Below are 115,343 nucleotides of genomic sequence, written 5' to 3'. Positions count from 1 at the left end.
CGGACATGCCCGGCCTGGACGATCTCGAGCGCTGTAACCAGTTCCTTCTCCCAGAAGCTCTTGCGGCGCGGCGCGGCATAAGCGAGCGTCGCCAGCGCCTGCACCACATTGTGGCGGCCCATGAAGCCGCCGTAGTTGGTTTCCATGCCCCAGATCGCCAGTACCGCCTCGCGGTCGACCCCGTAGCGGGCCTCGATCTTCTGCAGGACGGGGCCGTATTCGTTCAGAAATTTACGGCCCTTCTCGACCCGGTCCTTCGAAACCGCGCTGTCGAGATAGTCCCAGATCGGCTTGACGAACTCGGATTGCTTGCTCATCAGGCGCAGCGTGTCTTCGTCCGGCTGCATGCCCGAGAAGACGGCGTTGTAGGTCTGAGAGGAAATCCCGGCCGCCTTGGCCGTCGGCCAGAACCCGGAAATGAACCGCTGGAAGCCCACGTCGGCCTGCGCGGGCAGAGCCCACACGATCAGACCGGCTGCGAGGGCCGCCATGCAAAGAAAACGCGACAAGACGGTTTTCAGAATTTTGTCAAAGGGCGCAGAGAAATTGACGTTTGCTGAGTGACGCATAGCTGTCCGCATTTGGGCCTCCTTCAGCCCGTTCCGTATTTGCTTCTGCCCCCGCACCACAATTGATCTTGTTTTGGTTACCGTACCGTTAATGCCGGAATCTCAGGCCTGCTTCAACAGCATTTTCCGAATAATCGCTACCTGCCTGGGAACTGTCGAAGCGGCGGTGGGTATAATCGGCGGTCAGCGCCACGTTGCGTGTCAGGGCGAATGTCAGTCCGCTGAAGCCGGTCAAGGTGCTCTCCTCGATCGAAACGCCCTGGTAGGTCCGGTAGCTGTAACCGAAGCCGGACTCGGCCACGAAACGGTCGCTGAAGGCGTGGGCGAGGCGGATATCGCCGGAATAGATGATCGAGCCGCTCGCCCCGTTGATATCGGTTGCCTCGAAACTGGTTCCCAGACCCGCGGTGACGGTCGTCAGGCGGCTAGGCGACCAGACCAGGGAGCCATCCACCACAAGTCCGGACAGGTTATCCAGCCTGCTGTCCTCGATATCCTCGATCCGCCAGCCGGCGCCCAGTTCCCCCGTGATCTTCGGACCGGAAGCCACGGTCAGGCCGCCCCGGAGCTGATACCCGTTGGCGTCCCGCTTTTCGCAAAGACTGTCGCTGCAGCTCTGGTCGTAGCGCCGCAGCAGCAGGGAGCCTTCGACGAAGGGCGACAGTACGCCCCCGGCATTGCCGTCCAGCCGCAGACTTGTCGAATAGAGGGTGTTGTCCCGCCCGCTTTCCGTACTTCCGCCACTTCCGCCGTCGGATGTGTAGATGTTCCGGTCGGCGCCGACGGACGCGGTTGCCGCCACCAGACCGATGGCTCTGGTGGCGCCCAGGCTGCCCGAAAGCGTCTGGACATGATCCGTGCCGGAGGAGGATTCCGCACTGCCGTCGTCTTCTCGCGAATAGGCGTAGGCCAGACCGCCGTTCATCTGCGTCGCCTCGCTGATATCGAGGCGCAGGTTTGCCGCCGCCGCGACCGAGGTGTCATCGTCGTCGGGGGAGTCCGGATAGCCGGTGTAGGAACCGCGAAGCGACATGTCGAGCTGATGCCGGGACCAGCCCGAAGTCAGCGCTACATCCGGAGACAGTCTGTAGAACCCGCCCGAGGTGCCGTTCGCCGACTGTGAGGTATTGTCGGTCCAGCCTGAGGACAGCGTGAGCTGCGGTGTCAGGGTGAACGAGCCCAGACGGATACCTTCAGCCGCGTCGAAAGACGTATCACCGTCGAAGACAGTCGTGTCGACCAGCGTTTCCGGCAGGGGAACGGCCCGGTTGACCGCGGCCAGCCGGTCGGAAAAGGGTCTGACGGATTGCGCCCGGCCGTTGGTACCAAGTCCGGTCGAACCCGTTTCCGCCTCGGCGCTGTTGAGCGTGCCCCTGAGCGGATAGATGTCGGCCTGCGTGGGATTGCGCGTTGGGTTCTGTTCCGCCGCACCCTCGGCATCTTCCGCACTCAGCGGGTCTTGCGGATCTCGCGCGCCCCTCAGATCCGACGCGGCCGTCTGCGCGGCCGCCGGCATGGCCTGCAGGAAGGCGGAACAGATTATAAGGAGCAGGATGCCGCGCATGAACAGTCAGAACCGGTCGGTTTCAGGATCCGGTTCAAACTGACGAATGATGGTTAATCCTTCGTTTCTTTTTCGCAAAGTGGCATGCGGAAAGAACTTTATCGATTAAATCCATTTAATGGATGACGGCTTCTTGATCCTACTGATGGAGTAGCCTAGAGCTAGTATGAACAGGAACAATAAGATCAAATAGATGACCAATCTCTTGCCCGACCCTATCGCTGACGAAGACGTGGACATGACGTCGCTTTGCCTGGTTTCCGCGGAGCGCACTCTGGAAACGGAAATTGCCGGATTGAGCGCGGTGCGTGCCGCATTAAAAAACGGCCTTGCCGGACCTTTTCAGCAGACTTTCGACCTCATTCGCAACAGCAAGGGCCGCGTCATCGTAACCGGCGTGGGCAAGAGCGGACATATCGGCGTCAAGCTTGCCGCCAGCATGGCGTCCACCGGGACACCAGCGTTTTTCGTGCATGCGAGCGAGGCAAGCCACGGCGATCTGGGCATGATCACGGAAAGTGACGTTGTCCTCGCGCTCTCCTGGTCCGGGGAAACCCAGGAGCTCGCGAGCATCGTCAGCTATACAAGACGCTTCAAGGTTCCGCTGGTCGCCATCACGTCCCGCCAGGACAGCACCCTCGGCCGCTCCGCGGATCTGGTCCTGAAACTGCCGAGCGTGGCTGAAGCCTGCCCGCACGGGCTCGCCCCGACGACATCTGCGCTGATACAGCTGGCGATCGGCGATGCGCTCGCGGTGGCGTTGCTGGAGGGCCGTGGTTTCACGGCACAGGATTTCCGCGTCTTCCATCCGGGCGGCAAGCTCGGTGCGAGCCTGAAAACCGCCAAGGACATCATGCATTCCGGTGACAGGATGCCACTGGTGCCGGCATCCACTCCGATGAGCGAAGGCATCGTTCTTATGACGCAGAAGGGATTTGGTGTCCTTGGCGTCACGGACGAGCTGAAACAGCTCATCGGTGTCATCACCGACGGTGACTTGCGCCGCCATGTCTCCTCCAACCTTCTGGAAAAGACTGCCGGCGAAATCATGACCCCGGCACCGAAATCCGTGTCGCCGAGCACCCTGTCCGCCTCCATACTGGAGCTGGTGAACAGTCTGGCGATCACGTCTGTGTTCGTCGTTTCGGACGGGCGGCCGGTCGGCATTGTCCATTTGCACGATCTGTTGCGGATCGGCGCCGCCTGATCCTGCTTGCCTGCGCCGGTGTTTTCTCCGTAAAAATACGGTCTCGTGCGGAAAAAGTTACTTTCCGGCGTCAGATTACGCTTCGCATTAGGATTTGATTAGCCATACCGCACTTACACTGCATCCAAGTTTCAATGGCTTAAAAGCCACAGACCTTGGTGTGTGTACAGAATGGATCTGGCGACCCTAATTGGAATTGTTGGTGCCTTCGGCATCGTCATTACCGCAATTTTTATTGGCGGCAGTTTCGGCCAATTCGTCGATGTTCCATCGATGCTGATCGTGATCGGCGGCGGCCTCGCCGCAACGCTGATCCGGTTTCAGCTCTCGAACATAGCCGCCGCTTTCGTGACCGGTTTCAAGGTTGCCCTCGCCGGTAGCGGCGCGAAACCACGCGACCTGATTTCAGAAATCACCAATCTTGGCGAGATTGTCCGTAAATCCGGCCCTCTCGGGCTGGAAAACGTCGATGTATCCGATCCGGTCCTGGCAAAGGGCGTTCAATATATCGCCGACGGTTACGAACTTGATTTCATCAAGGAATCCATGGAGCGCGAGCGCGACCTTCAGCTTTCGCGGCTGGCCGAAGGCAAACGCGTCTTCAAGGCGCTGGGAGATTCGGCGCCGGCATTCGGCATGATCGGCACGCTGGTCGGCCTAGTGCAGATGCTGGCGAACATGGACGATCCGGCCGCGATCGGCCCTTCCATGGCCATCGCGCTTCTGACCACGCTCTACGGAGCGCTTATTTCGAACATCATCTGTCTGCCGCTGGTGGACAAGCTTGACGCGAAATTCGATACCGATGAACTCAATCAGACCCTGATCATCGACGGCGTGTGCCAGATTCGCGAATCCAAGAGCCCGGCGCTCATCAAGGAAATGCTTGTGGCCTATCTTCCGGAAAAAATTCGCGCGGAAATGGTGGAAGCTGCGTGATGACACCTGTAATCGACAGAGATTTATTCAATACGGCTGGCATGAGACAGCAAGGGCTCTAGGCAATGGCAAGGAAGAAACCGCAAGGCGGAGGCGGAGCGCCCGACTGGCTGGTGACATTCGCCGACCTGATGTCGCTGCTTGTGTGCTTCTTTGTTCTGATCATTTCCTTTTCCATCCAGGACAAGGAAAAGCTGCAGGTCGTTGCAGGGTCCATGCGTGAGGCTTTCGGTGTAAAGGATACCGCCCGCAAAACCGGCATTATCGAGGTCGAGGGTATTCCGATCCGCGACTACATGAAGGATGTCAGCCAGATCGATCAGGAACTGGATTCGGACTTCGCTCAGGAACGCCACGAAAAACGGCAGATTCAGGGCCCGGAAGCCAATACCCACGACACGATGGAAGCCGAGATCGAAAAGCCCCGGCAATTCGCGACGGCCGCGGCGTCCCTGCGTCAGGCCTGGCAGGAAATGCCTGAAATCACGGAAATCTCCAACAATATCATCCTGGAGGAATCCGAAGAGGGGCTGAACATCATGCTTGTCGATCAGGACGGCCGCTCGATGTTCCGTGAAGGGTCGAAATATCCCTACGAAACCACCCGCCGCCTGATTGCCAAAATGGCGCCGGTGCTGGCGCAAATGCCGAACCGGATCGAAATCTCCGGCCATACGACGTCCGGCCAGATGACCTCCGATCCAAGCTATACAGGTTGGGATCTTTCAAGCGAACGGGCCAATATCGCACGGCAGATCCTCTCCGAATACGGCGTTCAGGAAGACCAGTTCTACGCGGTTATCGGAAAGTCGGATACAGAACCGCTTTTTCCGAACGATCCCTATCTTGCGGCCAACCGGCGGATAGGCATCCTCTTGAAATCCGAAGAACCGCCCCTGCCGGCAGGCCACAACCCGTAAGCACCCGGGGAATGCCCGTTAAGCGCGGCTACTGAACCTCACTCGACCCGCGAGACGACCAGCCGGGCGCCGTCGATCGCGTCGACACGCACCTTTGTCCCGGCGGGAAGATCCGGACCGGTAATCCGCCAGATCGTATCGTCGATGGAGAGGTTTCCCGCCCCTTCGTTCAACGGCTTGGTGAGCGTGAACTTCCGGCCGATATAGCGGCTGCCCCGCTGATTGAGCCCCGGATCGCCTTTTTCCGAAGACAGCCGGGCCATCAGCCGACGGCCGATCAACAGGCTCACCAGCGAAAGCACCAGAAACAACCCGACATGGACCTGCCAGCCAAAGCCGAAGGCCAGCGCCACGACACCGACGACCAGCGCCGATACTCCGAACCACAGGAAGATCGTGCCCGGAGCCAGGATTTCCAGACCCAGCAGGACAAGACCCAGAACAAACCAGCTCCAGGGTCCCAGATAGGCGATGATGCTTTCCGTCAGGCTCACGGGTTTTCTCCCTCGGAACCGCCTGTATCGGGAATGCCCGATGCGGTCCTGCCATTGCGCTTGTCATCGCCAAAGGCTTCCTTCGCGATTTCTCCTATCCCCGACAGGGCACCAAGCAGAGACGTTGCCTCCATCGGCAGGATCAGCGTTTTCTGGTTCCTGGACGTGGCAAGTGCCTTGAAGGCATCGACATATTTGTTGGCGACAAAATAGTTGATGGCCTGAATATCCCCAGCCGAGATTGCCGCGCTGACCATCTGGGTGGCCTTGGCTTCCGCCTCGGCTTCACGTTCGCGGGCTTCCGCGTCACGAAACGCGGATTCGCGCCGGCCTTCGGCCTCCAGGATCAGCGACTGCTTTTGACCTTCCGCCTTGAGAATTTCCGACTGGCGTTTTCCTTCGGCCTCAAGGATGGAAGCACGCTTCTCCCGCTCCGCCTTCATCTGCCGCCCCATTGCATCGACCAGATCGCGCGGCGGATTGATATCCTTGATCTCGATACGGGTGATCTTGATCCCCCAGGGTTCCGCGGCCGCATCGACAACCCGCAGGATCTGAGCGTTGATCTCGTCTCTGTTCGACAACAGACTGTCCAGGTCCATCGACCCCATGACCGAGCGGATGTTGGTCATCGTGAGGTTCAAGATGGCGTTCTGCAATCCCAGAACCTCATAAGAGGCCCGCGCCGCATCAAGCACCTGATAGAACGTTATGCCGTCGGCCGTGACGCTCGCGTTGTCGCGCGTGATCACTTCCTGCGAGGGAACATCCAGAACCTGTTCCATCATGTTCAGCTTGTGGCCGACCTTATCGATGAACGGAATGATGAAATTCAGCCCCGGCATCAGGGTCTTCCGGTACTTCCCGAAGCGTTCGATCGTGTAGTTGAAGCCTTGGGGAACTGTCTTGACCCCGGCGAAAAAGACCAGAACGACCAGCACCAGGAGGACGATCAGGAAAATATCAAATCCCGCAAGTGGCATGAAAAACTCCCGTAAGCTCTTGAAATAGGACGGTCACTATGCGCCGTTTTGAGGCACCGTGCCAGCGTATTTGCCGCCGTTGGCGGCCACACCCCGGGATGCCGGGTTAGTCTGGGGACCGGCCGCCACAGGCGTGTGAAGGCCGAAGCCCTCCTGAAATTTCACCAGCTGTTTACAACAGCTAACTTGACCGCGCGGAGTTGTCGACAGGAACGGAAGCCACGCAGCCTCTGTCAGATCCAGCCGCCAAGTTCCCGGCGCACGACATGCGCGATCACGTCCATGCCCAGGTCGCTGTCGTTCAGGCAGGGGATATGGCTGAAATTCTCGCCGCCGTTTTCCTTGAAGATCTCGGCCGCCTCCCCGGCGATTTCCTCCAGCGTTTCGAGACAGTCGGCGACGAAGCCGGGGTTCAGGACGGCGATATTCTTCACGCCCTCCTTTGCGAGCTGTTCCACGGTCTTGTCCGTATAGGGCTGCAGCCATTCTTCCGGACCGAAACGCGACTGGAACGTGACGCGCAGCTTGTCCTCGCCCCAACCGAGCACCTTGCGCATCAGCCGCGTGGTTTTCATGCAGTGGCAATGGTAGGGATCGCCGCGTTTGAAATAGGACTGCGGAATGCCGTGGTAGGAGGTCAGGACCACGTCCGGCTCGAAGTCCAGGCCTTCCAGATGCCGCTCGACGGACTTTGCCAGCGCCTCCACATAGACAGGATCGTCATGATAGGGCGGCACGGTGCGGATGGCCGGCTGCCAGCGCATGTCCAGAAGCGTCCGGCACACCACATCGTTGACCGTCGCCGTAGTGGCGGCTGCATATTGCGGATAAAGCGGAAACACCAGGATCCGGTCGCAGCCGTCGTCCTTCAGCGCCTTCAGCCGGTCCGGAATGGAGGGCTGACCGTAGCGCATCGCCCAGTCGACCTTCAGACGGCCGCCGTCGTCGCCCAGAATGTCTCCCAGCCGGTCTGACTGGTTGCGGGTGATCGTGCGCAGGGGCGACTCGTTCTTCTCGTGATTCCAGATTTCCTCATAGGCCTTGCCGGATTTTCCCGGGCGGGTCATCAGAACGATGCCGTAAAGGATCGGATACCAGATCGCGCGCGGCCATTCGATGACCCGCTTGTCGGACAGGAATTCACGCAGATAGCGGCGCATCGACCAATAGTCGGTGCCGTCCGGCGTGCCCAGATTGACCAGCAGAACACCGACCTTGCCGCTTTTGACGACGGGATGGCCTTGCGGCAGGCTGATTTCCCGAAACTCCGCTGCCCGATCTACTGTCTGGTCTGCTGCCGGGGTGCGGGGTGGTTGAACGGTCATGGGCGGGATTTATCCTGAATGTTTGTCACTGTGCCGCTTTACATAGTTCAGGCCGGAACGAAGGCCAATGCGGCAAAGAGCATACGCGCGGAATTTCACCCGGATCACCCGCCGCGGAATTTACCCGTAGTCCCTTTCATCGGCGATCACCTTGCCGTCGTTCGGCAGGCCGCCGGGAGAAACAAGCTGCACGTCGCCCTTCAACCGCGTTACCTCCCGCAAGGTCGCGGCGACCCGTTCCGCAAGCCCGTTGTCTGTCTCGTCCGTTTCCACCGCGAGCGTCATCGCATCCATTTCTCCGACACGGTTCACCGCAAGACGCGCCTTGCGCACTTCAGGGTGCGCCGACACGATCTGAGCGATCTGCGCGGGGTCGATGAACATGCCTTTCACCTTGGTGCGCTGGTCCGCGCGGCCCATCCAGCCGGCAAGCCGCATGTTGGTGCGTCCGCATGGCGACTGGCCAGGAACGATCTTGGAGAGGTCTCCCGTGGCAAATCGGATCAGTGGATAGAGGCTGTTGAAATTGGTCACCACGAGTTCGCCCACTTCGCCATCGGCAACCGGCTCCCCGGTTCCCGGACGGACGATTTCAACGATATAGTCCTCGTTGACCACCATGCCGTCGCGGGCTTCGGTTTCATAGGCAATGACGCCGAGATCCGCCGTGGCATAACACTGGCTGACCGCCACGCCCTGTGCCTCGTAGTCCGCGCGCAGCGAGGGAAACAGCGCCCCCCCGGAGACGAGGGCCTTGCGGATCGAGGACATGTTCCGGCCCTGCTCGCGGCCCCGGTCCAGAACGACCTTGAGATAATCCGGAGTGCCGACGAAACCCGATGGGCCGAGGATCTCCACGGCTTCCGCCAGTGTGTCCGTATTGCCGGTCCCGGCGGGAAACACCGTACATCCCAGCGCGATCGCCCCCTGATCCAGAATGAAACCGCCGGGCGTGAGGTGATAGGAAAACACATTCAGGATCACGTCGCCCTTGCGGAACCCCGCCGCGTGAAGACTGCGGGCGCCGTTCCACGGGTCAAGCCCGGGAGCCTGCGGTTCCCAGATCGGACCGGGAGACATGAACACCCTGGCCGCGGCCGACAGGTCCCCGGCCAGAAACCCGCCGAAAGGCGGATTGGCGCTCTGCTTTTCCAGAAGCTCGGATTTGCGCAGGACAGGCAGCGCGGCAAGGCTGGCCCGGTCCTTCACGGTGCCTGCATCGTGACCGTCCAGATGAGCCGCCCAGGCCGGAGAATTGGCCATCGCATGGGCCAGCAGCTCCGGCAATCTTGCAAAAAGTTCCTGCTCGCGCTGCGCCGGGGCCTGCCGCTCGCGCGCATCGAACTGAGTGTCGCTCATGGTCGTCTCCGCCTTTAAAAACCCGATAGATCAGGCCAGCCAGCGCTTCCGCCGCTTGTAATGTTTGACGTTCCTGAACGACCGGCGGCCTTCGCCGCCCACGCCCAGATAGAATTCCTTCACGTCCTCGTTCTCGCGCAGCGCCTTGGCGTCGCCGTCCAGAACAATGCGGCCGGATTCCAGAATGTAGCCGTAGGTGGCGTATTTCAGCGCCACATTGGTGTTCTGCTCCGCCAGCAGGAAGGAAACGCCTTCATTCTGGTTGAGCTGGCGGACGATCTCGAAGATTTCCTCCACCAGTTGCGGCGCCAGCCCCATGCTGGGTTCGTCGAGCAGGATCATCTTGGGACGGCTCATCAGGGCGCGGCCGATCGCGCACATCTGCTGTTCGCCGCCGGATGTGTAACCGGCCTGGCTTTGCCGGCGCTCGCGCAGACGCGGAAAATAATTGTAGACCATCTCCAGGTCGGCCTTCACCGCGCTGTGTCCGTCCTTGCGGGTATAGGCGCCCGTGAGCAGGTTCTCCTCGATGGACAGGTGCCCGAAACAATGCCGGCCTTCCATCACCTGGATACAGCCCCTGCGGACCAGATCGTTGGGCGACAGGGCCTGGACCTCCTCTCCCTCGAACAGGATCTTTCCCTTGGTCACCTCGCCGCGTTCCGCGCCAAGCAGGTTGGAAACCGCCTTGAGGGTCGTCGTTTTTCCAGCGCCGTTCGCACCCAGAAGAGCCACGATACCGCCCTTGGGAACCGTGAGGGAAACGCCTTTCAGCACCAGAATAACGTGGTCATAGATGACCTCGATATTGTTGACCGTCAGGATCGTCTCGGCTTTTTGCACCGTCTTGTCCTCTGCGGGCTGTTCGATATCAGTGAGTGCCATTCCGTCCTCTCCTGAGAAGCCCCGCCGCGCGCGGATGTTACGCGCGGCGGAGCGGACTGCCGGTCAGTTCGGGCAGGGTTCGGTGCGCGCCGGCCACGGCGCGTTCTTCTCGGCATAGTCCTTCGCGGCGGCCTCAAGCAGCGGACGGACGATGTCGGTCATCGGCTCGATCCAGTTGGACGCCTGTTGCCACTTCTTGCCGTCCCATTGCTGGATGAAGACCGGATGGCTGCCGGCATGGTCCTCGCAAGTCACCTTCATCGGATGGGCGAAGCCTTTCAGGCCCAGCTCCTCGAGGCGTGCCTCGTCCAGATTGAGCGCTTCCAGGCCCATACGCATGTCCTCGCCGGTGATGACCTTCTTGCCGGTCAGCTCCTGCGCGGTGCGAATGCCTTCCGCGATGATGACGGAGTTCAGGACGCCGCGGTTATAGAGCGTTCCACCGATGGTGTCCGCGTCGGTCGAGCTCAGACCCGGGTCGATGACATGCTTCTGGATGTCGGCGAGCGCCGGGAAGTCGCTGCCGACGCCGGAAAAGTTCATCGCCTTGTAGCCCTTGGCGCCTTCACCGCCGGCCGCCGCGTCATCGTCACCCGCGGACCACCAGACACCGATGAACTTGTCCATCGGGAAGCGGATCTTGACGGCTTCCTTGACGGCGGTCGGGTTCATCGCGCCCCAGCCCCACATGACCATGTAGTCCGGGCGGTCACGCCGCACGTTCAGCCATTGCGAGGACTGGTTCTGCATTTCGGCGCCGGGCACCGGATACTGCAGCAGTTCGAAACCGTATTTCTCGGCAAGCTGCTCCAGAAGCGGGATCGGCTCGCGGCCGTAGCCGGCATCCAGGAAGAGATAGCCGATCTTCTTGCCCTTGAGGTTTTCAAGCCCGCCTTCCTGCTCGCCGATATACTTGATCACGACAGACGCGCCGTCCCAGTAGGTGTCCGGAACGTTGAAGACCCACGGGAAGACGTTGCCGTCCGCGGCGGCCGACAGGCCGTAACCCATGGACAGGACCGGGATCTTGTCGACACCGGCTTTCGGGATCAGCTGCAGCGTGATGCCGGTGGAATACGGGTTATAGACCAGCGCGCCCTTGCCCTTGGTGGCCTCGTAGCACTCGACGCCTTTCTGGGCATTGTAGCCGGTCTCGCATTCCTCCAGCTCCAGCCTGACGCCGCCGATGCCGCCGTCGCGCTCGTTCAGCATTTTCAGATAGTCGTGCATGCCGTTGGCGATATGGATGCCGGACCCCGCATAGGGTCCTGTACGGTAGGTCAGCAGCGGCACGTAGTTGCTGTCCTGCGCCTGAGCTGCCGGTGTCATGAGACCGGTCAGACCGACGCCGAGAGCAACGGCCGTTCCCAACGCGAGTTGCTTGAAGTCTTTCATGCTTTTCCTCCCATACGGCGCAAATCGATAAACGCCGCCGGACCTGTTGCGCCATTCCTCACCGGCCTGGTCCAGGGGCCGGATGGCGTGCGAAAAGACTGGCAGTCCCTGGCCTTGGCCTAGTATGGGAACGGCCAGACCCTGAGCTTTTGTTTCGCGATCTGCCACAGCCGCGCAAACCCGTGCGGCTCGACGATCAGAAAGAATATGATCAGCGCGCCGACGATCATGAAGGTCGCGTGTTCCACGGTCTCCGCAGCGATGTCGATGCCGAGAGCGCCCGGCACGAATTTCAGCAGCACCGGCAGGATCCAGATGAACGCCGCTCCCATGAACGCGCCCCCAAGACTGCCGAGCCCGCCCAGGATCACCATGAACAGGATCTGGAAAGACAGGCGGATCGAATAGGAGGACGGCTCGGCCGCGTTCAGCCAGAAGAACACCATCATGGCGCCGGCGACGCCGCAGATATAGGACGACACCGCGAAGGCCATCAGCTTGGTCTGCAGGGGCCGCACGCCCATCAGTTCGGCGGCGATGTCCATGTCGCGGATCATCATCCACGAGCGGCCGATCCGCCCGCGCAGGACATTCGCCATCAGATAGGCGATGCCGGCGGTGATGCACAGCACGACGAAATAGCGGGTGATCGGCAACGCCTCCGCGCCGGTGACGATAAAGCCGAACATTTCCCGGCGCGGCACTTCGATCGCCCCGGAGGAATTGTAGTTGTAGAGCCAGGGAATGCGGATGAAGCACCATTCCAGGAAGAACTGCGCCGCCAGCGTCGTCACGGCCAGGTAAAGCCCCTTGATGCGCAGGCTCGGCAGGCCGAACACGGCGCCGATGGCGGCCGAGAACACACCCGACACCAGCACCATGACGATGACATTGGCGTCCGGGAAAATGGACGTCAGCTTGTAGGCCGCGTAGGCGCCCACCCCCATGAAGGCCCCGGTCCCCAGGGACAACTGGCCGCAATAACCGGTCAGGACGTTCAGACCGATCGCCGCCAGCGCGAATATCAGGAACGGGATCATGATCGAGGTCAGGAAGAAATCGTTGGCAAAGGCGGGAATGACCACGAAGGCGATCAGCAGGATCGCTGCGATGCCGATCCGGTCCTGCAGGATCGGGAACAGCGCCTGATCCGCCTTGTAGCTCGTCTTGAATTGTCCGGCTTCACGATAAAACATGGAAGGCTCTCTAAATCCGCTCGATGATGCGTTCGCCGAACAGGCCCTGCGGCCGGAACAGAAGGAAGATCAGGGCGATGATATAGGCGAGCCAGGATTCGACGCCGCCGCCCACAAGGCCGCCCCAGTAAAGCTCGCCGATCTTTTCGCCGAAGCCGATGATCAGGCCGCCGACAATGGCGCCCGGGATCGAGGTGAAGCCGCCGAGGATCAGCACCGGCAGCGCCTTGAAGGCGACAATCTCCAGGGCGAAGGACACGTCGGAGCGCGCGCCCCACATGATACCGGTCGCCAGCGCCACCAGACCGGCCGCAAACCAGACGATGGCCCAGATCTGGTTGAGCGAAATGCCGACGGAAAGCGCTGCCTGGTGATCGTCGGCCACGGCCCTCAGCGCCCGGCCGATGCGGGTCTTGTTGAAGAAGATCGCGAGCGCGATGACCATGACCACCGCGATGACCGCCGCCGCGATATCGATATGTTGCAGGATGATCAGCCCCCGTTCGCCGATCTCGAACGCCGTCGAGCCGGTCGGCAGGCCGAGTTCTTCCGTGATCATCTGCTTGGGCTCGCCGCCGAAGACGAATTCGCCGAAGCCGACCAGGAAATAGGTCAGCCCGATGGTCGCCATCAGGAGAATGATTTCCGGCTGGTTCACCAGCGGCCGCATGACGATCCGTTCCACCCCGTAGGCCAGAACGGCCATCACGCCGATGGTCAGGATCAGCGCCAGGTAGGCCGGCACGCCGTTTTCGTGGAGCCCAACCAGTGTCAGGCCGGCGAACACCACCATGATGCCCTGGGCAAAGTTGAAGACGCCGGACGCCTTGAAGATCAGCACGAAGCCGAGCGCGATCAGGGCGTAGAGAATCCCGGCAACGAAGCCTTCCCACAGCACCTGCAGGAAGAAATCCGGCATGTCGTACATCTGCACGAAGGGATCGATGAATATGTCGTAGAGCATGACTTTGTCCCCTCGTTAGTGACTGACGCCGAGATAGGCATCGATGACGGCCTGGCTGGCCTGGACTTCTTCGGGCGGGCCGTCGGCGATCTTCTTGCCGTAGTCGAGCACGACCACCCGGTCGGAAAGGTCCATGACGACGCCCATGTCGTGTTCGATCAGGGCGATCGTCGTGCCGAACTCCTGGTTCACGTCGATGATGAACCGGCTCATGTCTTCTTTTTCTTCCAGGTTCATGCCCGCCATCGGCTCGTCGAGCAGCAGCAGCTCCGGTTCCATGGCAAGCGCCCGGCCGAGCTCGACCCGCTTCTGCAATCCGTAGGGCAGGCGGCCGACCGGCGTCTTGCGGATCGCCTGGATTTCAAGGAAGTCGATAATTTCCTCGACCTTCTTGCGGTGCTCGATCTCCTCGCGCTCCGCCGGACCGCGCCACAGGACCTGCCAGAAGAAATTGCGGTGCATCTTCAGGGAGCGGCCGGACATGATGTTGTCCAGCGTCGTCATGCCCTTGAACAACGCCACATTCTGGAAGGTGCGGGCGATGCCCTGGCTGGCGGCCTCGTAAGGCTTCATCTTCCGCCGGACAGTCCCCCGCCAGGTGATGGTGCCTTCCTGCGGGTGATAGAACCCGTTGATGACGTTGAGCATCGAGGTCTTGCCGGCGCCGTTGGGGCCGATGATCGCCCGGATCTCGCCCTTGCGGATATCGAACGAGATGTCGGTGATCGCCTTCACCCCGCCGAAGGCCAGCGAGACGTTGTCGACCCGGAGCAACGTTTCGGGTTCGCCGCTCCCGTCCGCCTCCGCGGGAGTCAGCGCCTTGTCGGCGACGAAAGCATTCATTCGGCGGCCTCCTGAAAGCTCTTGCCGGCGTCGTGAAGCGGCATGTCGCGGATCTCCACGGTCGCTTCGAGCACGCCCTTGCGGCCGTCCTCATAGGTGACCTCCGTGCGCACGTGCTTTGTGGCCGACCCGTCGTAGAGCGCCTCGATCAGCGGCCCGTAGCGCTCGGCGATGAAACTGCGGCGCACTTTTTGAGTCCGCGTCAGTTCGCCGTCATCCGCATCCAGCTCCTTGTGCAGGATCAGGAACCGCCTGATCTGGGCGCCGGCCATCATCGGCTCACGGGCAAGGTCCCGGTTGACCTGATCGACATGGCTTTCGATCATGGCGTAGACATCCGGGTGCGCGGCCAGTTCCTGATAGGAGGCGTAATTGACATTGTTGCGCTCCGCCCAGGAGCCGACGGCGGTCAGGTCGATGTTGACAAACACCCCCACCCGGTCCCGCTCGTGGCCGAAGGCGACCGCCTCCTTGATGTTGGGGAAGAACTTCAGCTTGTTCTCGATGTATTTGGGCGCGAACAGGGCTCCGTCAGTCAGCCTGCCGACATCCTTGGCCCGGTCGATGATCTTCAGATGACCATTGTCGGCGATGATGCCGGCGTCTCCCGTATGCACCCAGCCGTCCGGCGTCTTGGTGCTTGCCGTCGCCTCGTCGTTCTTGAAATAGCCGACGAACACACCCGGAGAGCGGTACATGACCTCGCCGCTTTCCGCGATCTTCAACTCCACATCCGGCGCCGGCTTGCCAACCGTGTCGCCGAAGATCTCGCCGTCCGGCTGCAGCGTGATGTAGACGCTGGCCTCGGTCTGGCCGTAGAGCTGTTTCAGGTTGAGGCCGAGTGAGCGGTAGAACTGGAAGATCTCCGGTCCGATCGCCTCGCCGGCCGTGTAGCCGACCTTCATCCGGGTGAGGCCCATGCGGTTTTTCAGCGGGCCGTAGACGAAGAACTCGCCGAGCCGGTACAGCAACCGGTCTTTCAGAGCGACCTTTTCACCGTTGAGGATCTTCTCGCCAACCTTGCGGGCGACATCCATGAAGGTGTCGAACATGGCGCGTTTGGTCCGGCCGGCATCTTCCATGTTGACCATGATCATGGTCAACATGGTCTCGAACACCCGCGGCGGCGCGAAAAAGTAGGTCGGCGCGATCTCGCGCCGGTCGACGTCGATCGTGTCCATGCTTTCCGGGCAGTTGACGCAATAGCCGGCGGTAAAGGCCTGCGCGAGCGAAAACACATGATCGCCGATCCAGGCCATCGGCAGATAGGCGAGCACTTCCTCGGTTTCGTCCAGATGGTCGAAATCATTACCGTTGCGCCCCGAAATCACCAGATTGTCGAAGGACAGCATGACGCCTTTCGGCCGCCCGGTGGTGCCGGAGGTATAAAGCATCACGGCGATGTCAGAGCCCTTGCCGGTCGCAAGTCCTTGTTCCCATTCGCCCTTGAGAGACGCCGACTGCGCTTGCAGCGCGCGCCCCTTGTCCTGGACCGATGCATAGCTGTGCAGGTGGGTGTGGTCGTAGTCCCGGAGGCCGCGCACCTCGTCATAGATCACGTGTTTGAGCGACGGCACCTCGTCCGACATGGACAGCAGCTTGTCGACCTGTTCCTGATCCTCGACGATCGCAAAGGCGACTTCCGCGTGGCCGAGCACATAGGCCATTTCTTCCGCCACGCTGTCCGCATAGACCGGCACCGGCACCGCGCCGATCGCCTGGGCGGCGACCATGGCCCAGTAGAGCCGCGGCCGGTTCGCGCCGACGATGGCGATCTTGTCTCCGGCCTTGAGCCCGAGAGACTGCAACCCGATGGAAAATGCGCGGATTTCCTCCGACACCCCGGACCAGGTCCAGCTCTGCCAGATCCCGAAATCCTTCTCCCGGAACGCCGTCCGGTTCCCGAATACCCGCGCGTTGTGCAACAGGATCTTCGGAAAGGTGTCCTTCCCGCGCGGTGAAGCGCTGGCCGACCCAACCATATGTCGTTTCTTCCCCTGAAGCATCCCGCGTCCGAAGGAACGCGGAAAAGATGCTTCATCCATTTTATGCGATCAACTTTTTCGCTTTCAAAAACTGAAAGCGGGTTGATCTTGAGCATCCCGCGTCCGAAGGAACGTGGAAAAGATGCTTCATTTTTCTCTGGCCGATCAACTTAACTGCGCTCATTTCATGACGCAGGTTGACCTTGGAGGGCGCCCCGGTTTTTCCGGGATCGTTCCCTGCCACCCATGAAACGCCCTGCCGCCCCAACCTTCAACCGGTAATTTGCCGGATGCCGCGCGACAGCCGGTTTCAGGACTGACGACCGGAGGCTAGGCGGACGGATTTGCAGCAGTATGTTTCAATCATGTCGAATTGTTGCAATTGCGCTGCGGGTGCGAAGAGGAAAGCCTATCGCATCTGATAACGTTCCCAGAAACGGCCCGGGCATCATGGGCATAATCTGGACGCTTCCCCGGACAAGCGCAGCGCCACTGGTGGAAACGAAGGAATTACATACGGCGGCGCAAATGTATTTCGCCGGTTCTCCGGACATGTGTAGGCCCCCGGTATTTTCCGCGAACTGCCGACAAATACGAGCGGCCTGCTCCAGCTCGGACCCAAAATGTATATAGTGGACGAAAGAGCCTTTCGCTCGGGATGCGAGGTAGACCCATGAACTTGAAGAAAGGCTTCCTGATTTTGGCTTTCGCCATGGTGTCGGTGATCGCACTTCTGTATGGCATCGACCCGCCATGGTTTGCCAGAACCTTCCTGGGTGTCAGCGATCTGGGTGTAAACTTCGCCCACATCTTGAGAGCCGTGATGTGTCTTTATCTGGCGCTCGGGGTTTTCTGGCTCTTCTGCGCCCTGATGGATCGGCACAAGAGTGTTGCGATCCTGACGACAATGGTGTTTGCGGGCGGGCTGGTCGCTGGACGGCTGCTGAGCTTCGCCCTCGATGGTTTGCCTTCGCCTCTGCTGATTTTCTACGCCGCTCTGGAATTCGCGATTATTCCATTGGCGTGGTGGATTTATAAGCAACCGGAATGAACTCCGAGGGGACGGTGCGGCCCTTGCCGATTTCCCGGACTTGAAGCAGTTGGGGTCCCAGGGCAATGTCCTCAAGTTTCTTCCGGATCGGCTCAAGAAGCGGATCCTGATGCTATCTACACGATATTCCGCTTACGGCGTCATTGGGTTCCGAGAAGGTCGCCGGAGGCTGTCATGTGACCGGTTGCGAAGCGTTGGCGATAATCGCTGGGCGACACATGGAGCAAGCGAATAAAGCTGCGGCGCATCCGTTCGTCATCCCCGAACCCGCACTGGCGAGCAACCTCGCTCACCGATAGGTCGCTTTCTTCAAGCGACCGGCGGGCGGCTTCCATTCGTATGCCTTCGACAGCTTTGGCCGGAGTTCGCCCGGTTTGCTGGGTGTACAATCGCGCGAAATTTCGGGGGCTCATGTTCGCTCTTTCAGCGAGAACATCGACGCGCAGGTCTTTGTCGATATTGTTTGCGATCCATTCGTGAAGGCTCTCGAACCGGCCTGTTTCATCCAGGATTTGTCTATCGAGGGTCGAGCTGAATTGGGATTGGCCTCCCGGGCGGACCACGTATGACACCAATTCACGCGCTAACGAAAGTGAAGCTGTTCGACCGATATCTTCCGCGACCATGGCAAGGGCCATATCGATGCCCGCGGTCACACCCGCTGACGTCCAGACGTTTTCAGCTTTCACGTAGATGGGATCGGTTTCGACCAGCACGCAAGGATGCTCACGCGAAAGAGCATCGCATGATTGCCAATGAGTCACGGCCCGGCGCCCATCGAGCAGACCGCAGGCTGCCAGCACGAAAGCTCCGGTGCAGACTGATGCGATGCGATCCGCTTTTTCCGCAAGCCTCAAAACGCCGTCGACAACATGGGGGTTCAGGGCCGCTGCGCGGGCACCGTTGCCGCCAACAACGATGAGAGTGTCTATTTGCTCGTTTGCCCACGACTTCATCGCTTCCGTCGCGATAGAAACCGGAGTATCGGTCTTTACATATTGACCGTCTATCGAGACAACCTCGGTTCTGTAAACGGCAATCCCGTTATCATCGACGGCATCCGCGAAAACTTGGAGCGGACCAGCCAGATCAAGCAATTTTATCTGCGGAAACACCACAAACAGAACTTTGTGGGGCGCGGAATTCTTCATTAAGATTTGGCAGCATTCGAGGGCATGTTGTCATTTATGCCAGAAAGGGAACTGCTAGTCTACTCACGTTGCGCATAGCCAAAGGAGCGGAGAATGTTGAAGCTGAAACCCAACTGTGAATGCTGTGATACCGATTTACCTCCCGAAAGCCTGAATGCCCGTACATGCTCGTTCGAATGTACCTTCTGCAAGGATTGCGCTGAAGACAACTTTCGCAATGTCTGCCCGAACTGCGAAGGAGAGCTTTTGCGTCGCCCGATCCGTCCCGTTGAGCTCCTCGTTAAAAACCCGGCGTCTACGGATCGTTTCCTGAAAGCGCACCCGGAATGCGCGCACCTCCAGACCTGAAAAGGAACAGAATATGAAATCAATCGGCGCGCTCGTTTTTCCTGGTTTCGAGACATTGGATTTGTTTGGGCCACTCGAATTTTTCGGCTGGTTGCCTAACGAGTTCAACATTACCACCGTCGGCGAAAACACCGGCCACGTCACTTGCAGGAGTGGTCAGCGTATCGCGGTCGATTGCCTGCTTGGCGAAAGCAATGACTATGATCTGCTTCTCGTACCTGGAGGACCCGGTACACCTGTGGAACAGGTCAACGAAGCAATTCATGATTGGATCAGGGCTGCGTCCGAGAAGGCCGAAATTGTCATGAGCGTTTGCACGGGCAGCGCACTTCTGGCGAGCACCGGGGTTCTCGATGGCCGTAAAGCCACAACCAACAAGATGAGATTCAAATGGGCAATTCAGTTTGGTCCAAACGTGGACTGGATCGGCAAAGCCCGTTGGGTTGAGGACGGAAAATTTTTCACGTCCTCCGGCGTGTCGGCAGGCATGGACATGAGCCTGGCGGTGATATCCCGCATTCTCGATCGAAAGACGGCAAGACACGTTGCGAAATGTGCGGAATACAGTTGGACCGAAGATCCATCTTCAGACCCCTTCGCGGTTCAACACGAGGTTTCGTGAACCATTCTCATGACGACACCACTTGTTAGGCTGTGTCGACGAATTGGAGACGCATTTCGTCCACACGGCCTTGATCTTCAACGGGCCGAAAACTCCTCCCCTACCCCTGACCAGCGGGCTGGATCCCCGCCAGCAGGCGGATGAGCCAGTCGACGAAAACCCGGACCTTGTTGCTGAGATGCCGGTTCGGCGGGTAGACGATGTAGAGGGGGATCGTATCGGTCGTCCAGCCGTGCAGAACCCGCACCAGGGATCCCTTTTCCAGCTCCTCGCTCACCATGAAGTCCGGCAACTGGCCGATGCCGTGTCCCGCGGCGGCGGAGAGAACATAGCTGCGGGCATCGTTCACGGCGATCCAGTGCCGGCCGGTTACGGAGATTTCCCTGCCGTCCTTGCGGAACACGAAGGGCCGTACCTGGCCCGTCTGGGCCATGAAGTAGTTGACGAAGAAATGGCCGGTCTCCAGGTCCTCGGGCTTCTCCGGTGTGCCGAATTTGTCCAGGTATTTCGGTGCCGCGCAGGTCACCAGGCCGACTTCGGAAATGCGCCGGGCGATCAGCGACTGGTCCGCCGGCTCGCCGCCCCGCAGGGCGCAATCGACATTCTCCTTCAAATAGTCGACGGTTCTGTCGCCGATGCCGATATCGAGCTGGATGTCGGGATATTTCCGGTAAAATTCGCCGAGAAACGGGATCACGAACCAGTCCGCGAAGGCTCCCGACATCTCGACCCGCAGCCGGCCGCTCGGCTCTGTCTGCGCCTGGGACAGTCTGCCGTCGAGCTCGTCGATATCGGCGATGATGCTCACCGCCCTTTCATAATAAAGGACGCCGTCCGTCGTCACCACCACCCGCCGTGTGGTCCGGTTGAGAAGCCGGGTCTGCAGATGCTTTTCAAGTCCCTGGATGAGATTGGTGAGAGTTGCCTTCGGCATCCGCAGCGTTTCCGAGGCACGGGTGAAATTGCCGGTTTCCACGACCTTCACGAAGGCGCGCATGGCGGCAAGCTGGTCCATCGGAAAATCCTCCTGGAATTTGTGTGCTGCAATATTATTCGAAATTTCGAACAGAGAAAACAAAAATACCGGACTTATTCACTTCCACGAACAAACCTATCTTGGCTGAGTAGAAACCCGGACCCCGACGGGCCGACCGTTCACTCCTTTGGAAGAAGCGACAGCAGGCAATGACGATCCTGATGAAGGAATTGACGCTGGACAAGGTGGCCATTGGCCCGGTCGCGGTACGTGTCTACGAGGGCTCGGCAAACACCGCGGATGCGCCCGTTCTTGTCTTTTTTCATGGCGGCGCGTTCACCGGTACCCTGCCGGAACGCAGCATCTTCTCCGAAACCGCCGCCCAGGCCGGCGCGATCGTGGTGCTGCCCGACTACAACGCCCCGCTCGGCGGCGTCTTTCCCAAGCCCCTGGAAACCGGTTTTTCGATCTTTTCGCGCCTGGCGCAGAAACGGGCCGGGCTCGGCAACCGCAAATCGAAGCTTCTTGTCGGCGGGGTGGAGGCCGGAGCCAATGTCGCCGCGGCGGTGGCGCTGAAAGCGCGCGACCACTACGCCGACGAGTTGGACGGCCAGATCCTGCTGTCCCCGCTCCTCGATCCCTACATGGCCTCCGCCTCCATGCGCGAAGCGGAGGCGCTCGGCATGCGCGAGTGCTGGAGCGAAGGCTGGAGCCATTACCTGAGCGGCGGCGTGTGCCATCCCTACGCCGCTCCCTGCACCTGCTCCCGGCTTTCCGGCGTGGCGCCAGCCCTCGTCCTGACCTCGGGGGACGACCCCCTGCGCGATGAAACCCTCGGCTACGCGGCCGCCCTGAAGGCCGCCGGCGTCGACGTTCACCAGCATGTTCTCCCCGCCGGGACAGGCTGGCCATCGATCTATGGCGCGAAAAGCGATGACACCGCGTCCTGGCAGGCGAGTGCCGCCAGGCAGTTTACCGATTTCGTCGACTCGCTCGGCATCCAATGAAGTTGCAATGAACCGCCTTCGTCCCGGCCGCATCCCAAGGCGGCGGGACGAAGGTCTTAAGGAGAGACCCATGACATCGAAAAGCAAACTCTGGACCCTCACGGGCGCTAGTCTGGCGGTTGCCGTGTCCGTTTCGGCCGCAGCTCTCTTCGTGAACCTGCCCGCCACCAATCCCGCGACCGCCGCCGGTGGCAATGCCGGCACCCCCGCCGTTCCCGTGACAGTGGCCGAAGTGGCCAGCCGGAAAATCACGATGTGGGAAGAATTCTCCGGCCGCCTGGAAGCGGTCGACCGGGTTCAGATCCGCTCCCGGGTGAGCGGGGCCATCCAGTCGGTGGACTTCCGTGAAGGATCGCTGGTCAAGGCGGGCGACCCGCTCTTCACCATCGATCCCGAACCCTTCAAAACCGCGGTCACCGAGCGCGAGGGCCAGGTCGCCCTGGCCGAAGCCCAGCTCAATCTCGCCCGGCTGGAACTCGATCGCGGCCGGAAACTGATCACGAACAAGACCATCTCCCAAAGTGTCCTGGACCAGCGGCAGAACGCCTTCGCCGAGGCACAGGCAAACCTGCGGACCGCGAAGGCGGCTCTGCAGGCCGCCAGGCTGGAGCTTGGATACACCCGCGTCCTGGCGCCGGTCGCCGGCCGTGTCGGCAAGATAGAGATCACCGTGGGCAATCTGGTGGCCGCGGGCTCCGCCTCCCCGGTGCTGACCACCCTGGTATCGATCGATCCGATCTACGCCAGCTTCAACGCCGGTGAAGACCTCGTGACCAGGGTTCTGGCCGAGTTGCCACGGACCGACGCCACCGTGCCGCCGCTGGACCTGGTTCCGGTCGAGATCGAAACCATCGGCGGCGACGGCACGCCGATCAGGGGCAAGATGCAGCTCATCGGCAACGAGGTGGATGCCGCCAGCGGCACCATCGGCGTCCGCGCCGTCTTCGACAATCCGGACGGCAGGCTGCTCCCGGGCCAGTTCGTGCGGGTCCGCCTCGGCGAACCGTCGCCGGAGACCAAGGTCCTCGTCAGCGAACGGGCGATCGGCACCGATCAGGACAAGAAGTTCGTCTATGTGGTCGGCGACGACAACAAGGCGAACTACCGGGCGGTCGAACTCGGCCGCAGTGCCGAGGGCAAGCGCATTGTGGAGCACGGCTTGACGCCCGGCGAACGGATCGTCGTCAACGGCCTGCAGCGCATCCGCTCCGGAGCGTCTGTCGATCCCCAGATGCAGAAAGACGTCGCAGCGGTGAAATAACCGGCCCTGGCGGAGCGCCCAGAACCTCCGCCGGGCCTTGCCCCGAATTCCGATTGTCGCCGGCGGTGCGCGCCGCCGGACAGAGAAGCTTTGTCTCATCCCCACCCTGGAAGGACATGGAAAATGAATATCTCGAGATTTTTCGTCGATCGCCCGGTCTTTGCCGGGGTGCTCTCGTTCCTGATCCTGCTTGCCGGCCTGATCAGCGTCCCGTTCCTGCCGATTTCGGAATATCCGGAGGTGGTGCCGCCGTCGGTCGTCGTGCGGGCGACCTATCCTGGCGCCAACCCCAGGGTCATCGCCGAGACCGTCGCCACACCCCTGGAAGAGCAGATCAACGGCGTGGAGGGCATGCTCTACATGTCCAGCCAGGCAACCTCCGACGGCGTCATGACGCTGACGGTGACCTTCGAACTCGGCACCGATCCCGACAAGGCGCAGCAGCTTGTGCAGAACCGCGTCTCGCAGGCGGAGCCGCGCCTGCCGGCCGAGGTCCGGACCCTCGGCGTGACGACGGTCAAGAGTTCGCCCGACCTGATGATGGTGGTGCATCTGCTCTCGCCGAACGAGCGCTACGACATCACCTATCTGCGCAACTACGCGGTGCTCAACATCAAGGACCGGCTGGCGCGTATCGACGGCGTCGGACAGGTTCAGGTCTTCGGCTCCGGCGACTATTCCATGCGGGTCTGGGTCGATCCGCAACGGGCGGCCGAGAACAACCTCGCCGCCAGCGACATTACCAACGCCATCCGCGCCCAGAACGTCCAGGCCGCGGCCGGCATCATCGGCGCCTCGCCGAATGTCGACGGCGTCGACCTGCAGCTCAACGTCAACGCTCAGGGCCGCCTGGAGACACCCGAGGAATTCGGCAACATCATCGTGAGGACGGGCGAGCACGGCGAGGTCACCCGCCTGCGCGACGTTGCCCGCATCGAACTCGGCGCGGCGGACTATTCCCTGCGCTCGCTGCTCGACGGCAAATCCGCCGTGGCGATGCCTATCTTCCAGTCACCGGGTTCCAATGCCATCGCCATTTCCGATGCGGTGGTGGAAACCATGAACGCGCTTCAGGTGGCCATGCCGGAAGGCGTGGAATACGAGATCGTCTACGACACCACGAAGTTCGTCCGCGCCTCCATCGAAAAGGTCATCGACACGCTGCTGGAGGCGGTCCTGCTGGTGGTTCTCGTCGTCATCGTGTTCCTGCAGACCTGGCGCGCCTCGATCATTCCGCTGATCGCCGTGCCTGTGTCGATCATCGGCACCTTCGGCGTGATGTATGTCTTCGGCTTCTCCATCAACGCGCTCAGCCTCTTCGGCCTCGTGCTGGCGATCGGCATCGTGGTCGACGACGCCATCGTGGTGGTCGAAAATGTCGAGCGCAACATCGAGAACGGCCTTGCCCCGCGCCAGGCGACCTACAAGGCCATGAAGGAAGTCTCCGGCCCGATCATCGCCATCGCGCTGGTCCTGGTCGCCGTCTTCGTTCCGCTGGCCACCATTACCGGCCTGTCGGGCCAGTTCTACCGGCAGTTCGCCCTGACCATCGCCATTTCGACGGTCATCTCGGCAATCAACTCGCTGACCCTCTCCCCCGCTCTGGCAGCTCTCCTGCTGAAGGAGCACGACGCTCCGAAAGACCTGCTGACGCGCGTCATGGACCGGCTGTTCGGCTGGTTCTTCCGAGGCTTCAACAAGGTGTTCGGGGCGGGCTCGCGCGCCTATGGCTGGAGCGTCGGCGGACTGCTGTCGCGCAAGAGCGTCGTCATGGTCGTCTACATGGCGCTCGCGGCGACCACATACGGCCTCTTCACCAGCATACCCGGCGGCTTCGTGCCGGCGCAGGACAAGCAGTACCTCATCGGCTTCGCGCAGCTTCCCGACGCGGCGACGCTCGACCGGACGGAGGATGTCATCCGCCGCATGAGCGAGATCGCCATGGAACAGCCCGGCGTCGAGCATGCGGTTGCCTTTCCGGGCCTGTCGATCAACGGCTTCACCAACGCCTCCAACGCCGGCATCGTCTTCGCCACCCTGACGGATTTTGAGGAACGCCGGTCGCCGGAGCTTTCCGGAGACGCCATCGCCATGCAGCTGAACCGGAAATTCGGCGCGATCCAGGACGCCTTCATCGCCATATTCTCACCGCCACCCGTTCAGGGCCTCGGCACCACCGGCGGTTTCAAATTGCAGATAGAGGACCGTGCGGGCCTGGGCTTCGAGACTCTCGACGCCGCCAACAAGGCTTTTCTCGCCAAAGCCTATCAGACACCGGAACTGGCGGGCCTCTTCTCCAGCTTCCAGATCAACGTTCCGCAGCTCTACGCGGATCTCGACCGGACCCGGGCCGAGCAGCTCGGCGTGTCGGTGACCGATGTCTTCGACACTCTGCAGATTTATCTTGGATCGCTCTACGTGAACGATTTCAACGCCTTCGGCCGGACCTATTCCGTCCGCGTCCAGGCAGACGCTAAATTCCGGGCGCATGCGGAGGACATCGGCAAGCTGGAAGTGCGCTCCGCGAACGGCCAGATGATTCCACTCTCCGCCCTGCTAAGGGTGGATCCCGCCACGGGCCCGGACCGGGTGACGCGCTATAACGGCTACCTGGCCGCCGACGTAAATGGCGGCCCCGCGCCCGGCTTTTCATCCGGACAGGCCCAGGAAGCGGTGGATCGGCTGGCGCAGGAGACGCTGCCGAAGGGCGTCGGTTACGAATGGACCGACCTGACCTACCAGCAGATCCTCGCCGGCAATTCGGAAGTCTTCGTCTTCCCGCTGATCCTGCTGCTGGTCTTCCTTGTCCTGGCCGCTCAATATGAAAGCGTCACGCTGCCGATCTCGATCATCCTGATCGTGCCGATGGGCGTCATGGCGGCCCTGACGGGCATCTGGCTGACAGGCGGAGACAACAACATCTTCACCCAGATCGGGCTGGTGGTGCTGATCGGCCTGTCGGTGAAAAACGCTATCCTGATCGTCGAGTTCGCCCGTGAGCTCGAACTGGAGGGCCGCAGCCCACTGCAGGCGGCGATGGAGGCAAGCCGGCTGCGCCTTCGGCCGATCCTGATGACCTCCATCGCCTTCATCCTCGGCGTCCTGCCGCTGGTCCTGTCCACCGGCGCCGGCGCGGAAATGCGCGTCGCCATGGGCATCGCCGTCTTCTCAGGCATGATCGGCGTCACCTTCTTCGGCATCTTCATGACGCCGGTCTTCTACGTCATCACACGGCGCCTGGCGGGCAACCGCCCGCTCGCCCGGCATGAGGAGACGCAGCAGCTTCTGGAAGAGGCATAAGGTTCTGGCCGGGGGCGGGTGAAGCTGAAGTTGCAGACTTCATCTTGCGGAAGGTCGCAGCCCTTGCGGAGGTAGCCGTGTGCAGGAGATGGTTGCAATAGGCCGGAAACATCCCATCACGCCACCCGCGGCACCTCCCGCAAGTCCGCCAGCACTTCCGCCGCGATCTGAAACGAGCGCACCCGCGCCGCGGGATCGTGGATCATGCCCGTCACCATCAGCTCGTCGGGCCGATGGGTGTCGATCAGGCTTTGCAGCCGGTCCCGGATGGTCGCGCGGGAGCCGGTCGCGGAACAGGACAGGGCATGGTGGACCTGGGTCAGGACCGGTGCCGGGATCTCCGCCGAGAGGTCGTCGGTCGGAAGGGGCAGCTTGCCGGGGCGGCCGGTGCGCAGGCGGGCGAAGGCGAGGATCTGCGAGGAACGCAGATAGGTGGCCTCTTCGTCGGTGTCCGCCGCGCAGACTCCTGCCGCCATCATCGCATAGGGTTCCGACAAAGTTTCGGAGGGCTGGAACGAGGACCGGTAGATCGAGAGCGCCTCTTCAAGCATGTCCGGCGCGAAATGCGAGGCGAAGGCATAAGGCAGGCCCAGATAGGCCGCGAGCTGCGCGCCGTAAAGACTGGAGCCGAGGATCCAGACCGGCACATGGGTGCCTTCCCCCGGGATGGCCCGCACGGAAGAGCCTTCCTGCGCATCGCCGAAATAGCCGATCAGCTCCGCCACATCCTGCGGGAAACTGTCCTCGGGCGCCATGTGACGGCGCAGCGCCCTGACGGTTGCCATGTCGGTGCCCGGCGCACGGCCCAGGCCCAGGTCAATCCGGCCGGGGTAAAGCGTTGCCAGGGTTCCGAACTGCTCCGCCACCACCAGCGGCGCGTGGTTGGGCAGCATGATCCCGCCCGCCCCGACGCGCATGGTGGTCGTGGCCGCCGCGACATGGCCGATCACCACGGCGGTAGCCGCGCTGGCGATGCCGGGCATGTTGTGATGTTCGGCCAGCCAGTAGCGATGATAGCCGGCTGTCTCCGCCGCGCGGGCCAGATCGACGGTGTTGGCGAAAGCGTCAGCGGCAGTCTTGCCTTCCGGCACCGGCGACAGATCGAGCAGTGAGAAATTTTTCATGGTGGACTCCTTGTTGGTCCACCTATTCATCCGCAATGGCCAATGCAAGGTCTTGCGCGGAATTTACCGGAAGCCCTCCGCGGCGGCGGGGCGGTCGCCTGTCTCCCGGAATTGCACTGCGGGAGACCAGCCCCACCATAACTCCGATCAAAACAAACAAGTCCGGAACATCACATCCTCACCAAACGATTTGGACTGTCGTATCCGGACAAATGCGATAGCCCTGCCCGCGAGGAGAAAACTGGTGCAAGCGGAAAAACTGAACATCCGTCATTTGCTTGCCTCAACCGGACAGGAGCGCCTCCAAACAGGCTATGCCAAAGCTGTTCAGTCCGCTTCCGTTTTGCTCTAGTCTCCCTTCATGGAGGAGACACAGCAGCTGAAGACGCAGCTCGACCTGATGCAGGCGGCGCTCGATCACATCAACCAGGGCTTTTCGGCCTTCGATGCGGATCTGCGGCTGGTCGCCTGGAACCGCGGCCTGTGGGAGATGCTCGATTTTCCGCAGAACCTTGCGCGGCGCGGCACCCATCTTGAAGCCTTCCTGCGGGTGAATGCGGAACGGGGCGAATACGGTCCCGGGGATATCGAGGGCAAGATCCGGCGGCGGCTGAAACGCGCCGAGCTGTTCGAGCCGCATTATTTCGAGCGCATCCGCCCCAACGGCCAGATCATCGCGGTCTCCGGCACGCCGCTGCCGAAGGGCGGGTTCGTGACCACCTACAGCGACGTGACCGAGGACAGGCGCCGCCAGGAAAAGCTGGAGCGCACGGTGGAGGAACGCACCCGGGCGCTGCAGCAGTCAGAGGACTGGTTGCGGCTGGTGACCGACAACATTCCCGCCCTGATCGCCTATCTTGCCCCCGGCCCGGTATTCCGCTTCGCCAATCGCCGCTATGCGGACTGGTTCGGCCAGTCCGTCGCCTCCATCGCCGGCCGGCCCGCGCCGGAGGTCGTTGGCGCGGATCTCTTCAAGATCCTGGAACCCCATATCAACCGGGCGTTCGAGGGCAACGCGGTCAGCTACGAGTACCAGCGCGAACGGCCCAACGGTTCCAGCGCCTACATGCGCTCGACCCTGATCCCGGACATGACCCAGGATGGCCGTACGCTCGGGATCTTCGTGCTGTCGCTGGATGCGACCGACCAGAAACAGGCGGAAGCCGCGCTGGTGCAATCGCAGCGCATGGACGCGGTCGGCAAGCTGACCGGTGGCCTCGCCCATGACTTCAACAACCTCCTCGCCATCCTGATGGGCAATCTTCTCAGCCTTGGCCGGATGGACACCCCGATCGCGAAGGAAACGCTCGACGCGAAACTGTCGCCGATGCTGGAAGCCACCAAACGCGGCTCCGACCTGATCCAGCGCCTGCTGCTCTTCAGCCGCGGCAAGGCGATCGACCCGCAGACCGTCTCCCTCGCCCGGGTGATCGCCAGCGCCGGCCGGCTCCTGGAAGGCTCCCTGCCCTCGGCCATCATCCTGGAAACGGAAATCGAAAACCGGGAAATCGCCGCGCGGATCGATCCCACCCAGATGGAAACGGCGCTGATCAACCTTGCCTTCAACGCCCGCGACGCCATGCCGGAAGGCGGAACCCTGCGCATCGCGCTCACCGAAACACAGCTCGGCAAACGGGAAGCCGACGACCTTGGCGTTTCACCCGGAGTTTATGCGCAGATCGTCGTGGAGGACACCGGCAGCGGCATGGACGCGCAAACCCAGTTGCAGGTCTTCGAACCGTTTTTCACCACCAAGACCTTCGGCACCGGCAGCGGCCTGGGCCTGTCGATGGTCTATGGTTTCATCCGCCAGTCCGGCGGCGCCATCCAGATCAGCAGCGCACTCGGCATCGGCACCTATCTGACGCTCTACCTGCCCCTGAAGCGGCTGGAAGCCTGCGACGGCGGAACCCTGACCGAGACGCAAGGCACCCGGCCACAGCGCGGCCGGGGCGAACTCCTGCTGCTGGTCGAGGACGACCCCGATGTCGCCAACACGGTGACCGAGCAGTTGCAGAATCTCGGCTATTCGGTCCTGCGCGCCGAAAGCGCGGAAGATGCGCGCAGCCTTGCCCTGGAGCTGCCGGAACTGCGCGCCGTCCTCAGCGACATCATCATGCCCGGACAGATCAACGGCCTGGCGCTGGCCCGGGAAATTCACCAGAAACGCAACGACCTCGCCATCGCGCTCATGTCCGGCTACGCCGACTGGTCTGCCCTTGCGGACCAGGACAGCCAGTGCGAATTTCCGGTGCTGGCAAAGCCCTTCGCGGAAGATCAGCTTGCGGACACACTCCACAGAATCCTCGCCGCGCCACCTATCGCGGCTTCATAGATGACCAGGGACCGAGCCTTGCAGACACACTCCGAACCGGCGGCGAAACCCAAGGTCTTCATCGTTGACGACGAGCCGGAAATCGGCAATCTGCTGCTGGACGCCATGATCCAGTTCAAAATCGAGGGCAAGGTCCTTTCGACCGGCGCGCAGATGCTGGACGCGCTCAAATACGACAAGCCCGATGCCTGCATCGTCGATCTCGGCCTGCCCGATATGGAAGGCATGGCGTTGATCAACGAAATCCGCCGGCAGTCCTCCGTGCCGATCATCGTTCTCTCCGCCCGGGGCCATTCCAGCGACCGCGTCATGGGACTGGAACTCGGCGCGGACGACTACGTGGTCAAGCCGTTCGACCCGCGCGAGGTCGTCGCCCGCATCCGCTCCATCCTGCGCCGCGCGTCGGGCCGCGAACAGCCGGCGCAAGGCGCGGAACAGGCCAGCTTCGAAGGCTGGACCTACCAGCCCTGCTCGCACAGCCTGACCTCGCCGGAAGGAGAGGAGACATTCCTGTCCACCGGCGAAGCGACGCTGCTGGAGGCGCTGCTGCGGGCGCCGAAACGGGTTCTGACGAGGGACTACCTTCTGGAACACGGCGGCCGCGACGAGAGCCTCGACCGGTCGATCGACGTGCGCATCTCGCGTATCCGCAAGAAACTCACCCGCAAGAACGAACCGGCTCACATCCGCACAATCTACGGCTCCGGCTACATGCTCGCCTGCGATGTGAAGTGGGGGTAATCCCTTCAGGACAAGCAGCATCTCCCGCGTCGCCCCGGACCTGATCCGGGACTTTCCGGACGCGGAGAACGGCCCCGGCGCAAGGCCGGGGCAGCAGAGATCGATCTAGAAGCTCAGCGAGACATCCCTGTGACTGGAGAGGCATGAGGCGACGTCGAGGGCCATGTCCGTGGGCAACCGGTCCTGCTGGCGCAGGCCGATCGTGTCACCGACCGCCGCATCGTAGGCGGCAAGCGGCGGCAGGATCTGCGTGGCGGCCTTCTGGCGCCAGGCCAGATCGGCATCCAGCGCGGCGATAGACTTGTCGATTTCGGCCACGGCTTCTTCCGCGTCCGGCTGGCGGCTGCGCATGATCTTGCGGGCTTCGCTCAGTCCGCTGCGGATGTCGCTCGTACCTTCCGCGTCGCCGATCCTGGACCGCATCTCGGAAATCGCTTCTTCGGCCGCCTTCGGTTCAAGCCCCGGCACTTCAGCCTTCAGCGCTTCCAGCTCGGGCCGGAAACTTGCCACCAGATCGGTATCGGCGAGGATCGCTTTCAGTTCGACGATCGGTTCATACGCCTGATCGACGGTCCGACGGTAGCTCAGGCGCGCCGTGTTTTCCTCTTTCTGGATTTTCGAGAATGTCGTGTAGACATCCTTCCAGTTTGAAGGGATCTGCGCCAGCAGGGCGTCATGCTCGGCCTGAAGTACCTCGATACGTTCCCGGGCACGGTTACCCTGCGCTTCCGTGAAGACACCGGTGCCGCCCGACCGGGTGACGATCACTTCAAGCTCTCCGATCCGCTCCTCGATCCTCAGGGCATCGCGTTCAAGCGCGCGGACCTCGACGTGAACCGGCTTGTAGGCGACCGCGGCTTCCGCCACCTTGAGTTCGGCATCCTTGATCGCCTGCATCAGCGGCATCGCTTCGCGGGCCTTTTCAAAGCCTTGCTCCAGATCTTCGCGCAGGTCTTCCGGCAGGTAGCTGGTATCGATGGTTCCCGCCGACTGGATGGCGGCCAGAAGCCCGTCGCCGTTTTGCTGGAATTTCTCGTGAACAAGGGCTTCCATGCAATATTGCAGACGCGGGTTTTTCGGCGGAGGCGCTGTTTCTGACAGGAGTGTCGACCGGTTCGGCAGGTAATTCACCAACTGCGGATAAAGCCCGACGATCCCCAGAGCCACAAGCTGCAGGCAGATGAAGGCAATGACCCCCTTGTACATGTCCAGGGTCTTGACAACTGCCGGTGCGACACCTCGCAAATAAAACAGAGCGAAGCCGAAGGGCGGCGTCAGGAAGGAGGTCTGGATATTCAGGCCGATCATCACGCCGAGCCACACGGCGGTGACGTTGGCCTCCGGATCCGCCAGCAGGATCGGCGCCACGATCGGCACCACCACGACGGCAATCTCGATGAAGTCGAGGAAGAAGCCGAGGACGAAGATCACCAGCATGACGATCAGGAACTGCGCCCAGAACCCGCCCGGCAGGCCCTGAAGGAAGTCCTTCACCAGGTCCTCGCCGCCGAATGCCCGGAAGGCGGAAGTCAGCATGGCCGCGCCTAGCAGGATGATGAATACCAGCGACGTGGTCTTGGCGGTCTCCACCATGACGCCGCGCAGGGTGTTTTCCAGTTTCAGCGTGCGCCAGCCGGACCAGAAGATCGCGATCAGCAGCAGGGAGACGGCGATGATCGCCAGAACCAGCGCCAGCAGATCGTCGCTGGACTGGATCAGCTTGATGTTCACCGCGCCGAGGAAACTGACGATCAGGGCAAGGCCAAGCAGGGCCAGGATGGCGATGATCGCCGGGGAATAGGCACCGCGCTTGCCGTCCCGCAGCCGGTATCCGGCCATCACCATGGCGCCGACGGCGCCGATGGCGCCTGCCTGGTTGACAGTGGCGACACCGGCGACGATCGAGCCGAGCACAAGGAAGATCAGCGCCAGCGGCGGCACCAGCGTGAGAACGACCTTGACCGCGAACTGGCGCGTGAAGGTGCCCTCCTGATGGACGGCCGGCGCCGATTTCGGGTTGAGCAGCGCGAACCCGAGAATGAACAGCATGTAAAGCCCGACGAGCACCAGGCCGGGCAGGAACGCCCCGAGGAACATTTCCCCGGCGCTTGTCGAGACGACCGAAAAGTCCGACGGCATGGAGAGCTCACCGGTGCTCGACTTGAAGAGCGTCTGGCGCAGGGAGCCTGCCTGATCGACGGCGCTGGCAAGCTGATCGGCCAGGATGATGAGCACGATGGACGGCGGGATGATCTGGCCGAGCGTGCCTGACGCGGCGATGGTGCCCGTTGCCAGCGGCACGGAATACTTGTTGCGCAGCATGGCCGGCAGGGAGATCAGCCCCATAGCCACCACAGTCGCGCCGACGATGCCGGTGGTCGCCGCCAGCAGCGCGCCGACGAACACCACCGAAATGCCCAGGCCGCCCGGAACCGGGCCGAACAGCCGCGCCATGGTCACCAGCAGGTCCTCGGCGATCTTGGAACGCTGCAGCATGATGCCCATGAAGACGAAGAGCGGGATGGCGATCAGCGTATCCCGCTCGGCCTCCCAGTAGATGCCGCGGAAATTGGTCACCCCGGCGCTCAGCCACTGACCCGGGCCGCCATGCGAGAAATAGGCGCCGGTATCACCCGCGAACAGGTAACCGGCTCCGGCCGCGATGCCGATGGTTAGGATTGCGGATCCCGGCAGGGAGAAGGCGACCGGAAATCCGGAGCCGAGCGCAAACGCCATCAGGAGAACTAGGAGAAGAAGGAAAAAGAGTTCCATATCGGGCGGGTCTCGTCGGCGCTATTGAATTGAATGGCTGTCGTGATCCCGGCCGCCCGGTTCACCGCGAATATCGGCGACCGCATCCATGAAATAAGCCACGAACTGGATCATCATGGAAACGGCGAACACGCCGAGGAAGCCCGCCATCAGATACTTCACGAACAGGCCGAAGCCCGCCTGCGTCGTCTCATAGGTCAGGATAGGACTGTTGATGATGTTCTGCTTGCCACCCAGTCCGATGACAAGAATGACGGTGCAAAGGCTCATGCCGAGGATCACCGATCCAATGGCGTTCACGAAGCCCTGGGTCCTGGTGGACAAGCCCGCATAGAAGACGTCCACCCGGACGTGCCCTTCCTCCAGCAGCGTATAGGCGCTGGCGAACAGGAACAGCGCCGCGTACCAGAAGCGGACCAGGTCGGCCAGGAATGCCTGCTCGTAGGAAAACACGAAGCGGCCGATCACGATGAGCAGTTCCGCGACCACAACCAGGAGCGCCAGCCAGGTGAAGCCGAGCGTGCGGGTGAAAGCCGCGATGACGACCGACAGAGCGATCAGCGGCATGTGCACATAGGGTCCGCGGAACCGGGCCCGGCCGAGATCGTCCGCAAGTTGCTGGCCGACGATGTCGGACAGGAAGTCCTCGATGCGCAGGAACGAGATCACGGCGTCGGTGAGCCCGACGATAAGCACGGCAAAGAACGCGGCCCGGATGAGAAAGGCGTTGATATTGCTGATGCGGCGGCTGTCCTCGCGCAGGGTCCGGCCGCTTTTCAGTACATAGGCGACGGCCCCGAGCACCAGCGCCGCATAGACCGCAACCTGCAGCCATGACCAGAGGATCGGCAGCGGCCCGTTGGCCGCCCCGCCGTAGATCGGAGCGATGCCGGGAAGGTCCTGCCAGTATGTCAGATAGTTGTTGAGCAAAAACGCCGTCATGATGGCCAATACGATCCAGCCGAACAGGCGAGAGATGCGGGCGCTTTCCGGCGAAGGCGTTTCACCGGATTTCATAACAGGCGAGCCGTCTTGAACCATGTCCAAGGCCGTCATCGTGGCTGAGCCTTTTTATCTTTGTCCATGAAAGAGGGACGGAATTTCTCCCGTCCCCTTTGTCTGCGGTCCGCTTAGCCCGGAATGCCGAGGTAACGGTTGCGCTTGTTGCTGTAGGCAATGTCGGAGATCGCCATGTAGCTGCCGATTTCCTGGCGCGCATTGATCACGCTCTCGAAGATCTTCTTGGACAGCGGGGAATGATCCATCGCTTCTTCCAGAACTTCCTGAGCGGCTTCACCGAAGCTGTCATAGATCTCGTCGGAGAACTCACGCAGCTCGACACCGTGCTCGTCGACGAGACGCTTGAGGTAGGCACCGTTGTTGGCGTTGGTTTCCGCCATGGTGTTGGAATTTTCTTCCGCGCAGGCCGCGACGATGATCTGCTGATCGATCTTGTCGAGACCATCCCAGAACGCCTTGTTCATGCCGAGTGCCAGCATTGCGCCCGGCTCGTGCATGCCCGGGTAGTAGTAGTACTTGGCCGCTTCGTAGAACTTCATGAAGTAGTCGTTGAACGGACCAACCCACTCGGTTGCATCGATCGCGCCGGAAACAAGGTTTTCGTAGATCTGGCCACCCGGCAGGGACACCGGAGAAGCGCCCAGTTTCGCCATGACGTCGCCGCCCTGGCCCGGAATGCGCATCTTCAGACCCTTCAGGTCGTCAGCGGTCTCGATTTCCTTGTTGAACCAACCGCCCATCTGGACGCCGGTGTTGCCCATGGCAAGGTTCTTCAGACCGAATTCACCGGCCAGCTCATCCCACAGTTCCTGACCGCCGCCGTATTTGATCCAGGCGTCCATTTCCGTGTAGGTCAACCCGAACGGAACAGCCGTGAAAGCGGCCCAGCCCGGATGTTTGCCTTTCCAGTAGTAGTCAGCGCCGATATAGGCCTGAGCATTGCCGGAAGCGACTTCGTCGAAAGAATCGAACGCGCCGACACGCTCGCCAGCAGCGAAATACTGCACGTTGAGGCGACCTTCGGTCAGCTCTGCAATACGGGCTGCCAGGCGCTGTGCCGGAACACCGAGACCGGGGAAATCACGCGGCCAGGTGGACACGATCACCATTTCCTTGGTGCCCTGGGCGATTGCCGGAGCAGCCAGAACGGAGCCGGCTGCTACACCGCCGGCACCAAGGCCAGCCTTTTTGATAAATGAACGACGATCCATTAGTTTCCTCCCTAAACGGACCTGATATCGGACCGAAATACACACTTGCACCGATCCCGCCGTATGTCTAGTTGACCAAACGGGCGATGCGCTATTCGTGGTTCTGCGTAGCTTTTCAGTAATACTACTGAGCGCATGCAAGGGAAATCCGGGACCGGAAAGATCCGCGCAACAAAAGGGCGAATTCAGTGACGTTCAAGACCAAATTGCTGCTGATCACGATCCTGCCCCTGATCGCGGTGTCCATCCTGATCGGCGGTACGACCTATTATCAGTCGCGCGAACTGATCAACGCGCAGACCCAGGCGGTGGAACAGCGGATCCTGTCCGCCAAAAGGCAGGAGATCCGCAACTATGTCAGCCTGGCTCTGACATCGATCGAACAGATCTACCGCGAAGAACCCGGCGGACGCGAGGCTGCCCAGGCGCGGGTCAAGGATATCCTGCAGCACCTCACCTTCGACTATGACGGCTATTTCTTCGTCTATACGCTCGATGGAACCAACATCGTCCATCCCAAACTGCCCCATCTGGTCGGCGGCAACTGGTGGGACCTTCAGGATGACAATGGCGACTATGTGATCCGCAACCTGATCCTGGCCGCCCAGGCCGGCGGCGGGTTCCATCAGTATGTCTGGCACAAGCCCTCCGCTGGCACCGTCGAGGAAAAACTCGGCTACGCGATCCTGCTCGACAAATGGGGCTGGATGCTGGGGACCGGCCTTTATACAGACGACATCGCCCGTGAAGTCGCCGCGATCCATGCCGACATTGCCGGCAGCATCCGGCAGACGCTGCTCGTGACCTTCATGATCACGCTCGCGGCGATCGTCATCGCCGGCTTGCTGATCGCGGGCGTGCGCTTTTCCGAACAACGCTTCGCCGACAGCAGGCTGAAGGAGCTGACCAACCGGATCTTTCAGGTTCAGGAGCAGGAGCGCAAACGCGTATCGACCGAACTCCATGACAGCATTTCCCAGCTGCTTGTTTCCGTGCGCTACGGTGTCGAAATGATCCACAGCGAGGCCGGCAGCAGCCCGGACCTGCAAACCCAGGCTGCCAAATGCCTGAAGACCCTTGACGGCACCATTGCCGAGGTTCGGCGGATCTCCCGCGATCTGCGGCCGAGTGTGCTCGATGACATGGGGCTTTCGGCCGCGCTCGGAAGTCTCGGCAAGGAATTCCAGAACCAGTCCGGCATCGTCGTCAACGTCACCGCCGACCAGTGCCAGACACGCCTGTCCGAGGGTGCGAAAACCGCGCTCTACCGGGTGGTGCAGGAATGCATGACCAATGTCGCCCGTCACGCAGGCGCTTCCGAAGTCACCATCAGCCTGAAAGTCGGCCAGCACAGCCTTGTCCTGTCGGTGGAGGACAACGGCGTCGGCCTGCCGCGCCCCCTGCCGAGATCGGGCGGCCTGGGGTTCCGCAACATGCGCGAACGGATCGAAACCTATGGCGGAAGGCTGACCCTGAGCCGCAGGACCGCCGGAGGCACCCGCATATGGGTCCAAATGCCGCTCGACAAACAGCTCGCAAAGGCGGCATGATCTGAAGATGACAGCGCATTCACCTTCGCCCGCGCGGCGGCAGACAGACAAGCCCATACGGGTCCTGCTCGCCGATGACCACGAACTGGTCCGCGACGGCATCCGCGCACGGCTGCTGAAAGTGCCGGACCTTGAAGTGGTCGGGGAGGCAACCAACGGCCGTGAGGCCGTGAGCCTCGCGGAAAACCTGCGCCCTGACGTGCTCCTGATGGATGTTTCCATGCCTGTGATGAACGGCCTGGAGGCGGCCAGGCAGGTGCGCAAGATCCTGCCCGAAACGGCGGTGCTGATCCTGTCGGTCTATGACAATCCGGAGTATGTGCGCGGTGTGGTGCAGGCCGGTGCCCGCGGCTACATCCTGAAGGATATCTCGTCCGCCGAGATGATCACCGCCATCACCAGCGTCGCCACCGGCGGATATTATTTCTCCGCCGCGGTCGGACCGACCCTTGTCGGCGCGACCACGTCGGCCCCGGTGGAAGATCCTTACGGCCTGACGGAGCGCGAACGCCAGGTCCTGACCGCCATCGCCGGCGGCCAGCCGAACAAGGAAGTCGCCAAGGACCTCGGCATCAGTGTCCGCACCGTCGAATCCCACCGCCTGAATCTGCGGGAAAAGGTCGGCAACAAGAATGCCGCGCAGCTTTATAAGGTTGCGCAGGATCTGGGATTACTGGATTAGAATATCTTCCGCCAACATCTTCCAAACGGACTTGTTCCGCGCACGACAGGCCCCAACATGACCAAACCGCTCGTTCTGGTAACCGCAGACGTCAAAGCCGTTGACGGCTACAACTGGCACGCCGCGGTCTCGACCTATCTTCAGGCCGTTCTGAAGGGCTCGGATGCCATCCCGATGATCCTGCCATCGCTCGGGCCGGATCTCGATCTGGACGCCGCGCTCGACCAGGTCGACGGCGTTCTGGCGACCGGCTCCCGCTCCAATGTCAATCCACAGCTCTACGGCCGGGAGCCGACGGAGGAAAACGGCCCCTACGACCCGGACCGCGATGCAACGACAATGCCGCTCCTCAAGCGCGCCGTCGAACGCGGCGTTCCGGTCTTCGCCATCTGCCGCGGCATGCAGGAGTTGAACGTTGCCCTCGGCGGCACGCTCTTGACGGAAATCCAGGCGATCGAGGGCCGCAAGGACCACCGCGCGCCGGTCTCCGAGCATCAGGAGGAGCGTTTCCGCATTGCCCATCCGGTTGAGGTCACCGCCGGCGGGAGCCTGGAAAAGGTGCTCGGTGCCGAACCCTTCGAGGTCAATTCGCTTCACCGGCAGGCGCTCGGCGATCTTGGCAACGGCCTGACAATCGAAGCCCTGGCGGAAGACGGAACGATAGAAGCGGTCTCGCTCACCGACAGCCCCGGCTATGTGCTCGCCACCCAGTGGCACCCGGAATACTGGGTGACGACCGACGGACCGTCGAAAAGGCTGTTCGCGGCGTTCGGTGAAGCTGTCCGCGCCTACAGGGAAAAACGCCTCGGTCTTTGAAGACGGATTGAAGCGCTGTTTGTTGTCAAGCAGGTCCTGATTTTTGCTGGATGGCATGATACCGCGCCGTCCCGGACTTGATCCGGGACCAATAACGCAAAATGAAGGAGGTCCCGGATCAAGTCCGGGACAGCGCAGTGCGGTCGGCGCAGAGGGCGCTCAAAGAGCCTGCCCTACCCCCAGCCGACAGTCGCGATCAGCAGGGTCACGCCGAGCAGGAAGACGATCGCCGCACCCAGGATCTCTATGGTTCTGTGGATCCGGCCGGACATCGGGCTTCCCTCGCCGAAAAGCCGTACCGCAAGATCCTTCGCGCCAACCGCCAGTCCGGCGAGAAGGGAAACCGTGATGCCGGTTCCCACGGCCATCGCCAGGGTCGAGGCGATGCCCGCCGCGATCATGCCTTGCGACAGGGCGAAAACCAGCACGATCAGAGCGCCGGTGCAGGGTCGCAGACCGACCGCCAGGACAATGGAAGCCGCCCGCGCCAGCGTGATACGCCCGCCGAGCATGTCCGGGGTCGGCGCATGGGCATGACCGCAGGTGGCGCAGACACCGTCCGGCCCCGCCGCATGATGGTGGTCATCGTGCCCGTGCCCATGTCCATGTCCATGCCCGTGATGATGGTGATGGCCCTGGACCTCTGCCCCCGCATAGGCAAGTTGCCCGCCTGCCAACCGGGAGACGGCAACGTCCACGAGTGGCCGGATGGCCTTCTGCCAGAGCAGCCAGCCTCCGAGCGCCGTGATCAGCACATAGGAACCGATTTCGAACCAGCGTGCGGTATCCTGAATGGCAATGCTGGTGAGATTGAACACCACCGCCAGTCCACCGACGAGAACGATGGCCGTCACCGCCTGGGCGAAAGCGGACGCGAAAGACAGAATAATACCCTTGCGAAGGGTCTCGTTGTTGGCGACCACATAGGAAGTGATGATCGCCTTTCCGTGGCCGGGGCCCGCGGCGTGGAAGATGCCATAGGCAAAGGACAGCCCCATGAGCAGCCACACGGCGTTCGGATTGTTGCGGAACGACCTGAGGCTTGCCACCAGCGCCTGATAGAATTCCTTCTGCTTGATCGCGATCGTCCCGAAGACCGTGTCCAGCAATCTGGGCTGAACGGTCGTCTGCACAGGGGGATCGATCACGGCAACAATTGTCTCAGCCGAGCTGACGACAGCCTCTGCCCGCGATTGCGCGGTGCCCGCCGCGCCACCGGTTTGCGAGGAGGACGCGTTGTCGGCCGCTGTCACTCCAGTTCCGTCCGTTTCCGCGGACACCTGAAGGGATCCGCCGGCCCCTGCGGCAGCGGCGCAATTGACGATCATCTGGTTGATCTGAGTCGCCGCGGCCGATTGCAGCTCCGGCGGCAGACCCCGCTGGTCGGCGCCGATCTGCGCGAGGGCATAGGCCGTCGCATCGTCCAGAGGCGGCGGTTCCTTGCGGCTCACCTGACAGGTGCCGGGGGCGTTGACCGTGCCGACGGCACTGTCTTCGCTGCCGAACCGGAAATCGACATAATATGTCGGGTCATAGACGTCGAGCGTGATCGGATTGGCCGCGTCGCTCGGCTCCTTGAGCGGCAGCGTGAAATGCAGTTCCAGAAGATCGACGCTTTCCGGCATCGATCCGCCGTTCATGCGGACGTCCTCCTCCATCGCCTCGAAATCTTCCGGTTTCATCGCCCAGTAATCCCGCAGCGGCACCGCCTCGACTTCCAGCCAGTAGTCCGACGGCGTGGTGAAATCGAACTCGATCCGGGTGTTGTCGCCGAAGGTGAAGTAACCGAAGTCGGCCATGCTCTCCACGTTGACTTTCGCCAGTTCGCTCAGCTCCTCGCGCGAATAGACACCGTCCCCGTCCGTGTCGAAGCCCTGGATCGCGAAGGCCGAAAAGGCGTCGTCGAACCGAAAAACGTGATTGACCGCAACGGCCTGGCCCTCATCGTCGAAGACCAGTCTGGATCTGGCTTCCACGAAAACATGCGGATGCGCTAAGACACCGGTCAGCAAAACCGGAAAGAGGCTGGCTCCGAGCAGGATCCGGCTGGCGGCCGAACGAAAGGCCCTGAGGAAGAAGGCTGGACGAAAATGCACCGGAATCACCTGTTTGATCAGACGTCACGCTACACGACCTAGGCCAGAGAAGACGGCAGGAAAATGGCGTTTGGGTGCGGCGCAATATCCGTTTGGAACAAATTTCAGCCTTTTCCCGTTCAGGCGGAACAATTCATCCCGCATAGACAAGATTATGAGGACAAAAAAGACATTATTCCCCGAAACAGGCCTAAAATATTTGCAGTCTCAATCAGTCGGACAACCCCGCCATGAATGCCTTGCACTCCACGATCCGCCACAGCGCCGTTTTCGACCATCCGGAAATGGGGGAACATGAAAACGTTGTTTTCGTCAAGGACAGGGACACCGGCCTGAGCGCGATCATCGCGATCCACGACACGACCCTGGGCCCCGCGCTCGGAGGCTGCCGCGTCTGGCCCTACGGCAACCCGTCCGATGCCCTGACCGACGCACTTCGCCTGTCCCGCGGCATGACCTACAAGAACGCGCTCGCAGGCCTTGATCTGGGTGGCGGCAAGGCAGTGATCATCGCCGATCCGCGCAAGGACAAGACCGCCGCGATGATGGAGGCGTTCGGCCGCCACGTGGACCGGCTTTCCGGAACCTATATAACCGCCGAGGATGTCGGCGTCTCGCCGCAGGACATGGAAGCCGTTGCCCGGCAGACGAAACACGTGCGCGGCACCAGGGCGACCGGGCTGGGAGACCCCTCTCCCTATACCGCGCTCGGAGTTTTCGAGGGTATCCGGGCCTCAGTACGCCATGTGTTCGGCAACGGCGACCTTGAGGGCAGAACCGTTTCCGTCCAAGGCCTCGGCCATGTCGGTTTCGATGTCGCACGCAGGCTGCATGAGGCCGGGGCCAGACTGATTGTGTCCGACATCCATTTGCCCGCCGTCCTTCGTGCTGTTGAAGAATTCGGCGCGCTGGCCGTCGACCCGGCCGAGGCCCACATGGTCGAAGCCGACATCTTCGTTCCCTGCGCCCTGGGCGCCGGCCTCAACGCCCGAACCGTGCCGCAGATCCGGGCACGGATCGTCGCCGGCGCCGCCAACAACCAGCTTCAAACCCCCGCGGACGGCGCCGCACTGAAGAAACGCGGCATTCTTTACGCACCGGACTATGCGATCAATGCGGGCGGCGTCATTTCCATCGCGCTGGCGACACCGGGTGGCAACGACGCGCATGTGCGCGAAAAGACTGTCGCGATCGGCGACACGCTTGCGGTCATCTTCGAGAGGGCCTCGGCGGAAGAAACGACACCGGAACGTGTCGCGGACGCCATGGCCGAGGAAAGACTGGAGAAATCCGGAAAGACCTGACGGCAGACAGGCCGGCACTGTGGAATGAAGACGGCGGCGCATGCCGCCGGTCAGGAACGGCGAAGCCCCATAACGGACTTAGGAAAACCGCTTGTCACTGTCCGTCTTGAACATCTGGCGCACCAGCCGTTTGGCGTCCTCGACCGCGATTTCTCCCATTTCCGCATAACAGGCGGTGACGCCCTCGTGCAGCAGATAGAGGGTCGATGCGAATCCCGCCTGTCCGCTAAGCTCTCCGAAGAACTTCAGCAGTTCCCCCTTGTGGCGCTTGACCGTCGCCTCGATGCCCGAGCTGTCCGGATTTGCCGCCAGGGCCTGGCGGAAAAAACACTCCTTGCCGTCCGTCATGCGCATCCAGCCGCCCAGCTTGTCGAACAGTTGTTCCGCCGCCGCCAGTCCCGGCTCCGTGACGCCTTCACGCACATAGCTGAGGTAACGGCGATGGCGGTGCTCGAGCGCGCCGAGGATCATGGCTTCCCGGGACGGAAAATACCGGTAGAGGGTGCGCATGCTGACGCCGACGCCGGCGCGCAACTCCGGAACGCTCGGCTCCGCGAAACCCCTGCTCCAGAACACCCGTTCCAGACCGGAGGCGATTTGTTCCTGAGCTTCATTCATGGAACGAGTCTCTAACGCGGATTTCGGATTTGCAAGTTGTACTTTGCCTATTTTTTTCCAATGTCAATCAAACTACTCCGGATCAATCCGCTTCCCTTTGGAATCACTTAAATAATTATTCTGCAGCCAGTCGTCTTCGAGGTTTCCGGTACAAAACCTCTGCCTCTTTTATATCGGCTTGTTCATGACCGTATCGTGAGAAGAACCGAATCGCTCATGACTTGAACCGGAAAATGCCGGTCCCGCCTCAACCTGCGTTGAGATAACCGTTAAAGAGCTCTAGGGTCTGGTTCGTTGCTGGACCTTCCGGGGCCATACCACGCCACGAGGAAGTCGACAAAAGCCCGCACCTTGCCGCTCAGGTGCCGCCGGTGCGGATAAACGGCGTAAATGCCGCGCATGGGCTCCTCAAAAGCATCGAGAAGGGTTACCAGGTGTCCGTTGCGGAGGTCTTCGGCGACAAAGAACAGCGGCGTTCTGAGAAAACCGAGATCGCACAGCGCCGCTTCCCGCGCCGCTGCGGCGCTGTTGACCTCCAGAGGCCCTTTCACAGCCACGCTCAGCCGCTCGCCCTTGTCGAAAAAGATCCAGTTCTGTTTGAACCGGTGATTGGTGTCGATGATGCATGGACGGGTGAGAAGATCCGCTGGAACCTGAGGCGCGCCGAATTTTTCGACCACCGCTGGACTCGCGCACAGGACGGTGCGAAATGGTGCGATCTTGCGGGCTATAAGGCTGGAATCGTCCATCTGCGTCACACGGACGGCCAGGTCGAAGCCCTCCTCGACAAGATCGACGAAACGGTCCTCCAGCCTGAGATCCAGGATGATGTCCGGATACCGCAACAGGAACTGCATCATCGCCTTGTTGAGCATCTCGTCGCCCATGGATCTGGGCGCGGACACCCGCAGCCTTCCGCGGATTTCCTTGTGCGACGACTGGACGGAGGCCTGCAGGTCGTCGATCCGCTGAAGAATATCGGCCGCCTCCTTGTAGTAGGCTCCGCCGACTTCGGTCAGCGAGACCTGGCGCGTGGTCCGGTTCAGCAGCCGGACACCCAACTCGTCTTCAAGCTCGCCGACATATTTGGAAACCAGGGCCTTGGAGCGCCCCATTTCCCGGGCGGCGGCGGAAAATCCGTTTGAATCGACAACTTGAATGAAGCACCGCATCCGTGTGATCGCGTCCATCCAGTTTCCTTCCCGCCGGGTCGTGCCCGAGGCACTTCTGAAAGAAACTGCTTAGCGTATTTACCGCCCGGCGGTCAAAAGAGTTATCCGGATGAAAGAGAGCCTTTCCGCAAGCCCGTATGACCGGACCTCAGGGCGATCTACGCGCCCTTTGGTCTGCGCCGGCGACCCAGCCGCGCAAGACCGGCCAGAAGGCGCATGAACAGGAATCCCGCGAACGCTCCTGCCCCGGCGCTGGCGAAGCCGGCAATCGTGACGGGCACGGCGGGTTCATAATCCTCGGCCGTCGCCTTTGCCAACTGCGGATCGAAACCGCGTGCGAAAATCACCATCCGCTGCACGGGTCCCGCCGTCAGCAGTTCCTCCTGCTGCAGCTTCAGGCGGCTCAGCCGGATTTCGGCCTGGACCATGCTTTCGCCACGCGACCTGATGAACGGATCGCCGGAGGCTTTCTGGCGTGCAATGGCTTCAACCGGGCTCAGTCCGTGTTCGGCGGCATCCCTGCGAAAATCCGCCAGGATCTCTTCAAGCGCATCGATCGTCCCGCCAAGACGCTGGCGGTACTGCTGGGAGAATTCCGGCAGTTGAGACGTCGCCGTGCCGCTTACCAGCATGATCATCAACATCAGGACCCGTGCCATCTTCACTCCTGTTCCCGAACCGCTCGGTCCGGCTGAACTCAGTCCGCCAGACCGAGGATCCCGGCCTCTCCGGCTTCCGTTCCGAAAGCAAGCCGGACGCCGTCCGCATCCCAGCCCAGCGTGGAGACAGGCCCTTTTCCGGGACGCCGCAGCAGCACTTCCGCATTGTCCTCGAACCGGCACATGAGAACCATGCCGTCCTGATAGCCGACCGCCGCGACATCATCCTTGGGATGGCAGGCAACAGCACTGACCAGATTGTCGCCGCGCGTGCCGAGTTGCAGGGGCGTCTGCCCCATCGGGCCCGTCTTTCCGGAGAACGGCCACAGGATCGCGGCATTGGCTCCGGAGGTCGCCAGATAACGGCCCTTGACCGACCAGCTGAACGACTTGACCTTGGCCGGATAGCCGGTCATGCGCATGTCCTGACCGTCCGCCAGCCGCCACCCGTGCAGGGCATTTTCCTGCATGGCTGTGACGAGATATTTTCCGTCCGGGGAAAAGCTGGTGCCAAGATGCGCCCCCTTCCAGTTCAGTTCCACCGGCGCACCGTCCGTACCGGCCCACCACAGTGTCGCGCCGTCATACCGGGAAACGGCAAGGCGCAGGCCCTTCGGGGCGAACGCCAGTCCGCCGACCGCCCTTTCATGCACGAACTCCTTTTCGCGGCCGTCCTCAAGGCGCACCCAGGCCGTGCGTCCGCTGGCAAATGCGACCGCACCGGACGGGCCGGACGCGATCAGGTCGATCCATTTGCGCGGCCGTTCCGCGACAAGCACCGAAGACCCGTCCGTGCCGCTCCGGTAGATGCGGCCATCGTCGCCGGAGGTGATCAGCGCCGTACCGTCCCTGGCGGGTTCCGCCGCCAGCAAGCCGGCCTTGTGCGGCTGAAGCGTCCGCTCCCCTCTCTCCGACAGGATTATCCCGCCTTCTCCGGAGGCGAAATAGGCGCAATTCTTCAAGAAACCGGCGCGGACGACAAAACCGTCCACATCAACGGGTGCAACTGTCGGCAAATCTCAATTCCTTGTTACGCCACGCAGGCCTGAAAACTGGATTTCAGCACATCCCAGTTGAGATCGCGGCCGATGAAGACCAGCCGGCTCTCGCGCGGCTCGTCCGCCTTCCAGTCGCGCTGATGATCCCCCTCGACGATCATGTGCACGCCTTGAATGACATATCGCTGCGGATCGCCGCTGAAGGCCAGAATGCCTTTCATGCGCAGAATGTTCGGTCCCTGGACCTGGGTCACCTGGTTGATCCACGGGAAGAACATGTCCGGGTTCAGGTCGCCCGCCCTCAGGGAGATGCTCTTCACCGAATGCGGATCGTCTTCGTGGTGATGGTGGTGGCCATTCCCATGATCGTGATGCTTGTGGTCGTGATCCCCGTGGTCGTGATCATGATGATCATGATCGCAGTCCGGACCGCACTCGTCGGCATGATGGCCGTGTTCCAGGAAATGCGGATCGAGGGAAAGAATACGGTCGAGATCGAAGGCGCCGCGGTCCAGCACCTTGGCGATGTCGATCCCGCAGCGCTCGCTGCGGTGGAGAACCGCGTAAGGGTTGATGGCGCGGACCCGCGCCTCCACATTCGCCAGTTCTTCCGCCGAAACGAGATCCGTCTTGTTGATCAGGATGACATCGGCGAAGGCCACCTGGTCTTCGGCCTCTTCCGTGTCTTCCAGCCGCTGGAGAACATGCCTGGCATCGACTACCGCGACGACCGCGTCCAGCCGTGCCGAGGCCCGAACGTCGTCATCCATGAAAAACGTCTGGGCGACCGGCGCCGGATCGGCCACGCCCGTCGTCTCCACGATGATCGCGTCGAAAGCCCCCTTGCGCTTCATCAGGTTCTGCACGGTGCGGATCAGGTCCCCGCGGACCGTGCAGCAGATGCAGCCATTGTTCATTTCGAATATTTCTTCGTCGGACTCGACCAGAAGATCGTTGTCGATCCCCACTTCGCCGAATTCATTGACGATCACCGCATAACGCTGACCATGATTTTCGGTGAGTATCCGGTTGAGAAGAGTGGTTTTTCCGGCGCCGAGATACCCCGTCAGAACTGTAACGGGGATCTGTGTCCGGGCGTCCTGGGTCGCAGACATCATGCATTTTTCCTGGCAAGAGGATTTCCAATTCGCCCACTGAAGGCAGGCTGCTTTGCCGGGAATATAAGCATATCGCGGGCGCATTGGGAGAGCGCTCCTGCATTTTCCCGTGCCGGCTGGCAGGTGTCCGTCCCGCTGCGAACCGTTTGCCGCCATTCCTGCCTTTCCAGCGAGCGCTTCGGCGAATAACCTTTGCGCACAGAAACGGAAAATACGGGGGAGGTTCCGATGCTCCATACGATCGCCGGATTTGACCGGATTGGCGAGGAAAACGCCTTTGCGGTTCTGGCCAGGGCCAACGAGCTCGCCGGGCAGGGTCGCGAGATCATCAATCTCGGCATCGGCCAACCCGACTTCAGAACGCCGGAGCACATCGTCGAGGCCGCCATCAAGGCGCTCAGGGACGGGCATCACGGCTATACGGCGGCGACCGGCATCGCCCCCTTGCGCGAAGCCGTGGCCGCGGATCTGCTCCGGCGCCACGGCACGGAAACGGACCCCGGCAACGTCATGATCGTACCGGGCGGCAAAGTCACCATGTTCATGGCCATACTGATGTTCGGCGAGCCGGGCGCGAACATTCTCTATCCCGATCCGGGATTTCCCATTTACCGCTCGATGATCGAATTCACCGGTGCCCGCCCCATTCCGGTCCCGATCCGCGAGGAAAACGATTTCGCCTTTTCCGCCGATGAAACCCTCTCCCTGATCACGGATAAGACCCGCCTTCTCATCCTCAACTCCCCCGCCAACCCGACGGGCGGCGTCACGCCTCGAAGCGAAATAGAAAAGCTGGCCGCGGGCCTCGACCGTTATCCCGATGTGGCCGTGCTTTCCGACGAGATCTATTCGCAGATGACCTATGACGGCATGGAACATGTTTCCCTGCTGGAATTCCAGGGCTTGCGCGACCGTCTGATCCTGCTGGACGGCTGGTCCAAAACCTACGCCATGACCGGCTGGCGCATGGGATTTTCCCTCTGGCCGGATGCTCTGATCGACAAGGCCCGAAAACTCGCGGTCAACGCCTGGTCCTGTGTCAACGCACCGGCGCAATATGCCGGACTGGCCGCCCTGACCGGACCGCAGGATGCCGTTGGGGCAATGGTCGCGGAATTCGACACCCGCCGCAAGGTGGTCGTCGAGGGACTGAACGCGATCGAGGGGATTTCCTGCCGGACACCGCTCGGGGCTTTTTATGCCTATCCGAACATCAAGAATACCGGCTGGCAGGCCAAGAAGCTGGCCGCCGCCTTATTGGAAGAAGCCGGTGTCGCCGTAATTGGCGGACCGGACTTCGGTGTACTCGGCGAAGGTTACATCCGGCTTTCTTATGCCAATTCGACACAGAACATCAAAACTGCCCTTGAGAAAATCGATTCTTTCTTGAAGAAAACTACAAAATAACTATAATTACGCATTAATACCAATGATATAATGAATTTCAGGAAAGTAAAATAAATTTCAATTCCAATAAGCGGCTCCACGTATCCTCTTTATTAAAGTTTTCAACCTTAATAAAGAGGACCCGACCGGAACAAAAATCGGCAGGACGGAGATGGCTGAAAGCATTACCCTGGATCTGGAACAATCGTTCGGTGCGTTGAACGAATGTGTTCTGGTGACCAATCCGGACCGGATTATCGTATATGCGAACGAGGCCGTGGCACGGCTGCTGCGCGTCGAGCGTGGGGACCTTGTCGGCACCAGGACAAAACGGTTTTTCGCCGATCCCGCTGAATTCGAAGAGATCGGTGAACTGTATCGCTCCCCCGAGGACCCGCAGGCCCGGAAAAAAGCCTATGCGTTCGAAGTGATCCGCAGCGACGGCACGACGACATCCGTGGAAGTCGTCAACGCGCCGATATTCAATTCAACGGACATTCTTTCCGGCTTTCTGTTCGTGGTTCGCGACATAAGCGAGCGCAAGGCGCTGGAAAAGAAGCTCAGCGACGTCGCCCTGACGCTCGAAGACGCGCTCGAGGCGATTTCGGAAGGCTTCGCCATCTTTGACAGCGACGACCGCCTCATCATCTGCAACGACAATTACCGGGATATCTATACCCACTCCACCGCCGCGATCGTTCCGGGAAGCCGGTTTGAAGACATTCTGCGTTTCGGCCTGAACAGCAGCCAGTACAATACCGGCGGCCTGAGTGACGACGAATGGATCGGGCAGCGCCTGGAAAAACACCGTAAAGCCGACGGATCCGTCATCGAGCAGAACCTGGCGGATGGCCGCTGGCTGAGGATCTCGGAAACCCGCACGCGAAGCGGGGGCACAGCGGGGATCCGCGCCGACATCACCGAACTGAAGGAAGCCAGGGCCCGCGCGGAAAGCGCCTACAAGAACCTGTCCCTGATGGCTGACAACGTTTCGGCGAGCATAACCGAAATCGATCTGGAAGGGCTGTGCGTTTTCATCAACAAGACCGGCTGTGAATGGTTCGACGGTTCGCCCGAAGAGCTGATCGGCACATCCTTGCGTGACAGACTGCCCTGGAAGGAACGCGAGGTGCTGCGGCCAATATTCCGCCAGGCGCTCCTGGGTCAAAAGGTTGCCTCGGAAGTCAGTCTGAATTTCCCGGACGGCGTCCGGCGCGAATGTCACCTGGATTGCAATCCCCGCGTCAACGACCAGGGCGACGTCGAAGGGCTTGTTGTCCTGGTCAACGACATAACCGACCGCAAGAAAACCGAACAGACCCTGGCCGAACTCTATGCCATCACATCAACCCGCGAACTCTGTCACGAGGAAAAAATCGCGGAAATCCTGAGTCTCGGCTGTGAACACTTCGAGCTGCCGTTCGGCATTATCAGCGATATCGACGAAGATCGCTACACACTCACTCACACCCATGCTCCCGAGGGTGAGCTTGTTCCCGGCACGACCTTTCCCCTTGGCGATACCTATTGCGCCCTGACACTTCAGGCCAACGGTCCGATCGCGACCGCAAATGCCGCGCAGTCGGAATTCGCCCAGCACCCCTGTTACGAGTTGTTTGCCCTGGAAACCTATATCGGCGCGCCGCTGCTCATCGATGGCGTCCCTCATGGCACCATCAACTTCTCGGCCCCCGAACCCCGCAAGCGCGACTTCACCGCGGCTGAAATTCAGATCGTCCGCCAGTTCGCGGACTGGATAGGTCATGAAATCGCCCGCCAGCGCGACCACCAGGCACTGATGGACGCCAAGATCAATCTGGAGCGGGTCGCAAGCATCGACGATCTGACCCAGGTCCTCAACCGGCGTGCCTTTCTGGAACGCGCCAACACGGAAATTCAGCGCTTCCGCAGATCCAAGCAGCCCTTCACCGCCGTCATGCTGGATATCGACAATTTCAAGCAGATCAACGACCAGTTCGGTCACGCCGCGGGAGACGAGGTGCTGGCACGATTTTCCAGGTCCATCAGCAACGCCTTGCGGGCTGTGGATGTGTTCGGCCGGGTCGGTGGCGAGGAATTCTGCCTGATCCTGCATGAGACACAGGAGAACGAAGCCTTGCTGGTCTGTGAAAGACTGCGCCGCAAGATCCTTACGGACCTTCAGATGGAACAGATCGAACAGACCATCACCTGCAGCATGGGTCTCGCCGTCGCCGCCCGCGAAGATATCGAGTTCTCCACCTTGATGCAAAAGGCCGATACCGCGCTTTACCAGGCCAAGGCCTCCGGCCGCAACAAATGCGTCATCTTCGGATCCGAACCGGCTCCTACCACGGACTGATTGCCCGCAGGTGAACCCTGCGTAAGGATTGAAACCGGCCGTTACCCGCCATGCCTGGTCGGTTGAGAACCTTATTTTGTCGCTTCTTTGACCTCCCTCCCGGCATATGCCACTGTAGCGTTAGATATCCAGGGGCCGTCGGAAACCGGAATAAAAGCAAACGTATATTAAAGCGGCACCTCCGCCGGTCCAAATCGTAGGCAGGAATTCCAGATGTTCTTGCCTTGGTGAAAAAGGGAGGGACGTTTGTTCAAAAAAATACTCATTCCAATCGATCTGAGCCATGCGGATAAACTGGAAAAATCAGTATCCACGGCTGCTTACCTTGCGAAAATAGACGACATCCCGATTGTCTTTGCCGCCGTCACCTCCGCGGCGCCGGGTGCGCTCGGGCATACGCCGGACGAATTCCGGGCAAGGCTCGACTCCTTTGCCGCCACGCAGGCCGAAAAACACGGCGTCACGGCTTCGGGCCACGCCGTGTTCTCCCATGATCCCGCCGTGGATCTGGATCACGCCCTGCTGAAGGCCATTCATGAGAGCGGGGCCGATCTGGTGGTGATGCAAACGCACATTCCCCATCTTTCCGATCATTTCTGGCCCTCCAACGGTGGACGCATCGCGACACACTCGGACGTGTCCGTCTTCCTCGTCAGATAACCAGACCTTACGAAAAACAAGGAATGCGCTCATGAGCGACAACGATTCCAACCAGGGCATCCCCGACCCGGAGGGCGCCGCCGGCATCATCGACACCGACTACCAAATCGGCCAGGACAATATCGAAACCAGCGTCGGCCCGTTCAATCTTGACCTTCACAACCCGGTTTTTCTCATTTCGGGCCTGTCGATCGTTGCCTTTGTCTTTCTGACCCTTGCCTTCCAGACGGAGGTCGGACCGCTCTTCGACGCCTTGCGCAAATGGCTGACCTCCGGTCTCGACTGGTTCTTCATTCTCTCGGCCAATGTCTTCGTTCTGGTCTGCCTGGTGCTCATCGTGACGCCGTTCGGAAAGGTCCGTATCGGCGGCAGGGACGCGGATCCGGACTATTCCTACTTCGGCTGGTTCTCCATGCTTTTCGCCGCCGGAATGGGCATCGGCCTGATGTTCTTCGGAGTACTCGAGCCTGTCTATCACATGGCGTTCTCCGAACCGCTCGGCGTCGCCTCGCCTTTCGACGCGGATGGAGACATCATTCCGGAAAATGTGGCTGCCGCGAAGGCAATGGGCATGGCCGCCACCATCTTCCACTGGGGTCTTCACCCCTGGGCAATCTACGCGGTCGTCGCGCTGGCACTTGCCCTGTTTTCCTTCAACAAGGGACTGCCGCTCACCATGCGGTCGGTTTTCTATCCGATCTTCGGGGAACACACATGGGGCTGGCCGGGCCACATCATCGATATCCTGGCCGTGTTCGCGACCCTGTTCGGCCTCGCCACATCCCTCGGTTTCGGTGCTCAGCAGGCCAATGCGGGCCTGGAATTCGTCTTCGGAATCCCGGTCAGCATCACGGCCCAGGTCTTCCTGATCATCGGCATCACCGCGATTGCGCTGATCTCCGTCCTGCGCGGCCTCGACGGTGGCGTCAAGGTGCTCTCCGAGATCAACATGCTGATCGCGGCCCTGCTGCTGGTTTTCGTGATCATCGCCGGCCCGACCGGGACGCTCGTTTCCAGCTTCTTCTCCAACCTTGGCTCCTATGCGCGCGAAGTCGTGCCGCTCTCCATGCCGTTCGGACGGGAGGACGACGGTTTCCGTCAGGGATGGACCTCATTCTACTGGGCCTGGTGGATCTCCTGGTCGCCTTTCGTCGGCATGTTTATCGCCCGTGTCAGCCGCGGCCGGACGGTGCGCGAATTCGTGATCTGCGTCCTGATCATTCCGACCTTCGTGTCCGTGCTCTGGATGACGGCGTTCGGCGGCACGGCGATCGAGCAGGTCCTGACGAACACCGGCAGCCAGGTGCACGAGTACGTCATTGCCAGCTACAATCCCGAACTGTCCCTGTTCGGCATGCTGGCCGACTTGCCGATGGCACCGATCACGTCGTTCGTGGCCATCATCCTGGTGATCGTCTTCTTCGTCACCTCGTCGGATTCCGGCTCGCTGGTCATCGACACGATCACGGCTGGCGGCAAGGTCGATGCGCCGCTATCGCAGCGCGTTTTCTGGTGCACCTTCGAGGGGCTGGTCGCGATCGCGCTGCTGATCGGCGGCGGGCTCGGTGCCCTGCAGGCGATGGCGGTTTCGACCGGGTTTCCGTTCACCATCGTCCTCCTGCTGGCCTGCTACGCCATCTTCAAGGGACTTTGGGACGAGCCACGCTAAAGCGTGTCTCGTTTAAGCGCAGGATGACAAACTCCGGGAAAAGAAAAACGGGCGGCCCTGCCGCCCGTTGTGCGTGATACCCGCGCGTTAACGGGAACCTATTCGGCCAGTCTCGGCGCGAGACGCACGCCCGGTGGCGGTGAGCTTTCACGGACCTTTAATTCGGGCTCGATAACGATCGGCGTGTTCGGAACCCGCTCCCCGGCAATCTGGCGCAACAGGGTCAGGGCGGCCAGTCGCCCGATCTTGTCCGGCTGATTGCGAATCGTCGTCAGCGCCGGTGTACGGGCATCGGCGCCGTCAATATCGTCATACCCCGTAATCGCAATGTCCGGCCCCGGCTCGATGCCCGCCCTGCGCAAGGTCGTCATCATGCCGAGCGCCACCAGATCGTTGAAGCCGACAATCGCCGTCGGGCGGACCTTGGCCTCAAGAATTTCCGGGACTGCGGCGCGGCCATCGGCCTGCGTCATCAGTTCGGGCAGATCGATCTGGCTGTCGGGATCGATACCGGCCTCGCTCAGGGCTTTTCGCCAGCCGGCATTCCTGAGCTGCCCCGTGGAGCTCTCCCGTCGCCCGCCGACCATGGCGATGTTGGTGTGGCCCTGCTCGATCAGGTGCCTGGTGATCATGCAGGTCCCGGCGAGATCGTCTCCGCGCACACATGGCGCCCAGACACCCGGCACCTCCCGCGCCACCAGCGTCACCGGAACACCCTGGTCGACGAGGCGGTTGATCTCTTCGGCGGACGTGCCCACCGAAGGGCACAGGATCAGGCCGTCCGCCCTGTGCTGCAGGAGCGTGTTGACGAAAGCCCGCTGGCGTTTCACGTCGTCGCGGTGATTGCAGATGAAAATCATCTGTCCCTGCTCTTCCAGAACATCCTCGAGCGCGGAAAACACCTCGGCAAAATAGGGATTGAGAATGTCGTGGACCGCCACGCCGACGATCTGGCTGCGGGCAGTGCGCAAGGACGCCGCCGACCGGTTATAGATATAGCCGATCTCCTCCGCGGTCTGCTTGACCTTCACGCGCGTTTCCTCCGCGACAAGAGGACTGTCGCGCAAGGCAAGGGAAACGGTGGCGGTCGAAATTCCGAGTTGGTCGGCGATATGTCCGAGCGTGAGCCGCTTACCGGGTTTCTGCGGCAAACCCGGTGGGGGGGACTTTAATCCGTTGTCTTCAGACATTCACTGTTTTCTCAAAGCCGCGGAATATTCGCAAGAGACGGTTATAGCCGTCATACGCGGGGGTAAACGCATATTTTCGTCTAAGCAGGTTCATCCTGCGATCACGGGAACGCCGGCAAGCTGCTCCAGCCCATGAAATCGATCGACTTTACCGCGCTCGCAGAATGCGTATGGAAGCGCCCGAACGGGCGTCACTGCGGCGCGGACTCGTCGAATTCCTCTCTCAGGTTAACGACCACCCGCCGGTTTTGCGACTTGCAGGCCAGCGCATCGCAGTCGGTGACCGGACGCTCCACACCATAGCCCTTGACCCACATCCGCTTGGGACTGACGCCAAGCTTGACGAGTTCGGCCATGACCGCGTTCGCCCTTTGCGCCGAGAGGGTCTTCTGGGCGGCCTCGCTTCCCGAATCGTCGGCATGACCCTGAATCTTGACCAGCCACTTCTTGTTTTTCTTCAGCCATTTCGACTGTTTTTCGATCGTGATCCGGGCTTCATCGGTGACAGTTACGGATCCTTCCGGGAAGTAGATCCGCCGTCCGACGTTTATGATGAATTCTTCCTCGGAACCGGGAGAAATATCGACAAATCCGGCTGCCGGAGCATTGGTCACATCCGGCGAAACAAATCCCCCGGCGCTGTTGCAGGCAGCCAGCCCGATCCCGCAAAGAAGGGCGGCGAGTACGCCCCGGCCGATAAGGCCAATCCGATTTCCCAAGGAAGCCCCCAATTCAGTCAGTCAAATGTTATTTAATGATGCCGGTCTCAACCGGCACCCGCGCCGAGATGTTCGAGCACAAGGACCGCGGTCCCCTTCGGGCAGCGCTGGTATAGATCGATGACATCTTCCGGGAGCATTCGCACGCAGCCGCTGGAAACATCATGGCCGATACTCCAGGGCTCAAGCGTTCCATGCAGCCGGTAACCGAGATCGCCTCCATCCCGGTAAAGATACAGCGCCCGCGGCCCCAACGGATTGTTCGGCGCCCCTCCTTCGACCAGGCGCGGCAGATCCGGCTGGCGTTTCAGCATTTCCGGAGGCGGCACCCAACGCGGCCAGAGCGCCTTCCTGTCGATGCGCGCACGGCCATACCATTTGAAGCCCTCACGGCCGACACCGACGCCGTAGCGCAACGCGGTGTTGTTCTCCCAGACCCAGTAGAGGAAATGATTGGAGGTATCGACGACGACCGTACCCGGCGGTTCCGGGCTGAAATATTTGACCATCTGGCGCCGCCAGACAGGATCGATGCGATTGAGATTGGTTCGCCGGTACTGAAATCCGGCGTCTTCCTGATAGCCATTGAAATAGGCATTCGCGGCGGCATTGGCCTGCGCGATCTGCGGCATGAAAAGAGTGCCGGCGGTAGCTGCAGCTCCTCCCAGCAACATACGGCGGTTGAGTTCCATCCCATTCCTCCTGAAAACAGGCTGGTGATAATATTTTATCGGCGTTTCAGCGCGATGGGCCAATAAGACTGGAAGTCACCGGGTACGTCAACCTTTGGACATCGGATCGCCGGATTCCGGTCTTTTTTCGATCGAACACCTGACCTGATTTCAACTGAGCCCACGTGTAAAGCGCTTTAGATACCCTTTACCCGTTCGCGGGAAAGGATATAGAGGCCGGATCCCACCACGATGGCGGATCCCAGGAGCGTGCTAAGGGTCGGGACATCGGCGAAGATCAGATAGCCCAGCGCGATCATCCAGACGATCTGGCTATAGATGAAGGGCGCCAGGACCGGGGCCGGGTCGATCCGGTGCGCCATGATGAACACGAAATGCCCGCCGGCGCCGAGCGCTCCGGTGGCCAGCAGCAGACACCAGGTCCAGATGTCCTTCGGCGTTTCCCAGACCGACAGTCCCACCGGGGTCATGGCGACGGCCGCGACAAGGCCGGAAATGATCAGCATGCCCGCCGAGCTGTCCGTGGCGGTCAGTTGCCGGGTCAAAAGCGCGTAAAGCGCGTAGGTGAACATGGCGGCGACCGAGTAGATCGCGGCCCAGTGCATGCCTCCCACGCCGGGCTGTGTGACCACCAGCACACCGATGAACCCGACGACAATCGCGCACCAGCGCCGGATGCCGGCCCATTCCCCCAGCAGCGGCCCGGCGAGAGCCGTGATCACGAAAGGCGCGGCGAACAGGATCGACATGGTTTCGGCGAGTTGCAGATATCGCACAGCAAGGAAATTCAGGATCGTCGTGGAGAGCAGGCAGACCGCGCGCACGAGTTGCAGGACAGGGCGTCCCGTCTTCAGAAGCGAGGGCGTCTTCCAAACGCGGAACAGAACAATCGCGATAACGGCATGGCTGAGAAACCGCATCCAGACGATCTGCAGGGTCGGCAGGCTCGCAGAAAGATATTTCGCGGTGGCATCGAGTACGGCAAAACACAGGCAGGCCAGCACGATGAGGCCTATCCCGGCAAACCGCACCACCGGCGCCGGAGCACCGCCCGCGATAGATTTCTGACTGTCCTGCGCCATTGGCGTCGGGCCCTTTCCCTGACATCATCAAGGGATGAAAGAATACGGATTAGGGGATATCCGGCCGGAAATCCCCGGTTGAGAAAAGACCATCCAGCCCCTACCTAATTCGCAAACCAAGCGGGGACGGAAATGCCTGTTGCAGAAATTGAAACATGGCTGGGGCGCCTGACGATCCATGAAACTGACGGCGCGATCACCCAGATACAATGGAATGGGCCTCCGGGCCAAGAAGAAACACCTTTGCTGAAGGAGGCTGGCCGGCAGCTGCAGGCCTATCTCGACGGCAGACTGAAGGATTTCGACCTGCCGCTTGCCCCAAAGGGCGGCGAGCTGCATCAGGCTGTTTTCAAGGCAATGCTGGCTATCCCCTATGGACAGACACGAACCTATGGCGATCTGGCCGCAGAGCTCAATACCTATGGCCAGCCGATCGGCCAGGCCTGCGGCGCCAATCCCATCCCCATCGTCATCCCCTGCCACCGCATCCTTTCGGCAAACGGACTGGGCGGCTATTCCGGCTCGGGAGGCACCGACACCAAAATCGCCCTGCTGAAGCTGGAGGGCGGATTTCCGTTTCTGCTTTGAACAAGTCTCCCGCTACATCGGGTAATGTCATGCCGGACCGGGCCTGAGCTATGCCGGGCGTTAGACCTGCGCGGCAAGGACCCGGGACAATGCGTCCGTGAGAGTGCTGAGGGAAAACGGCTTTTGCAGCAGGATACAGGGCGGGTAGGCCTCCACCAGTTCCGGCGCCTCACCATAGCCCGTGGCAAGCAGGAAGGGCACACCCCGGGCGTGAAGCTTTTCGGCCACCGGCACGGACTGTTCCTCTCCAAGGTTCACGTCCAGCAGGGCGAATGCCGGTGTGTTGGTCTCAAGCCAGGCAAGCGCTGCTTCCACCGAGGCGACGAGCTTCACATCCGAAGCCCCCAGGTCCTCCAGCATTCCGGCCGCATCCATCGCAATGATGAGGGTATCCTCCAGCACCAGGCCCTGGCCCGTAAGGCGGAATTCCCGCGAATCCGTCGAGGATGCGGGCGAGGTCTGGTCTTTGCCGGCTTGGTCATCCGCGAAAACAATCTGTGAGATCACCTTTGCCGGCAGACGGAATTTTGCCTCGACCCCGGTAACCTTGTACGAGATCTCGGCATCTCCCTTCAACTCATGCGGGATGGAGGTCTCGATGATCGTGGACCCGAAACCGCGCCGTTTGGGCGGCATCACCGGCGGGCCGCCGCGTTCGGTCCAGCAGATCAGCAGACCGCCGCTGCGTTCCGCGGTGAGTTTCACCGACACACGCCCCGCCCCGTCGCACAGGGCGCCGTATTTGATCGAGTTCGTCACCATCTCATGCAATACAAGCGCCAGCGTGGTGTAGGCATTGGGGGTGATCATCGCATCCGGCCCTTCCAGCGTCATCCGCTCGGATTTGCTGTCCGCATAGGCCGCGAACTCGAAGGTAATGAGGGCGTGCAGCGAAGCCGGCTCCCACTGATCCAGGGTCAGCTGATCGTGGGCGCGGGCGAGGGAATGAATGCGTCCGTCCAGATTGGCGGTGAATTCCTCAAGTGTTCTGGCGGAAGAACGCGATTGCGCCACAAGACCGCGCATCAGATTGAGGATGTTGCGCACACGGTGGTTCAGTTCGGAAATCAGCAGTTGCTGTTGTTCATGCGCCCGTTTTCTTTCCAGATTGGCTGCATCCGTCACTTTCAGGAAAACTTCCAGAAGGATCACGCGCAGCAGGTCCGCCGCATGGACCTCCTGTGGCGCCCAGGGCGCGCTGCGTCTCCATACGGTTTCGCGCCAGACCTCGAAACTCTTGCGCGGCGTGAGGCGGGCGCCGTTCGGACCGACGGTCACCGGCTTGGAGGGATCGCCCGCCCAGCTAACCGTTTCCTCCACCTGACGGCGTGTCAGGACAAGATAATCGCGCGGCCGTTTGGAAATCGGTATGGCCATCAGCCCGGCAACCCGGTCCGCGTAATCCCCCGCCGGCTCATGGAGCTTGCTCAGGCAATCCGTTGAGAAGACCGAAGCCCCGATGGAGCGATCCAGAAACCGTGCGATGGAGAGGAATTCTTCTTCCGTTGGAACCGAACCTGTGGCGTGGAAATTCTCGTCCTCGAACAGGACAAGCCCGTCATGCGGGATAACGGATTTGATTTCGTCCGAAGCGGCCAGAAGGCTGTCGGCCAATGCGCGCCCGTCGGCCATGTGTCCCATGAGCAGGGCGTGGAGCCGGCTGGTGTCCTGTTCGACCGTTTTGCGCTGACCGTCCTCGAACCGGCCCAGCTCGTAAGAGAACATGTGGGCAAACATTTCCACTGCGGTGCGCCGCTCGTAGTCGATATATCGCGGGCTGTTGTGGTGACAGGCGAACAGCCCCCACAACTCCCCGTCCTTCATGATCGATACGGACATGGAGGCTTCGACCCCCATGTTGCGGAGATACTCTATATGGATAGGCGAGACCGACCGCGTTACGGCCAGCGAGAGGTCGAGCGGCGTCCCGTCGAGACCGCGACCGGGGGTGATCCGGCTGCCGGCGTCGTTCACATCCGCGATCAGCCGCAGGAGGGAGCGTTTGTAAAGCGTGCGCGCCTGCACAGGGATATCCGACGCGGGAAACATCATCCCGTCGTATTTCACCTGGCCGTCGAGCCGCTGTTCCGCGATCACCTTGCCGGAGTGATCGGGCTGGAACTGGTAGACCATGACGCTGTCGAAACCGGTCAGTTCCTGCAGACCGCGCGCGGCGTCGCGGGCGAGCAGATGCAGATCCCGATTCCGCCGCAAGGCGGCGATCTGCGGGTAGACTTCCGAGAGGACATCGCGCCCGCGCGTGCTGAGCTTCGGCTCGAATTCGACGATCAGATGAGAGCCGGACTGATGCACGGAGACGTCGAACGTCTTTCCGCTTTCGCGCATCACGACCCCAAAAAGCCTGGCCGCCCCTTGAGGGTTCTCGACAGCACGCAGATTGTCGCGGATCCGGGTAAAGCCCTCGGCAACGATGATTTCGTTCAACGGGCGTCCGAGAGCGTCCTCGTGCTGAACCCCGAGAATTTCATGAAGGTTCATGGACGCGTGCTGGATAATCCAGTCGGAAGAAACGGCGATCAACGCACCGTAGGACTGGACACGCCCGAGCTGGTGGATGGGTTCACGGTCGCAGTTGGTCAAATCGACGCGATGCTCTGCATCCTGATCCGAATGATCGATAGTCAAGTCCGCTTCCTTGTCATGTTTTCTGTGCGGTGGCTGCCTGGCCGAACAACGCAAAGCCGGTTTTGACGTCTTCTAGAATCTGGTCGGCACGGGCGGATCCCGGAGGAATTGCATCAAGCGCAGTACAATGGGCACTCCAAAGCTGCGGCAAGGCGGGTGCCCGGAAATAAGCAGGAATTTTATCGGAAGGATACCCTGAAAACAAACGGAGGCGCAGCACCTCCGTGCCAAGGCGCGAACCGAGAACCAGATAGTCGACCGCCAGAGGTTCGAGAGGTCCTGCCGGAGCGACTTCAGCGGCAGTCTTTCCCGATGACAAAAGATCCAGATCGAGCCTCCTGATCAGATCGGTCACCACCGCACCCGACAGCACGCATGAGTCGCGGGCGCGGCTTGCGAAAATCGCGGCAAGACCCGAGCGCTGAGCGCCAAGAAACCACGTCAGTCGGCTGACAGGGTCGTCAGTGAAGGGTGCGAACGTAGCTTCCGTAGCGTCGTGCTCACTCCGTGTTCCCAGATACAAACAGCGCCGAAACGCCACCTCCCGACCGGCGGCAGCCGATGTCATCACTGTTTACCCCGCGCCATAACCATCTACTTGTCGGCACCTCCTTGAGAGACGCGCTACGCGGAGAAAGGTTCCCGCAGGCGCAAATTTTTTTATGCGCCACAGCATCCCTCAATCGGGAGAACATGGAAAACATAATCGGGATTCGAGAATTTGAAAACCTTTTACCTTTTAAATGTTTCCGGAGGAAAGCGGGCTGATCAGGCGCTTGGGTCCTAGGGTCTGTGGACAATAAGGATTTGGTCGAGGTTTGGATGCAAAACGCCCAGTTCAAGAAGCAAGGTCGCAGGAAGGGTGTTCCCTTTCAAGACATTGCGACGCTGAAATGGGCGTTTTGCGCCAAATCTCTTCGAGACGCGGCGGATTTCGGTCCCGACTGCGTCGGATAGCCCTTGTGGTGGGCGGCACCACTGCGGACTTTCCTCCTGTTCGGACACCGAAATCCGGCTCGCGCCGCGACCCAAACCTAATTGTCCACAGACCCTAGAAAACGACATATCCCGCGACTGTCACGATCACGGCAAGAACACTCCAGATCAGAAAATTGTCAAAGTGCGAACGACGCACTTTGACGTCACGCCACACAGGAGCCGTCGCTGCGGGTTTGCGTCCGAAATAGGGTTGGTCCCGGTGCGACCGGCTGACGGAAGCCCGTCTTAAAGAGGCCTCGGAAACATGCCGGAAGCGGCGGCGCAGATCCGCCGCACGCCGGGCACCCCGTTCTTCGTTGATCGTTCGGAACATCCTATTCCCACTCTTACAGCTCTGTCCTTGTTGCCGCGAAACAGGTGGTTCGACTGAGCGGGAATTGCAAATGAGCGTTTTGTAATGTTCCTGGTCGAGACGGGGTTGGGGGGACAGTCTTGCCGCTTTTACAAACCCCGCGCCGGAAGCGGAACAGTGAAAGGACTTACGCGGCCGTGAGCTCTTTTTCCTTGCCCTTGCCGTCTTCCGCTTCGTCGTCCGTGTCGAAATCGGATTCATGCTCCGGGTCGTCGTCAACGGCAACCGACAGGTTCTTTTCCACCTGGCGCAGAAGCTTGCGCAGCTTCTTGCGGTCCTTGTCGTCGAGACCGGACATGGCCTCGCGTTCCAGCCGCTTCCAGGCCTTGTCCACGGACACGACCAGTTCCCGTCCGGAATCCGTCAGAAAAACCCTTGCGAGACGGCCGTCCGTGTCGGAGACCTGACGGCGGACGAAACCCTGAGCGGAAAGTCGGGTGACCATCTTGGTCACGGTGGGCGGCTGAACACCGAGCGCCAGGGCAAGCTGGCTCATTGTGCGCCCGTCGCCGTCGGCCAGCACCTTCAGCACGAGTTCCTGTCCCGGATGCAGGCCGATCCGCATCAGGTGTGCACCGGACCGGGCCCGCTGCGCTTTCGCGGCCTGAACCAGACGAAACGTTATGCTTTTCTTGTAGTTGAAAGCCATCGAGCCACACCTGTTTTCAATTCGAATCGAATAATGCCACCTTCGACGCCGCGCACCCTAACCGTACTATTTAACCGTCAAATGACACATTGAATTTCCGGCGCAAAATTTGGCGTCCGGTGACGTCTTGGTCCTGTTTATCCGACGGAAAACAGGTTTCCCGGCTTATGCTTCGCTCTGAAAGGCACTGCCGGTTTCGTCCAGACGCCACCGGGCCGCCGCGGCCTGGCCGGTCCGTCTGAACCGTGAATCCCCATTTCCCAAGCCGCCTCAGGAGTTACGCGCCGGGCCTTGAACGATCCCCCGTCAGCGCCTGACCTTGAGAGCCCCGGCCAGGAACGGCAGCGCCAGTGTAAGCAGGGCGACGGCGCCGAAGGAGGCCGTGAGCGACAGGGCATCGCCGATAAAGCCGAGCAGGGGTGGCCCGAGCAGGAAGGCGCCATAGCCAAGCGTAGCGACCGCGGCAAGAGCGGAGCCTTTCGACATGTGCGGATCGCTCGCGGCCCGTGACATGGCGAGCGGAAACATGACGGCATAACCGATCCCCATGATGAAGCACCCCGTCCAGACCACCCAGATGTTTATCCCGGAAATCAGAAGCAGGCAGCCGAGAAACGCCACCACACCGCTCATCCTGGCAACCCGCACTGGGCCGTATCTGGCGATGACCCTGTCGCCGGCAAGCCGCATGATGACCATCGCGATGGAAAAGACCGTGAAGGCCGTGGTGGCGACCGATTCCGCGTAGCCGAGATCGTCGATCTGATAGAGCGCCGCCCAATCGGTGACCGCACCTTCCCCAAAGGCGCCCACGAGAGCGATCAGGCCAACAAGCACGAGGGCGCCTTTCGGCAACGCGAAGAGTGGCGCCTTGCCGCCTTCTCCACCGCCCGTATCCACTTGCGGCCAGGGCTGACGGCAGAACCAGACAAGAAAGGGAACCGTAATCGCCGCCCAGAGACCGAAATGCCAGGGCAGGCTGAGCCCGGCCTCGATCGCCAGACCTCCGGCCGCCGCCGAAACACCCGCTCCAAGACTGTAAAGGCCATGAAACGATGTCATCACGGGCCGCCCGAGACCTTTCTCCACTTCGGCTCCCCAGCCGTTCATGGAGACATCCAGCGCACCGATGCAAAATCCGGTGACGAACATCGCGGCGGCCAGCAGGAGTGTGTTCGGCGCGAACCCGATAGTCGTGAAACTGACAACGATCATCACCGAGAAAATCTTTGAGGCCGGTGCCGACCCCAGCCGGTCGACGAGAACGCCGGTGAAAGGAAAGGCGACAAAAGCACCGCTCGCCATGACCAGAAGCAGCAGTCCGAAACCGCCTTCGTCCAGCCCGGTAGCATTCTTGACGTCCGGGATGCGCGAGGCCCACACACCGATGGCGGACCCGCACATGAAAAAGATCGCCGACACAACCCGGCGGGCGGCAATTGCTTGCATGACTTGACCAGAATTTGAGATGTCGCGGACCGGCGCTTTGTTGGTCACCTGCCCTGAAAGGGAAACGCCTTTGTGTCACGCATGATCGGGTTTCTCAAGCGCTGCTGTTTCAGGCAACGAATGCCGCGGTTTGGGACACGGAATCCTTGCCGCGGTCGAGCGCCGACTGGTAGGCGGCAATGGCGTCATTGCCGCCCGCCCGCGCACCGGCACGCCCTTCGTGCGAACCGCCGCTTTCACCGGAAGTCCGGTCCGAGGTCTGCTGAGAGGCATGCTTGGAAGTCTCGCTGTCCGAAGGCCCGGATTTTCCGGCAACGCTTCCCGGTTGTTCATCAGCGGACGGACCGTCAACGCTCTCGTCTCCCTCACCCGTCTCTTCCGCCTGCTTCAGGCGGCGCTCGGCCTGGGCTTCGGCCAGTTGAGCGCGGGCCTGTTGCGCGACCTTGAGATCCTGCGAGGAAGGATCGGCGGGGGCGGTCGCGGCGCGGATAACTGTCTGCATCTTGCGGATCGTTGCGTCAGGCGTGCGTTCCGTGGACGTGTCGATCTGCACTTCACCGCCGACGGCGTAGCGTTTGCCGTCCGGGCCCTGCTGAAAGGTGTAGCTGGGCGCACCCGCATGAGCCCCGCCGGCACGCGCATGCGCCTGCTCATGAGCCCGGACCTCCTGGTCCCGTTTCGCCAGATCGTCGACCTGCTTTTCTTCCGCTTCGTCCAGACCGTCGCCGTCCTCATCCTTTTCACCGTCCTGCGAGGCCTCCAGCGCGCCGCTCGCAACGTTTCCATCGCCTGACACGGCATCGGCATCGATATCGGAAGGGGGAGTTTCATCCTCGCCCGCCTGGAGATCTCCGGACGCATCGCGCTCTTCGCTGGAAGCATCCTGCCGACGCTTGTCATTCGCTTCCGCGCCATCCGCATCCTGAAGCGCCAAAACGGCCTCAAACGTCAAAACCGGGCTGTTGGACGCCCTGAGGGCCACCGCTCTCGGAGCGGCAAGACTATCGCGTGCGCGTTCTGTATCCGAGCCCGACGAGTCTTCTCCGGAACCAGGTTCAGCGACGCCGGCAACACCACTGTTTCTCAGTTGGGCTGCCGGTATGTTGGATAAAAGCGCACCAATCATGGACTGGATTGTCCACGCAACAGGTCAGTAAAGTCTAAACGGCGGCTCCTAAACCATCATCATATGTGCGTGATCGGCCGGAGCCCGGCCGCCTCTTGCCTGCCCCGTCCGGCTGTGCAAAGAGGGCACAGGCACCAACCCGGACAGGACTTCACAATGCTGCCCAAGCGTTTCTGGCATGAGATGACGACGGTCGATTTCAACGACCCGGCCCGGGAAGACTGGATCGCGGTCCTGCCGGTGGCTGCGATAGAGCAGCATGGGCCCCATTTACCGCTCTTTACCGACACCGCCATCGCTCAAGGTCAGATCCGCCGCGTAGTGGAACTTCTGCCCGACAGCCTGCCGGCAACGTTTCTTCCCGTTCAGGCCATCGGCAAGTCGGACGAGCATATTTCCTCACCGGGCACCTTGACCCTGTCCTGGGATACGGTCGCCCGCTGCTGGTTCGAGATCGGAGAAAGCATTGCCAGGGCGGGCATCCGCAAGATGGTGCTGATCAACTCCCATGGCGGCAATGTGCCGGTTCTCGATATCGTTGCCCGGGACCTCAGGGTGAAACACGGCATGTTCGTCACGGCGACGAACTGGCTCCGCTTCGGTCAACCGGAAGGCCTTTATCCGCAAGAGGAATTCACCTACGGCATTCACGGCGGCGACATCGAAACCTCGCTTATGCTGCATTTGCACCCCGACCTCGTACGTATGGATCTGGCCGAGGACTTTCTGTCCGAACAGCAAAAATTCCTGAAGGAATTCAAACATCTTCGTGGCCACGGAAAAGCACAGTTCGGCTGGCTGGCCCAGGATCTGAACCCGGCCGGAGCGCTTGGCGATGCGGCCAGGGCCACGGCCGAAAAAGGCCGGCTGTCCCTCAATCACGCCGCCAGGGGTTTCGTCGAACTGATCCAGGACGTGAACGCCTTTGATCTTGACCGGCTCTGGAATCCACTCGCGTAATACGGGAAATGATCGTTGTAGACGTTACGGAACTTTACTTGAGTTTGCCAACCAATAAGCAATTTTAAGCTGAATTCTACAATCTTTCTTGAAAAATCTTCTGTAAAATAGAGTTTGGTAGAATTAACAACTCTCGGATTCAGAGTCTATCAGCATAGTAGTTGACCTTCTCCAAATTAAGAGCCACATTGAACAAAATATAATCTGGGGAGCGGTTCTCGAGGAACCATGAATCTTTCAATCCGGCAACTGGCCACCTTTCGTGAAGTAATGCGGAGCGGTTCGATTTCTGAAGCTGCTCGTACGCTTGGCCGGACGCAGCCCGCGGTCAGTTCAACAATCGCCGGACTGGAAACCGAACTCGAACTGAAACTTTTCATGCGCGAACAGGGCCGTCTGGTTCCCACACCGGAAGCCGAATTCTTTCTGGAAGAAGCCGAAGCGATCCTGAAGCGGTTGGAGATTTCCAAACGCACCCTGCGCGGTCTTGCCAATCGCGAGCACGGCCAGTTGCGCATAGCGGGCATCCCGGAAGCAGCGGCCGATTTCCTGCCCATCAGCCTGTCGCAGTTCATCGCCGACAAGCCCAGCGTCAAGGTTGCCCTGGCAAGCAAGACCTCCGCCGAAATCGAAGAGTTGATCGCGGCCCAGCAGTTCGATATCGGTTTCGCCGAAACCCCGCGCGCCCGTAACTCTTTCGACCAGATCGATTTCGATCTGGAATGCATGTGCGCCATTTCGGCGACGGACCCGCTGGCATCGAGAGAAGTCATCACACCGGCGGAACTGGACGGCTACCCTCTGGCGCTGCTTCACGCCGAGCACCGCAGCCACAAACAGACCCTTGCCAGGTTCAGGGATGCCGGCGTGCAATTCAACCAGCGCTTCGAACTGCAGACCGCGCTGCCGGGACTGCATTTCGTCCAGGCCGGGCTCTGCGCCCTGATCTGCGACACGATCACCGCCTACAAGGCACAGGAAAACGGCCGGCTCGGCATGGGTCCGCCGATGATCGTCTTCAGGCCCTTCCGGCCCCGGATCCAGAACAGCTTGTCGATCCTGACGCCGACGCACCGCCCGATTTCGATCGTGGCCAAGGATTTCTGTGACTTCCTCTCTTCGGAAGTCACTCGCATCCACACCGCCATGATCAAGCCGGGAACGTGAGCCGCAAGGGCCTCATTCATGAAAAATCAGGCAGTCAGAAAGCGGCGTTTCTGAAAATCGCGCTGTTCGCGGCAACGATCGCCACCGCGTTGGTGCGATTTTTCGCTCCCAGCCGGGTAATGGCGTTGCGGATATGCACCTTTATGGTCGCTATGGAGATGTCCAGTTCGTAGGCGATCTGCTTGTTCACCATTCCCTCGCACAGCAAGAGCATTATTTCGAGCTGGCGCGGTGTCATGGCATCGCACAGGTTGATCGGCCAGCGAGCATTTCCAGCGACGGGCTTGTTCTGGCCCTTCAGGCCAGTACGAGCGTCGAGAGCAAATTGAGCCGTCATAGCTTTCTCCCGGTTTGGTTCTGAGGTGTATCGCGGGACCATTCATCAGCCCGGCACTTTTGTAAAATGTTAAAACGCTTACTGTATATTGCTAATAATTTGCATATAGAGCATTCTGCGCACGCATCAGCGCGGACTGGACCGGCTTTTCTGGACGAGGGACCATGCTCGGAAGCGCTCCGGACGGATGAGGATGGTGTCTTGAACAAGAAACTCTATTCCGGTCACACTCTGCGGCAGATCAGATCGGAATTCGGCCTGTCCCAGGGAGAGTTCGCCAAGAAAGTCGGTCTGTCGACCGCCTACATCAATCAGATCGAGAACAACAACAGGCCGGTCACAGCCTCGGTCCTCTTGTCCATCAACCGCATTTTCGGAACCGATCTGGCGGCATTCGAGAAAAACGACCTGGACCGGGTCGTACGGGACCTGCAGGAAATCTTCGCCGATACAAGGTTCCACAGTTCCTCCATCGGCAAGCAGGAACTGCACGAACTGGTCACGCGCGCGCCTGGCATTACCAAGGCCATCATGGATCTGTACGGCAACCTGCGCGGCTTCCAGGACCGCGATGCCATCGAAGACGAACTGGTGCACATGAGCGGTGCGGGAGAAGCCGGCGCCTCCTTCAGAAAATCCGCCTATGACGAGGTCCGCGACTATTTTCATTACATCGACAATTACGTCGACTCGCTCGACAGGGCGGCTGAGAAACTGTGTTACGAAATCGGCCTGCCGAACAGCGCCTCGAAATTCGACAGCCTGGCCGACTGGCTGCAGCAGCGCTTCAAGATCACCGTCGAACAGCATCCAGCTTACCAGGGCACCCTTATCCGCCAGGAAGACTATACGCGCCGGATTTCCGTCTATCGCGCCATTCCGCAGTCGGCCAAAAACTTCCTGCTCGGTTCTTTCATCGCCGAACTCTGCGTGAAGGACCTCATCTCCGGGGAAGTCGAACGGGCGAAGTTCAAGACCCAATCCGCACAGAGCATCGCCAGACTTGCCCTGCGGAACTATTTCGCCGGCGCGCTGCTGCTGCCCTACGACGATTTTCTGCGCGCCGCCACAAGATGCCGTCACGACATTCAACTGCTGTCGAACCAGACGGACGCCAGCATCGAGACCGTCTGCCACCGGCTGTCGACGCTGCAGCGGCCGGGCGCGAACGGTTTGCCGTTTTATTTCGTCAAGATCGACCGCGCCGGCAATGTCGTCAAAAGGCACAGCGCCACCCGCTTCCAGTTCGCCAGGTTCGGCGGCTCCTGTCCGCGCTGGAATGTCCACCAGGCCTTCGAGCAGAACTCGAACAAGTTCACCGCGCAGATCGCCCAGATGCCCGATGGCGTGAACTACCTGTGCATGGCCACCAGCGTTACCAAGCACCAGCCCGATTATCCGACCGGCGAGCGCAGATACGCGCTCGGCATCGGCTGCGAAGTTAAATACGCGGATGCGATCGTCTATGCCGACGGCCTCGCGGTGGACGGTATTTCGCCTCCCGAGCCCATCGGCGTGAACTGCCGGATCTGTCCGAGGGACAATTGCGACCAGCGCGCCTTCCCGGCAATCGACAAGGATCCCTTCATCGAACCCGGCAGGCGCGGGATCGTCCCCTACCGGGTGGCTCCGTCGGATTGAGCGGATCCGGCATGGCCGCCGCTCCATCGAGAGCGCGCGAGCATCGAAGCAGAGCGCTGCCCCGGCTTCCCCGCCGTCCGGGAATTGATCCTGGATTTTTCTGACCCGGAGAAGGCTTCGAGAATGGAAGAAGGACTTCAGAAGCTTATCGCATCGCCGGCAATCAGCTCGTTCACGTCGACGACCCGCATTCCGGCATTGTGAGCCGCCTGAATGCCCTGACGGCTGTCTTCGAAGACAAGGCAGTCCGCCGGGGCGGCGCCCAGCCGCCTTGCGGCCTCCAGAAACAGATCGGGCGCCGGTTTCGCGTGGGCGACGTCGTCCATCGTCACAACGGTCTGGAAGAGCGGCATCAATCCCGCGCTTTCGAGGGAGGCACGGACAATCTCCCTAGGGCCGCCAGAAGCGACCGCCATGGGTTTTAGCCCCTCAAAACGGCGGGCGATGCCGACCACGGCGGAAATCTCACGCACTGCGCCAATCCGCTGCAGCACGTCGGAGCGCATGGCCTGAACGACACTTTCCCGGTCGAGGACCACGCTCCGCTCCTTTTCGAATTCATCGAGCAGGACGTGTTCGGACATGCCTGCCCGCTTGTGATACCAGCCGGCGGCCATGTCCTGCCCCGCGAATGCGAACGCTGCCTGCCAGGCTCCTGCGTAAAGATCTGGCGTGGCGAGCAACGTGCCGTCGCAATCGAAGATCAAGGCCTGCGCCGTCTCCAGAAGGTCTTCCAATACCGTCATGTCAGCAGTCTCCCAGGACCCGCTGTTGTACGCCTTGCCTCTCAGAAATCCAGATCGAATTGGACGGTTAACCGGGGAGCCCGTCCGCAACCAGATGCCTTTCGCCGACATCGGTATAGCGCACCCTGCTGACGGCCTGTCCGAGCGGCAGCACGGGAGAGGGAATTTCACCGGCCGGCACATCGAAGACGGCGCGCCGCTTTTTCGGGTCCGGAATCGGCACGGCTTTCAAAAGCCTCTGCGTATATTCGTGCTGCGGATTTTCGAAGACCTGCCGCCGTGTGCCGGTCTCCACGATCTGGCCGAGATACATCACGGCGATCCGGTGGGAGATCTGTTCCACCACGGCCATGTCGTGCGAGATGAAGAGATAGGAGAGACCAAGGTCCTCCTGCAGTTCCTGCAGCAGATCCAGGACGCGGGCCTGCACGGACACGTCGAGCGCGGAAACGCTTTCGTCGGCAATGATCACCTTCGGCGACAGAGCAAGCGCCCTCGCGATACAGATACGCTGACGCTGTCCGCCGGAAAACTCGTGCGGATGGCGGATCATCGCCTCGGCGGGAAGTCCAACGCGCTCGAAAAGCGAAGCGACACGGTCCTTGAGGTCCTGTCCTTTCGCCAATCCGTGAATGATCAGCGGTTCGCCGACAATGTCGCCGACTGTCATGCGCGGGTCGAGCGAGGCGTAGGGATCCTGGAAGATCATCTGCATGTCCCGCCGCAGGCGCTTCTGCATCGCCGCGCCGCCGACACCGGCATGCTGCCCAGCGACCCGGATGGAGCCTTCCCAGGGCACAAGGTTCAGGAGCGCCTTGCCGATAGTGGATTTTCCGCAGCCGCTTTCCCCGACCAGCCCCAGGGTCTCCCCGGGTTCGAGGTGAAGGGAGACACCTTCTACCGCGTGGACGCGAGAGGTGACCCGGTTGAGTAGCCCGCCGCGCAGATCGAAGCGGACGACGAGATCCTCCACCTCAAGAACCCGCGGCTGCGCCTCGCTCCCGCCCTTGGGCGCACTGTCGAGGCCGGTCATGGCGCCCAGCTTCGGCACCGCGTCAAGCAGCCGGCGCGTGTAGGGATCGGACGGCCGTTCGAAGACATCCGCGACTTCGCCCCGTTCCACGATGCGGCCGTTGTTCATGACAATCACCCTGTCCGCCATTTCGGCGACCACGCCCATGTCATGGGTGATCATGATGACGGCCGTGCCGAAGTCGCGCTGCAGATCGCGGATGAGTTGCAGGATCTGCGCCTGGATGGTCACGTCGAGGGCTGTCGTCGGTTCGTCGGCGATGAGGATCTTCGGATTGCAGGCCAGCGCCATGGCGATCATTACCCGCTGGCGCATGCCGCCGGACAATTCGTGCGGATATTGCCGCAGACGGCGGCGGGGTTCCGAAAGACGCACCGACTCGAGCATCGCCAGAGCGATCTTTTCCGCCTTCGACCGCGAAACATCCTGATGCGCGAAGATAGCCTCGCGCAATTGCCGCCCGACGGTCAGAACCGGGTTCAGCGACGTCATCGGCTCCTGAAAGATCATCGCGATGTCGCCGCCGCGAATGCGGCGCAACTCGTCTTCGCGGATCTTTGTCAGGTCCCGGCCCTGAAACAGCACCTCGCCGCCCGAGACCCGAGCCATCCGTTCCGGCAGCAGGCCCATGATCGACAGCGCTGTAATCGATTTTCCGGAACCGGACTCGCCGGCGATGCACAGCGTTTCCCCCCGACGCAGATCGAAGGACAGGTCGCTGACCACGGTCCTTGCTCCGGTTGGCGTTGCAACGTCGGTGCAAAGCCCCCGGACCGATAGAATGACACCGTCGGAGGACACTGCTGGATCTGGCGATGAGGGCACTCTGTTCACTCTGGTAATGGGCTTCATAAGGCGGGCGGCAGCCGCAAGACCGCCGCCCGGATGCGATTACTGCAGCACGACCTTCGGGAAATAGAAGGACACGACCCAGTTCGGCGCGTCGACGATTTCCGAGATCCTCAGATCGCCGCATACCGAACACAGCATGTAGGCATCGACCGCGCTGTAGCCGTGGCGGGCGCACAGGAGATCGATCATGTTCGATACGGCCGCCTGGGCACCCGCGAAGAGATCGGTGCCGATCCCGGTCGTGACCTCATAGCCCATTTCATCCAGATGTCGGGTGACAGGGCCCGGCGTCTCGAAACGCGGCATCTTCAGATCCGCACCCTTGATGAGATCCAGTTCGATCACCGTGTTCATCGGGCTTTCGATGGCCGTGCCACAGACTTCGCCATCGCCCTGAGCGGCATGGGTGTCGCCGATGGAAAACAGGGCGCCCGCGACTTCTATCGGCAGGTAAAGCGTCGTTCCGGCGGCAAGATCGCGGATGTCCATGTTTCCGCCGACACGCCGCGGCGGCACGATGGAATGCAGGCCTGCCTCCGCCGGCGCGACGCCGATCGTCCCGGCGAAGGGTTTGAGCGGCACCTTGCCGAAGGGCGCGAAGGCGGACGTGACCGGCTTGTCCTTGTCATAGGACCAGACATGCAGCGCCGGGTCCTTGAACTGGTCGGCCAGCAGGCCGAAGCCGGGAATGTTGGCGGTCCAGCCGAAACCGGACGGCTTGAATTCATGGATCTTCACGACCAGCGCATCGCCCGGCTCGGCCCCATCCACACGGATGGGGCCATTGACCGGGTTGATCTTGCCGAAATCCAGGTCCGCGACATCCTGGATGGTGCTTTCCGGCGTCAGTTGCCCCGCGGAACTGTCGAGGCACTCGAATTCGAGCACCGTACCGGGAGCCACCGTCTCGGCCGGGGCAAACGAATTGTCCCAGCCGAAGTGATGCTGTGCCGCGTGAATGGTGTAAGCGGCCTTGCAGTTACTGCACATCTTTCGCCCATACATAATCGTAGTTGACGGGAATGTGGACCGGATCGACGAAGATGGCATCAGGACCACCCAGCCGCTCGGACCGCATCGTGAAACGCTGTTCGTGGAAGACCGGCGCCCAGGCCGCGTCATCCATTACCGCGATGAAGATCTTGCGCCAGGCTTCCTCGCGCTCGGCCTTCTGGGCCGGATCCGTCATGCTGTCGGCAGCCGTCGCCAGCGCGTCCAGCTCCTCGTTACAGTACCAGGACCAGTTCCAGCCGCCCTTGACCGCGCCGGCGCAGCCGAGGATCGGACCGTAGAAGTTGGACGGATCCGGGAAGTCGGCGATCCAGGCCATGCCGCCGGACCAGATCATTGGCGCCTGATCGGGTTCGCCGCCGGCCGCGATGACATTGGCCTGGGCCAGCGCCTTGATTTCGGCCTTGATGCCGATGGCGGCGAGATCCGCCTGGATGGCCTGGGCGATACGCGGGTTCGGATCGGTGTTGTAGACATAGAGTTCCGTCTCGAAACCGTCGCCGAGGCCTGCCTCGGCCAGAAGTGCTTTCGCGGCTTCCGGATCGTAGGCGTAGCCTTCGTAATTGTTGTCGTATCCCGGCATGGTCGGCGGCAGCGGCTGGTTGGCCGGAACGGCGCGGCCGTTGATGATGCGCACGACGCGGTCCTTGTTGATCGCCATGTTGACGGCCTTGCGCACTTCCGGCTTGTCGAACGGCGGCATCTTCACGTTCATGGTGACATAGCCGGTGTGCAACTGGCCACCCTCGATGATCAGGTCCTTGTATTGCGGATCCTTGGTGACTTCGAGGAACTTCGCCGGCGGGATGCCGTCGCCCGGAATATCGGCTTCGCCGCGCTGCAGGCGCAGAAGCGCGACAATCGGCTCCTGGCCGACCTCGAAGGTGATCTCGTCGAGCTTGGGCACACCGGCGCGCCAGTAGTCCTCGTTGCGCTTGAACACCAGGCGCTGTCCGAGGGTCCACTCCTCCAATGAAAATGCACCGCTTCCGACCGGATGCTTGCCGAAATCGGCACCCCATTCCTCGACGGCCTCCTTGGGAACGATGGACGAGAAGTTGATCGCCATCACATGCAGGAACGTCGCGTCCGGACGGGAGAGTTCGATCTTCACCGTATAAGGGTCGACCACCGTCACCCCTTCAAGGCTGTCGGCGTCGCCGGCGGCGACGGCGTCAAAGCCCTTGATGGAGCCGAAGAAACCGGCGCCCGGGCTCTGGGTTTCGGGATTGGTCACCCGGTCCAGCGAGTATTTGACGTCTTCCGCGGTCAATTCGCGGCCATTGTGGAACTTGACACCCTCGCGCAGCTTGAAGGTGAAGACCTTGCCGTCGTCGGAAATCGTGTAGTCCTCGGCAAGGTCGTTCATCAGATTGGTCGTGCCCGGTTCGTAGTCCATCAGACCGTCGAACAGGCTCTTGATCATCGACCAGTTCTGCCAGTCATAGCCGATTGCCGGGTCGAGCGTGGAGACATCGTCCTTGTAGGTGACGATCATCGACCCACCCTGTTTGATGTCATCCGCCTGAGCGGGTGTGAGAGCCGTTGCGGCAAGAAGGGCGGCAGCCCCTGCCAGAAGTGTTTTATTCATGATCAAACCTCCAGGTTCAGGTGATTTCGCCGGTCCGCTCTGTCGGCGGATTTTCCGGCATTCTTTGCCGCGCGTCAGCGCAGCTTGATCCTCGGATCAATCAGGGGCACGATCAGGTCGGCGAGGAAGTTTCCGAGAACGATCGCGAATGCGGAGACGAGCGTGACGCCCATGATGATCGGGATGTCGACACGCTGGATGGCCTGCCAGGCGAGCTGTCCGATGCCCGGCCAGCCGAAAACGCTTTCCACCACGACGATGCCGCTCATGAACAGGCCGATATCGATGCCGATCATGGCGATGACCGGCAGCAGCGCGTTCGGCATGGCATGGCCGAACAGCACCTGCCAGCGCTTCAGGCCCTTGGCCCGCGCCGTGCGGATGAAGTCCTGGCGCAGCACGTCGATCATCGACGAGCGCATCATGCGCGAGTACCAGCCGGCGCCCAGCAGGCCGAGCGTCAGGGACGGCAGGACCATGTGCCGGAACGTCCCGTAGCCGCCGATCGGAAACCAGCCGAGCTGCACCGAGAACACATAGAGAAGCAGGATGCCGATCACGAATTGCGGCGAGGAGACGCCGACGAAGGAAAGAACCATGAGGCTCGTATCCGTTGCCGTGTTGCGGCGAAGGGCTGCAACGATCCCCATGGTCAGGCCGATGGCGAGTTCGCAGATGATCGCACCCGCCATCAACAGGAGGGTGGCGGGCAGGCGCGAGCGGATCAGCTCGCCGACTTCCGTCTTCTGCAGGTAGGACCGTCCGAGATCGCCCTGCAGGAGACCGGTCAGATAACGGAAATACTGCTGGTAGAACGGCAGGTTGAGACCCAGTTGCTCGCGGATGTTCTCCACAGTCTGCGCCGTTGCGCTGCGGCCCGCGATCTGGCGCGCCGGGTCCGCCGGGATCAGGTACAGCAGGATGAATGTCAGGAACGTTATCCCGAGCAGGATGAGCAGCGATTGCAGGACGCGCCGCAGGACATAACCACCCATGATCAGTGCCTCCCCTTCTGGGTCGGGTCGAGCACTTCCCGCAAGCTGTCGCCCAGAAGGTTGAAGCCCAGCGCCAGGGCGATGATCGCAATGCCGGGGAAGAACACCAGCCAGGGCGCGGAAGTGAAATAGGTCTGGTTCTCGTAGATGATATTGCCCCAGGAAGGGGTCGGCGGCTGAACGCCGATGCCCAGATAGCTGAGCGTTGCCTCGAGAAGCACGGTCGTGGAAATGCCGAGCGTGCCGAAGACCACGATAGTGGACAAAAGGTGCGGCAGAATGTGACGGAACAGGATGCGGAACAGTCCGGCCCCCATGGCCCGCTCGGCGAGAATGAATTCCCGCTCCGATAGCGACCTGGTTTCCGTGTAGACGACACGCGCCATCTGCACCCAGTTCACCATGGCGATGACCATGGCGACGATCCACAGCGAGGGCTGGAAGATCGCGGCCAGGGTGATGGCCAGAAGGAGCGCCGGAAAGGCCATCATCAGGTCGGTGAACCGCATCAGCAGCGTTTCCACCCAGCCGCGGAAGAAGCCGGCGAGAATGCCGACGAAGGCACCGACCACCACGGCGATGCCGTTTGCCACGATCCCGATGATCAGTGACGTTCTGGCGCCGTAGATCAGCCGCGACAGCAGGTCCCGGCCGAGAAGATCCGTGCCGAGCCAGAACCTTTCGCCCGGCGGCAGCGGCGCGCCTTCCAGCGTCAGGCCCTCGAAGAACTGCTCTTCCGGATTGAAGGGCGCGACCAGCGGAGCGAACAGGGCGGCCCCGACAATGACCCCGATCACCATCATGGCGAAAAGCGCCAGTTTTCTGCCAACCAGCCGCCGCAACGCGCCACGGGGCAGATCGGCGGTCCCGACCGGGAGGATTTCAGGCTTCGCGTCGGCCGTCATTCTGCCCTCCCGCGCGCTCGATCAGATCCCCGGCCACGGCCTCGATGGTCTGGCGGCTCTTCATCGCCATGTCCTGCAGCAGACGGTAGGCCGTTTCCGCATCGCCGTCCTGATGCTGCATCAGCAGAAGAATGGCCTCCGCGACCTGCGGCCGGCAGGCAAGCCGTGCCTCCAGCGTGGCGATGCGCTCCTCGGAAGCGCGGCGCATGGCGAAGGTCCGCTGCGCGACGACCAGCGCGCCATACACACCGCTTGACGTGACCGGCTTGTTGAGATGCGCGATGGCGCCGCGCCGGATCGCCCACTCGACGCGTCCGGGCGCTTCGGTTCCCATCAAGGCGATCATCGGCATCGGATGGGCATCGACCGGCCAGGGAAACTGGGCGTCATGGCCGGCATCGGCGTCGAATATGAGAAGGTCCGCCTGCTCGGCCTCGGCCGGAAGTTCCGGCCATGCGGTCGAAATCTCCACACCGAGACGGTCGAGCTGACGGCAGACGGCGTCGCGGTCCGCATGCGGTTTGTGCAGGATGCTGGCGGACCTGCCTCGGAAACTGGGGGTGCGGAACAGATTGCTCATGACGACACCAGCCTCAGTTTCGGGGCGCTGCCGACATCGGGCGCACGCATTCGCGCGGAGCCTCCCGGGCTAGTTGCGGTGCCTGTGTCCAGCGGATCGTAATGAACGAGATAGGGGTCCGGCGCCAGCGGTCCAGGCGTCTTCTCGATGATGCGGAACCGGGACCGCCCGGTAGCACCACCGTCCGAATGGTCGCCCGCCTCCACCACCGCGATCAACGGCTGCAGGTGGGCATGCTGGGTTTGCGGATCGATGCGGATCTCCCTGAGAGGCGTCTTGTGGGATTGACGGCAGAGCTCCGCCAGCACGTCGTCCGGATGATCGCTCCCGCAGGCCTCGATCGCCCGCGCCAGAAGCCAGACCGCCTCATAGGGCCCGACGAACATGGAGGATATTGCCGTCTCCGGACCACGCATGCCTTCCAGCCGTTTGCGCAGGGCCGCGTTTTCGGGCGTTTCCAGCGTTTCGAAATAGGTCGAGGTGGAAATCAGTCCGTCCGCCGCCGCGCCCAGAACCGGCAGTTCCGCCTCGGTCAGGTTGCAGCTCAGGATCGGACAGCGGTCCGATGCGAAGGCGGGATCCTCGCCGGCCAGTTCCTTCATGGCGCGCAGGAACGCATAGCTGCTGACGCCGATCAGGTTGTTGAAGATGAAGGATGGCCGTTTTTCGCGAATTTCCGCGATCAGATGAGCGATATTCTCGTCACCGATGGCGACATATCTCTCGCCGAGCACCTCACCGTCGCAAGCGGCCAGAAGCTCGCGGGCGATCCGGTTGGTCTCCCAGCCCCAGATATAGTTGGAACCGACCAGGAAAGCATCGCGGCCGAACTCCGGCACGATGTGGCGGAAGAGGGGAACGACCCCCTGGTTCGGACAGGCCCCCGTATAGACGACGCGGTCATGACTTTCGAAGCCCTCATAGGGCGTCGTGTACCAGAGCAGTCCGCGCCCGCGTTCCAGAACCGGGAGCACTTCCTTGCGGCTGGACGAGGTCTGGGTGCCGACGATGTGGCGGCATCCGGCCTCACGCATCAACCGGTCCGCCTCGACGGCGTAGTTTTCAGCCAGGCCCGCCGGGTCGCCGTCCACTCTCAGGAAGCGGAAATCGAAAAGCCCGGACGCGTTGATCTCGTCGATGGCGATCCGGGCACCCCAATAGCCTTCCTGGCCGATCACGGAATAGGATCCGGATTTCGAAAACAGGACGCCGACCGGAATTTCCCTCAAACCCATACCCACCTTCAACTCCACCGGTCCGCCGCTTCAAGAACGCGCAATTACGGCCGGGCACAAAAAAACCCCGACCCGCAGGTATCAGCTGCGACAGATCGGGGCGCGGTTGCCATGCGGCTGAACGAATGCCGCTATGTGCCTCGAAGGATTGCCGAAGACAAAACTCTTGTCAATTGCTCCGTCGCCCAAAGATCCGGCACGCTCAAAACGTTACCATCCGTATTTCCTTGCAAGGGATATCCGGAGCGAACCAATCGATTAGTCATCGCCTTGCGCCGCCCAGGGACATCATAACCGGACAATCATCTTGAAAAATATAGACTATTTTCGCTCATCCGCCAGAATAGTTTGGACATTTTTTTGAGATTTCCGGAATTTCCTTGCGCATCAGCATCAATAAATCCAGTTTCAAGGCGACCGATTAAAATTTGTTCCATCGCACAAATTTCAAGCAGCCTCCGCATTTTCCTGAGGAACAGGAGAGCCATCGGCGTCACATGAGTTATAATTTACCTATTTTATACAAAGAGTTGATCGATATTCGTCGCAGCGTCTCAGTTGAAATTCACTTAAGGAATTCGACTCAGCCAAGATCAGATACGCCGTCAAAAGCCGCATCTCATAGGGTTGCACTCCGAAAATTTCCTGCCAATAATGAAACCAATTGAAATTGGTTCACATTGGTATGGCATGAACGAAACGGAAAAGCCTTCGCAGCGGAATTCAAGCATGGCTCTCGAGCGGCTCAGGATCATCGTGGATCAGCTGACGGCCGAAGGAGCCGAGCAGGTTCCCACCGAACGCGAACTGTCCGAAACCATAGGCGTCGGCCGCAGGGCGGTTCGTCGGGCGCTGGAAGTGCTTGAAACGGAAGGCAAGATCTGGCGGCGCCAGGGCGCCGGAACCTTCATCGGCAGCGAGCCCGCCCACCCGGACAAGCAGCTCGTTTCCCTGCACGAGAATTCCAACATGCTCGAAGTGATGGAAGTCCGGCTGCAGATTGAGCCTGTCCTTGCCCGTCTGGCGGCCCTGCGAGCCAGTCCGGCGGATATCGCCGCAATGCGCGACGTTGCCGACCGCCTCGGCAAGGCAGAGGACATGGACGGTCGCGAACTCTGGGACAGCGCCCTCCACCGGGCCATCGCGCGCGCCGCCAAGAACACACTCTTCCTGGCGCTGTTCGATGTGGTCGACCGGGTCCGACAGGATGCCGCCTGGCGTCATGTGCGCGAAGCTCTTCGGACCAACGACGCGATGACGCTCTACAAGTCCCAGCACGTCGACATCATCAAGGCCATCGAGAGCCGCGACCCGATCTCGGCGGAAAAAGCCATGCGCAGCCATCTGCTGGCCCTCCAGCAGCGCCTTCTTTATCAGAACGCGACAGAGGTGGCCGATGTCGAAGGCCATTGACCTGAACGCCGCTCCGGTTCTGAGCGTCGAAAATCTGGCGCTGCGCTTCAAGGGCGCGCCGGCCAACATCATCGACGGCATCTCCTTCGCCGTCCGCCCGGGCGAAACCCTGTGCATTGTTGGCGAGAGCGGTTGCGGCAAGTCGGTCACCGCCCTGTCGCTCATGGGACTGCTCCCCCGGTCCGTCGCACAGGTCATGTCGGGCACGGCCATGTTCGGCGATCACGATCTGCTCGAGCTGTCGCAGCGCGCCATGGCGGATCTGCGCGGCAACACCATCTCGATGATTTTCCAGGAACCGATGACCTCGCTCAATCCGTCCTACCGGATCGGCGACCAGATCGCCGAGGTCGTGTTGCGCCACAAGAGCGTGACCCGGGCCGAGGCGCGGCAGCGCGCGCTGCAGATGCTCGACCGGGTGAAGATCCCCGCCGCGTCAAGCCGGCTGGACGACTACCCGCACGAGCTTTCCGGCGGCATGCGCCAGCGCGTCATGATCGCCATGGCGCTTGCCAATGACCCCGCCGTGCTGATCGCAGATGAGCCGACCACAGCGCTGGATGTCACCATCCAGGCCCAGATCATCGATCTGATCGAGGAGCTTCAGAAGGAAACCGGAACGGCTCTCGTGATGATCACCCACGACCTGGGCGTTGTCGCGGAAATCGCCGACAGGGTCTGTGTCATGTATGCCGGCCACATGGTCGAGGACGGTCCGGTGGAAGCCATCTTCGACGATCCTCAGCACCCCTATACAATCGGCCTGATGAGCTCCGTGCCCTCTGTCGGTCCGCGCTCCGGCAGGCTTGCGGCCATCGGCGGCATGGTGCCGGCGATCGATAACATGCCTTCTGGATGCCGCTTCACGCCGCGATGCCCCTTCGCCCAGACAAATTGCGCTGTCTCGCAACCGCCGCTTGACGAACTCGGCCCGTCCCACCGGGCCGCCTGCCACTACGCGCCGCTGGAAACCGTTTTCCCCGAGGCCGTGTTCCAGGAGGCCGGATCATGAGGCCGCCGACACGCGACAGGATCATCGAGACCCGCGCGCTCACCAAGCGGTTTACCAGCAGCAAGGGCCTGTTCGGACGCTCTGTGTCCGTCAGCGCCGTCAACGACGTGTCTCTGGACATCCGGCGCGGGGAGACTTTCTCGATCGTCGGTGAAAGCGGCTGCGGCAAGTCCACTCTTGCCCGTCTTCTGGTGCGGCTGCTGCCGGCATCCGAGGGCGCGGTGCTCTACGAGGGCAATGACATCTCGTCCCTTTCCGAACCGGAGATGCGCCGCCTGCGCAAGGATCTTCAGTTCGTCTTCCAGGACCCGTTTTCCTCGCTCAATCCGCGCATGACCGTCGGCGCGCTGATCGAGGAGCCGATGAAGGTCCACACGTCGCTTTCGCGCAAGGAACGGCGCCTGAAAGTGGCCGACCTCTTGACGAAGGTCGGCCTCCGCGCGGCTTTCGCCAACCGCTATCCGCATGAGTTTTCCGGCGGCCAGCGCCAGCGCATCGGCATCGCGCGGGCCCTGGCCAGCGGCCCGAAAGTGATTGTCGGCGACGAGCCGGTGTCCGCGCTGGATGTCTCCGTGCAGGCCCAGGTCATAAATCTCCTGGAGGATCTGAAGGCCGAATTCGACCTGACGCTGGTTCTCATTGCCCATGACCTGGCTGTCATCCGGCACATGAGCGACCGCATCGCCGTGATGTATCTGGGCGAAATCGTCGAACTGGCGCCCAATGACCCGCTTTATGACAAACCGCTGCATCCCTATACGCAGGCGCTTATGCGGGCGATCCCGATTGCCTCGCCCCATGGCCGGTCCATGGACGTGTCCTTGACGGGCGACGTGCCCTCGCCGCTCGCCCCCCCTTCCGGCTGCCGCTTTCATCCCCGCTGCCCGCATGCGACCAGCCTGTGCGGCACGGAAAAACCCGCGCTGGCCGAGGCCGCCGACGCGCGGATGGTCGCCTGCCATCACTGGGAGAAAATCGCCGAGAATTCGCAAGGCTCCGTCCGAGAGCCGCCAAGGAGCGAAAACGCGGAGAAGCGTTTCGCGCTGTTTCGCGAAAGAAGTCAACGACAAGAGCCGGTCACGGCCGCAACAGAAACTCAAATCAAGCTTTCCGAGAGGAGTCACAACAATGCGTAAGCAATTCCTGGCAGCGCTGCTGCTGAGCGCGACAACCCTGGCAACGGCGGCCCATGCCGCCGATCTGCGCATCGGTCTTCAGGACGATGCCGATGTGCTCGATCCCGATCAGTCCCGGACGTTTGTCGGCCGGATCGTCTATGCGTCGCTGTGCGACAAACTGGTCGACATCACACCGGACCTCGAGATCATTCCGCAGCTCGCGACCGGCTGGAGCTGGTCCGATGACGGCAAGGTCCTGACCATGGACCTGCGCGACGGCGTCACTTTCCATGACGGCACACCGTTCGATGCCGAGGCCGTTAAGGCGAATATCGAGCGCTCGAAAAACATGCCGGAAAGCCGCCGCAAGAGCGAGGTGAAATCCATCGAGAGCGTGGACGTTTCCGGACCGCTGCAGGTCAAGTTCAACCTGACGGCCCCCGACGCGACGCTACTTGCCCAGTTTGCCGACCGTTCCGGCATGATGATGTCCCCCACAGCCGCGGAAGCAGCTGGCGTGGATTTCGGCAACAATCCGGTCTGTTCCGGCCCGTTCAAATTCGTCGAACGCGTTCAGCAGGACCGCATCGTGCTCGGCAAATACGACGGATACTGGAACGCCGATGCCATCAACTTCGACACGGTGACTTTCCTTCCGATCCCGGACACGACCGTGCGCCTTGCGAACCTGCGCTCCGGCGACCTGGACATGCTTGAGCGGCTGGCCGCCACCGACGTCGCCTCCGTCAAGGGCGATGCGGATCTCTCCTATGAGGAAGCGGTCAGCCTTGGCTATCAGGGCATCACCGTCAACATCAACAACGGCGAGAAGGGCGACAATCCCTTCGGCAACGACCCGAAGATCCGCCAGGCCTTCAACCTGTCGCTCGATCGGGACGCTATCAACCAGGTGGTCTTCGAAGGTGCCTTCGCTCCCGGCAACCAGCCCTTCCCGCCGACCAGCCCCTGGTACGACAAGGACCACCCGGTTCCGGCCCGCGATGTGGAAAAGGCCAAGGCGCTCCTGAAGGAAGCCGGTTATGACAGCCTCGATGTGGAGATCCAGGTCGCCAACAACCCTGTCCAGACCCAGATGATGCAGGTGGTGCAGTCGATGGCTGCTGAAGCCGGCTTCAACGTCAAGCTGAAGACCATGGAATTCGCCAGCCTTCTGGCGGACCAGTCTGCCGGCAACTACCAGGGCAGCCAAGTCGGCTGGTCGGGCCGTGTCGATCCGGACGGCAACATCCACCAGTTCATGACCTGCAAGGGCGGCATCAACGACTCCAAGGTCTGTATTCCGGAGGTCGACAAGCTTCTGGATGAGGCCCGCACGAGCACCGACACAGCCGCCCGCAAGGCCAAATACGATGCGGCACGGGATATCCTGATCGACGAACTGCCGATCATCTATCTCTATCACCCGACCTGGATCTGGGCGCTTTCCGGCAAGATGGAAGGGTTCACCCCCTATCCGGACGGCATGATCCGCCTCGAGAACGTCAAGTTCAAATAATCCACACCAACCGCGGATCCCGGCTCCTCGCCGGGGTCCGCTTCAAACCGGGTAGTACCTGAATGCTGTCCTATATCGCGCGCCGGCTGGTTATCGCCATACCGACGCTCATCCTCGTGTCGATCTTCGTCTTCGTGCTGCAGAAACTGCTGCCCGGCGATCCGGCTCTCGTGCTTGCGGGCGAGGAACGCGATCCCGAGATGCTGGCGTTCATTCGCGAGAAATACCGTCTCAACGACCCGATCATCATGCAGTATTTCTACTGGATGAAAGCCATGTTGCAAGGCGATCTGGGCATCTCACTCAGGACCCGCCAGCCGGTGCTGGACCTGATCGGCGACAAGTTGCCAGTCACCGTCCAGCTCGCCGTGATGGCGATGATCATCGCCTTCGCGATCGGCATCCCGGCCGGAATCCTCTCCGCCGTCAAAAAGGGAACCGCCGTCGACTATATCGCCAATTTCGTCGCTCTTTCCGGATTGTCGATCCCCAACTTCTGGCTCGGCATCATGCTGATCATGCTGGTGTCCGTCCATCTGGGCTGGCTGCCGGCCTCGGGCTATGTGTCGCCCTTTGAAGATCCGGTAAAATCCTTCCAGACCATGATCATGCCGGCCTTCGTTCTGGGCACCGCCCTGGCCGCAACGCTCATGCGCCATACCCGCTCCGCCATGCTCGGCGTCCTGAAAGCCGACTATGTGCGTACCGCGAGAGCCAAGGGCCTGCTGGAACATACCGTCATTTTGAAACACGCCTTCCGCAACGCGCTGCTGCCCATCGTCACCCTCAGTGCACTTCTCTTCGGCGAACTGCTTGCCGGCGCGGTTCTGACCGAGCAGATCTTCACCATCCCCGGCTTCGGCAAGCTGATCGTCGATGCGGTCTTCACCCGCGACTATGCCGTGGTTCAGGGGGTCGTCATGTGCACCGCCGCCGGCTTCATCCTGATGAACCTTGTCGCCGACGTTTTATATTTCCTTCTCAACCCGCGCATGAGGAGCAGCCTGTGAGCGCCCTGACCTCCGCCGAGCCGGCGGAAGAGACCGTCAGGCCCGAGAACCGCGCCTGGAAGAAGCTGAAGACCAACAGAAGCGCCCAGTTCGGGCTGGTGATCGTCGCCTTCTTCATCATCATTGCGCTGGCCGCTCCGATCCTGCCGATCGACGATCCGCTGGCCACAAGCTGGAGCGCGGTCCGCAAGGCCCCCTCCGCCGCTCACTGGCTGGGCACCGACGAGATCGGCCGGGATATCCTGTCGCGCATGATCTGGGGCGCACAGGCCTCGCTGCTGGCGGGTGTCGTCTCTGTTTTCATCGCGGTGCTGGTCGGCGTGCCCTTCGGCCTGATCTCGGGCTATTTCGGCGGCTGGACCGACCAGGCGATTTCACGGGTCACCGATGCGCTGTTGGCGACGCCGTTCCTGATCCTGGCCATCGCGCTCGCCGCGTTTCTCGGGCCGAGCCTGACCAACGCGATGATCGCCATCGGCCTGTCCGCCGTGCCGATCTTCGTCAGGCTCACACGCGGTCAGGTGCTCGCCGTGAAAACCGAGGACTTCGTGGAAGGCGCCCGCGCGGTCGGGCTGACCCACACCGCCATCATGGGCCGCTACATTCTTCCCAATGTCCTCGCTCCGATCCTCGTTCAGGCCACGCTGACCGTGGCGACCGCGATCATCGCCGAGGCCAGCCTCTCGTTCCTGGGGCTCGGCCAGCAGGCCCCCGCGCCCAGTTGGGGATCGATGCTGAACGTCGCCAAGAACTTCATGACCCAGGCGCCATGGATGGCCTGGTGGCCGGGCGCGGCGATCTTCCTCGTCGTCCTCGGCTTCAACCTGCTCGGCGACGGCCTGCGCGATGCTCTCGACCCGCGCGAGACGTGAAACAGCTTTTTTTCAACCTGAATGAGTATATTATGACGACTTTCACAACACGCCCCGAAATTACCGGCTCCTTCGGCGTCGTTACCTCGACCCACTGGATTGCCAGCGCCGTCGGCATGAGCATCCTGGAAAAAGGCGGCAACGCCTTTGACGCGGCGGTCGCGACCGGCCTCGTCCTGCAGGTTCTGGAGCCCCATCTGAACGGTCCCGCCGGGGATCTGCCGGTCATCTTCCACGATGCGCAAAGAAACGAGACAAAGGTCGTTTGCGGCCAGGGCCCGGCGCCGGCGGGCGCGACTATCGCCCACTACAAATCCGAGGGCATGTCCCTCATACCCGGCAACGGCCTGTTATCGACCGTCATTCCCGGCGCCTTCGACGGCTGGATGCTGATGCTGCGCGACCGTGGCACGCTGAGCCTGCGCGACGTTCTGGAACCCTCGATCTACTATGCCGAACACGGCCAGCCCATGCTGCGCGGCACGGCCTCGACCATCGCCGGGCTCAGCGAGTTCTTCGAAAAGGAATGGCCGACATCCTTTGAGACCTGGGTTCCGGGCGGCAACGTTCCCCAGGCCGGCGAGATGTTCCGCAACCCCGTCCTGGCCGCAACCTGGAATCGCCTGCTCGTTGAGGCTGAAGGCAAGAGCGGCCGCGAACAGCAGATCGACGCGGCGCGCGACTGCTTCTACCGGGGCTTCATCGCCGAGGAGATCGGAGCTTTCCTTGAAAGCACCGAAGTCATGGACGGCTCCGGCAGCCGGCACAAGGGTGTCCTGACAGCTGACGATCTGGCCAACTGGCAAGCCTTCTACGAAGACCCTCTGGCGGACGATTATCACGACTGGACCGTCGCCAAGACAGGCCCCTGGGGTCAGGGACCGGTGCTCCTGCAATCGCTCGCCCTTCTGCGCGGCATCGACATCGGCGCGATGGATCCGGCCGGACCGGACTTCGTCCACCACGTCACCGAAGCCATGAAACTCGCCTATGCCGACCGCGAGGTCTATTACGGCGATCCGAATTTCATCGACGTCCCGCTCCCTCAGCTCCTTGGCGAGGAGTATAATTCCGCCCGCCGCGACCTTATCTCCGACCGCGCCTCGTTCGACCTGCGCCCCGGCACGCTTCCCGGTTATGAAGACCAGGTCGCCCGGAGCATGGCGATGATCGACAAGGCCGGGATCGCCGAAACCGGGCTGTACGAGCCGACCATGGCGCATCTGTCGGAGCGGCGCGGCGACACGGTGCATCTCGACATCATAGACCGCTGGGGCAACATGGTGGCGGCGACGCCGTCCGGCGGCTGGCTGCAATCGTCTCCGGTCATCCCGGCGCTCGGCTTCTGCCTCAATTCAAGGGCGCAGATGTTCTGGCTGGAAGAAGGTCTTGCCGCGAGCCTGGCTCCGGGCAAACGTCCGCGCACCACGCTGACGCCGAGCCTTGCTTTCCACGAAGGCCGGCCGGCGCTCGCCTTCGGCACGCCGGGCGGCGACCAGCAGGACCAGTGGCAGCTTTCCTTGTTCCTGCGCCTCGTTCACCACGGGCTCAACCTGCAGGAGGCCATCGACCTGCCGCTGTTCCACACCACCCACTTCCCGACATCCTTCCACCCGCGCCAGCGCCAGCCGGGCCACCTGATGGCGGAAGGCAATTTCAGCGCCGACACCATCGCGCAGCTCAGGGCGCGCGGCCATTCGGTCGAGGTTTCCGATGACTGGACCATCGGTAGGCTGACCGCGGCAAAGCGTGAGGCCGACGGAACGCTGAAGGCGGGTGCGACCCCCCGGCTCATGCAGGCCTACGCCATCGGCCGCTAAAAACAGGTCGCGGTCAGACCCCGAAGACGCCAATACTCCTTGGCAGCCCCGGCCCCGAGCCGGGGCCCCGTGCCATATCCCGGATCAGATCCGGATACCGGTGGCCGCGTCAAACAGATGAATATCCTCCGGCTTGACCTTCAGATCGAGCCGCGTACCGGGCCGCAGAGACGGATCGGGTGCAAGCCGGGCGGTAATCTCCTGATTGTCCAGCATGCAGATCGCCATCGTGTCGGAGCCCAGCGGCTCCAGCACATCGACCGTCGTGTGGAACATCGCCTCATCAGTGGCGCACCGGATCAGATGCTCCGGGCGGACACCGAACAGGATGTCCCGGTCTGCGGCGAGCTGCCGTTGTCCCAGCGGTATCCGCATCTCGCCGATGAGCGCCGCGCTTTCCCCGCCCTGAGCCGCCGATTTCGCTTCCAGGATGTTCATCTTCGGCGAGCCGATGAACTCGCCGACAAACCGTGTCTCGGGAAGGGTATAGACATCCACCGGAGCGCCCTGCTGAACCACCTCGCCATCCTTGAGGATGACGACACGGTCAGCCAGCGTCATCGCCTCCACCTGGTCGTGCGTCACATAGACCATCGTGGTTTTCAATAGGCTGTGCAGCCGCTTGATCTGCGTGCGCATGTCGACGCGCAGCTTGGCGTCGAGGTTTGAGAGCGGTTCGTCGAACAGGAACACCTTGGGTCTTCGCACAATCGCCCGCCCCATCGCCACGCGCTGGCGCTGACCACCGGAAAGCTGGCCCGGCTTCCTGTCCAGAAGCGCGGTGATCTGCAGGATATCCGCGGCCTCCTCGACTTGCCGGCGCCGCTCTTGTGCGCTCATTCCGCGCATCCTCAATCCGAAGCCGATATTGTCGGCGACTGACATGTGCGGATAGAGCGCGTAGTCCTGAAACACCATGGCGATATCGCGGTCCTTTGGCTCAAGGTCGTTGACCACCGTCCCATCGATCTGCAGTTTGCCGCCGGTTATTTCCTCTAGACCCGCGATCATGCGCAGCAAGGTGCTCTTGCCGCAGCCCGACGGACCGACAAAGGCCACAAACTCGCCATCCCGGACCTCCAGATCGATCCCCTTCACGGCCTGGAAGGAACCGTAGTTCTTCACGATCTGCTCTAACTGAATAGCAGCCAAATTTTCCTCCCGCGCGACATGCGCTTCTGTTTCCGGTCCGTTTTCTCGTCCAATGACATCGGCGTATCCCCCTTTGTCATCGGCGGTTAGGAGCGGCTTTTCATTCCCTGCGACGCTTCCGCTTGCATCGCCGCATCATTATCGCTACATTATCGATAACGTTATCGATATTCAAGTGGTACATGACCGGCATGGCGGCGGAAAGCTTCGACAATCAGGAAAACGGCAAACCCGGACGGTCCCGGCTGCAGCCCCGCCGTGCCACCAAGCGCAGCCATGCGATCTTCGAGGAAATCCAGAAGGACATCATGCTGGGCAATCTGCCCCCGCGCGCCGCGATCCTGGAACTGGAACTCGCCGACCGGTTCGAATGCAGCCAGAGCACCGTTCGCGAGGCGCTGATGTTCCTGCAGACGGACGGACTGGTGGACCGTCTTCCTCACAGGGGTACTTTCGTCGCGGACAGCCGCAGCGAGGACGCGCACGAACTGATCCTGATCCGCCATGACATCGAATGCCGCGGGGTCGTTCGTGTCCTGGACCGCTTCGGTCCGCTTCTGCGCAAGGAGCTGGAAGCGGATCTGGACGCCATGCGCAAGGCGGCCAAAGCGGGAGACGAATATCTGCTCTCCCTGCACGACCGGAGTTTTCATCTCAATCTTTATAATGCCGCCGAAATGCCGACCGTCCGGCCCATTCTACGCCGCTGCCTCATTCACAATCACCGTTACAAGATCCTCAATTCCGAACCCAATCGCGGCCTTGTCGAAACGGCCGAACGCCATGTCGCCATCCTCGATGCTCTGGCTGCTGGAAATCGGAAAGAAGCCGTCGAGGCGCTGTCGCACCACATCACCACGATCGTCGATTTCGGACCGAGCATCGTGACTGTCGAGGCGGAAAAGGCACCGGCGAAACCATGACCGTTCCCATACCCACCGACGCGGATCTGGTCCCGACCGAACGCATGCAATGGATTCTCGACCGGCTGGCGCAGGAAGACGCCGGCCTGGGCGATCCGACGCTTCTGCCCGCTCCGGAAGGCCGCGCGCTTGCCGAGCGGACCAACACCCGCTGGAACAGCGACCTGCCAGGAATGTCCGTCCGGGAGTTCTCGATAGAAGCCCCGGAAGGACACACGATCCAATGCCGCCTGATGAGCCCGGAAAACGCGGACAGCCTGATCATGTTCATTCACGGCGGCGGATGGGCCTTCTGCAGCATGGCGACCCACGAACGCGCCGCCCGGCTGCTGGCGCTGGAAGCCGGGGCCCATGTCCTGACCTTCGATTACCGCCTCTCCCCGGAAGCACCCTTCCCCGCCGGTCTCATGGATTGCCGGTCTGTGTGGACCGCCATCACGGCCGGCCATCCGGATCTTGCCTCCTGTTCGGGACCGCGTGCTCTGGCCGGAGACAGCGCCGGCGCCAACCTTGCGCTTGCCCTGCTGCTCATGGTGCAGGAGGAACAGTTGCCCGCACCGGACGCGGCCCTTCTGTTCTACGGCGTTTATGACGCGGATTTCGAAACAGCATCCTATCTTGGACAGAAAGACGGCCCCGGCCTGACCCGGGCCAAGATGATGCGCTACTGGGACTGGTATGTGGCCGGCGCGGCCGACAGGATGTCGCCGCTGGTATCGCCGCTCCAGGCGTCGGATGACCAATTGCGCAAGCTGCCGCCGATGTTCTTCAACGCGGCGGCCATCGACCCTCTTCGCTCGGATACAGAAAACCTGGTCCGCCGGCTTCGCAGCCTCGGCCGGACCGACCCATACAGCCTGTATCCGGGCGTCGTCCACGGCTTCATGCAAATGAGCCTTGAACTACCGGAGGCCCGCAAGGCTGCGGCGGAAGCCGGGAGGGCTTTCCGCGAACTTACGGGGTCTTGAACAAAGACATAAATAAAGTGGAGGAAACTATGTCAAAACTCATTTCGGCCGCGCTGGCCGTTGGACTTCTCGCCGGAACGGCCACCGCCTATGCGGATGAAACCGTCCGCTTCTGGTATCATTTCGACAATGCCGACAATCCCATGTCGGAACTGGTCGCGAAGTTCGAAAAGGAAAATCCCGGCATCAAGATCGAAGCCGAGAACGTTCCCTGGAACTCCTATTACGACAATCTCTACACCTCGATTGTCGCCGGCAACGCACCGGACGCGGCGATGGTGAAGATGTTCGCCCAGCCGCGCCTTGTGGAAATGGGTGCGCTGGAACCGATCGGCGAACGGATCGACGCCTGGGACGGCAAGGCCGACCTGCAGGACAATCTCCTCAACCTCACCAAGGCCTCCGACGGCAAGTCCTATTATCTCCCCATCCAGTATGTGGTCCTTTATCTCTATTACCGGCAGGACATGCTTGAGGAACTCGGCCTTGAAGTGCCGAAGACCTGCGACGAGTTCCGGGACGTGGCCATGAAACTCACCCGCGACACCGATGGCGACGGTCAGCCGGATGTCTACGGCTTCGGGTTCCGCGGCGGCAAGGGCGGTCACGATCACTGGGGCAGCTTCGTGCTTTCCCGCAATGTCGATTTCTCGGCAGGAAGCCTGACCAGCGATGCCGGCGTCGCCGGCACCCAGTGGGTGGTCGACCTCTTCGAAAAGGACAAGGTCTTCCCGCCCTCCGCGCCCAACGACGGCTTCAAGGAAGTCACCGGCGCCTTCAAGGCCGGCAAGACCGCGATGACGATCCACCACATCGGTTCTTCCAACGGCATGGTGGAAGCGCTCGGCGACGCCGTTTCCGCGACGCCCGTACCGGAATGCGGCGGCGGCCACTGGACGTCCTTCGGCGATGAGTCCACTGCAGTTTTCTCCACGGCGGAAAACAAGGACGCTGCCTGGAAGTGGATTTCCTTCCTGTCGACGGCCGGCAACAACACGGAGTTCAACAAGGCGACCGGTCAGTTGCCGGTGACCAAGACCGACAGTGAAGGCTGGACCCTGCATGAAAAGCGCTTCGTGGACGCGACGGTGCAGTCGCTGCCCTTCGCCAACCTGCTGCCGAACGCGCCGGAAACCTCCGACTTCGTGAACACGGTCTGGCCGGTGAACATGCAGCGCGCCCTGACCGGGGAAATCACCGCGGAGCAGATGAACGCCGAAATCGACAAGCTCTACAATCCCTGAGTCCTCCCCGGCGGGCCTTGCCGGGCACGTTGCCTTGCGGGGCCCGCCACTTTTCTGGACCCGGTTCACAAACACGACCTTGCCTGAAAACGGCAGACGGAAAACTTGAACTGCGTGCGGGAGACACCTCCCGCACCGAGTGGAAATTCGACCATGCTCACCATGAACGAACCGGCGGACAGACTGCCAGGCCGGGCGGCTCTTGCGCGAAAGGTTCTCCCTTACGCGCTGCTCTCGCCCGCCGTCCTCGTGACACTGGCCATCGTGTTCTTCCCGATGATCCAGGCCGCCTGGATGAGCCTGCACGACTATATCCTCTGGAAACCGAAGGACTTCACCTTTGTCGGGCTGAAGAACTTCACCGCTGCCCTGCAGGATGAGGTTTTCTGGATTTCCCTGAGACACACGATCATCTGGATCGCCGTGACGATCCCCGCGCAGCTTCTGCTCGGCCTCGCCACGGCCCTGCTTCTCAATCAGCAGTTCCCCTGGCGGCCTCTCGCCCGGGCCCTGATCATCATTCCCTGGGCGCTGCCGAGCGTGGTCATCGCCCTCATGTGGGTATGGATCTACGACGCCAACTACGGAATTCTGAACGAGTTCATGCTTCGCCTGGGGCTGATCAAGGCCTCGGTTCCCTGGCTCGCCGATCCCGACACCGCTCTCTACGCGATCATTCTGACACTCACCTGGCAGGGGTTTCCGTTCTTCGCGGTGATGATCCTTGCCGGCCTGCAGTCGATCCCCAAAAGCTATTACGAAGCGGCTTCGCTGGACGGGGCTGGCGCGCTGCGCCAGTTCTGGCACATCACCCTGCCGGGCATTTCCGGCGTGCTGGTGACCGCGGTTCTGCTGAGAACCATCTGGGTCGCCAACTCGATCGACGTTATCTACGTCATGACCGGCGGCGGTCCCGGCTATGCCACCTACACCCTGCCGCTCTACGCCTTCATCAAGGCGCGCACCAATCTGGACTTCGGCTACGGCTCGTCGCTTGCCGTCCTGTTCACGCTCATGCTTCTCGGGCTCGTGATTGTCTATCTCCGCCGCGCAGGGAGGTCTGTGAACTGATGGTTGGACGCAAATCCTTTCTGAAACGGATCCTGATCGTCGATCTGCCGATGCTGCTCGTCCTGGCCTTCACGCTCGGTCCCTACCTGTGGATGCTGCTCACCTCGCTGACGGCGGAGAACCGGCTGTTCACCGAAGGCCCGAGCCTGGTCGGCGCGACGCTCGAAAACTACATCCGCCTGTTTTCGACCGTCGGCTTTCTGACCAACCTGATCCATTCCTTCATCATCGCCGGCGGCACCGTTGTCGTCGGGCTCAGCCTGAGCGTGACGGCGGCCTATTCCTTTTCCCGCTTCTCGTTTCGCGGCAAACGCTACCTGCTGCTGCAGTTCCTGATCATCAACATGTTCCCGGTGGTGCTGCTGATCCTGCCTCTCTTCGTGATGATGCGCGTTCTGGGCATTCTCGACACCCACCTGGCGCTCATCATCGCCAATGCGACGGTCGCCATTCCCTTCTCCGTGTGGATGATGACCAGCTACATGAACGGCATCCCGAAAAGTCTGGACGAGGCGGCGATGACCGATGGCTGCACCCGGCTCGGCGCGCTCTGGCGCGTGGTCCTGCCGCTGTGCACACCGGGCATCATCGCCACCGGCATCTATATCTTCATCACCGCGTGGAACGAATATCTCTACGCCCTCACCCTGGGCGGGCGGAACGTGCGTCCGATCACCGTCGCCATCCAGACCCTCATCGGCGAATACGAGGTCGAATGGGGTCTGTTGACCTCCGGCGGCATCGTCGGCGCCATGCCCGCGACCATCCTGTTCCTGATCGTCCAGAAGCGCCTGATCAGCGGCCTCACCCAGGGCGCGGTCAAGGGATGACAACACTAAAGGCACTCAACGTGAAAAACCCCGTCGGCATCATTTCCATGCAATTCGTGCGGCCCTTTACCCGCGCCGATCTGGGCCTCTTCCGCCACATCCGCGACCTCGGCTTCGACTTTGTCGAGCTTCTGGTCCCCGAGCCTGACGACGACCTGGACCTGCGCGAGACCGCCGAGGCCCTGCGGGACGCGGATCTCGGCGTCGTGCTGGCCGCCCGGGTCAATCTGCAGCGATCGATCGCCGGCGAGGACGCCGGGTGCAGGCAGGGCGGCATCGACTATCTGAAACGCTGCGTCGAGGTGGCGTCTACGCTTGGAGCCCGGATCATCGGCGGCCCGCTCTATGGCGAGCCCCTGGTCTTCGCCGGCCGCGCCCCGGTCCCGTGGTCCGACGGGCAGATCCGGACAAGGGCGGACAGAACCATCGAAGGCCTGGCGGCGGTTGCGCCGCTCGCGGCCGGGGCGGGCTGCGTCTTCGCGCTTGAGGCCTTGAACAGGTTCGAGACCGATATCGTTTCCACCACCCGTCAGGCCATCGAAGTCTGCGACAGGGTCGACAATCCCGGCCTCGGGATCGTGCTCGACACGTTCCACATGAACATGGAAGAACGCTCCATTCCCGACGCCATCCGGGTCGCCGGGCCGCGCGTCGTGCATTTCCAGGCCAACGAAAACCATCGCGGTTTCCCGGGCACCGGCCATCTCGACTGGCCGGTAATCATGAAAGCACTTGCCGACATCGGCTATGACGGCCCGATCTCCCTGGAACCGTTCCGCAGGAACGACGACCGCGTCGGCCTGCCAATCGCCCACTGGCGCGCGCCGCGCGAGGACGAAACCGATAAACTGAAAGCCGGGCTCGCGCTGATACGCTCCTGTCTCGCCATGGCGGAGGCCGCCCAATGACCCTGAATATCGGATGGATCGGCTGCGGCCGCCACGCAACGCACATGCTCATGCCGCAGCTCGGCCGCAACGGCATCAATGTCACCGCCGTCTGCGACGTCAACGAAGGCGCCGCCGCCAATGCCGCCTGGCAGTATGGCGCGGAGGCCGTCTACAGCGATTATCGCGACCTGATCGCCCACAAGGGCCTCGATGCCATCGGCATGGCTGTCGGGCCGGATCTCCACCACGCAGCATCCATCGCCGCCCTTGAACGCGGCCTGCCGGTGTTCCTTGAAAAGCCCCCGGCGAAGAACACCGCCGCCGCGAAGGAAATCGCGAACGCCTCCGAACGCACCGGAAAACCCGTGCTGGTGGGCTTCATGAAACGGTATTCGACCGGCAACCGGATCGCCGGCAACGTCCTGCGCAAGGGAGATTTCGGCAAGGTGCTGGGCATTACCGGCACCTATATGACCGCGCCGACCTATTTTGCCGGTGAAGTCGACTATACCGGTTTCTATCTTCACCACTGCGTCCACTACATGGATCTCATACCCTGGTTCGCGGGCGATGACTTCGCCGACATGGCGCTTCGCAAGATCGAGCCGGAACCGGGGCACCTGCTCTTTCATCTCAATTTCGAATGCCGCAACGGCGCGATCGGCACCATCGTCATGGGCACGGTCCAGTCCCGGGGCACGCCGATGGAATCCATCCGGATCATGGGCGACCATATCCGGCTGGAAGTGGACAACGTCATCAATGTCGCCTGCTACAGGGATCCCCCGTTCAAGGCCGACGATCCCGCGGCAACCCTGTCGGACACATCGGACACGCTGTCCTGGACCCCCAACTTCACCGCGGCGGCCAATGAGGACCACAAGGGCTACAATGCCCTGATCGCCGATGTCGCTGCAGCCTTCCGGCAGGAAAGCTCCGCCGCCCCGGACATCCACGACGGGGTACGGGCGATGGCCAGTCTGGAACGGATGATTGCTCTGATTTGAGCGGACATGGCGGAACGGGAAGGGCTCTAGCAGACCGTTTCGATGCTGCCGATACTGCCGTCGGTTTTTTGCTCAACGCGGGTATGCGCCAGCAAAGCGGCAGCCAGATGCAAGGCGCTTTCACAGGCGTCGTCCCGGTACAGAGGCCACAATTGCATCAGGCCCTCGCAAATCAGCAGCAACTCTTTCTCGTTTTCCGGAAGCTTCGCCGATGCGGCCAGCCGCTGCGCGAATTCCTGCTTGTGGCGTTGCAGGAGGTTTCTCAACGCCTCGTTTTCCGGCGCTGCCGCAACAGCCGAATGAAACAGGCATCCGTGCGAGGCTTCGCTCTCCATCCAATGCCCGATCCGCCGGATGACTTCGTAAAGCGCATCCCGTGGAGACGCCGGCAGCCCGGAAAAGATCCGCGTCAGGTACCGTTCATGACGGAACTCGAGTGCGGCCAGGACCATGTCGTTCCTGGACGGATAATATTTGTACAAGGTGCGCAGGCTGACCTGCGCCGCGTCGCGCAGCATGTCGACATTCGGCACGGAAAAGCCGTGCGCGGCGAAAGCCCGCTCAAGGCCGGCAGCGATCTGGGTCTGGATTTCGCTCATGTTTGACATGGTAGAATGATTGCTCTACTAGACGCAAGTAGAGCAATCATTCTACCTGAGGAATTTCCCATGACATTGCCGGACACCATGAGCGGAATTGTCTTGACCGGACACGGCGGCCCCGAAGCTCTGCAATGGCGGACCGACCTCGCCGTACCCAAGCCCGGCGCGCGGGATGTGATTGTGCGCGTGGCCGCGGCCGGCGTGAACAACACCGACATCAACACCCGCGTCGGCTGGTATTCGAAGAACAACGAAGCTGCGGAAGATGCGTCCTGGGCGGGTGCAGCGCTCACGTTCCCGCGCATTCAGGGAGCCGACGTCTGCGGCCATATCGTCGCGGTCGGCGACCAGGTACCGGCGGACAGGATCGGCGAGCGCGTTCTGATCGAATCCTGCCTGCGCGAAGTGGACGGACACGAGCTGGAAAGAGCCTGGTACCTCGGGTCGGAATGCGACGGAGGTTTCGCGGACTACGTACGCGTCGCCGCCCGGCACGCCTTCAGTGTCGAAAGCGACCTGTCCGATGCGGAGCTGGCTTCGTTTCCCTGTTCCTATTCCACCGCTGAAAACATGCTGACCCGCACAAGGGTCGAACGGGGCGACACCGTCCTCGTAACCGGTGCGTCCGGCGGTGTCGGCTCGGCGGCCGTGCAGCTTGCCCAGGCACGCGGCGCACAGGTCATTGCGGTCACCGGCGCGTCGAAAGCCGCCGCGCTGCGCGAGCTCGGGGCCGCGAAAACGATTGGCCGGAACGACGATCCGGTCAGGGAACTCGGTTCTGGCAGCGTCGACGTGGTTTTGGACCTGGTGGCCGGGCCCGGATGGCCGGCGCTGCTTGACGTTTTGCGTCCCGGCAGCCGTTACGCTGTGGCGGGCGCAATCGCCGGGCCGCTCGTCGAGCTCGACATACGCACCCTGTACCTGAAGGACCTGAGCTTTTTCGGCTGTACTGTTCTTGAACCGGAAGTCTTCGGCAATCTGGTCGGCAGGATCGAGCGCGGAGAAATCCGGCCGCTGGTCGCGGCGACATTTCCGCTTGAGGATATCGGTAAGGCGCAGGAAGCTTTCGGTGAGAAAGGCTATGTCGGCAAGATTGTTCTGGAAGTCCGTTGAAGATTTTTTCAGAAGCAAAATATGGCCCGACAGCGAATCCGCAACACAGGCGCGGGGCACATCAGCCCTCGAGAAAATCCGCTTTCGGGCATTATCCACATGGCTTTGCATGACTTTCCGGTCGGATCTCTCGATCGCCTCGAAAATCGCATGGTGCTCGGACCGGACCAGCTTCAAACGGCCCTGCGGTTTCGTCAGCGACAGGTTTCTGGTCGGGTTCATGCCCGTCAGGATATTGGACTTCATGGACGATCTGGCCATTCTGCCTGGCGCTTTTCGTGGCGCTCATGCCGATCACCTACGTGCCGGCTTTCTCCATGTTCCAGCCGTCGCTGTTCGACTGAGAGCCCTGAGCGTTTTGCTGCGGCCAGAAGCCGATGCGGCGAATGCGATGATTTCGCCCTCCGGGCCGATGTCTTAAGGCGCCAGATCTCCCTGCGGATACAGGCGACTGCCGTTGCAGAACAAGTACCGCGCCGGTTCCTATTTCATCGAGCCGGAGAGCCCGGTCGAGAGAGCCGGAACCATCACGAGCAGCGCAAGAAAGGCCAGCAGCACCGCGAGAAACACCGTGTTGGCCCTGATCACCGAAACAACATCCTCCTTGCCTATCTGCGCCGCCACCAGCAAGGCGAGTGCAACCGGCGGCGTCACCTGTCCGATTGCCACCGTGACGACAATCAGGACCCCGAAATGTACCAGATCGACATCCAGCATGAGCAGTGACGGCAGCAGAACCGGCATGATCATCGGGATCAGCGGGTCGAGCACCATGCCGGCGATCAGCGCCAGCAGCAAAAGCGCCATGATCTGCAGGGCACCAGTTTCGAACGGAAAGACAATCGCAATCGCATCGGCCAGCGCGACAGGTACCCGCGCCTGCGAAAGTGCCCAACCAAGCGCTGTCGACAGACCGACGACCAGCAGAATTTCACCGGTCAGGACAGCCGCGTCGACAAGCACCCGGTATAGCCCCTGCAAATCGAGCGAGCGATAGATCACCATGGAAAGGAACAGGGCATAAGCCACCGCGAAGGCGCCGGCTTCGGACGGTGTGAAAATACCGAAAACCAGCCCGCCGATGATCAGGCCGGGCAATCCCATCGGCAGGATGGCGTCCCTGGCCGCGCGCATCAGCTCACGCCATTCGAAAGCCTGGGAGGGTTGCCAGCCATTGCGCCGGGCGAGGACACCGATTGCCAGCATCAGCGCAGCGGCCATCAGCACCCCCGGGATGATACCGGCGATAAACAAGGCGCCAAGCGATGTTCCCGTGACCGCCGAATAGAGGATCATCGGCGAAGATGGCGGCACCAGAACGCCTATGCCCGATGACGTTGCTGTAAGCGCTGCCGCGAAAGGCCCCGGGTAGCCTGCGGATTTCATCTTGGGAATGACGATGGAGCCTGTCCCTGCGAGATCTGCGACCGACGTCCCGATCATTCCGCCGAACATCAGGCTCACCCCGACATTCACATGGGCAAGACCGCCACGCATCCAGCCGAACAGCGCACCGGCAAACGCGAACAGCCTGTCGGCGATGCCGCCTGCATTCATGATCCCGCCTGCCAGAATGAAAAGCGGCAAGGTCACCAGAACATAGTCGGAAAGCCCGGCGAGCGTCTGCTGGGGCATTGACATGATCCAGCCGCCGCTCACGAACAGAAAGACGACGACTGAAGCAACCAGTGCGATGATAATCGGCATTCCGGCAAGCGCCAGAATGCACAGGGTCGCGATGGTGGATCCGGCAAGCAGGAGCATAGAATCAATCCCTTATGGCGTGATACGCCTGAACGCAAAGCGCGAGAGCGAGCCCGATCAGGGCGAACAGCAAACCGAACATGCCGATCGCCTTGGGCAGTCGCAGCAATGGCGACAGGTCCTTGCCGAACAGGGCCGTGTACTGCCAGGTGACATGAGCAAAAAAGCCCAGCAGAAGTATCCCCGCCACAGCGGTTAGCACCTGCATCATCTTGAGATGCCGTGCGGGCAGACGGCACACGATCACGTCACAGCACATCATGGCGCCACGCGCCGCCGCGATCACGACACCGCACGCGGCCACCCATATCATCGCGTTGAGCACGATTTCCTCGGTCCACGGGAGAGGGCGTGAAAACAGATATCTGCCGGTGGCGTTGGCAAATACCAGTACGGCAATCACCGCCATGAGCAGGGCGGCGGCGGCCTCGACGATCCGGACCGGCAGGCGCAGGAGACGATCTTTGACAGGCGCCTGCAAGACATGATGGATATCTGGTTCGACGGTATTCATGTGCGTTCAGCCAATCGTTTGTCGAAAAGGCGCCCGTAACCGGGTTTGGCGCCATTGATGCCGGCGATCTCAAGGCAATGCCAGAACGAGGCCTGGACCGCCGAAATCACCGGTTTGCCCAGTTCTTCCTCCAGTGCCTGGATGACACCCGCGGAACGGAAATTGGTGCAACTGATAAAAACCGCGGTTGCTTCGGGTGTATCGATTTCGCAAACCATGTCGAAGATCGTTTCAAGCGGCACCTCCGCGAGCGCCTGATCCTCATCGATGCCCAAATTCTTGTGGGAGAGAACCTTGTGATCGTTCTCTTCGAGGAACCGGATTGCACGCTGATGCACGCCGTCCACGTAAGGGGTCGCAAGGACGACCGGACCGGCAGCGACTTCCGCAAGCGCGGCCAGGCTGGCGGTCGATGCCGTGTTGACCTTTTTTCCCGGCGCCCATTCGGTGAGCTTTTTCATCAGCCCATGATCGTAAGCGGTGCCGTGCAGGAACGAAGCGCTCGTGCCGCCAAAACACAGGACGTCGATCGGCGCGGAGGCCAGAAGACGCGCCGCTTCTTCCAGCTGAGGCGCATTCATCATCGCCTCGATCCCCTCGACGGTGACCTTCGGCAATTTGATACGCGTGGTGTGAACGGAAACACCGGGGGCGGCCATCGCCCACATCTCCGCTTCCATGACCACGGAAGAGGCCATGAAGATCAGGCCGATGCGCCCGAGATCTCCATTGCCGTCAAACCGGAAAACCGGGGCGCGATGCGCCCCGGTTGCTACCGTCTGTGAACCGGCATTCATTGTAATGCTTTCTCCACTGCGTTCATGAATTCTGGCGTTATGATCGTGGCTATCTTGGCTTTGACGGGCTCCGCTGCCGCCTTGAAAGCTGCAAGGTCCGGCTCGTTGACCGTGACACCTTCTTCCTTGAACACCGCAACGAGGCTCGCATCGCTCTCATCCGAGGCAACGCGTGTCGCCTCGGCGCCAGCCGCGGCGGCTGCAAGCAATGCTTCCTGCTGTTCAGCGCCGAGCGCATCCCAGGCGGAACCATTCATCGCCAGAGTAATCGGCGTGTAAACGTGCTTGGTCAGGCTGATGTATTTCTGAACTTCGAAGAACGAGAATTCCTTGACCACGGAAAGCGGATTTTCCTGGCCGTCCAATACGCCCTGGCGCAGCGCTACATAGACCTCACCGAGGTTCATTGGTGTCGGCGCTGCCCCCAGCATTTCAAATGCCAGAATGCGGGTTTCACTGCCTGGTGTTCGCAGTTTAAGCCCGGCAAGATCCTCAGGCGTTTCGATGGGGCGGACATTGTTGGAGATAACGCGGAACCCCAGTTCGCCAAAGGCAAGTACCTTGAGGTCATTGGTTTCGCGCAGGGATTTCGCAAGCATCTCCCCCAGTTCACCGTCGAGCGCAGCGCGTGCGGTTGCCTTGTCCTCGAAAAGGAACGGCATATCGAACACGGCGAACTTGCTGTCGAGCGCGACCACGTCCGACCCCAAAGGCACGATCTGCACTTCGCCGGCCCGCAGCAACTGGGTCAGCGCATTCTCGTCGCCGAGCGCGCCACCTTCATAAAAATCGACCGTAAAGGCATCGTTTCCCGCAATCTCGTCCTTGAAGGTGGTGAGCATCAGGTTGAGAGGGTCGCCGGGATTGGTTTCCACCGCCATGCGCAGTGGGGTCTGTGCGAGTGAAGGCGTCGCGGCGAGACCGAAAACGGTGAAGCCGATGGCAAGAAGTCTGTACATGTTCATCATGTTCATTTGTCTCCATGTGCGATGGATACAAAAGAGCAATTCCCATGCCAAACAGTCTTCTATTTGATTCTAAAAGAAAAATTCAATATTGTTCTCGGAAAGTCGCTGGACAATTGCCGCGTTCTTACGTTTCTTGTGTTCAATTTTAGAGCAATATATTTATGCTATACATTAAATAGGTTTTGACAATTCATGGATATTCAAAAAATAATAGCTCCACGAAAATTCTCGCAGAGCTATACTTTAAATAGACTTAAATTATTTATTCTACCGGAACGGTTATCTCTACAGACCGTCTGCCCGCCAACGCCACATACCAGCGCCCCAGGTCCGGATGACTGATCCGCCACTCCAGTTCGGCAAACCGGAAGTCCAGGTATCCGAGCGCGCAGACATAGCTGATCACGCCGATATCGAATGCACCGGATATGTCCGCGCAATCGCGCTGCATCTCACCAAGTGCGTCATTCACCTTGCTCAACTGGGCATCGCGCCAGGCCGCCGACCTCGCATCCGCCGGCCGCGCGACAGTTTCATATCGTGCGAGAAGTGCTGCATCCATCAGCCCGTCACCGAGAGCCTGCCGGCGCAGTGCCGCCCAGCGCGCCACACCGTCTCGCGGAAAAAGCGAACCTTTGCAGCGGAAATCGAGATACTCGCAGATCACCCGGCTATCATAAAGAACAAGTCCGTCATCGGCCCGCGCCGCGGGCACCTTGCCCAAAGGATTGAACGCCTTGATCCTGTCATCCCGGTTGACGGGATGCGCCGCCGAGTCGAGGCACACTATCTCGTCGGCGACACCGAGTTCGTGCGCGCAAATCATCACCTTGCGGACATAGGGCGAGGTCGGGGCGTAATAGAGCTCGAGGATCATGCGCCCACCCCTGCCACGTCGAGGACGATCTTGCCGATATTCGCGCCGGCATCCATCATTTCATGAGCCTCGCGGACATCGGAAAACGGGATCACCGCATGGATCGTCGGCCCTACCGAACCGCCGGATACGAGCGGCATGAGTTCGCGGCAAACCCCGTGGGCGATAAGGGTTTTCTCAGCATCGGATTTCGGCCGCAGGGTAGACGAGGTCAGCCAAAGCCCCTTTTTCATGATCATCGGCAGATCGACCGACACCGTTGCGCCGTTAAAGAATGACAGGCTGACATGCCGCCCTCCCGGCGCCATGCAGGATAGGTTGCGAGCCACATAGTCGCCGCCGACAATGTCGATCACAATGTCGACGCCTCGATTTCCTGTGCGTCGCAGAACCGCTTCAGCGAAGTCCTCGTCGCGATAGTTGATGACCTCATCCGCGCCCAGCTTGCTGGCAACAGTCGCTTTTTCCCGGCTGCCAACTGTCGCCAGAACAACGGCGCCTTTGGCTTTGGCAAGCGCAATGGCAAGGGTTCCTATGCCGCTGCCACCACCATGGATGAGCACGGCGTCACCGGCCTTGAGCGCCCCCCGTTCGAAAAGATTGTGCCAGACCGTGAACAGCCCTTCGGGTAGCGCACCGGCTTTAATGAGGTCGAGACTGTGCGGAACAGCAATGCAATGATCTACCCGCGCCAGGCAGTATTGGGCATAACCGCCGGCGCTGACCAGCGCCATAACCTCGCGGCCGATCCAGGACCTGCTGACCCCCTCCCCTGCAGCGACTATTTCTCCGGCGATTTCCAGCCCGAGTATATCGCCCGCCCCCGGTGGAGGCGTTGCCACCCCGGTGCGTTGCATGATGTCGGGCCGGTTGACCCCGGCCGCGGCGACCCTGATCAGCACATCGCCCGGTCCTGGCTGCGGCACGGCCCGCTCCACAATATCCAGCACTTCCGGGCCGCCAGGTTTACGGGCGACGACTGCGGACATGGTCGACGGAACTGGCACTACAAAATCTCCCTGGCCGTTGATGGAATTGGGCGTATCTGGTGTCTTGGGACTCGCAATCATTGCGGTATCCACTCTGAAAGCGGTGTCGAAAGCCTGGAGGCAAGGCGCTCCAGCATGGTGCTGGCGGCGGCGAGTTCTTCGATGGCAATCCACTCGTCTGCCTTGTGCGCCCGATCCATGTTTCCCGGGCCGCAGACAAGAGTTGGAATTCCGGCCTCGGAAAAGAGGCCCGCCTCCGTTCCGAAACTCAGACTGAGGGGAGATCCGGAATCCTGCGCCAGCTTTCTGACCGCCTGCGCGTGAGGGCCATCTCCATCCGTCAGCAATCCCGGGTACCGTGAAATTTCCTCGATCACCACTCCGCATTCGGGTGCCCGGGCCTTGAGCGCTTCTCCCTCGGCCTCGGCCTGCGCAAGGATGGTTGCGATGACAGCTTCCGTATCGACTCCCGGCAGGGACCGCAGTTCAAACTCCAGCGACGCCTGATCGGGCACAAGATTAAGCGCACCGCCACTTATAAGAGAGCCCACGTGCAGGGTGGAAAATGGCGGATCGAAAGAACTGTCCCCGCCCTTCCGGGCAAGACTATCCGCGCGTGCCTTGATCTCGAGCGCCAGCTTCGCGCCGCTCCAGAGCGCGCTTGCCGCCTTATGCGGCATGGCCGAATGCCCCGTCTTGCCGCGAAAGGTGATCCTTTTCGCCAGTTTTCCCTTGTGGGCGTTTGCCACCTTGAGGCCTGTCGGTTCTCCCACGATACACAGGCCGGGAAGCGCCGGCAGGGCAGCTATATGCTCCACCAATGGCGGCGCTCCCTTGCAGCCAAGCTCTTCGTCATGGGAGAACGCCAGAATGACCGGCGTTTCGGTAGCGCTGCTGGCAAGATTTGCCGCTTGCGCAAGGACGACGGCCAGGAAGCCTTTCATATCCGTCGCGCCCCGCCCGTAGACGCGCCTATCGCGGACGACAGCTGAAAAAGGATCGGTTGTCCAGGGCTGCCCTTCGACCGGGACAACGTCGGTATGGCCTGACAGGACGACGCCGGCTCGCGCGGGATCGCCGGCGATTGCCACGAGAGAGGCCTTCTCGCCGTCGGGAGACGGTATACGCTGGAACGCATAACCAAGCGGCGAGAGAACTTTCTCGATATACTCCACAATATCAATATTACTGTATTTACTTACTGTATTTATTTCAATAAGATCAAATAAATACTGTTGATAATCTTTTGTCATTTATATAAACTCTCTTTTATAGAAATAAAAGAAAGGTAATTATCTTGACCTATTCTATTGCGGCGCAGTGTCCGATTTCCGGCGCATTCGGCATTGCCATCACGTCTTCGTCCATATGCGTGCCGAGCCGCTGCGCATGGATCGGCCCTCTGGGCGCGGTCGTCACGCAGAACGTTACAGACCCCGGTCTCGGCCCGGCAGGCCAGGCGCTTTTGCGCCAGGGCCTGCAGGCAGGCTCTGTCCTTGACATCCTGCGGGATGGCACGCCGCAACCCGAATGGCGCCAGATCGGTGTGGTCGACCGCTACGGCAAAACCGCCTTTCACTCTGGAGCCGAAGCGCTCGGCACTGCAGCCGTCGCACAGGGAAATGCCGCCCTTGCCATGGGCAATCTCCTCTCCAACGAAGACGTCCCCCAGGCAATGATCCGTGCCTTTTCCGCGACCGGTCCCGGCATGCCGCTTGCCGAGCGGCTGCTCGGTGCTCTTGAGGCCGGACTTGATGCCGGTGGCGAAACCGGAGACGAACATTCGGCGGGCCTGCATGTCGCCAACCGGTTCGACTGGCCGGTCGTCGATCTCAGGATCGACTGGAGCGACACACCCATTGCCGGGCTCAGGGCACTGTGGACGCGCTACAAGCCGCAACAGGCCGAATACGAATTGCGCGCGCGCAATCCTTCCGATGCTCCCACCTTTTGAACAGGTCATGCCCCCTCGCCTTCCTTCGGGAAGGCGACGAGCCCCTCCGCCGGCAAGCGCAAGGCGACCTCTCCTCCAAGAGGCCAGCGCCCCATCGCGGCCGGATCGGCACTCCGCACCAGCACCCGCCCGCCTTCTGCATCGGCGCATTCGAGATACAGATCGACATACCCTCCCTGATAGACATGGGAGGTGACGCGGGCGGAGAGCGTGTCTGCCGTCCCGGATTTCTCAAGGGTGATCTGTTCGGGACGGGCAAACAGCATTGCCGGCCCCGCCTGGAGATCGCGCGCCGGAAAAGCTCCATATGTCTTGCCGCCAAGCCTGACCGTGCAGGTACCGGCCCCGGTATTTTCGGCTTCGCAGGGAAAGAAATTCGAATCGCCGACAAAACCTGCAACAAAACTGTCGGTTGGCGAACGATAGATGACATCGGGAGCGGCGATCTGGCGAATGCGGCCCGCGGACATCACGGCGATTCTGTCCGACATGGAGAGCGCCTCGCCCTGATCGTGTGTCACGAATACGGTCGTCACCCCAAGGCTTCGCTGAATTTCCTTGAGTTCAACCTGCATCGCGGCCCGCAGATTGCGGTCCAGCGCGGAAAAGGGCTCGTCGAGCAACAGTACCTTGGGCCGGATAACCAGCGCACGCGCCAATGCGACACGCTGCTGCTGCCCACCGGAAAGCTGCGCCGGGCGCTGATCGCCCTTGTTCTCGAGCTTGACCAGCGCCAGGGCCTCGGCAACCCGCCTGTCGATCTCGTCCTTGGAAACCCCGCGCATGCGCAACCCGTATCCGATATTGCGGGCCACATTCATGTGCGGAAAAAGCGCATAGTTTTGAAAGACGATGCCGATCTCGCGTTCGTGCGGCGGCATATCGGTTACCAGCGAACCACCGATGAAGATTTCGCCTTCGTCGGCTTCCAGAAATCCCGCCATCAGATTGAGCAGCGTGGTCTTGCCGCATCCGGAAGGCCCCAGCAGGGTCAGGAATTCCCCGTCGGCAACCTTGAGCCAGGTGGTATCGAGCGCCCTTGTATCGCCAAAGCACTTGGCGACGCCATCGATCTGCACGGCGGGCCGGCTTTTCCGGGTGCCGGAAAGCGAAATCTGTACTTCGCGGCTGGTTGAAGCGCTGGGCTGATCAATCAACATTGAATACCTTGTCGAGTCCGAAGATGGCATTTGCCGCCAGAAGCAATCCGGCCGTGGCGAGGATGTAGACCACCGACAGCGCGGCAAGTGTGGGGTCGGCATATTCCCGCACATAATTGTACATGGCGACCGGCAGCGTATGTGTGGCCTGGTTGGCGACGAACAGCGTCGCGGTGAATTCGTTGAAGGAAAGAATGGCGGCAAACAGCCAGCCGCTCAAAAGCCCGGGCAACAGCAGCGGGATCGTGACCGTCGTCAGCACGCGGCCGGGCGATGCCCCAAGACTTGCAGCGACGGATTCGTAACGCGTGTTGAAGTTCTGCAACGAGATGAAAACCGACCGCAGCACGAACGGCAATACAATGACCGTATGCGTGAAGACGACCAGAGGATAGGTGCGTGGCACCGAGATCATCGAGGCGAGCATCAGCAGACCGAGCCCGATCGTGAACTGCGGAATGACCAGTGGCGAAAGCAGTATCATCTCGAGTGTTCGCCTGAAGCGGAACTCATAGCGAAACAGCGCATATCCGAACGCGCCTCCGACAAGCAGCGCGATCGAGGATCCCCAGAAGGTCACAACGAGGCTGTTGCGCAACCCGTGACCAAAATCAGCATAGCTGAACGCGTTGATGTACCAGCGCCACGACAATTCCTTTGGCGGAAAGGCAAGAATGGCCGACTGGTTGAACGAAGCGACAGTCACGACAATTGCCGGGAGCAGCACGAACCCGAGTATCCCTGCGACTACCAGATATCCGAGAACTTTCAGTCCCTTTGAAACCAGCTTAGCGGGCATGGGTTTCTCCTGCCGGGATGATCCGCTGTGCGATGAATCCGATCAGCGCCAGCACAAGAAAGGTGAAAACCAGCCCGGCCAGCGACAGGCTTGCGGCAAACGGAAAATTGAAGGAAGCAAAGCCGACTTGGTAAACCAGGGTTGAAATCGTGGTGACCTGTCCGCCGCCGATAAGCTGCGGTGTGGCGAAGGCGCTGAAGGTCCATGCAAACGCCGTGGTCGTGCCGGCGACAATTCCCGGGACCGACAGCGGCAGCGTCACTGTGAGAAAAGTCCGGATCGGACCGGCGCCGAGACTCTGGGCCGCCTTGTCGAGATTGCGGTCGATATGCGCGAGGGCGGCCGTCAGCATGACGAAGACGATCGGCATGGTGAAGTGGACCAGAGCCACAACGACGCCGGTAGTGGTGAACATGAGATGGACGGGCTTGTCGACGATACCCAGCCCGAGCAGCACGGAATTGACGAAGCCCTGATTGCCCAGAACGATAATCCAGGAATAGGTTCTGACGATCTCGCCGAGGAAAAGCGGCGTCACGGCGATAACGAGAATGGTGCTGCGCATGAACCTGCTGCGGGTTCGCAAGAGGGCGAGCGCAAGCGGATAGGCCAGGATCAGCGAAAACAGGGCCGTGTAAAAGCACAACGCCAGCGTCCGGGCGAAGGCGCGGCCATAGGCGGGGTGCACGATTTCGGAGAAATTGGACAGCGTGAAGCCGCCCGGCTCGAGCATCCCCGGAATATACGCACGGAAGCTGAATTGCAGAACAGCGACCAGCGCGGCGGAGAAACCGAACGCCACGAAACCCGCGGGCGTTACGAACCATCCAAGGTAGGGGCGCACCTTCATTTGCTCGGCCTTTCCAACGAGAATGGAGGCGGCCGATGTGAACCGCCGCCTCCGCCTTCCTTGCGTTACTGTCCGATCATGTTCTCCGCGAACCACTGACGCCATTCGGCTGTCATTTCGGCACGCAGCTTGTGATCGATGATCAGCGTTTCGCTATCCCACTGTTCAGCGGTGGTGAAGACGCCCGGCAATGACGCGACCTCGTCGGAAAGCGGTGCGCCGGTAACGACCGGGCTTCCCTTCTTGATCTCCGCGATCTTTGCCTGCACTTGGGGATCGAGGGCAAAGTTGATGAACTGGTAGGCAAGCTCAAGCTTGTCCGTTCCCGCGTTGATGCCCATCGTGTCGACACCCAGCACCGCGCCTTCCTTGGGAATGGCAAGCTCGATATTCACGCCTTCGCCCTTCATGTGATAGGCGTTCATCGACAACAGGATCTGGACGGGTGTTTCGCCGGTTGCGATCAATTGCTGGGAATTCGCATCGTTTGTGTAGAACGCCTTGAAGTTGGGCTTCAGCTTCAGCAGCTTTTCCTGCCCGGCTTCCCAACCGGCCGCATCGCTGCCTTCCAGCATGGCCGAAACGGCGATGATATGGCTCGGATCGAAATCCGGAGCAGCGATCATCCCTTCGAGTTTCGGCGACCAGAGGTCTTCCCAGCTGTCGAAGTCCACGCCTTCGGGAATAAGATCGGGACGGTAACCGATGGTGTAGACGTAAGCCCAGGCCCCGATGTGATACGGGCTTATGACAGCCTGACTGACCAGCGCGCCGGAATTCGGCAGTTTCGACAGGTCGAGTTCTTCGAAAAGACCCGCATTCGCATAGAGCCACCCGATGTGACTGGTGGTGAAAGTGATATCGCTCTCGGGCGTACCGCCCGCAAGACGCGCGGCGTTCAGACGGTCGATGGTGCCGCCGGTGACGAACTCGACGTCGACGCCGGTTTCCTCGGTGAATTTGGCGGCGATGGTTTCCTGGATCAGGTCACGCCAGCTTCCACCCCATGAACTGACGACGAGCGTCTCGGCGAGAACGGGCTGGATGGTGGTCAGAGCTGCGAGCGCAGCGATGGTCAATAGACGTTTTGGCATTTTGTGGCTCCCCTTTAAGTCACACAAATTGGGTGGGCGAATTGCAGCTGCGCACCCTTAATGCCTACGAAGCGATCACTGTAAACGCAAGCCTAATTATTAGGCTTTGTGCTCTTTTTTATAATAAATTCAATAATTTAGATCAGAAGATTGGAGCAGCAAAGCCATCCCGAAGCGGGTTGGCTTCAGGACAGATTGGCTGAAATTTTTCCGGCCGGTCGGGCCGGGTTCAGTCAGGAATTACGGCAATGATGTCGATTTCCATCAGGTATTCGGGCTTGGCCAGGCCTTCGACGATCAGACCGGTTGAAACCGGATAGACGCCCTTCAACCATTTGCCGACCACCCGGTAGACCGGGTCGCGGCAGGAGCGGTCCGTGATGTAGATGACGATCTTGACGATGTCACCGAGCCCCGATCCGGCCTCTTCAAGAAGGGTTTTGGCGCATGCCATCGCGTTTTCGGTCTGCGCTGCGGCATCGCCGATCCCGACGATGTTGCCATCAAGGTCCATCGCCGTTTGACCGCGCACATAAACGGTATTGCCGGCCCTCACGACCATGCAGACGTCATTGTCGAGGTTCTGTTCGGGATAGGCGTCCCTGGTATTGAATTTGCGCAGGCGCGTATGCGTCGTCATGTGCACGCCTCCTGTTGCAGGGCCTGTATCTGGTGAAATCCGCGATCGCAGAACACCAGCGGGCGTGCCTCGGCCATACGCAAGCCAAGAACCTCACCCGCAATGATCCGGTGCGTGCCGAACTCGAACACACCCGCGACCCGGCACTCGAAATTGCAAAGAGCATCGGCCAGTGCCGGCAATCCGCTGTCGAGGTCGTCCCAATCGGCAACCGCGAAGCGATTTTCGCGCATTTCCGGCACGAGGCCGGCAAAGACATTCGCGACCCGCTCCTGATGCTGAGCAAGGATGTTTGCGACGAACTGCCCGTTTTCGAGCATTGTCGCCAGGGCCCGGCTATCCTTGTGCACCGAGAGCACGACAGAGGGCGGTTCCATTGACAGCGAGCAGAGGCTTGAGACGGTGAGACCGGCCCTGCCGGCATGACCGGCAGTGGTCACCACGGCGACACCGGAGGCGGTTCTGCGCATGGCTTCGCGAAACCGGTCGGTTTCGAAGGTGGAGGTCATCAACAATTACCCCTTCACCTGGTCGGAAAGACCGGCCGACTTTCGCACGAAATCGAGCGGACCCTCGAAGTCGAAACTCTGATAGACGGCGGCAAGGTGGGAAAAGTGCGGCGCCTGCGCAAACTGCACGAAAGTGAGGCGGTGACCGGCATAATCGGAGTTGAGCAGGTCGCGGGCAAAGGCCAGCAGCTTGCGGCGGTCATCGGCCTGCCAGCGCTGATTGAGCGAATAGAACTTGTTCAGCCATTCACCCGACCCGTCGGCCTCGAAGGAATCCGCATTCGGCGTGATGCATATCTGCCCGCCGCAGAGTTCGCGGGCGATATGCATCATGTTCTGCAATTGCGATACAGCAAACACGCGGCCCGCATAGAGCATCGACTGGTGCGGCATCAACAGACCGCCGGGGCTTCTCTGCGCCGCGGCGATCGAAGCCGTCAGATGGGCGTTGATGCCCTCGCGATAGCAGACAAGATCGGCGATCTTCTCACGAACGGCCTGCAGTTTGTCGAGGCCTGTCTGCCTGGCGTTCCACAGCGCCGTACCGATCATCATGTCAGCGACATAAAGAAGGCGGAGCACATAGGGAAAGGCGGAATAGCGATGCAACGAGGACCGCACATACTGTGCCGCCTTCGTGTGACGGTAAAAGAAGACGTCTTCCCAGGGGATGAGAACGTCATCGAAAACGACCAGGGCTTCGACTTCGTCGAATTTGTTGGAAAGCGGATAATCTGCCGCCCGCGACTTGCCGGCAAAGCCTGACCGGCAGATATGCTTGACCCCCGGCGCACCCATTTTCACGATGCAGCCTACGGCATAGTCGGACAGTTCTTCGTCGGCCCAGGCGCCTACCGTTGGCTTGAGGAAAGCCTGATCGGCATAGGCGGCGGCGGTTTCGAATTTCGCTCCGCGAATGACGATGCCAGCGTCTGTTTCCCTGGTGACGTGAACCATCATGTCCGGATCACGGTCCCGGGGAGAGAGCGAACGGTCACCCTTCGGATCCGTGTTGGCGGAAACGTGGAAGATGTCGTTGTCGGTAACCGCCTGGATATGCCGGTCGATATTGTCGGAGAACCGGTCGTCAATAGAAGCCAGCACATCGCGGCCATCGCAGAGAGACCACATCTCGCCTATGGTCTCATCGCCGACACGGGTCACAACACCACCTATGTCGTTCATGACCGCATCCACGGCCTCCAGCTTGTCGGCCCAGTCCTTTTGTTCGTGCGGAAGCTTGTAGAGAACGGGGTTGGTCTTGTTGTTGTCCCGGTAAGTCATCCTCTCCTTGTAAGCCGGGTCGTGCTGCATGTCGTACATGCGCGCCCGCACATCGACGATGGGCTTGAAGGCAGGGTGGGTGGTGACGTCCGTTACCTTTTCGCCATCCATCCAGATTTCGCGTCCATCCTTAAGACCTTCGCGATACTCGTTCCCCGTTCGGATCATAATTGTCTCCAGCGATTGTCACTGGACGCAGCATGACTCGAGCGCTAGCATCAATAAAATATTGTTTATCTGGCGCTAGGATTAAAAAAAACTATGCATCTGTCTTTGCGAACGCTTCAGTACATCGTCGCGACGGCCGAGACGTTGAGCGTGACCGAGGCATCGCGGCGCCTGAACGTCTCACAGCCATCGATTTCGACGGCAATTTCCGCGATGGAAACGGAAATCGGCGTGGAGATCTTCGTACGCCACCATGCTCGTGGCGTCTCTCTCACCCCGGCGGGACGGCAATTCGCAAACGCTGCCCGGCGGCTGCTCAAGCATGCCGACGAATTCGAGAGAAACATGCGATCACTTGGCGACGCGATGTCCGGCGAGATAACGATCGGGTGCTTTTCCACCCTTGCCACGCGTTTCATGCCGGGCCTCATGTCGGAATTCGCAAAAATCGCGCCTGGAATCGAGGTCTCTCTGCGTGAAGGCGATCAGGAAGAGATCATTCGCGGACTCGTCTCGGGAGAGGCCGAGCTCGCGCTCGCTTACGGCTTCGCCCTGCCTCCGGAAATCTCTGGCGAACGGCTTGCCGAGCTGCCGCCTTACGTGATGGTCTCCGCCGACCACCGTCTGGCAACGCGCCAGCGAATTTCGCTCGCGGAAATTTCCGAAGAGCCCTTTATCCTGCTCGACCTGCCGCACTCGCGCGAATACTTCTTTTCGTTATTCGCCCTGGCAGGCACCGAAGCGCAGGTGCTCTTCCGCTCGCGCTCCTATGAGCTGATCCGCGGGCTTGTCGGGCACGGGCACGGGTATACCATTCACAATGCCGTCCCCGGCAGCTCCCAGGCTTATGACGGCAGCCGGATCGCGGTTCTGGGGATAGAGGATGCGGTTCCGCCCGTGCACGTCACCAGCTTGCGGCTCGAACGCCAGACGCTGCGCCCTGCCGTGGAGGCTTTCGCGAATTTCCTGCGCGCCGCTTTTGCGCCGGGCGGTATTTTCGATCCTGTCTCAATATCCCCGCGCGGGATCTACCCTGTGGCGGACACTCCCGCCGGCCCGTAGCCGATTGATATTCTCCGCGATCTGGCGCGCTGCCGAACGGGGGATCGCGACTGAGGCAATATGTGGCGTGATGAGCACGTTCTCCATCGACCAGAGCGGGCTGGATTCGGGCAAAGGTTCAACCTCGAATACATCGAGTGTCGCCCCGCCAATGTGTCCGGACCGAAGAGCCTCGACCAGGGCTGCCTCGACAATGATCTCGCCGCGCGAAACATTGATGAGCCTAGCCCCTTTTGGAAGTTGCGCCAGCCGGTTTGCGTCGAGGAGTTGCCGGGTTTCGGGGGTCGCGGGCAGCATCACCACCGAAATCTCGCTGTCGGCAAGAAAGCCGTCGAGCGCAGCCATGCCGTTGAAGGTTTTAACCCCGTCGATCTTCTTTTCCGAGCGCGACCATCCGCGCACGTCAAAACCGAGCCGGGCAAGTTCACGCGCGGCACAGCCGCCCAGTTCCCCGAGCCCGAGCACGCCGACCTTTATGTCCCCGGCGTCACGCGGATGCAGGTAGTGCCATTGCCCCGAGCGTTGCGCCTTTTCGAATTGGGGAATATCCCGCGCGTAGCGCAACACCGAGAACTGAACGTAGCCCGCCATCATTGTTGCCATCTCGGGATCTGAAATCCGGGTGATCGGCACATCCGGAAGATCGGTGCGGCTGACCAGGGCGTCCACGCCGGCGCCCAGGTTGATGATCAGTTCGAGATTGGGATAGGCGGCGAAAAAATCCGCGGGCGGCTTCCACACGAGCGCATATTTGACTGCTTGCGGATCGTCCACGGCCTCCGGCTCGAGAATATCGACCTCCTGCAGATGCGCGGCCAATGCATCGCGCCAGACGGGAAATGGATCGACAACGCTGCCGAAAACCAGAATATCGCGGCTCATGCCTGTTCCTTTACGAGATCGCTTAACGCCGTTATCGCCAGACAGTAGCCGCGCGCACCCAACCCCGCAATGACGCCGGTCGCGGCCCTGGACATGTAGGAATGGTGCCGGAACGGTTCCCGTTTCCAGATGTTGCTCATGTGGCATTCGATGATCGGCCCCTCGAACGCCAGCAAGGCGTCGAGAATGGCGATCGAGGTGTAGGTCAGCCCGGCTGCATTGATGACAATGCCATCCGCATGGGTGCGCGCCTCCTGAATCCAGTCGATGATTTCACCTTCGTGATTGGACTGGCGAAAATCGAGTTCGGCCCCGATCGCAGCGGCCTGTTCGATGCACTTGTTCCTTATGCTCTCGAAACTGTCGCTGCCATAGGTTCCGTTCTTGTCGAGACCGTAAAGATTGGCGTTGGGGCCGTTGATAAACAGGATGCGCATGGTTGAAACCGCTTTCATGTCCGTCTGTTCGTCACTTCATGACCAAGGCTAGGCGAGACCGGTTCCCGGAGAAAATCGCATATTCGTATTCACTGCATAGGCAGACACTAAGCCATTGAAGTTCTGACAGGACCGGCCGGCGGACGGCTTCGGCGAAAGGTCTTGCCAGACGTTTCAATATAGGGTAGCCCCCTATATTATGAGCCATACGATCAGACACAAGTCCAAGCTCGTCGCCCGTGTGCGCCGGCTGAAGGGACAGATGGAAGCCATTGAACGTTCGCTGGAGGCGGAGGCCGGCTGCGCGGACATTCTCAACCAGGTTGCCTCCGTACGCGGCGCCATATCGGGCCTAACCGCCGAGCTGATGGAGGAGCATATCCGCGAGCATCTCGTCGAAGCGCCGGAAAGCGCCCGGCAACAAGGGGCCGAGGATCTCATCGATATCATAAGGACCTATCTCAAATGAGCACTGCCACACTCGATACGCCCCATGAGCACGTATTCCTGGGCGCCTCCCATCAGCGCAACGAACGAAAGACCTGGCTCGTCATCGCCATCACCACCGCAATGATGCTCGTCGAGATCGTCGCTGGTACGCTGTACGGGTCAATGGCGGTGGTCGCCGATGGCTGGCACATGGCCACCCATGCAGGCGCGATGTTCATCGCCGTGTTCGCCTATGTCTATGCCCGCAGGAACGCGCGCAATCCCCGCTTCACCTTCGGCACGGGAAAATTCGGCGACCTTGCCGGGTTCGCCAGCGCCGTCATGCTCGGCCTCATCGCACTGCTGATCGCCTATGAAAGCTTTCAGCGCTTTTTCGAACCCGTCACAATCCATTTCGGACAGGCCTCGATGGTTGCGATTGCCGGACTGGTGGTCAACCTCGTTTGCGCCTGGCTGCTGCGCGACGACCACGCGCATCATCATGGCCATGACCACGGACACGCTCATGGCCACGGGCATGACCACGCGCATGATCATGGTCAGGCGCGCAAGGATCATGCGCATGGCGAGCGCGATCTCAACCTGCGCGCCGCCTATCTGCATGTGCTGGCCGACGCGTTGACCTCGGTCCTCGCCATTGTCGCGCTTGTTCTGGGCGGCATGTTCGGCTGGGTCTGGCTCGATCCCGCCATGGGCGTTGTCGGCGGCGTCATGATCGCGCGGTGGTCGTTCGGTTTGATCCGGGAAGCCGGCGGTGTGCTGCTCGACTACATCCCCGCACGGGAAACACTTGGTGAGGAGATACGCCAAACCATGCAAGCCGGCGGCGATACCGTCACCGACATCCACGTCTGGCGGCTTGGGCCGGGTCATTTCGGCGTCATCGTCGCGATCGACACCGACGCGCCCAAAGCACCGCAGCATTACCGCGACGCGCTCGTGCATATCCCGCGCATCTCGCACCTGACCGTCGAGGCAACGTCCCGCGCTGCGTGAACCCTGGAGTGCTTCACGACGCGCCATTGCAGCAGACTAGCTGTGAGCTTTCAGGAGGTTGTCCATTCTGCCAAATCCGGTTTGGTTCAAGGTCAAGGGGTTTGACGAAGAGCGTGCCGAGCGCACGGTCGAGGCAAAGCCCACAGGCTTTGGGCCAAACCGGCCCGGATTCTCAGGTTTGTGTCTGGCGCATGCCTGCTTTGTCGGACCGCTTGCCCATAGCCCCCCTTTCAAGACATTGTGACGCCGAAATGGGCGATTTGCATCCAAACCTCGACCAAATCCCAATTGTCTACACACCCTAGAATTTCACCTGATCGCCGCCTTTGAGGGCCAGCATCTCGCGCGCTTCGTCGGGGCTCGCGATGGCAAGGCCGAGACCGTCCAGGACCTGACGCACGCGGCGAACCTGATCCGCATTCGACTTCGCCAGATTTCCCGGCCCGTCCCAAAGGGAATCTTCCAGTCCGACGCGCACGTTTCCGCCCATGGAGGCCGCCATGGTCGTGATCGGAAGCTGATGACGTCCGGCTCCCAGCACGGACCAGACATAGTCGTCGCCGAAGAGCCGGTCGGCTGTGCGGCGCATATGGGCAACATCCTCCGGATGCGTGCCGATACCGCCGAGAATCCCGAACACCGTCTGGATGAAAAGCGGCCCCTCGACCAGACCGCGGTCGCGGAAATGGGCGAGATTGTAAAGATGACTGGTGTCGTAGCACTCGAACTCGAAGCGTGTGCCGTTGCCGCCGCAGGACCGCAGAATGTACTCGATGTCCTTGAAGGTGTTCTTGAACACCGTGTCGCGTGTCTTTTCCAGATACGCAGGTTCCCATTCATGCCGGAATTCCGAATACCGGTTCAGCATCGGATAGAGACCGAAATTCATCGACCCCATGTTCAGCGACGCGACCTCGGGCTGAAAATGGCTGGCCGGGCGCAAGCGCTCCTCGACCGTCATGACCGGGCTGCCGCCCGTGGTCAGATTGAGTATGGCGTTGGTCGACTGCTTGATGCGCGGCAGGAAGGGTTCGAAATCCGCCGGGTCCTGGGTCGGCCGGCCGTCTTCAGCTTTACGGGCATGCAAATGGAGGATAGACGCGCCCGCTTCGGCGGCGGCAACTGCATGTTCGGTAATCTGGTCGGGCGTAACCGGCAAATGGGGCGACATGCTTGGCGTGTGAATGCCGCCGGTTATCGCGCATGTGATGATGACTTTACGGGACTGCTTGGCCATAGGGGGTCTTGTTCCTCCGGAATTGTTTTGCGCGCGGCTTGAATCCGCGTCAGATATTCTCGACGTTGCCGCAGACACTTATCGCCTGGCCGGAAATGTTGGCGCCCGCCGGCGCGCACAGGAACAGGGACAGGCCCGCGACATCCTCCGGCTCGACCATACGCCGCAGAGATACATTGGCGAGATATTG

105 protein-coding genes (2 of these 105 cut by a window edge) are annotated in these 115,343 nt (G+C 61.1%); 43 read left to right on the top strand and 62 right to left on the bottom strand.

What is annotated here, in order from left to right; all coding sequences use genetic code 11:
* On the bottom strand, positions 1 to 491 hold the start of the coding sequence (locus CLV41_RS13770; protein WP_235867139.1) for a lytic murein transglycosylase. 691 nt of this gene lie to the left of the window's left edge; the window shows 491 of its 1,182 coding nt (coding positions 1-491); the start codon lies at positions 489 to 491; the stop codon falls past the left edge of the window.
* Positions 492 to 657: 166 nt separating this feature from the next.
* Positions 658 to 2,133 (bottom strand): outer membrane beta-barrel protein, encoded by a 1,476-nt coding sequence (locus CLV41_RS13765; protein ID WP_103222980.1) that lies wholly within the window; start codon positions 2,131 to 2,133, stop codon positions 658 to 660.
* A 193-nt stretch (positions 2,134 to 2,326) separates the two neighbouring features.
* Between CLV41_RS13765 and CLV41_RS13760 the strand changes: the two genes are divergently transcribed.
* From CLV41_RS13760 to CLV41_RS13750, 3 genes are all read left to right on the top strand, one after another.
* Positions 2,327 to 3,340: a KpsF/GutQ family sugar-phosphate isomerase gene (locus CLV41_RS13760; RefSeq protein ID WP_103222979.1), complete on the top strand. Its 1,014-nt coding sequence runs from the start codon at positions 2,327 to 2,329 to the stop codon at positions 3,338 to 3,340.
* Positions 3,341 to 3,511: 171 nt separating this feature from the next.
* Positions 3,512 to 4,279, top strand: a complete 768-nt coding sequence (locus CLV41_RS13755; RefSeq protein WP_103222978.1) for a motility protein A — start codon at positions 3,512 to 3,514, stop codon at positions 4,277 to 4,279.
* Positions 4,280 to 4,344: 65 nt separating this feature from the next.
* On the top strand, positions 4,345 to 5,199 hold the full coding sequence (locus CLV41_RS13750) for an OmpA/MotB family protein (protein ID WP_103222977.1): 855 nt from the start codon (positions 4,345 to 4,347) through the stop codon (positions 5,197 to 5,199).
* A gap of 38 nt (positions 5,200 to 5,237) precedes the next feature.
* On the opposite strand, the gene CLV41_RS13745 is transcribed toward CLV41_RS13750, so the two are convergent.
* From CLV41_RS13745 to CLV41_RS13700, 10 genes are all read right to left on the bottom strand, one after another.
* On the bottom strand, positions 5,238 to 5,693 hold the full coding sequence (locus tag CLV41_RS13745; protein ID WP_103222976.1) for an NfeD family protein: 456 nt from the start codon (positions 5,691 to 5,693) through the stop codon (positions 5,238 to 5,240).
* Positions 5,690 to 6,676 (bottom strand): SPFH domain-containing protein, encoded by a 987-nt coding sequence (locus CLV41_RS13740; protein WP_103222975.1) that lies wholly within the window; start codon positions 6,674 to 6,676, stop codon positions 5,690 to 5,692. Before CLV41_RS13740 ends, CLV41_RS13745 begins: the two co-directional genes overlap by 4 nt.
* Before the next feature lie 233 nt (positions 6,677 to 6,909).
* Complete coding sequence (gene hemH, locus CLV41_RS13735; protein ID WP_103222974.1) at positions 6,910 to 8,001, bottom strand: ferrochelatase; 1,092 nt, start codon at positions 7,999 to 8,001, stop codon at positions 6,910 to 6,912.
* 120 nt (positions 8,002 to 8,121) lie between these two features.
* Positions 8,122 to 9,360 (bottom strand): phenylacetate--CoA ligase family protein, encoded by a 1,239-nt coding sequence (locus CLV41_RS13730; protein ID WP_103222973.1) that lies wholly within the window; start codon positions 9,358 to 9,360, stop codon positions 8,122 to 8,124.
* A 30-nt stretch (positions 9,361 to 9,390) separates the two neighbouring features.
* Entirely contained in the window at positions 9,391 to 10,245 is an 855-nt protein-coding gene (locus CLV41_RS13725) for an ABC transporter ATP-binding protein (protein WP_103222972.1), read from the bottom strand.
* Positions 10,246 to 10,308: 63 nt separating this feature from the next.
* Positions 10,309 to 11,640, bottom strand: coding sequence for an ABC transporter substrate-binding protein (locus CLV41_RS13720; protein WP_103222971.1), 1,332 nt, complete (start codon positions 11,638 to 11,640; stop codon positions 10,309 to 10,311).
* A gap of 119 nt (positions 11,641 to 11,759) precedes the next feature.
* Positions 11,760 to 12,836: a branched-chain amino acid ABC transporter permease gene (locus CLV41_RS13715; protein WP_103222970.1), complete on the bottom strand. Its 1,077-nt coding sequence runs from the start codon at positions 12,834 to 12,836 to the stop codon at positions 11,760 to 11,762.
* Between the two features lie 10 nt (positions 12,837 to 12,846).
* The gene (locus CLV41_RS13710) at positions 12,847 to 13,800 is read right to left on the bottom strand and encodes a branched-chain amino acid ABC transporter permease (RefSeq protein ID WP_103222969.1); all 954 of its coding nucleotides are present in this window, start codon (positions 13,798 to 13,800) and stop codon (positions 12,847 to 12,849) included.
* Positions 13,801 to 13,815: 15 nt separating this feature from the next.
* On the bottom strand, positions 13,816 to 14,643 hold the full coding sequence (locus tag CLV41_RS13705; RefSeq protein WP_103222968.1) for an ABC transporter ATP-binding protein: 828 nt from the start codon (positions 14,641 to 14,643) through the stop codon (positions 13,816 to 13,818).
* Positions 14,640 to 16,625 carry an AMP-binding protein gene (locus CLV41_RS13700; protein ID WP_103223105.1) on the bottom strand — a complete coding sequence of 662 codons (1,986 nt, stop codon included), beginning with the start codon at positions 16,623 to 16,625 and terminating at the stop codon, positions 14,640 to 14,642. Before CLV41_RS13700 ends, CLV41_RS13705 begins: the two co-directional genes overlap by 4 nt.
* A 676-nt stretch (positions 16,626 to 17,301) precedes the next feature.
* On the opposite strand from CLV41_RS13700, the gene CLV41_RS13695 reads away from it, so the two are divergent.
* Complete coding sequence (locus CLV41_RS13695; RefSeq protein WP_208987500.1) at positions 17,302 to 17,679, top strand: DUF4345 domain-containing protein; 378 nt, start codon at positions 17,302 to 17,304, stop codon at positions 17,677 to 17,679.
* Between the two features lie 140 nt (positions 17,680 to 17,819).
* Here the strand turns inward: CLV41_RS13695 and CLV41_RS13690 are convergent, their stop codons facing one another.
* The gene (locus CLV41_RS13690; protein WP_103222966.1) at positions 17,820 to 18,830 is read right to left on the bottom strand and encodes a GlxA family transcriptional regulator; all 1,011 of its coding nucleotides are present in this window, start codon (positions 18,828 to 18,830) and stop codon (positions 17,820 to 17,822) included.
* A 93-nt stretch (positions 18,831 to 18,923) separates the two neighbouring features.
* Between CLV41_RS13690 and CLV41_RS13685 the strand changes: the two genes are divergently transcribed.
* Positions 18,924 to 19,178 (top strand): DUF1272 domain-containing protein, encoded by a 255-nt coding sequence (locus CLV41_RS13685; RefSeq protein ID WP_103222965.1) that lies wholly within the window; start codon positions 18,924 to 18,926, stop codon positions 19,176 to 19,178.
* A gap of 13 nt (positions 19,179 to 19,191) precedes the next feature.
* The gene (locus CLV41_RS13680) at positions 19,192 to 19,800 is read left to right on the top strand and encodes a DJ-1/PfpI family protein (protein WP_103222964.1); all 609 of its coding nucleotides are present in this window, start codon (positions 19,192 to 19,194) and stop codon (positions 19,798 to 19,800) included.
* 100 nt (positions 19,801 to 19,900) lie between these two features.
* Here the strand turns inward: CLV41_RS13680 and CLV41_RS13675 are convergent, their stop codons facing one another.
* Positions 19,901 to 20,815 carry a LysR family transcriptional regulator gene (locus CLV41_RS13675; RefSeq protein ID WP_103223104.1) on the bottom strand — a complete coding sequence of 305 codons (915 nt, stop codon included), beginning with the start codon at positions 20,813 to 20,815 and terminating at the stop codon, positions 19,901 to 19,903.
* Positions 20,816 to 20,985: 170 nt separating this feature from the next.
* On the opposite strand from CLV41_RS13675, the gene CLV41_RS13670 reads away from it, so the two are divergent.
* From CLV41_RS13670 to CLV41_RS13660, 3 genes are all read left to right on the top strand, one after another.
* Positions 20,986 to 21,783, top strand: a complete 798-nt coding sequence (locus CLV41_RS13670; RefSeq protein WP_103222963.1) for an alpha/beta hydrolase fold domain-containing protein — start codon at positions 20,986 to 20,988, stop codon at positions 21,781 to 21,783.
* Positions 21,784 to 21,853: 70 nt separating this feature from the next.
* Entirely contained in the window at positions 21,854 to 23,044 is a 1,191-nt protein-coding gene (locus CLV41_RS13665; RefSeq protein ID WP_103222962.1) for an efflux RND transporter periplasmic adaptor subunit, read from the top strand.
* A 123-nt stretch (positions 23,045 to 23,167) separates the two neighbouring features.
* Complete coding sequence (locus CLV41_RS13660; RefSeq protein ID WP_103222961.1) at positions 23,168 to 26,344, top strand: efflux RND transporter permease subunit; 3,177 nt, start codon at positions 23,168 to 23,170, stop codon at positions 26,342 to 26,344.
* 116 nt (positions 26,345 to 26,460) lie between these two features.
* Here the strand turns inward: CLV41_RS13660 and CLV41_RS13655 are convergent, their stop codons facing one another.
* The gene (locus tag CLV41_RS13655) at positions 26,461 to 27,468 is read right to left on the bottom strand and encodes an LLM class flavin-dependent oxidoreductase (protein WP_103223103.1); all 1,008 of its coding nucleotides are present in this window, start codon (positions 27,466 to 27,468) and stop codon (positions 26,461 to 26,463) included.
* A 361-nt stretch (positions 27,469 to 27,829) separates the two neighbouring features.
* Here CLV41_RS13655 and CLV41_RS13650 point away from each other — a divergent pair, with 361 nt between their 5' ends.
* Positions 27,830 to 29,803, top strand: a complete 1,974-nt coding sequence (locus CLV41_RS13650) for a PAS-domain containing protein (protein WP_103222960.1) — start codon at positions 27,830 to 27,832, stop codon at positions 29,801 to 29,803.
* 18 nt (positions 29,804 to 29,821) lie between these two features.
* Positions 29,822 to 30,544, top strand: coding sequence for a response regulator transcription factor (locus CLV41_RS13645; protein ID WP_208987499.1), 723 nt, complete (start codon positions 29,822 to 29,824; stop codon positions 30,542 to 30,544).
* A gap of 105 nt (positions 30,545 to 30,649) precedes the next feature.
* Here the strand turns inward: CLV41_RS13645 and CLV41_RS13640 are convergent, their stop codons facing one another.
* From CLV41_RS13640 to CLV41_RS13630, 3 genes are all read right to left on the bottom strand, one after another.
* A complete protein-coding gene (locus CLV41_RS13640; protein WP_103222958.1) occupies positions 30,650 to 33,316 on the bottom strand; it encodes a TRAP transporter large permease subunit in 2,667 nt (888 codons plus the stop codon).
* Between the two features lie 21 nt (positions 33,317 to 33,337).
* Positions 33,338 to 34,372 (bottom strand): TRAP transporter small permease subunit, encoded by a 1,035-nt coding sequence (locus CLV41_RS13635; protein ID WP_103222957.1) that lies wholly within the window; start codon positions 34,370 to 34,372, stop codon positions 33,338 to 33,340.
* A gap of 74 nt (positions 34,373 to 34,446) precedes the next feature.
* The gene (locus CLV41_RS13630; protein WP_103222956.1) at positions 34,447 to 35,547 is read right to left on the bottom strand and encodes a TRAP transporter substrate-binding protein; all 1,101 of its coding nucleotides are present in this window, start codon (positions 35,545 to 35,547) and stop codon (positions 34,447 to 34,449) included.
* A 188-nt stretch (positions 35,548 to 35,735) separates the two neighbouring features.
* On the opposite strand from CLV41_RS13630, the gene CLV41_RS13625 reads away from it, so the two are divergent.
* From CLV41_RS13625 to CLV41_RS13615, 3 genes are read left to right on the top strand one after another with little or no spacing between them, the layout of a single operon-like run.
* On the top strand, positions 35,736 to 37,097 hold the full coding sequence (locus tag CLV41_RS13625) for a cache domain-containing protein (RefSeq protein ID WP_103222955.1): 1,362 nt from the start codon (positions 35,736 to 35,738) through the stop codon (positions 37,095 to 37,097).
* A gap of 7 nt (positions 37,098 to 37,104) precedes the next feature.
* A complete protein-coding gene (locus tag CLV41_RS13620) occupies positions 37,105 to 37,779 on the top strand; it encodes a response regulator (protein ID WP_103222954.1) in 675 nt (224 codons plus the stop codon).
* Between the two features lie 57 nt (positions 37,780 to 37,836).
* The gene (locus CLV41_RS13615; RefSeq protein WP_103222953.1) at positions 37,837 to 38,595 is read left to right on the top strand and encodes a gamma-glutamyl-gamma-aminobutyrate hydrolase family protein; all 759 of its coding nucleotides are present in this window, start codon (positions 37,837 to 37,839) and stop codon (positions 38,593 to 38,595) included.
* Positions 38,596 to 38,768: 173 nt separating this feature from the next.
* Here the strand turns inward: CLV41_RS13615 and CLV41_RS13610 are convergent, their stop codons facing one another.
* Entirely contained in the window at positions 38,769 to 40,700 is a 1,932-nt protein-coding gene (locus tag CLV41_RS13610) for a HoxN/HupN/NixA family nickel/cobalt transporter (RefSeq protein ID WP_408013875.1), read from the bottom strand.
* A gap of 221 nt (positions 40,701 to 40,921) precedes the next feature.
* Here CLV41_RS13610 and CLV41_RS13605 point away from each other — a divergent pair, with 221 nt between their 5' ends.
* Positions 40,922 to 41,995, top strand: coding sequence for a Glu/Leu/Phe/Val dehydrogenase dimerization domain-containing protein (locus CLV41_RS13605; protein ID WP_103222952.1), 1,074 nt, complete (start codon positions 40,922 to 40,924; stop codon positions 41,993 to 41,995).
* 78 nt (positions 41,996 to 42,073) lie between these two features.
* On the opposite strand, the gene CLV41_RS13600 is transcribed toward CLV41_RS13605, so the two are convergent.
* The 5 genes from CLV41_RS13600 to CLV41_RS13580 form a co-directional block, all read right to left on the bottom strand.
* Entirely contained in the window at positions 42,074 to 42,613 is a 540-nt protein-coding gene (locus tag CLV41_RS13600; protein ID WP_103222951.1) for a TetR/AcrR family transcriptional regulator, read from the bottom strand.
* Positions 42,614 to 42,882: 269 nt separating this feature from the next.
* A complete protein-coding gene (locus CLV41_RS13595; protein ID WP_103222950.1) occupies positions 42,883 to 43,803 on the bottom strand; it encodes a LysR family transcriptional regulator in 921 nt (306 codons plus the stop codon).
* A gap of 140 nt (positions 43,804 to 43,943) precedes the next feature.
* Positions 43,944 to 44,444, bottom strand: coding sequence for a DUF2937 family protein (locus tag CLV41_RS13590; protein ID WP_208987498.1), 501 nt, complete (start codon positions 44,442 to 44,444; stop codon positions 43,944 to 43,946).
* Between the two features lie 38 nt (positions 44,445 to 44,482).
* Positions 44,483 to 45,460 (bottom strand): WD40 repeat domain-containing protein, encoded by a 978-nt coding sequence (locus CLV41_RS13585; RefSeq protein WP_103222948.1) that lies wholly within the window; start codon positions 45,458 to 45,460, stop codon positions 44,483 to 44,485.
* A 14-nt stretch (positions 45,461 to 45,474) separates the two neighbouring features.
* Positions 45,475 to 46,557, bottom strand: a complete 1,083-nt coding sequence (locus tag CLV41_RS13580) for a CobW family GTP-binding protein (protein WP_103223101.1) — start codon at positions 46,555 to 46,557, stop codon at positions 45,475 to 45,477.
* Positions 46,558 to 46,788: 231 nt separating this feature from the next.
* Between CLV41_RS13580 and CLV41_RS13575 the strand changes: the two genes are divergently transcribed.
* From CLV41_RS13575 to CLV41_RS13560, 4 genes are all read left to right on the top strand, one after another.
* The gene (locus CLV41_RS13575; protein ID WP_103222947.1) at positions 46,789 to 47,967 is read left to right on the top strand and encodes a pyridoxal phosphate-dependent aminotransferase; all 1,179 of its coding nucleotides are present in this window, start codon (positions 46,789 to 46,791) and stop codon (positions 47,965 to 47,967) included.
* A 151-nt stretch (positions 47,968 to 48,118) separates the two neighbouring features.
* Positions 48,119 to 50,287 carry a diguanylate cyclase gene (locus tag CLV41_RS13570; RefSeq protein WP_103222946.1) on the top strand — a complete coding sequence of 723 codons (2,169 nt, stop codon included), beginning with the start codon at positions 48,119 to 48,121 and terminating at the stop codon, positions 50,285 to 50,287.
* Between the two features lie 246 nt (positions 50,288 to 50,533).
* Positions 50,534 to 50,947: a universal stress protein gene (locus tag CLV41_RS13565; RefSeq protein ID WP_103222945.1), complete on the top strand. Its 414-nt coding sequence runs from the start codon at positions 50,534 to 50,536 to the stop codon at positions 50,945 to 50,947.
* Positions 50,948 to 50,978: 31 nt separating this feature from the next.
* Complete coding sequence (locus tag CLV41_RS13560) at positions 50,979 to 52,616, top strand: BCCT family transporter (protein ID WP_103222944.1); 1,638 nt, start codon at positions 50,979 to 50,981, stop codon at positions 52,614 to 52,616.
* Between the two features lie 98 nt (positions 52,617 to 52,714).
* Here CLV41_RS13560 and CLV41_RS13555 read toward each other — a convergent pair whose 3' ends face one another.
* From CLV41_RS13555 to CLV41_RS13540, 4 genes are all read right to left on the bottom strand, one after another.
* On the bottom strand, positions 52,715 to 53,806 hold the full coding sequence (locus CLV41_RS13555) for a LacI family DNA-binding transcriptional regulator (protein ID WP_103222943.1): 1,092 nt from the start codon (positions 53,804 to 53,806) through the stop codon (positions 52,715 to 52,717).
* 191 nt (positions 53,807 to 53,997) lie between these two features.
* Complete coding sequence (locus tag CLV41_RS13550; RefSeq protein WP_208987497.1) at positions 53,998 to 54,525, bottom strand: OmpA family protein; 528 nt, start codon at positions 54,523 to 54,525, stop codon at positions 53,998 to 54,000.
* A 47-nt stretch (positions 54,526 to 54,572) separates the two neighbouring features.
* Positions 54,573 to 55,217: a L,D-transpeptidase gene (locus CLV41_RS13545; RefSeq protein WP_103222942.1), complete on the bottom strand. Its 645-nt coding sequence runs from the start codon at positions 55,215 to 55,217 to the stop codon at positions 54,573 to 54,575.
* Positions 55,218 to 55,393: 176 nt separating this feature from the next.
* Positions 55,394 to 56,299 carry a DMT family transporter gene (locus tag CLV41_RS13540; protein ID WP_103222941.1) on the bottom strand — a complete coding sequence of 302 codons (906 nt, stop codon included), beginning with the start codon at positions 56,297 to 56,299 and terminating at the stop codon, positions 55,394 to 55,396.
* A 132-nt stretch (positions 56,300 to 56,431) separates the two neighbouring features.
* On the opposite strand from CLV41_RS13540, the gene CLV41_RS13535 reads away from it, so the two are divergent.
* Positions 56,432 to 56,887, top strand: a complete 456-nt coding sequence (locus CLV41_RS13535) for a methylated-DNA--[protein]-cysteine S-methyltransferase (RefSeq protein ID WP_103222940.1) — start codon at positions 56,432 to 56,434, stop codon at positions 56,885 to 56,887.
* Between the two features lie 60 nt (positions 56,888 to 56,947).
* Here the strand turns inward: CLV41_RS13535 and CLV41_RS13530 are convergent, their stop codons facing one another.
* The 5 genes from CLV41_RS13530 to CLV41_RS13505 form a co-directional block, all read right to left on the bottom strand.
* Entirely contained in the window at positions 56,948 to 59,533 is a 2,586-nt protein-coding gene (locus CLV41_RS13530; protein WP_103222939.1) for an HWE histidine kinase domain-containing protein, read from the bottom strand.
* Between the two features lie 13 nt (positions 59,534 to 59,546).
* Entirely contained in the window at positions 59,547 to 59,888 is a 342-nt protein-coding gene (locus CLV41_RS13525; RefSeq protein WP_208987496.1) for a heme oxygenase-like domain-containing protein, read from the bottom strand.
* A gap of 1,123 nt (positions 59,889 to 61,011) precedes the next feature.
* Entirely contained in the window at positions 61,012 to 61,533 is a 522-nt protein-coding gene (locus tag CLV41_RS13515) for a MarR family winged helix-turn-helix transcriptional regulator (protein WP_103222937.1), read from the bottom strand.
* Positions 61,534 to 61,839: 306 nt separating this feature from the next.
* Positions 61,840 to 62,982: an MFS transporter gene (locus CLV41_RS13510; RefSeq protein WP_208987495.1), complete on the bottom strand. Its 1,143-nt coding sequence runs from the start codon at positions 62,980 to 62,982 to the stop codon at positions 61,840 to 61,842.
* 109 nt (positions 62,983 to 63,091) lie between these two features.
* Positions 63,092 to 64,108, bottom strand: a complete 1,017-nt coding sequence (locus CLV41_RS13505) for a putative metalloprotease CJM1_0395 family protein (RefSeq protein WP_103222936.1) — start codon at positions 64,106 to 64,108, stop codon at positions 63,092 to 63,094.
* Positions 64,109 to 64,264: 156 nt separating this feature from the next.
* On the opposite strand from CLV41_RS13505, the gene CLV41_RS13500 reads away from it, so the two are divergent.
* Both CLV41_RS13500 and CLV41_RS13495 read left to right on the top strand, forming a co-directional pair.
* Complete coding sequence (locus CLV41_RS13500) at positions 64,265 to 65,068, top strand: creatininase family protein (protein ID WP_103222935.1); 804 nt, start codon at positions 64,265 to 64,267, stop codon at positions 65,066 to 65,068.
* A 228-nt stretch (positions 65,069 to 65,296) separates the two neighbouring features.
* A complete protein-coding gene (locus tag CLV41_RS13495; protein ID WP_103222934.1) occupies positions 65,297 to 66,235 on the top strand; it encodes a LysR substrate-binding domain-containing protein in 939 nt (312 codons plus the stop codon).
* Positions 66,236 to 66,269: 34 nt separating this feature from the next.
* On the opposite strand, the gene CLV41_RS13490 is transcribed toward CLV41_RS13495, so the two are convergent.
* Entirely contained in the window at positions 66,270 to 66,572 is a 303-nt protein-coding gene (locus CLV41_RS13490; protein ID WP_170107188.1) for a helix-turn-helix domain-containing protein, read from the bottom strand.
* 201 nt (positions 66,573 to 66,773) lie between these two features.
* Here CLV41_RS13490 and CLV41_RS13485 point away from each other — a divergent pair, with 201 nt between their 5' ends.
* Positions 66,774 to 68,213 (top strand): helix-turn-helix domain-containing protein, encoded by a 1,440-nt coding sequence (locus CLV41_RS13485; protein ID WP_103222932.1) that lies wholly within the window; start codon positions 66,774 to 66,776, stop codon positions 68,211 to 68,213.
* A 137-nt stretch (positions 68,214 to 68,350) separates the two neighbouring features.
* Here the strand turns inward: CLV41_RS13485 and CLV41_RS13480 are convergent, their stop codons facing one another.
* The 8 genes from CLV41_RS13480 to CLV41_RS13445 all read right to left on the bottom strand — a co-directional run bounded on the left by CLV41_RS13480 (position 68,351) and on the right by CLV41_RS13445 (position 77,161).
* The gene (locus CLV41_RS13480; RefSeq protein ID WP_103222931.1) at positions 68,351 to 68,959 is read right to left on the bottom strand and encodes an HAD family hydrolase; all 609 of its coding nucleotides are present in this window, start codon (positions 68,957 to 68,959) and stop codon (positions 68,351 to 68,353) included.
* Between the two features lie 67 nt (positions 68,960 to 69,026).
* Positions 69,027 to 70,844 (bottom strand): ABC transporter ATP-binding protein, encoded by a 1,818-nt coding sequence (locus CLV41_RS13475; RefSeq protein WP_103222930.1) that lies wholly within the window; start codon positions 70,842 to 70,844, stop codon positions 69,027 to 69,029.
* 39 nt (positions 70,845 to 70,883) lie between these two features.
* Positions 70,884 to 71,834, bottom strand: a complete 951-nt coding sequence (locus CLV41_RS13470; RefSeq protein ID WP_103222929.1) for an acetamidase/formamidase family protein — start codon at positions 71,832 to 71,834, stop codon at positions 70,884 to 70,886.
* Positions 71,824 to 73,446, bottom strand: a complete 1,623-nt coding sequence (locus CLV41_RS13465; RefSeq protein WP_103222928.1) for an ABC transporter substrate-binding protein — start codon at positions 73,444 to 73,446, stop codon at positions 71,824 to 71,826. The genes CLV41_RS13470 and CLV41_RS13465 overlap by 11 nt, the downstream gene beginning before the upstream one ends.
* Before the next feature lie 74 nt (positions 73,447 to 73,520).
* On the bottom strand, positions 73,521 to 74,441 hold the full coding sequence (locus CLV41_RS13460; RefSeq protein WP_103222927.1) for an ABC transporter permease: 921 nt from the start codon (positions 74,439 to 74,441) through the stop codon (positions 73,521 to 73,523).
* 2 nt (positions 74,442 to 74,443) lie between these two features.
* The gene (locus tag CLV41_RS13455; protein WP_103222926.1) at positions 74,444 to 75,346 is read right to left on the bottom strand and encodes an ABC transporter permease; all 903 of its coding nucleotides are present in this window, start codon (positions 75,344 to 75,346) and stop codon (positions 74,444 to 74,446) included.
* Positions 75,324 to 75,926, bottom strand: a complete 603-nt coding sequence (locus CLV41_RS13450; RefSeq protein WP_103222925.1) for an ANTAR domain-containing response regulator — start codon at positions 75,924 to 75,926, stop codon at positions 75,324 to 75,326. The genes CLV41_RS13455 and CLV41_RS13450 overlap by 23 nt, the downstream gene beginning before the upstream one ends.
* Positions 75,923 to 77,161, bottom strand: coding sequence for a transporter substrate-binding domain-containing protein (locus CLV41_RS13445; RefSeq protein ID WP_103222924.1), 1,239 nt, complete (start codon positions 77,159 to 77,161; stop codon positions 75,923 to 75,925). The genes CLV41_RS13450 and CLV41_RS13445 overlap by 4 nt, the downstream gene beginning before the upstream one ends.
* A gap of 729 nt (positions 77,162 to 77,890) precedes the next feature.
* Between CLV41_RS13445 and CLV41_RS13440 the strand changes: the two genes are divergently transcribed.
* From CLV41_RS13440 to CLV41_RS13410, 7 genes are all read left to right on the top strand, one after another.
* Positions 77,891 to 78,574 (top strand): FadR/GntR family transcriptional regulator, encoded by a 684-nt coding sequence (locus CLV41_RS13440; protein ID WP_235867130.1) that lies wholly within the window; start codon positions 77,891 to 77,893, stop codon positions 78,572 to 78,574.
* The gene (locus CLV41_RS13435; protein WP_103222922.1) at positions 78,558 to 79,586 is read left to right on the top strand and encodes an ABC transporter ATP-binding protein; all 1,029 of its coding nucleotides are present in this window, start codon (positions 78,558 to 78,560) and stop codon (positions 79,584 to 79,586) included. Before CLV41_RS13440 ends, CLV41_RS13435 begins: the two co-directional genes overlap by 17 nt.
* Entirely contained in the window at positions 79,583 to 80,722 is a 1,140-nt protein-coding gene (locus tag CLV41_RS13430; RefSeq protein ID WP_103222921.1) for an ABC transporter ATP-binding protein, read from the top strand. Before CLV41_RS13435 ends, CLV41_RS13430 begins: the two co-directional genes overlap by 4 nt.
* Entirely contained in the window at positions 80,715 to 82,220 is a 1,506-nt protein-coding gene (locus tag CLV41_RS13425; RefSeq protein ID WP_103222920.1) for an ABC transporter substrate-binding protein, read from the top strand. Before CLV41_RS13430 ends, CLV41_RS13425 begins: the two co-directional genes overlap by 8 nt.
* Before the next feature lie 62 nt (positions 82,221 to 82,282).
* Positions 82,283 to 83,230 (top strand): ABC transporter permease, encoded by a 948-nt coding sequence (locus CLV41_RS13420; protein ID WP_103222919.1) that lies wholly within the window; start codon positions 82,283 to 82,285, stop codon positions 83,228 to 83,230.
* Positions 83,227 to 84,102, top strand: coding sequence for an ABC transporter permease (locus CLV41_RS13415; protein WP_235867129.1), 876 nt, complete (start codon positions 83,227 to 83,229; stop codon positions 84,100 to 84,102). Before CLV41_RS13420 ends, CLV41_RS13415 begins: the two co-directional genes overlap by 4 nt.
* Before the next feature lie 32 nt (positions 84,103 to 84,134).
* A complete protein-coding gene (locus tag CLV41_RS13410; protein WP_103223096.1) occupies positions 84,135 to 85,922 on the top strand; it encodes a gamma-glutamyltransferase family protein in 1,788 nt (595 codons plus the stop codon).
* Between the two features lie 84 nt (positions 85,923 to 86,006).
* Here the strand turns inward: CLV41_RS13410 and CLV41_RS13405 are convergent, their stop codons facing one another.
* On the bottom strand, positions 86,007 to 87,074 hold the full coding sequence (locus CLV41_RS13405; protein ID WP_103222918.1) for an ABC transporter ATP-binding protein: 1,068 nt from the start codon (positions 87,072 to 87,074) through the stop codon (positions 86,007 to 86,009).
* 182 nt (positions 87,075 to 87,256) lie between these two features.
* Here CLV41_RS13405 and CLV41_RS13400 point away from each other — a divergent pair, with 182 nt between their 5' ends.
* The 7 genes from CLV41_RS13400 (at position 87,257) to CLV41_RS13370 (ending at position 94,007) form a co-directional block, all read left to right on the top strand.
* Positions 87,257 to 87,997, top strand: a complete 741-nt coding sequence (locus CLV41_RS13400) for a GntR family transcriptional regulator (RefSeq protein WP_208987493.1) — start codon at positions 87,257 to 87,259, stop codon at positions 87,995 to 87,997.
* A complete protein-coding gene (locus CLV41_RS13395; RefSeq protein WP_103222917.1) occupies positions 87,994 to 88,965 on the top strand; it encodes an alpha/beta hydrolase in 972 nt (323 codons plus the stop codon). The genes CLV41_RS13400 and CLV41_RS13395 overlap by 4 nt, the downstream gene beginning before the upstream one ends.
* A 29-nt stretch (positions 88,966 to 88,994) precedes the next feature.
* Positions 88,995 to 90,209: an ABC transporter substrate-binding protein gene (locus CLV41_RS13390; protein ID WP_103222916.1), complete on the top strand. Its 1,215-nt coding sequence runs from the start codon at positions 88,995 to 88,997 to the stop codon at positions 90,207 to 90,209.
* A 153-nt stretch (positions 90,210 to 90,362) separates the two neighbouring features.
* The gene (locus tag CLV41_RS13385; protein ID WP_103222915.1) at positions 90,363 to 91,280 is read left to right on the top strand and encodes a carbohydrate ABC transporter permease; all 918 of its coding nucleotides are present in this window, start codon (positions 90,363 to 90,365) and stop codon (positions 91,278 to 91,280) included.
* On the top strand, positions 91,277 to 92,110 hold the full coding sequence (locus CLV41_RS13380) for a carbohydrate ABC transporter permease (RefSeq protein ID WP_103223094.1): 834 nt from the start codon (positions 91,277 to 91,279) through the stop codon (positions 92,108 to 92,110). Before CLV41_RS13385 ends, CLV41_RS13380 begins: the two co-directional genes overlap by 4 nt.
* Positions 92,107 to 93,018 (top strand): sugar phosphate isomerase/epimerase family protein, encoded by a 912-nt coding sequence (locus CLV41_RS13375; RefSeq protein WP_208987491.1) that lies wholly within the window; start codon positions 92,107 to 92,109, stop codon positions 93,016 to 93,018. Before CLV41_RS13380 ends, CLV41_RS13375 begins: the two co-directional genes overlap by 4 nt.
* Positions 93,015 to 94,007, top strand: coding sequence for a Gfo/Idh/MocA family protein (locus CLV41_RS13370; RefSeq protein WP_103222913.1), 993 nt, complete (start codon positions 93,015 to 93,017; stop codon positions 94,005 to 94,007). Before CLV41_RS13375 ends, CLV41_RS13370 begins: the two co-directional genes overlap by 4 nt.
* A gap of 26 nt (positions 94,008 to 94,033) precedes the next feature.
* Here CLV41_RS13370 and CLV41_RS13365 read toward each other — a convergent pair whose 3' ends face one another.
* Positions 94,034 to 94,615 carry a TetR/AcrR family transcriptional regulator gene (locus tag CLV41_RS13365; protein WP_235867128.1) on the bottom strand — a complete coding sequence of 194 codons (582 nt, stop codon included), beginning with the start codon at positions 94,613 to 94,615 and terminating at the stop codon, positions 94,034 to 94,036.
* Between the two features lie 60 nt (positions 94,616 to 94,675).
* Between CLV41_RS13365 and CLV41_RS13360 the strand changes: the two genes are divergently transcribed.
* Entirely contained in the window at positions 94,676 to 95,722 is a 1,047-nt protein-coding gene (locus CLV41_RS13360) for an alcohol dehydrogenase family protein (protein WP_103222911.1), read from the top strand.
* Between the two features lie 109 nt (positions 95,723 to 95,831).
* Positions 95,832 to 96,143, top strand: a complete 312-nt coding sequence (locus CLV41_RS13355) for a hypothetical protein (RefSeq protein ID WP_146048565.1) — start codon at positions 95,832 to 95,834, stop codon at positions 96,141 to 96,143.
* 62 nt (positions 96,144 to 96,205) lie between these two features.
* Here the strand turns inward: CLV41_RS13355 and CLV41_RS13350 are convergent, their stop codons facing one another.
* The 7 genes from CLV41_RS13350 to argE form a co-directional block, all read right to left on the bottom strand.
* Positions 96,206 to 97,486 carry a TRAP transporter large permease gene (locus CLV41_RS13350; RefSeq protein ID WP_103222909.1) on the bottom strand — a complete coding sequence of 427 codons (1,281 nt, stop codon included), beginning with the start codon at positions 97,484 to 97,486 and terminating at the stop codon, positions 96,206 to 96,208.
* Positions 97,487 to 97,490: 4 nt separating this feature from the next.
* On the bottom strand, positions 97,491 to 98,000 hold the full coding sequence (locus CLV41_RS13345) for a TRAP transporter small permease (protein WP_103222908.1): 510 nt from the start codon (positions 97,998 to 98,000) through the stop codon (positions 97,491 to 97,493).
* A complete protein-coding gene (locus tag CLV41_RS13340; RefSeq protein ID WP_103222907.1) occupies positions 97,997 to 98,797 on the bottom strand; it encodes a maleate cis-trans isomerase family protein in 801 nt (266 codons plus the stop codon). Before CLV41_RS13340 ends, CLV41_RS13345 begins: the two co-directional genes overlap by 4 nt.
* Positions 98,794 to 99,765: a TRAP transporter substrate-binding protein gene (locus CLV41_RS13335; protein WP_103223093.1), complete on the bottom strand. Its 972-nt coding sequence runs from the start codon at positions 99,763 to 99,765 to the stop codon at positions 98,794 to 98,796. The genes CLV41_RS13340 and CLV41_RS13335 overlap by 4 nt, the downstream gene beginning before the upstream one ends.
* A gap of 262 nt (positions 99,766 to 100,027) precedes the next feature.
* Positions 100,028 to 100,642, bottom strand: a complete 615-nt coding sequence (locus tag CLV41_RS13330; RefSeq protein WP_103222906.1) for a glutathione S-transferase family protein — start codon at positions 100,640 to 100,642, stop codon at positions 100,028 to 100,030.
* Positions 100,639 to 101,631, bottom strand: a complete 993-nt coding sequence (locus tag CLV41_RS13325; protein WP_408013898.1) for an NAD(P)H-quinone oxidoreductase — start codon at positions 101,629 to 101,631, stop codon at positions 100,639 to 100,641. Before CLV41_RS13325 ends, CLV41_RS13330 begins: the two co-directional genes overlap by 4 nt.
* A 77-nt stretch (positions 101,632 to 101,708) precedes the next feature.
* Positions 101,709 to 102,884: an acetylornithine deacetylase gene (gene argE / locus CLV41_RS13320; RefSeq protein ID WP_103222904.1), complete on the bottom strand. Its 1,176-nt coding sequence runs from the start codon at positions 102,882 to 102,884 to the stop codon at positions 101,709 to 101,711.
* A gap of 44 nt (positions 102,885 to 102,928) precedes the next feature.
* On the opposite strand from argE, the gene CLV41_RS13315 reads away from it, so the two are divergent.
* On the top strand, positions 102,929 to 103,585 hold the full coding sequence (locus CLV41_RS13315) for a DUF1028 domain-containing protein (protein WP_103222903.1): 657 nt from the start codon (positions 102,929 to 102,931) through the stop codon (positions 103,583 to 103,585).
* 5 nt (positions 103,586 to 103,590) lie between these two features.
* On the opposite strand, the gene CLV41_RS13310 is transcribed toward CLV41_RS13315, so the two are convergent.
* The 7 genes from CLV41_RS13310 to CLV41_RS13280 form a co-directional block, all read right to left on the bottom strand.
* Positions 103,591 to 104,745 carry an ABC transporter ATP-binding protein gene (locus tag CLV41_RS13310; RefSeq protein ID WP_103222902.1) on the bottom strand — a complete coding sequence of 385 codons (1,155 nt, stop codon included), beginning with the start codon at positions 104,743 to 104,745 and terminating at the stop codon, positions 103,591 to 103,593.
* Entirely contained in the window at positions 104,735 to 105,544 is an 810-nt protein-coding gene (locus CLV41_RS13305; protein WP_103222901.1) for an ABC transporter permease, read from the bottom strand. Before CLV41_RS13305 ends, CLV41_RS13310 begins: the two co-directional genes overlap by 11 nt.
* Positions 105,534 to 106,394, bottom strand: coding sequence for an ABC transporter permease (locus tag CLV41_RS13300; protein ID WP_103222900.1), 861 nt, complete (start codon positions 106,392 to 106,394; stop codon positions 105,534 to 105,536). Before CLV41_RS13300 ends, CLV41_RS13305 begins: the two co-directional genes overlap by 11 nt.
* Before the next feature lie 65 nt (positions 106,395 to 106,459).
* Entirely contained in the window at positions 106,460 to 107,488 is a 1,029-nt protein-coding gene (locus CLV41_RS13295) for an ABC transporter substrate-binding protein (RefSeq protein ID WP_103222899.1), read from the bottom strand.
* Between the two features lie 229 nt (positions 107,489 to 107,717).
* Complete coding sequence (locus tag CLV41_RS13290; RefSeq protein ID WP_103222898.1) at positions 107,718 to 108,128, bottom strand: RidA family protein; 411 nt, start codon at positions 108,126 to 108,128, stop codon at positions 107,718 to 107,720.
* Positions 108,125 to 108,637: a flavin reductase family protein gene (locus CLV41_RS13285; RefSeq protein WP_103223092.1), complete on the bottom strand. Its 513-nt coding sequence runs from the start codon at positions 108,635 to 108,637 to the stop codon at positions 108,125 to 108,127. Before CLV41_RS13285 ends, CLV41_RS13290 begins: the two co-directional genes overlap by 4 nt.
* Positions 108,638 to 108,643: 6 nt before the next feature.
* Positions 108,644 to 110,089, bottom strand: coding sequence for a 4-hydroxyphenylacetate 3-hydroxylase family protein (locus CLV41_RS13280; RefSeq protein ID WP_103222897.1), 1,446 nt, complete (start codon positions 110,087 to 110,089; stop codon positions 108,644 to 108,646).
* Positions 110,090 to 110,182: 93 nt separating this feature from the next.
* Between CLV41_RS13280 and CLV41_RS13275 the strand changes: the two genes are divergently transcribed.
* Complete coding sequence (locus CLV41_RS13275) at positions 110,183 to 111,151, top strand: LysR family transcriptional regulator (protein ID WP_103222896.1); 969 nt, start codon at positions 110,183 to 110,185, stop codon at positions 111,149 to 111,151.
* Here the strand turns inward: CLV41_RS13275 and CLV41_RS13270 are convergent.
* Both CLV41_RS13270 and CLV41_RS13265 read right to left on the bottom strand, forming a co-directional pair.
* Entirely contained in the window at positions 111,098 to 112,033 is a 936-nt protein-coding gene (locus CLV41_RS13270) for a 2-hydroxyacid dehydrogenase (protein ID WP_103222895.1), read from the bottom strand. The two genes, CLV41_RS13275 and CLV41_RS13270, sit on opposite strands and share 54 nt — an antisense overlap.
* Positions 112,030 to 112,488: a type II 3-dehydroquinate dehydratase gene (locus CLV41_RS13265; RefSeq protein ID WP_103222894.1), complete on the bottom strand. Its 459-nt coding sequence runs from the start codon at positions 112,486 to 112,488 to the stop codon at positions 112,030 to 112,032. The genes CLV41_RS13270 and CLV41_RS13265 overlap by 4 nt, the downstream gene beginning before the upstream one ends.
* Positions 112,489 to 112,669: 181 nt before the next feature.
* Between CLV41_RS13265 and CLV41_RS13260 the strand changes: the two genes are divergently transcribed.
* Positions 112,670 to 112,939: a metal/formaldehyde-sensitive transcriptional repressor gene (locus tag CLV41_RS13260; protein WP_103222893.1), complete on the top strand. Its 270-nt coding sequence runs from the start codon at positions 112,670 to 112,672 to the stop codon at positions 112,937 to 112,939.
* A complete protein-coding gene (gene dmeF, locus CLV41_RS13255; RefSeq protein ID WP_103222892.1) occupies positions 112,936 to 113,916 on the top strand; it encodes a CDF family Co(II)/Ni(II) efflux transporter DmeF in 981 nt (326 codons plus the stop codon). The genes CLV41_RS13260 and dmeF overlap by 4 nt, the downstream gene beginning before the upstream one ends.
* Positions 113,917 to 114,217: 301 nt before the next feature.
* Here the strand turns inward: dmeF and CLV41_RS13250 are convergent, their stop codons facing one another.
* Complete coding sequence (locus tag CLV41_RS13250; protein WP_103222891.1) at positions 114,218 to 115,153, bottom strand: BKACE family enzyme; 936 nt, start codon at positions 115,151 to 115,153, stop codon at positions 114,218 to 114,220.
* Between the two features lie 49 nt (positions 115,154 to 115,202).
* Positions 115,203 to 115,343 carry the final stretch of an SDR family oxidoreductase gene (locus CLV41_RS13245; RefSeq protein ID WP_103222890.1) on the bottom strand. Its footprint extends 669 nt past the window's final position, so only the last 141 of its 810 coding nucleotides appear in the window; the start codon falls outside the window, past its right edge; it ends in the stop codon at positions 115,203 to 115,205.

This window comes from Roseibium marinum, assembly GCF_002906165.1.
Classification (GTDB): domain Bacteria; phylum Pseudomonadota; class Alphaproteobacteria; order Rhizobiales; family Stappiaceae; genus Roseibium; species Roseibium marinum.
The sequence above is the reverse complement of the archived record's forward strand: the minus strand, read 5'-3'. Positions and strand labels throughout refer to the sequence as shown.

Bases quoted from the DNA above. Each gene is read 5' to 3' on its own strand.
- CLV41_RS13660 (WP_103222961.1), top strand. From the start codon at position 23,168: ATGAATATCTCGAGATTTTTCGTCGATCGCCCGGTCTTTGCCGGGGTG.
- CLV41_RS13360 (WP_103222911.1), top strand. From the start codon at position 94,676: ATGACATTGCCGGACACCATGAGCGGAATTGTCTTGACCGGACACGGC.
- CLV41_RS13290 (WP_103222898.1), bottom strand. From the start codon at position 108,128: ATGACGACGCATACGCGCCTGCGCAAATTCAATACCAGGGACGCCTAT.
- argE (WP_103222904.1), bottom strand. From the start codon at position 102,884: ATGACAAAAGATTATCAACAGTATTTATTTGATCTTATTGAAATAAAT.
- CLV41_RS13750 (WP_103222977.1), top strand. From the start codon at position 4,345: ATGGCAAGGAAGAAACCGCAAGGCGGAGGCGGAGCGCCCGACTGGCTG.
- CLV41_RS13605 (WP_103222952.1), top strand. From the start codon at position 40,922: ATGAATGCCTTGCACTCCACGATCCGCCACAGCGCCGTTTTCGACCAT.
- CLV41_RS13695 (WP_208987500.1), top strand. From the start codon at position 17,302: ATGAACTTGAAGAAAGGCTTCCTGATTTTGGCTTTCGCCATGGTGTCG.
- CLV41_RS13480 (WP_103222931.1), bottom strand. From the start codon at position 68,959: ATGACGGTATTGGAAGACCTTCTGGAGACGGCGCAGGCCTTGATCTTC.
- CLV41_RS13355 (WP_146048565.1), top strand. From the start codon at position 95,832: ATGACTTTCCGGTCGGATCTCTCGATCGCCTCGAAAATCGCATGGTGC.
- CLV41_RS13730 (WP_103222973.1), bottom strand. From the start codon at position 9,360: ATGAGCGACACTCAGTTCGATGCGCGCGAGCGGCAGGCCCCGGCGCAG.
- CLV41_RS13325 (WP_408013898.1), bottom strand. From the start codon at position 101,631: ATGTCCGCAGTCGTCGCCCGTAAACCTGGCGGCCCGGAAGTGCTGGAT.
- CLV41_RS13725 (WP_103222972.1), bottom strand. From the start codon at position 10,245: ATGGCACTCACTGATATCGAACAGCCCGCAGAGGACAAGACGGTGCAA.
- CLV41_RS13410 (WP_103223096.1), top strand. From the start codon at position 84,135: ATGACGACTTTCACAACACGCCCCGAAATTACCGGCTCCTTCGGCGTC.
- CLV41_RS13505 (WP_103222936.1), bottom strand. From the start codon at position 64,108: ATGATTGGTGCGCTTTTATCCAACATACCGGCAGCCCAACTGAGAAAC.
- CLV41_RS13535 (WP_103222940.1), top strand. From the start codon at position 56,432: ATGCCTGTTGCAGAAATTGAAACATGGCTGGGGCGCCTGACGATCCAT.
- CLV41_RS13580 (WP_103223101.1), bottom strand. From the start codon at position 46,557: ATGTCTGCGACCCAGGACGCCCGGACACAGATCCCCGTTACAGTTCTG.
- CLV41_RS13450 (WP_103222925.1), bottom strand. From the start codon at position 75,926: ATGAGCAATCTGTTCCGCACCCCCAGTTTCCGAGGCAGGTCCGCCAGC.
- CLV41_RS13670 (WP_103222963.1), top strand. From the start codon at position 20,986: ATGACGATCCTGATGAAGGAATTGACGCTGGACAAGGTGGCCATTGGC.
- CLV41_RS13555 (WP_103222943.1), bottom strand. From the start codon at position 53,806: ATGTCTGAAGACAACGGATTAAAGTCCCCCCCACCGGGTTTGCCGCAG.
- CLV41_RS13345 (WP_103222908.1), bottom strand. From the start codon at position 98,000: ATGAATACCGTCGAACCAGATATCCATCATGTCTTGCAGGCGCCTGTC.
- CLV41_RS13715 (WP_103222970.1), bottom strand. From the start codon at position 12,836: ATGTTTTATCGTGAAGCCGGACAATTCAAGACGAGCTACAAGGCGGAT.
- CLV41_RS13460 (WP_103222927.1), bottom strand. From the start codon at position 74,441: ATGGGTGGTTATGTCCTGCGGCGCGTCCTGCAATCGCTGCTCATCCTG.
- CLV41_RS13680 (WP_103222964.1), top strand. From the start codon at position 19,192: ATGAAATCAATCGGCGCGCTCGTTTTTCCTGGTTTCGAGACATTGGAT.
- CLV41_RS13740 (WP_103222975.1), bottom strand. From the start codon at position 6,676: ATGCCACTTGCGGGATTTGATATTTTCCTGATCGTCCTCCTGGTGCTG.
- CLV41_RS13760 (WP_103222979.1), top strand. From the start codon at position 2,327: ATGACCAATCTCTTGCCCGACCCTATCGCTGACGAAGACGTGGACATG.
- CLV41_RS13390 (WP_103222916.1), top strand. From the start codon at position 88,995: ATGTCAAAACTCATTTCGGCCGCGCTGGCCGTTGGACTTCTCGCCGGA.
- CLV41_RS13655 (WP_103223103.1), bottom strand. From the start codon at position 27,468: ATGAAAAATTTCTCACTGCTCGATCTGTCGCCGGTGCCGGAAGGCAAG.
- CLV41_RS13765 (WP_103222980.1), bottom strand. From the start codon at position 2,133: ATGCGCGGCATCCTGCTCCTTATAATCTGTTCCGCCTTCCTGCAGGCC.
- CLV41_RS13755 (WP_103222978.1), top strand. From the start codon at position 3,512: ATGGATCTGGCGACCCTAATTGGAATTGTTGGTGCCTTCGGCATCGTC.
- CLV41_RS13665 (WP_103222962.1), top strand. From the start codon at position 21,854: ATGACATCGAAAAGCAAACTCTGGACCCTCACGGGCGCTAGTCTGGCG.
- CLV41_RS13705 (WP_103222968.1), bottom strand. From the start codon at position 14,643: ATGAATGCTTTCGTCGCCGACAAGGCGCTGACTCCCGCGGAGGCGGAC.
- CLV41_RS13430 (WP_103222921.1), top strand. From the start codon at position 79,583: ATGAGGCCGCCGACACGCGACAGGATCATCGAGACCCGCGCGCTCACC.
- CLV41_RS13500 (WP_103222935.1), top strand. From the start codon at position 64,265: ATGCTGCCCAAGCGTTTCTGGCATGAGATGACGACGGTCGATTTCAAC.
- CLV41_RS13720 (WP_103222971.1), bottom strand. From the start codon at position 11,640: ATGAAAGACTTCAAGCAACTCGCGTTGGGAACGGCCGTTGCTCTCGGC.
- CLV41_RS13425 (WP_103222920.1), top strand. From the start codon at position 80,715: ATGCGTAAGCAATTCCTGGCAGCGCTGCTGCTGAGCGCGACAACCCTG.
- CLV41_RS13510 (WP_208987495.1), bottom strand. From the start codon at position 62,982: ATGCAAGCAATTGCCGCCCGCCGGGTTGTGTCGGCGATCTTTTTCATG.
- CLV41_RS13475 (WP_103222930.1), bottom strand. From the start codon at position 70,844: ATGAAGCCCATTACCAGAGTGAACAGAGTGCCCTCATCGCCAGATCCA.
- CLV41_RS13690 (WP_103222966.1), bottom strand. From the start codon at position 18,830: ATGAAGAATTCCGCGCCCCACAAAGTTCTGTTTGTGGTGTTTCCGCAG.
- CLV41_RS13600 (WP_103222951.1), bottom strand. From the start codon at position 42,613: ATGAATGAAGCTCAGGAACAAATCGCCTCCGGTCTGGAACGGGTGTTC.
- CLV41_RS13420 (WP_103222919.1), top strand. From the start codon at position 82,283: ATGCTGTCCTATATCGCGCGCCGGCTGGTTATCGCCATACCGACGCTC.
- CLV41_RS13650 (WP_103222960.1), top strand. From the start codon at position 27,830: ATGGAGGAGACACAGCAGCTGAAGACGCAGCTCGACCTGATGCAGGCG.
- CLV41_RS13515 (WP_103222937.1), bottom strand. From the start codon at position 61,533: ATGGCTTTCAACTACAAGAAAAGCATAACGTTTCGTCTGGTTCAGGCC.
- CLV41_RS13250 (WP_103222891.1), bottom strand. From the start codon at position 115,153: ATGGCCAAGCAGTCCCGTAAAGTCATCATCACATGCGCGATAACCGGC.
- CLV41_RS13615 (WP_103222953.1), top strand. From the start codon at position 37,837: ATGACCAAACCGCTCGTTCTGGTAACCGCAGACGTCAAAGCCGTTGAC.
- CLV41_RS13340 (WP_103222907.1), bottom strand. From the start codon at position 98,797: ATGAATGCCGGTTCACAGACGGTAGCAACCGGGGCGCATCGCGCCCCG.
- CLV41_RS13700 (WP_103223105.1), bottom strand. From the start codon at position 16,625: ATGGTTGGGTCGGCCAGCGCTTCACCGCGCGGGAAGGACACCTTTCCG.
- CLV41_RS13635 (WP_103222957.1), bottom strand. From the start codon at position 34,372: ATGACGGCCTTGGACATGGTTCAAGACGGCTCGCCTGTTATGAAATCC.
- CLV41_RS13445 (WP_103222924.1), bottom strand. From the start codon at position 77,161: ATGGGTTTGAGGGAAATTCCGGTCGGCGTCCTGTTTTCGAAATCCGGA.
- CLV41_RS13455 (WP_103222926.1), bottom strand. From the start codon at position 75,346: ATGACGGCCGACGCGAAGCCTGAAATCCTCCCGGTCGGGACCGCCGAT.
- CLV41_RS13630 (WP_103222956.1), bottom strand. From the start codon at position 35,547: ATGGATCGTCGTTCATTTATCAAAAAGGCTGGCCTTGGTGCCGGCGGT.
- CLV41_RS13490 (WP_170107188.1), bottom strand. From the start codon at position 66,572: ATGACGGCTCAATTTGCTCTCGACGCTCGTACTGGCCTGAAGGGCCAG.
- CLV41_RS13295 (WP_103222899.1), bottom strand. From the start codon at position 107,488: ATGCCAAAACGTCTATTGACCATCGCTGCGCTCGCAGCTCTGACCACC.
- CLV41_RS13330 (WP_103222906.1), bottom strand. From the start codon at position 100,642: ATGATCCTCGAGCTCTATTACGCCCCGACCTCGCCCTATGTCCGCAAG.
- CLV41_RS13385 (WP_103222915.1), top strand. From the start codon at position 90,363: ATGCTCACCATGAACGAACCGGCGGACAGACTGCCAGGCCGGGCGGCT.
- CLV41_RS13365 (WP_235867128.1), bottom strand. From the start codon at position 94,615: ATGTCAAACATGAGCGAAATCCAGACCCAGATCGCTGCCGGCCTTGAG.
- CLV41_RS13350 (WP_103222909.1), bottom strand. From the start codon at position 97,486: ATGCTCCTGCTTGCCGGATCCACCATCGCGACCCTGTGCATTCTGGCG.
- CLV41_RS13575 (WP_103222947.1), top strand. From the start codon at position 46,789: ATGCTCCATACGATCGCCGGATTTGACCGGATTGGCGAGGAAAACGCC.
- CLV41_RS13620 (WP_103222954.1), top strand. From the start codon at position 37,105: ATGACAGCGCATTCACCTTCGCCCGCGCGGCGGCAGACAGACAAGCCC.
- CLV41_RS13260 (WP_103222893.1), top strand. From the start codon at position 112,670: ATGAGCCATACGATCAGACACAAGTCCAAGCTCGTCGCCCGTGTGCGC.
- CLV41_RS13545 (WP_103222942.1), bottom strand. From the start codon at position 55,217: ATGGAACTCAACCGCCGTATGTTGCTGGGAGGAGCTGCAGCTACCGCC.
- CLV41_RS13560 (WP_103222944.1), top strand. From the start codon at position 50,979: ATGAGCGACAACGATTCCAACCAGGGCATCCCCGACCCGGAGGGCGCC.
- CLV41_RS13285 (WP_103223092.1), bottom strand. From the start codon at position 108,637: ATGACCTCCACCTTCGAAACCGACCGGTTTCGCGAAGCCATGCGCAGA.
- hemH (WP_103222974.1), bottom strand. From the start codon at position 8,001: ATGACCGTTCAACCACCCCGCACCCCGGCAGCAGACCAGACAGTAGAT.
- CLV41_RS13265 (WP_103222894.1), bottom strand. From the start codon at position 112,488: ATGAAAGCGGTTTCAACCATGCGCATCCTGTTTATCAACGGCCCCAAC.
- CLV41_RS13280 (WP_103222897.1), bottom strand. From the start codon at position 110,089: ATGATCCGAACGGGGAACGAGTATCGCGAAGGTCTTAAGGATGGACGC.
- CLV41_RS13395 (WP_103222917.1), top strand. From the start codon at position 87,994: ATGACCGTTCCCATACCCACCGACGCGGATCTGGTCCCGACCGAACGC.
- CLV41_RS13710 (WP_103222969.1), bottom strand. From the start codon at position 13,800: ATGCTCTACGACATATTCATCGATCCCTTCGTGCAGATGTACGACATG.
- CLV41_RS13675 (WP_103223104.1), bottom strand. From the start codon at position 20,815: ATGGACCAGCTTGCCGCCATGCGCGCCTTCGTGAAGGTCGTGGAAACC.
- CLV41_RS13270 (WP_103222895.1), bottom strand. From the start codon at position 112,033: ATGAGCCGCGATATTCTGGTTTTCGGCAGCGTTGTCGATCCATTTCCC.
- CLV41_RS13540 (WP_103222941.1), bottom strand. From the start codon at position 56,299: ATGGCGCAGGACAGTCAGAAATCTATCGCGGGCGGTGCTCCGGCGCCG.
- CLV41_RS13310 (WP_103222902.1), bottom strand. From the start codon at position 104,745: ATGTTGATTGATCAGCCCAGCGCTTCAACCAGCCGCGAAGTACAGATT.
- CLV41_RS13440 (WP_235867130.1), top strand. From the start codon at position 77,891: ATGGCTCTCGAGCGGCTCAGGATCATCGTGGATCAGCTGACGGCCGAA.
- dmeF (WP_103222892.1), top strand. From the start codon at position 112,936: ATGAGCACTGCCACACTCGATACGCCCCATGAGCACGTATTCCTGGGC.
- CLV41_RS13335 (WP_103223093.1), bottom strand. From the start codon at position 99,765: ATGATGAACATGTACAGACTTCTTGCCATCGGCTTCACCGTTTTCGGT.
- CLV41_RS13570 (WP_103222946.1), top strand. From the start codon at position 48,119: ATGGCTGAAAGCATTACCCTGGATCTGGAACAATCGTTCGGTGCGTTG.
- CLV41_RS13400 (WP_208987493.1), top strand. From the start codon at position 87,257: ATGACCGGCATGGCGGCGGAAAGCTTCGACAATCAGGAAAACGGCAAA.
- CLV41_RS13470 (WP_103222929.1), bottom strand. From the start codon at position 71,834: ATGTGCAGTAACTGCAAGGCCGCTTACACCATTCACGCGGCACAGCAT.
- CLV41_RS13595 (WP_103222950.1), bottom strand. From the start codon at position 43,803: ATGGACGCGATCACACGGATGCGGTGCTTCATTCAAGTTGTCGATTCA.
- CLV41_RS13375 (WP_208987491.1), top strand. From the start codon at position 92,107: ATGACAACACTAAAGGCACTCAACGTGAAAAACCCCGTCGGCATCATT.
- CLV41_RS13465 (WP_103222928.1), bottom strand. From the start codon at position 73,446: ATGAATAAAACACTTCTGGCAGGGGCTGCCGCCCTTCTTGCCGCAACG.
- CLV41_RS13435 (WP_103222922.1), top strand. From the start codon at position 78,558: ATGTCGAAGGCCATTGACCTGAACGCCGCTCCGGTTCTGAGCGTCGAA.
- CLV41_RS13370 (WP_103222913.1), top strand. From the start codon at position 93,015: ATGACCCTGAATATCGGATGGATCGGCTGCGGCCGCCACGCAACGCAC.
- CLV41_RS13305 (WP_103222901.1), bottom strand. From the start codon at position 105,544: ATGCCCGCTAAGCTGGTTTCAAAGGGACTGAAAGTTCTCGGATATCTG.
- CLV41_RS13275 (WP_103222896.1), top strand. From the start codon at position 110,183: ATGCATCTGTCTTTGCGAACGCTTCAGTACATCGTCGCGACGGCCGAG.
- CLV41_RS13640 (WP_103222958.1), bottom strand. From the start codon at position 33,316: ATGGAACTCTTTTTCCTTCTTCTCCTAGTTCTCCTGATGGCGTTTGCG.
- CLV41_RS13300 (WP_103222900.1), bottom strand. From the start codon at position 106,394: ATGAAGGTGCGCCCCTACCTTGGATGGTTCGTAACGCCCGCGGGTTTC.
- CLV41_RS13590 (WP_208987498.1), bottom strand. From the start codon at position 44,444: ATGGCACGGGTCCTGATGTTGATGATCATGCTGGTAAGCGGCACGGCG.
- CLV41_RS13685 (WP_103222965.1), top strand. From the start codon at position 18,924: ATGTTGAAGCTGAAACCCAACTGTGAATGCTGTGATACCGATTTACCT.
- CLV41_RS13495 (WP_103222934.1), top strand. From the start codon at position 65,297: ATGAATCTTTCAATCCGGCAACTGGCCACCTTTCGTGAAGTAATGCGG.